General features: G+C 61.2%; 94 protein-coding genes and 4 pseudogenes (1 of these 98 only partly in view). 32 read left to right on the top strand and 66 right to left on the bottom strand.

Annotated features, from left to right (window positions below):
* The 12 genes from GR328_RS11645 to GR328_RS11700 form a co-directional block, all read right to left on the bottom strand.
* Positions 1 to 304 carry the 5' end (the start) of a L,D-transpeptidase family protein gene (locus GR328_RS11645; RefSeq protein ID WP_160884703.1) on the bottom strand. It extends 1,220 nt beyond the left edge of the window, so only the first 304 of its 1,524 coding nucleotides appear in the window; the start codon lies at positions 302 to 304; the stop codon falls past the left edge of the window.
* Positions 305 to 360: 56 nt separating this feature from the next.
* Positions 361 to 1,374 (bottom strand): ABC transporter ATP-binding protein, encoded by a 1,014-nt coding sequence (locus GR328_RS11650; RefSeq protein ID WP_160884704.1) that lies wholly within the window; start codon positions 1,372 to 1,374, stop codon positions 361 to 363.
* Positions 1,367 to 2,347 (bottom strand): ABC transporter ATP-binding protein, encoded by a 981-nt coding sequence (locus tag GR328_RS11655; RefSeq protein ID WP_160884705.1) that lies wholly within the window; start codon positions 2,345 to 2,347, stop codon positions 1,367 to 1,369. The genes GR328_RS11650 and GR328_RS11655 overlap by 8 nt, the downstream gene beginning before the upstream one ends.
* Positions 2,344 to 3,165, bottom strand: a complete 822-nt coding sequence (locus GR328_RS11660; protein WP_160884706.1) for an ABC transporter permease — start codon at positions 3,163 to 3,165, stop codon at positions 2,344 to 2,346. The genes GR328_RS11655 and GR328_RS11660 overlap by 4 nt, the downstream gene beginning before the upstream one ends.
* 9 nt (positions 3,166 to 3,174) lie before the next feature.
* The gene (locus GR328_RS11665) at positions 3,175 to 4,110 is read right to left on the bottom strand and encodes an ABC transporter permease (protein ID WP_160884707.1); all 936 of its coding nucleotides are present in this window, start codon (positions 4,108 to 4,110) and stop codon (positions 3,175 to 3,177) included.
* Positions 4,111 to 4,194: 84 nt separating this feature from the next.
* On the bottom strand, positions 4,195 to 5,742 hold the full coding sequence (locus GR328_RS11670) for an ABC transporter substrate-binding protein (protein WP_160884865.1): 1,548 nt from the start codon (positions 5,740 to 5,742) through the stop codon (positions 4,195 to 4,197).
* 154 nt (positions 5,743 to 5,896) lie between these two features.
* Positions 5,897 to 7,579, bottom strand: a complete 1,683-nt coding sequence (locus tag GR328_RS11675; RefSeq protein WP_160884708.1) for an amidohydrolase — start codon at positions 7,577 to 7,579, stop codon at positions 5,897 to 5,899.
* A gap of 90 nt (positions 7,580 to 7,669) precedes the next feature.
* Positions 7,670 to 9,142, bottom strand: coding sequence for a M81 family metallopeptidase (locus GR328_RS11680; protein ID WP_160884709.1), 1,473 nt, complete (start codon positions 9,140 to 9,142; stop codon positions 7,670 to 7,672).
* 762 nt (positions 9,143 to 9,904) lie between these two features.
* The gene (locus GR328_RS11685) at positions 9,905 to 11,332 is read right to left on the bottom strand and encodes an amidase (RefSeq protein WP_160884710.1); all 1,428 of its coding nucleotides are present in this window, start codon (positions 11,330 to 11,332) and stop codon (positions 9,905 to 9,907) included.
* Positions 11,333 to 11,400: 68 nt separating this feature from the next.
* A complete protein-coding gene (locus GR328_RS11690; protein ID WP_160884711.1) occupies positions 11,401 to 12,732 on the bottom strand; it encodes a TRAP transporter large permease in 1,332 nt (443 codons plus the stop codon).
* Positions 12,725 to 13,243 (bottom strand): TRAP transporter small permease, encoded by a 519-nt coding sequence (locus GR328_RS11695; protein ID WP_160884712.1) that lies wholly within the window; start codon positions 13,241 to 13,243, stop codon positions 12,725 to 12,727. The genes GR328_RS11690 and GR328_RS11695 overlap by 8 nt, the downstream gene beginning before the upstream one ends.
* Before the next feature lie 126 nt (positions 13,244 to 13,369).
* Positions 13,370 to 14,374 (bottom strand): DctP family TRAP transporter solute-binding subunit, encoded by a 1,005-nt coding sequence (locus GR328_RS11700; protein WP_160884713.1) that lies wholly within the window; start codon positions 14,372 to 14,374, stop codon positions 13,370 to 13,372.
* A gap of 167 nt (positions 14,375 to 14,541) precedes the next feature.
* Here GR328_RS11700 and GR328_RS11705 point away from each other — a divergent pair, with 167 nt between their 5' ends.
* From GR328_RS11705 to GR328_RS11720, 4 genes are all read left to right on the top strand, one after another.
* Complete coding sequence (locus tag GR328_RS11705) at positions 14,542 to 15,411, top strand: IclR family transcriptional regulator (protein WP_246215824.1); 870 nt, start codon at positions 14,542 to 14,544, stop codon at positions 15,409 to 15,411.
* Between the two features lie 66 nt (positions 15,412 to 15,477).
* The gene (locus GR328_RS11710; RefSeq protein WP_160884714.1) at positions 15,478 to 16,647 is read left to right on the top strand and encodes an acetyl-CoA acetyltransferase; all 1,170 of its coding nucleotides are present in this window, start codon (positions 15,478 to 15,480) and stop codon (positions 16,645 to 16,647) included.
* Complete coding sequence (locus GR328_RS11715) at positions 16,644 to 18,290, top strand: acyl-CoA synthetase (protein WP_160884715.1); 1,647 nt, start codon at positions 16,644 to 16,646, stop codon at positions 18,288 to 18,290. Before GR328_RS11710 ends, GR328_RS11715 begins: the two co-directional genes overlap by 4 nt.
* Positions 18,291 to 18,357: 67 nt before the next feature.
* Positions 18,358 to 19,146, top strand: a complete 789-nt coding sequence (locus tag GR328_RS11720; RefSeq protein WP_160884716.1) for an SDR family NAD(P)-dependent oxidoreductase — start codon at positions 18,358 to 18,360, stop codon at positions 19,144 to 19,146.
* 26 nt (positions 19,147 to 19,172) lie between these two features.
* On the opposite strand, the gene GR328_RS11725 is transcribed toward GR328_RS11720, so the two are convergent.
* Complete coding sequence (locus tag GR328_RS11725; protein ID WP_160884717.1) at positions 19,173 to 19,916, bottom strand: PCC domain-containing protein; 744 nt, start codon at positions 19,914 to 19,916, stop codon at positions 19,173 to 19,175.
* Between the two features lie 1,084 nt (positions 19,917 to 21,000).
* Here GR328_RS11725 and GR328_RS11730 point away from each other — a divergent pair.
* The 8 genes from GR328_RS11730 (at position 21,001) to GR328_RS11765 (ending at position 31,804) form a co-directional block, all read left to right on the top strand.
* Positions 21,001 to 22,587 (top strand): gamma-glutamyltransferase, encoded by a 1,587-nt coding sequence (locus GR328_RS11730; RefSeq protein ID WP_160884718.1) that lies wholly within the window; start codon positions 21,001 to 21,003, stop codon positions 22,585 to 22,587.
* A 93-nt stretch (positions 22,588 to 22,680) separates the two neighbouring features.
* The gene (locus GR328_RS11735) at positions 22,681 to 24,294 is read left to right on the top strand and encodes an ABC transporter substrate-binding protein (RefSeq protein ID WP_160884719.1); all 1,614 of its coding nucleotides are present in this window, start codon (positions 22,681 to 22,683) and stop codon (positions 24,292 to 24,294) included.
* Positions 24,295 to 24,396: 102 nt separating this feature from the next.
* The gene (locus tag GR328_RS11740; RefSeq protein WP_160884867.1) at positions 24,397 to 25,338 is read left to right on the top strand and encodes an ABC transporter permease; all 942 of its coding nucleotides are present in this window, start codon (positions 24,397 to 24,399) and stop codon (positions 25,336 to 25,338) included.
* Complete coding sequence (locus tag GR328_RS11745) at positions 25,338 to 26,228, top strand: ABC transporter permease (protein ID WP_160884720.1); 891 nt, start codon at positions 25,338 to 25,340, stop codon at positions 26,226 to 26,228. Before GR328_RS11740 ends, GR328_RS11745 begins: the two co-directional genes overlap by 1 nt.
* A gap of 11 nt (positions 26,229 to 26,239) precedes the next feature.
* Positions 26,240 to 27,904, top strand: coding sequence for an ABC transporter ATP-binding protein (locus GR328_RS11750; protein ID WP_246215825.1), 1,665 nt, complete (start codon positions 26,240 to 26,242; stop codon positions 27,902 to 27,904).
* 8 nt (positions 27,905 to 27,912) lie between these two features.
* Positions 27,913 to 29,412 carry a M81 family metallopeptidase gene (locus tag GR328_RS11755; RefSeq protein ID WP_170304118.1) on the top strand — a complete coding sequence of 500 codons (1,500 nt, stop codon included), beginning with the start codon at positions 27,913 to 27,915 and terminating at the stop codon, positions 29,410 to 29,412.
* 37 nt (positions 29,413 to 29,449) lie between these two features.
* On the top strand, positions 29,450 to 30,613 hold the full coding sequence (locus tag GR328_RS11760) for a M20 aminoacylase family protein (RefSeq protein WP_160884723.1): 1,164 nt from the start codon (positions 29,450 to 29,452) through the stop codon (positions 30,611 to 30,613).
* A 54-nt stretch (positions 30,614 to 30,667) separates the two neighbouring features.
* Positions 30,668 to 31,804 carry a M20/M25/M40 family metallo-hydrolase gene (locus GR328_RS11765; protein ID WP_246215826.1) on the top strand — a complete coding sequence of 379 codons (1,137 nt, stop codon included), beginning with the start codon at positions 30,668 to 30,670 and terminating at the stop codon, positions 31,802 to 31,804.
* A gap of 670 nt (positions 31,805 to 32,474) precedes the next feature.
* On the opposite strand, the pseudogene GR328_RS11770 reads toward GR328_RS11765, so the two are convergent.
* A pseudogene (locus tag GR328_RS11770) lies at positions 32,475 to 32,819 on the bottom strand (5-(carboxyamino)imidazole ribonucleotide synthase); the annotation flags it as partial.
* A 297-nt stretch (positions 32,820 to 33,116) separates the two neighbouring features.
* Here GR328_RS11770 and GR328_RS11775 point away from each other — a divergent pair.
* Positions 33,117 to 33,344, top strand: coding sequence for a hypothetical protein (locus tag GR328_RS11775; RefSeq protein ID WP_160884725.1), 228 nt, complete (start codon positions 33,117 to 33,119; stop codon positions 33,342 to 33,344).
* A gap of 118 nt (positions 33,345 to 33,462) precedes the next feature.
* On the opposite strand, the gene glgB is transcribed toward GR328_RS11775, so the two are convergent.
* Genes glgB through GR328_RS11790 form a run of 3 tightly spaced genes read right to left on the bottom strand, consistent with a single transcriptional unit; the run spans position 33,463 to position 42,232 of the window.
* Positions 33,463 to 35,670 (bottom strand): 1,4-alpha-glucan branching protein GlgB, encoded by a 2,208-nt coding sequence (gene glgB, locus GR328_RS11780; RefSeq protein ID WP_160884726.1) that lies wholly within the window; start codon positions 35,668 to 35,670, stop codon positions 33,463 to 33,465.
* Positions 35,667 to 38,987, bottom strand: a complete 3,321-nt coding sequence (treS, locus tag GR328_RS11785) for a maltose alpha-D-glucosyltransferase (RefSeq protein WP_170304119.1) — start codon at positions 38,985 to 38,987, stop codon at positions 35,667 to 35,669. The genes glgB and treS overlap by 4 nt, the downstream gene beginning before the upstream one ends.
* Positions 38,984 to 42,232 carry a maltotransferase domain-containing protein gene (locus GR328_RS11790; RefSeq protein ID WP_425487036.1) on the bottom strand — a complete coding sequence of 1,083 codons (3,249 nt, stop codon included), beginning with the start codon at positions 42,230 to 42,232 and terminating at the stop codon, positions 38,984 to 38,986. The genes treS and GR328_RS11790 overlap by 4 nt, the downstream gene beginning before the upstream one ends.
* An 802-nt stretch (positions 42,233 to 43,034) precedes the next feature.
* Here GR328_RS11790 and GR328_RS11795 point away from each other — a divergent pair.
* Complete coding sequence (locus GR328_RS11795) at positions 43,035 to 45,608, top strand: glycogen/starch/alpha-glucan phosphorylase (RefSeq protein ID WP_160884728.1); 2,574 nt, start codon at positions 43,035 to 43,037, stop codon at positions 45,606 to 45,608.
* A gap of 36 nt (positions 45,609 to 45,644) precedes the next feature.
* Here the strand turns inward: GR328_RS11795 and GR328_RS11800 are convergent, their stop codons facing one another.
* From GR328_RS11800 to GR328_RS11830, 7 genes and pseudogenes are all read right to left on the bottom strand, one after another.
* A complete protein-coding gene (locus GR328_RS11800) occupies positions 45,645 to 45,884 on the bottom strand; it encodes a hypothetical protein (protein ID WP_160884729.1) in 240 nt (79 codons plus the stop codon).
* Positions 45,865 to 46,074: pseudogene (locus tag GR328_RS11805) on the bottom strand (alpha-amylase family glycosyl hydrolase); the annotation flags it as partial. The gene GR328_RS11800 and the pseudogene GR328_RS11805, both read right to left, overlap by 20 nt.
* 1,216 nt (positions 46,075 to 47,290) lie before the next feature.
* Complete coding sequence (locus GR328_RS11810) at positions 47,291 to 48,832, bottom strand: malonate--CoA ligase (RefSeq protein WP_160884730.1); 1,542 nt, start codon at positions 48,830 to 48,832, stop codon at positions 47,291 to 47,293.
* Positions 48,833 to 48,890: 58 nt separating this feature from the next.
* Positions 48,891 to 50,285 carry a malonyl-CoA decarboxylase gene (locus tag GR328_RS11815; protein WP_160884731.1) on the bottom strand — a complete coding sequence of 465 codons (1,395 nt, stop codon included), beginning with the start codon at positions 50,283 to 50,285 and terminating at the stop codon, positions 48,891 to 48,893.
* A 195-nt stretch (positions 50,286 to 50,480) separates the two neighbouring features.
* Positions 50,481 to 51,797 carry a TRAP transporter large permease gene (locus GR328_RS11820; RefSeq protein ID WP_160884732.1) on the bottom strand — a complete coding sequence of 439 codons (1,317 nt, stop codon included), beginning with the start codon at positions 51,795 to 51,797 and terminating at the stop codon, positions 50,481 to 50,483.
* Positions 51,794 to 52,369 carry a TRAP transporter small permease subunit gene (locus tag GR328_RS11825; protein ID WP_160884733.1) on the bottom strand — a complete coding sequence of 192 codons (576 nt, stop codon included), beginning with the start codon at positions 52,367 to 52,369 and terminating at the stop codon, positions 51,794 to 51,796. Before GR328_RS11825 ends, GR328_RS11820 begins: the two co-directional genes overlap by 4 nt.
* A gap of 70 nt (positions 52,370 to 52,439) precedes the next feature.
* Positions 52,440 to 53,444 carry a TRAP transporter substrate-binding protein gene (locus GR328_RS11830; RefSeq protein WP_160884734.1) on the bottom strand — a complete coding sequence of 335 codons (1,005 nt, stop codon included), beginning with the start codon at positions 53,442 to 53,444 and terminating at the stop codon, positions 52,440 to 52,442.
* 146 nt (positions 53,445 to 53,590) lie between these two features.
* On the opposite strand from GR328_RS11830, the gene GR328_RS11835 reads away from it, so the two are divergent.
* From GR328_RS11835 to GR328_RS11845, 3 genes are all read left to right on the top strand, one after another.
* Positions 53,591 to 54,265 (top strand): GntR family transcriptional regulator, encoded by a 675-nt coding sequence (locus GR328_RS11835; RefSeq protein WP_160884735.1) that lies wholly within the window; start codon positions 53,591 to 53,593, stop codon positions 54,263 to 54,265.
* 496 nt (positions 54,266 to 54,761) lie between these two features.
* Positions 54,762 to 54,947 (top strand): hypothetical protein, encoded by a 186-nt coding sequence (locus GR328_RS27295; protein WP_246215827.1) that lies wholly within the window; start codon positions 54,762 to 54,764, stop codon positions 54,945 to 54,947.
* A 462-nt stretch (positions 54,948 to 55,409) separates the two neighbouring features.
* Positions 55,410 to 55,559 (top strand): hypothetical protein, encoded by a 150-nt coding sequence (locus GR328_RS11845; protein ID WP_160884737.1) that lies wholly within the window; start codon positions 55,410 to 55,412, stop codon positions 55,557 to 55,559.
* A gap of 529 nt (positions 55,560 to 56,088) precedes the next feature.
* Here GR328_RS11845 and GR328_RS28000 read toward each other — a convergent pair.
* The 7 genes from GR328_RS28000 to GR328_RS11875 all read right to left on the bottom strand — a co-directional run bounded on the left by GR328_RS28000 (position 56,089) and on the right by GR328_RS11875 (position 62,452).
* Positions 56,089 to 56,220, bottom strand: a complete 132-nt coding sequence (locus GR328_RS28000) for a hypothetical protein (protein WP_281351946.1) — start codon at positions 56,218 to 56,220, stop codon at positions 56,089 to 56,091.
* Between the two features lie 648 nt (positions 56,221 to 56,868).
* Positions 56,869 to 57,645: a gamma-glutamyl-gamma-aminobutyrate hydrolase family protein gene (locus tag GR328_RS11850; RefSeq protein WP_160884738.1), complete on the bottom strand. Its 777-nt coding sequence runs from the start codon at positions 57,643 to 57,645 to the stop codon at positions 56,869 to 56,871.
* 76 nt (positions 57,646 to 57,721) lie between these two features.
* Positions 57,722 to 58,765 (bottom strand): DmpA family aminopeptidase, encoded by a 1,044-nt coding sequence (locus tag GR328_RS11855; protein WP_160884739.1) that lies wholly within the window; start codon positions 58,763 to 58,765, stop codon positions 57,722 to 57,724.
* 27 nt (positions 58,766 to 58,792) lie between these two features.
* The gene (locus tag GR328_RS11860) at positions 58,793 to 59,536 is read right to left on the bottom strand and encodes an amino acid ABC transporter ATP-binding protein (protein WP_160884740.1); all 744 of its coding nucleotides are present in this window, start codon (positions 59,534 to 59,536) and stop codon (positions 58,793 to 58,795) included.
* 43 nt (positions 59,537 to 59,579) lie between these two features.
* Positions 59,580 to 60,686 (bottom strand): amino acid ABC transporter permease, encoded by a 1,107-nt coding sequence (locus tag GR328_RS11865; RefSeq protein WP_160884741.1) that lies wholly within the window; start codon positions 60,684 to 60,686, stop codon positions 59,580 to 59,582.
* A gap of 17 nt (positions 60,687 to 60,703) precedes the next feature.
* Entirely contained in the window at positions 60,704 to 61,555 is an 852-nt protein-coding gene (locus GR328_RS11870) for an ABC transporter substrate-binding protein (RefSeq protein ID WP_160884742.1), read from the bottom strand.
* 36 nt (positions 61,556 to 61,591) lie between these two features.
* The gene (locus tag GR328_RS11875) at positions 61,592 to 62,452 is read right to left on the bottom strand and encodes a D-amino-acid transaminase (protein ID WP_160884743.1); all 861 of its coding nucleotides are present in this window, start codon (positions 62,450 to 62,452) and stop codon (positions 61,592 to 61,594) included.
* A 153-nt stretch (positions 62,453 to 62,605) separates the two neighbouring features.
* Here GR328_RS11875 and GR328_RS11880 point away from each other — a divergent pair, with 153 nt between their 5' ends.
* A complete protein-coding gene (locus GR328_RS11880; RefSeq protein ID WP_160884744.1) occupies positions 62,606 to 63,526 on the top strand; it encodes a LysR family transcriptional regulator in 921 nt (306 codons plus the stop codon).
* Here GR328_RS11880 and GR328_RS11885 read toward each other — a convergent pair.
* From GR328_RS11885 to GR328_RS11910, 6 genes are all read right to left on the bottom strand, one after another.
* Positions 63,516 to 64,316 carry a M55 family metallopeptidase gene (locus GR328_RS11885; protein ID WP_160884745.1) on the bottom strand — a complete coding sequence of 267 codons (801 nt, stop codon included), beginning with the start codon at positions 64,314 to 64,316 and terminating at the stop codon, positions 63,516 to 63,518. The two genes, GR328_RS11880 and GR328_RS11885, sit on opposite strands and share 11 nt — an antisense overlap.
* Before the next feature lie 424 nt (positions 64,317 to 64,740).
* The gene (locus tag GR328_RS11890) at positions 64,741 to 65,457 is read right to left on the bottom strand and encodes an ABC transporter ATP-binding protein (protein ID WP_160884746.1); all 717 of its coding nucleotides are present in this window, start codon (positions 65,455 to 65,457) and stop codon (positions 64,741 to 64,743) included.
* Entirely contained in the window at positions 65,457 to 66,173 is a 717-nt protein-coding gene (locus tag GR328_RS11895; RefSeq protein ID WP_160884747.1) for an ABC transporter ATP-binding protein, read from the bottom strand. Before GR328_RS11895 ends, GR328_RS11890 begins: the two co-directional genes overlap by 1 nt.
* Complete coding sequence (locus GR328_RS11900; RefSeq protein WP_160884748.1) at positions 66,151 to 67,104, bottom strand: branched-chain amino acid ABC transporter permease; 954 nt, start codon at positions 67,102 to 67,104, stop codon at positions 66,151 to 66,153. The genes GR328_RS11895 and GR328_RS11900 overlap by 23 nt, the downstream gene beginning before the upstream one ends.
* The gene (locus GR328_RS11905) at positions 67,101 to 67,985 is read right to left on the bottom strand and encodes a branched-chain amino acid ABC transporter permease (RefSeq protein ID WP_160884749.1); all 885 of its coding nucleotides are present in this window, start codon (positions 67,983 to 67,985) and stop codon (positions 67,101 to 67,103) included. The genes GR328_RS11900 and GR328_RS11905 overlap by 4 nt, the downstream gene beginning before the upstream one ends.
* 118 nt (positions 67,986 to 68,103) lie before the next feature.
* A complete protein-coding gene (locus GR328_RS11910; RefSeq protein ID WP_160884750.1) occupies positions 68,104 to 69,294 on the bottom strand; it encodes an ABC transporter substrate-binding protein in 1,191 nt (396 codons plus the stop codon).
* 221 nt (positions 69,295 to 69,515) lie between these two features.
* On the opposite strand from GR328_RS11910, the gene GR328_RS11915 reads away from it, so the two are divergent.
* A complete protein-coding gene (locus GR328_RS11915; RefSeq protein WP_160884751.1) occupies positions 69,516 to 70,907 on the top strand; it encodes an amidase in 1,392 nt (463 codons plus the stop codon).
* 361 nt (positions 70,908 to 71,268) lie between these two features.
* On the opposite strand, the pseudogene GR328_RS27300 reads toward GR328_RS11915, so the two are convergent.
* From GR328_RS27300 to GR328_RS11970, 12 genes and pseudogenes are all read right to left on the bottom strand, one after another.
* Positions 71,269 to 71,456, bottom strand: a pseudogene (locus GR328_RS27300) (hypothetical protein); the annotation flags it as partial.
* Between the two features lie 1,333 nt (positions 71,457 to 72,789).
* Positions 72,790 to 73,041, bottom strand: a complete 252-nt coding sequence (locus GR328_RS11920) for a hypothetical protein (RefSeq protein ID WP_160884752.1) — start codon at positions 73,039 to 73,041, stop codon at positions 72,790 to 72,792.
* Between the two features lie 647 nt (positions 73,042 to 73,688).
* Positions 73,689 to 74,438: a 3-oxoacyl-ACP reductase FabG gene (locus tag GR328_RS11925; protein ID WP_160884753.1), complete on the bottom strand. Its 750-nt coding sequence runs from the start codon at positions 74,436 to 74,438 to the stop codon at positions 73,689 to 73,691.
* Positions 74,425 to 75,216, bottom strand: a complete 792-nt coding sequence (locus tag GR328_RS11930; protein WP_160884754.1) for a DMT family transporter — start codon at positions 75,214 to 75,216, stop codon at positions 74,425 to 74,427. Before GR328_RS11930 ends, GR328_RS11925 begins: the two co-directional genes overlap by 14 nt.
* A 194-nt stretch (positions 75,217 to 75,410) precedes the next feature.
* Complete coding sequence (locus GR328_RS11935; protein WP_160884755.1) at positions 75,411 to 76,589, bottom strand: mandelate racemase/muconate lactonizing enzyme family protein; 1,179 nt, start codon at positions 76,587 to 76,589, stop codon at positions 75,411 to 75,413.
* Positions 76,590 to 76,749: 160 nt separating this feature from the next.
* Positions 76,750 to 78,237 carry a M81 family metallopeptidase gene (locus GR328_RS11940; protein ID WP_160884756.1) on the bottom strand — a complete coding sequence of 496 codons (1,488 nt, stop codon included), beginning with the start codon at positions 78,235 to 78,237 and terminating at the stop codon, positions 76,750 to 76,752.
* Positions 78,238 to 78,245: 8 nt separating this feature from the next.
* Positions 78,246 to 79,250, bottom strand: coding sequence for an ABC transporter ATP-binding protein (locus GR328_RS11945; RefSeq protein ID WP_160884757.1), 1,005 nt, complete (start codon positions 79,248 to 79,250; stop codon positions 78,246 to 78,248).
* The gene (locus GR328_RS11950; protein WP_160884758.1) at positions 79,247 to 80,236 is read right to left on the bottom strand and encodes an ABC transporter ATP-binding protein; all 990 of its coding nucleotides are present in this window, start codon (positions 80,234 to 80,236) and stop codon (positions 79,247 to 79,249) included. The genes GR328_RS11945 and GR328_RS11950 overlap by 4 nt, the downstream gene beginning before the upstream one ends.
* 10 nt (positions 80,237 to 80,246) lie before the next feature.
* On the bottom strand, positions 80,247 to 81,119 hold the full coding sequence (locus GR328_RS11955; protein ID WP_160884759.1) for an ABC transporter permease: 873 nt from the start codon (positions 81,117 to 81,119) through the stop codon (positions 80,247 to 80,249).
* Entirely contained in the window at positions 81,116 to 82,060 is a 945-nt protein-coding gene (locus tag GR328_RS11960; RefSeq protein WP_160884760.1) for an ABC transporter permease, read from the bottom strand. Before GR328_RS11960 ends, GR328_RS11955 begins: the two co-directional genes overlap by 4 nt.
* 53 nt (positions 82,061 to 82,113) lie before the next feature.
* Positions 82,114 to 83,658 (bottom strand): ABC transporter substrate-binding protein, encoded by a 1,545-nt coding sequence (locus GR328_RS11965; RefSeq protein ID WP_160884761.1) that lies wholly within the window; start codon positions 83,656 to 83,658, stop codon positions 82,114 to 82,116.
* A 151-nt stretch (positions 83,659 to 83,809) separates the two neighbouring features.
* The gene (locus GR328_RS11970; protein WP_343039366.1) at positions 83,810 to 84,733 is read right to left on the bottom strand and encodes a succinylglutamate desuccinylase/aspartoacylase family protein; all 924 of its coding nucleotides are present in this window, start codon (positions 84,731 to 84,733) and stop codon (positions 83,810 to 83,812) included.
* 384 nt (positions 84,734 to 85,117) lie between these two features.
* On the opposite strand from GR328_RS11970, the gene GR328_RS11975 reads away from it, so the two are divergent.
* Both GR328_RS11975 and GR328_RS11980 read left to right on the top strand, forming a co-directional pair.
* Positions 85,118 to 85,801 carry a GntR family transcriptional regulator gene (locus tag GR328_RS11975; protein ID WP_246215828.1) on the top strand — a complete coding sequence of 228 codons (684 nt, stop codon included), beginning with the start codon at positions 85,118 to 85,120 and terminating at the stop codon, positions 85,799 to 85,801.
* A gap of 45 nt (positions 85,802 to 85,846) precedes the next feature.
* Positions 85,847 to 87,037, top strand: coding sequence for a mandelate racemase/muconate lactonizing enzyme family protein (locus GR328_RS11980; RefSeq protein WP_160884764.1), 1,191 nt, complete (start codon positions 85,847 to 85,849; stop codon positions 87,035 to 87,037).
* A 595-nt stretch (positions 87,038 to 87,632) separates the two neighbouring features.
* Here the strand turns inward: GR328_RS11980 and GR328_RS11985 are convergent.
* The 8 genes from GR328_RS11985 to GR328_RS12020 all read right to left on the bottom strand — a co-directional run bounded on the left by GR328_RS11985 (position 87,633) and on the right by GR328_RS12020 (position 97,304).
* Complete coding sequence (locus GR328_RS11985; RefSeq protein ID WP_160884765.1) at positions 87,633 to 88,937, bottom strand: TRAP transporter large permease; 1,305 nt, start codon at positions 88,935 to 88,937, stop codon at positions 87,633 to 87,635.
* Between the two features lie 10 nt (positions 88,938 to 88,947).
* The gene (locus tag GR328_RS11990) at positions 88,948 to 89,472 is read right to left on the bottom strand and encodes a TRAP transporter small permease (RefSeq protein ID WP_160884766.1); all 525 of its coding nucleotides are present in this window, start codon (positions 89,470 to 89,472) and stop codon (positions 88,948 to 88,950) included.
* Between the two features lie 126 nt (positions 89,473 to 89,598).
* Complete coding sequence (locus GR328_RS11995) at positions 89,599 to 90,591, bottom strand: TRAP transporter substrate-binding protein (protein ID WP_160884767.1); 993 nt, start codon at positions 90,589 to 90,591, stop codon at positions 89,599 to 89,601.
* A gap of 307 nt (positions 90,592 to 90,898) precedes the next feature.
* The gene (locus GR328_RS12000) at positions 90,899 to 91,606 is read right to left on the bottom strand and encodes a FadR/GntR family transcriptional regulator (RefSeq protein ID WP_160884768.1); all 708 of its coding nucleotides are present in this window, start codon (positions 91,604 to 91,606) and stop codon (positions 90,899 to 90,901) included.
* Between the two features lie 154 nt (positions 91,607 to 91,760).
* Entirely contained in the window at positions 91,761 to 92,231 is a 471-nt protein-coding gene (locus GR328_RS12005) for a RidA family protein (RefSeq protein WP_160884769.1), read from the bottom strand.
* 48 nt (positions 92,232 to 92,279) lie between these two features.
* Positions 92,280 to 93,482 carry a pyridoxal phosphate-dependent aminotransferase gene (locus GR328_RS12010; RefSeq protein ID WP_160884770.1) on the bottom strand — a complete coding sequence of 401 codons (1,203 nt, stop codon included), beginning with the start codon at positions 93,480 to 93,482 and terminating at the stop codon, positions 92,280 to 92,282.
* A 78-nt stretch (positions 93,483 to 93,560) separates the two neighbouring features.
* Positions 93,561 to 95,198: a hydantoinase B/oxoprolinase family protein gene (locus GR328_RS12015; protein WP_160884771.1), complete on the bottom strand. Its 1,638-nt coding sequence runs from the start codon at positions 95,196 to 95,198 to the stop codon at positions 93,561 to 93,563.
* Positions 95,199 to 95,216: 18 nt separating this feature from the next.
* Entirely contained in the window at positions 95,217 to 97,304 is a 2,088-nt protein-coding gene (locus GR328_RS12020; RefSeq protein WP_160884772.1) for a hydantoinase/oxoprolinase family protein, read from the bottom strand.
* 313 nt (positions 97,305 to 97,617) lie between these two features.
* Here GR328_RS12020 and kdgD point away from each other — a divergent pair, with 313 nt between their 5' ends.
* A complete protein-coding gene (kdgD, locus tag GR328_RS12025; protein ID WP_160884773.1) occupies positions 97,618 to 98,523 on the top strand; it encodes a 5-dehydro-4-deoxyglucarate dehydratase in 906 nt (301 codons plus the stop codon).
* A gap of 187 nt (positions 98,524 to 98,710) precedes the next feature.
* Here the strand turns inward: kdgD and GR328_RS27305 are convergent.
* Both GR328_RS27305 and GR328_RS12030 read right to left on the bottom strand, forming a co-directional pair.
* Positions 98,711 to 98,905: pseudogene (locus GR328_RS27305) on the bottom strand (DDE-type integrase/transposase/recombinase); the annotation flags it as partial.
* Between the two features lie 229 nt (positions 98,906 to 99,134).
* Complete coding sequence (locus tag GR328_RS12030) at positions 99,135 to 99,713, bottom strand: hypothetical protein (RefSeq protein ID WP_425487031.1); 579 nt, start codon at positions 99,711 to 99,713, stop codon at positions 99,135 to 99,137.
* Positions 99,714 to 100,060: 347 nt separating this feature from the next.
* Between GR328_RS12030 and GR328_RS12035 the strand changes: the two genes are divergently transcribed.
* Both GR328_RS12035 and GR328_RS12040 read left to right on the top strand, forming a co-directional pair.
* Positions 100,061 to 101,950 carry a CocE/NonD family hydrolase gene (locus tag GR328_RS12035; RefSeq protein WP_205789933.1) on the top strand — a complete coding sequence of 630 codons (1,890 nt, stop codon included), beginning with the start codon at positions 100,061 to 100,063 and terminating at the stop codon, positions 101,948 to 101,950.
* Between the two features lie 524 nt (positions 101,951 to 102,474).
* On the top strand, positions 102,475 to 104,928 hold the full coding sequence (locus GR328_RS12040; RefSeq protein WP_160884776.1) for an AI-2E family transporter: 2,454 nt from the start codon (positions 102,475 to 102,477) through the stop codon (positions 104,926 to 104,928).
* Positions 104,929 to 105,324: 396 nt separating this feature from the next.
* Here the strand turns inward: GR328_RS12040 and GR328_RS12045 are convergent, their stop codons facing one another.
* Positions 105,325 to 106,593, bottom strand: coding sequence for an extracellular catalytic domain type 1 short-chain-length polyhydroxyalkanoate depolymerase (locus tag GR328_RS12045; protein WP_425487032.1), 1,269 nt, complete (start codon positions 106,591 to 106,593; stop codon positions 105,325 to 105,327).
* A gap of 97 nt (positions 106,594 to 106,690) precedes the next feature.
* Positions 106,691 to 107,110, bottom strand: coding sequence for a CopG family transcriptional regulator (locus GR328_RS12050; RefSeq protein WP_160884777.1), 420 nt, complete (start codon positions 107,108 to 107,110; stop codon positions 106,691 to 106,693).
* A 327-nt stretch (positions 107,111 to 107,437) separates the two neighbouring features.
* Here GR328_RS12050 and GR328_RS12055 point away from each other — a divergent pair, with 327 nt between their 5' ends.
* The 5 genes from GR328_RS12055 (at position 107,438) to GR328_RS12075 (ending at position 109,201) form a co-directional block, all read left to right on the top strand.
* On the top strand, positions 107,438 to 107,647 hold the full coding sequence (locus tag GR328_RS12055) for a cold-shock protein (RefSeq protein WP_160884778.1): 210 nt from the start codon (positions 107,438 to 107,440) through the stop codon (positions 107,645 to 107,647).
* Between the two features lie 369 nt (positions 107,648 to 108,016).
* Positions 108,017 to 108,226 carry a cold-shock protein gene (locus GR328_RS12060; RefSeq protein WP_160884779.1) on the top strand — a complete coding sequence of 70 codons (210 nt, stop codon included), beginning with the start codon at positions 108,017 to 108,019 and terminating at the stop codon, positions 108,224 to 108,226.
* A 107-nt stretch (positions 108,227 to 108,333) separates the two neighbouring features.
* Positions 108,334 to 108,534 (top strand): hypothetical protein, encoded by a 201-nt coding sequence (locus tag GR328_RS12065; protein ID WP_160884780.1) that lies wholly within the window; start codon positions 108,334 to 108,336, stop codon positions 108,532 to 108,534.
* Positions 108,535 to 108,585: 51 nt separating this feature from the next.
* Complete coding sequence (locus GR328_RS12070; RefSeq protein ID WP_205789934.1) at positions 108,586 to 108,933, top strand: DUF6481 family protein; 348 nt, start codon at positions 108,586 to 108,588, stop codon at positions 108,931 to 108,933.
* Between the two features lie 67 nt (positions 108,934 to 109,000).
* The gene (locus GR328_RS12075; RefSeq protein WP_160884781.1) at positions 109,001 to 109,201 is read left to right on the top strand and encodes a hypothetical protein; all 201 of its coding nucleotides are present in this window, start codon (positions 109,001 to 109,003) and stop codon (positions 109,199 to 109,201) included.
* A gap of 458 nt (positions 109,202 to 109,659) precedes the next feature.
* Here GR328_RS12075 and GR328_RS12080 read toward each other — a convergent pair whose 3' ends face one another.
* Genes GR328_RS12080 through GR328_RS27310 form a run of 3 tightly spaced genes read right to left on the bottom strand, consistent with a single transcriptional unit; the run spans position 109,660 to position 110,519 of the window.
* On the bottom strand, positions 109,660 to 109,941 hold the full coding sequence (locus tag GR328_RS12080) for a hypothetical protein (protein ID WP_343039367.1): 282 nt from the start codon (positions 109,939 to 109,941) through the stop codon (positions 109,660 to 109,662).
* Between the two features lies 1 nt (position 109,942).
* Positions 109,943 to 110,341 (bottom strand): response regulator, encoded by a 399-nt coding sequence (locus GR328_RS12085; RefSeq protein WP_246215830.1) that lies wholly within the window; start codon positions 110,339 to 110,341, stop codon positions 109,943 to 109,945.
* The gene (locus GR328_RS27310; RefSeq protein WP_246215831.1) at positions 110,322 to 110,519 is read right to left on the bottom strand and encodes a hypothetical protein; all 198 of its coding nucleotides are present in this window, start codon (positions 110,517 to 110,519) and stop codon (positions 110,322 to 110,324) included. Before GR328_RS27310 ends, GR328_RS12085 begins: the two co-directional genes overlap by 20 nt.
* 219 nt (positions 110,520 to 110,738) lie before the next feature.
* On the opposite strand from GR328_RS27310, the gene GR328_RS28230 reads away from it, so the two are divergent.
* The 3 genes from GR328_RS28230 (at position 110,739) to trhA (ending at position 112,921) form a co-directional block, all read left to right on the top strand.
* Positions 110,739 to 111,221, top strand: coding sequence for a GAF domain-containing protein (locus GR328_RS28230; protein WP_343039368.1), 483 nt, complete (start codon positions 110,739 to 110,741; stop codon positions 111,219 to 111,221).
* A gap of 110 nt (positions 111,222 to 111,331) precedes the next feature.
* Positions 111,332 to 111,916, top strand: a complete 585-nt coding sequence (locus GR328_RS28235; protein ID WP_160884782.1) for an ATP-binding protein — start codon at positions 111,332 to 111,334, stop codon at positions 111,914 to 111,916.
* Between the two features lie 378 nt (positions 111,917 to 112,294).
* A complete protein-coding gene (trhA, locus tag GR328_RS12100) occupies positions 112,295 to 112,921 on the top strand; it encodes a PAQR family membrane homeostasis protein TrhA (RefSeq protein ID WP_160884783.1) in 627 nt (208 codons plus the stop codon).
* A gap of 177 nt (positions 112,922 to 113,098) precedes the next feature.
* Here the strand turns inward: trhA and GR328_RS12105 are convergent, their stop codons facing one another.
* Together GR328_RS12105 and GR328_RS12110 are read right to left on the bottom strand one after the other, a co-directional pair.
* Positions 113,099 to 113,437: a hypothetical protein gene (locus tag GR328_RS12105; RefSeq protein WP_246215832.1), complete on the bottom strand. Its 339-nt coding sequence runs from the start codon at positions 113,435 to 113,437 to the stop codon at positions 113,099 to 113,101.
* A 214-nt stretch (positions 113,438 to 113,651) separates the two neighbouring features.
* Positions 113,652 to 114,764 carry an alpha/beta fold hydrolase gene (locus tag GR328_RS12110; protein ID WP_160884784.1) on the bottom strand — a complete coding sequence of 371 codons (1,113 nt, stop codon included), beginning with the start codon at positions 114,762 to 114,764 and terminating at the stop codon, positions 113,652 to 113,654.
* Between the last annotated feature and the right edge of the window lie 579 nt (positions 114,765 to 115,343).

The raw sequence follows: 115,343 nt of genomic DNA on the forward strand, positions 1-115,343 counted from the left end.
GAACCAATCGGTTGTAGTCGTTCCCCTCCTCCTCCCAGATCATGTGCTCCGCGAGAGGAACGAACGGAAAAGCCAGATCGCGCGGAAAATCCGGAAGGGCGACGGGATGGAAGAGGCCATAGCGCAGGGGAAAGACACCAATGGGCGTGCACCTGTCGCCCTCGCGCTTGAAGGACGCCTGGATCAAGCCTCCAGCCCCGACCGTGCACGGGACCGACCAGTCGTCGATGACGAGCTTGCCGAGATGGGGGGGGGCCTCCTCCGCGCGCGGAACGCGAACGAGGATCTTCGGAACGTGGGTCATTGCAGAGCACTTTTTGAGGGAACGTTCGGATCTTGCGGAATGCGCGCGACTCGATGTCAGCCCGTCGAGGCCGGAGCCGCGTCCCCTGCCGCGATCTCTCTAGCCCGCCGGCACCGCACGAAATGGACTTCTCCGATCTCTTCCAGGTCCGGAACCGGCGGGATGCGGCAGATGTCCCGCGCTTCGGGACAGCGCGGGTTGAACCCGCATCCTGACGGGACGTCGAGCGGATTCGGGATTTCACCCATGATCTTGTCGCCCCGGCTGCGCTCGAACGGATCCGGGATCGCCGAAATGAGCGCGCGGGTATAGGGATGGCGCGGCTTCGTGAAGATCGACTCCCAGCCGCCGGTCTCGACGATGCGGCCGAGATACATGACCGCGACGCGGTCGCTCATATGCTCAACGACACCGAGATCGTGGCTGATCATGATGTAGGAGAGCCCGAGCGTCTCCTTGAGTTCCAGCAGCAGGTTGATGATCTGCGCCCGAATGGAGACATCGAGGGCGGAGACCGGCTCGTCGAGGATGACGATCTTCGGTTCGAGAATGAGTGCCCGCGCGATGCCGATCCTCTGGCGCTGCCCGCCGGAGAACTCATGCGGATAGCGTTCGGCGTGGTCCGGCCGGAGACCGACGCGCCCGAGCATCTCGGCGATCCGTCCCTCGATCTCGCTCGGCGCCGTGATCCCATGGAGGCGAAGGGGCGCTTCCAAGGTTGTGCGAACGGTCTGCCGCGGATTGAGTGAGGAATACGGGTCCTGGAACACCATCTGGGCAATGCGCGCCCGCGCCTTGCGGTCCATCCCTTTGCCCGCCACCTCTTGTCCGTCGAGGATGATCCGCCCGCGGGTCGGCTCCTGCAGGCCAAGGATCGTGAGTGCCAGCGTCGACTTTCCGCATCCCGACTCGCCAACCAGACCAAGGCACTCGCCCTGCTTCAGCTCGAGATCGACACCGTCGACTGCGTGCAGATACCGGCGTCGCCCGCCGAAGAGGCCGCCACCAAGGGGAAAATGCACGGCGAGATCCTCGACTTTCAGGATCGTGTCGGCAGGAGGGCTATTCATGATAGTGGCACCGTACGAAGCCTCCATCGGGGAGCGCTGTCACGACCGGATCCTCGGCCCTGCAGCGATCTGTGGAGGCGTGACAGCGGGGATTGAAGCGGCATCCCTTCGGGAAAGCGGACACGGGCGGGACGACGCCGGAGATCTCTCTGAGCCGCTGGCGGCCATGGCGCGCGCGCGCTCCAAGCAGTGGCAATGAGGCCACGAGGCCGCCGGTATAGGGATGGCTCGGCGAGCGGAAGACGTCCTCTGCGGCACGCTCCTCCACGAGCTTCCCCGCATACATGACGCCGACCCTGCGGCACATGTTGGCGATGAGCCCGAGATCGTGGCTGATCATCAGAACGGCGGTTCCCTTGGCGGCTGAAAGTTCGCGGATGAGGTCGAGGATCTCGGCCTGCACGGTGACGTCGAGCGCAGTCGTCGGCTCGTCAGCGAGGAGGAGATCCGGCCCGCAGGCAAGCGCGATGGCGATCATGACACGCTGGCGCATTCCGCCGGAAAGCTGGTGCGGATAATCCTTGACCCTGCGCTCCGGCGCCGGAACGCGTACGCTTGCAAGCGCTTCGACTGCGAGATTCTCCGCCTCCCTCCAGCTTGCCCCCTTGTGCAACACGAACATCTCCGCGATCTGCCGGCCGACCGGCGAGAGCGGATTGAGGGCCGTCATCGGTTCCTGGAAGATCATGGCGATACGGTTGCCGCGCAGCCCGCGCATCTCGGACGCCGGGAGTTTCTGTATCTCACGGCCGTCGAAGCGGATCGTTCCGCCGCCTATCATGAGTGGATGCCGAAGCAATCCAATGAGCGCCAGGGCCGTGATGCTCTTACCGCAGCCGGATTCGCCGACGAGACCCATTGTCTCGCCCCGGTTGATGGTGAACGAGACGTCCTGCACGGCGGCAAAACGCGTGTCGCCGGCGGCAAGATCGATCCTGAGGTTCTCGACCTCGAGAAGGGGCTGCCCGTTCATGCCCGCCGTGTCCGCGCCTGAGGATCAAGGATGTCCCGCAATCCGTCGCCGAGCAGGTTAAGGCCCAGGACCGTCACGAAAATGGCCAGGCCCGGAAAGATGGAGATCCAGGGTGCCGTCGTGATCTGGTCGCGGGCATCCGATAACATGCTGCCCCAACTCGGGTAAGGCGGCCGGATACCGAGGCCGAGGAAGGACAGTGCCGCTTCGGCGAGCACCGCGCCGCCCATGCCAAGAGTGCCGATGACGATGATCGGCCCCAGCATGTTGGGCAGGAGCTGCGTCAGCATGATCCGGATATCGCCGTATCCAAGCACCTTGGCGGCCTGAACATAGCCCTGGCTCTTCAAGGAAAGCGCTGAAGCCCGGGCGAGACGGCAGGTGAAGGACCAGTTGGTGAGCCCGAGCGCGATCAGCAGGCTGGTCAGCCCCGGATTGAGGATCGCCATAATGGCGAGTGCGAAGATCAGAGACGGAATGGCCAGCATCATGTTGGTCAGGCCGTTGACGCAATCGTCCCACCAGCCGCCCCAGTAGCCCGCAGAGAGGCCGAGGCAGACGCCGATCACGGTGTTGATGAGCTGGGAGACGATGCCGACCGTGAGCGAAATCCGGGCGCCGTGAAGAACCCGGCTGTAGATATCACGCCCCTGAGCATCGGTTCCGAACCAGAACTCACCCCCAGGCGCCTCCTCCGCATACATCAGGTTGGCGTCCATGACCGGATCGGTATGGGCCAGCCAGGGGGCGAAGATGCCGGCAATGACCACGCTGGCGAACAGAACGCCACCGATAACGAGATTGGCTCTGAACTTCATGTCGTCGCCTCAGGTATACTTGATTCGCGGATCGATGATGGCGCACAACACATCGACAAGCATGTTGATGAGGAGGAACAGGAGCACGATCACCAGGATCGAGCCTTGAACCACGGGAATGTCGCGCAACGTCACGCTATCGACCAGGAGCGATCCGAGGCCCGGCCAGGAGAACAGCTTCTCGATCACCACGGCCTGGCCGATAACCGTCCCGAACTGGAGACCAATGGTCGTGAGGATAATGACGAGGGCATTACGCGTGAGGTGCCAGCGCACGACCTTGCCTTCGCTCATGCCCTTCGACCGTGCCGTGCGCACGAAATCCGCGTTCATGATCTCGAGCACGGCAGCCCTAGTGGTTCGTGCGAGCAGCGCCAAAGGAGCAACGCCGAGAGCGATGGATGGCAGGATGAGATAACGCGGGTCGCCACCGCCATAACCGAAGCTCGGAAGCCAGCCGAGCACCAGCGCGAACAGGTACATCAGCATCAGTCCGAGCCAGAACTTCGGCAGCGACAGACCCGATACTGCACCGATCATGGAAATGGTGTCGACCCAGCTTCCCGGCCTGAGTGCAGCAATGAAACCAAGCGGTACTCCAACGACGATCGCGAACAGCATCGAGGCGAAAGCGAGTTGCGCGGTTGGCCAGAGCCGGTCCGCAATGACCTGAGCGACCGGTTGGCGCGTCCGAAACGAGGTTCCGAGATCAAAGGTCGCGAGATCCGCGACATATTTTCCAAAGCGAACATAAACCGGGTCGTCCAGTCCGAACTCCTTGTTCATGCGCGCCATGACTTCGGCATCAAGTACGCTGCGTCCGTCATCGCTCATGCTCGACGCGAAGGTTCCCGGAATGACGCTGAACATCACGAAGATGAGAGCTGCAACGGCCAGAACGATCGGCAATGTCTGCAGCAGACGCCGCACGATGAAGGAAAGCATTCAAAACTCCACCTGACGCCCTGAACGAGTCTCAGGAGCGTCAGGATCTGCAGTTCGAGTGGTGAGCGCTTGCTCGATCGGGGCTTACTTGGCGGCGGGCGACGACGCGTCGACCCATATATCCTCGTAGTTCTGGATCGCCAGCTCGGTCGCGTTCGGCTGCAAGCCCTTGAGCCAGGGCTGGTAAGCCATCACGGCCTTGTTGTAGTTGAACCACCACATGGGAGCCTCCTCGCGGAGGATTGCATTCGCCTTCTTGAGATTTTCGAGTCTCTTGGCCTGATCGTCGCTCGCGGCAGCCTCATCGAGCAGCTTATCGAATTCTGCGTTCTTGAACTGAGTGTAGTTGCAGGCCGATTGTGGCGTCGATGAGTGGAAGCACTTGAGGGCGGTTAGCGGGTCCGGTCCCGAAGTATTCGACCAGATATATGCCTGATAGTCGCCCTTGCTGGTAACTTCGGACAGGACAGTGCCTTCCACCGGCTTGATCTTGACCTTGATTCCCACCTTCTCGAGCATCGGGATGACCGCCTCGACGATGGGAATGCCCCAGCTCTCGTTAGAGGTTGCCGTCCATTCGAATTCAAAGCCCTCAGGATAGCCGGCCTCGGCGAGGAGCTGCTTCGCCTTCTCGGGATCATACGGGTAAGGCTTCATATCCTTGTCGTAGGCGGGCGACGAAATCGGAAGCCAGCTTGTCGCCCGGTAGGCCTTTTCCTTTACGAGGCGTTTGATGATGAGGTCGGCGTTGATGGCGTAGTTGATGGCTTGACGCACACGTTTGTCCGAGAAGGGCTTGAAGTTCGGATTCATGCCCATGTTGCGCGTATAGACCTCGGCGACTTCGAGCAATCCCTTCGACAGTTCAGGATCGGCCTTGTAGGCGACGTACTGGGTCGGGCCGAGAATGGACGCGTCGATCTCCTTGTTGCGGAAGGCGACGTCGCGCGCCGACGCTTCCCCCATGATCGAGATGGAAACCCGATCGGCATAAGGCTTGCCAGGCTGGTAGAATTTCTCCCAACGTTCTGCCACGAGGCGCGAGCCCGGGACGTACTCGACGAACTTGAATGGTCCGAGACCGACGGGCTTCGACAGGAACGAATCCTTCGAAGCCTCGTCCGCCGGGTAGATCGACGTCATCGAATGATAGAAGTTGAATCCGGGATCGACCTTCTCGGTCAGGGTCATCTCGATGGTGAAATCATCGATCTTCTTCAGACCGGAGATTTCCTTCGCTTGCCCTTTTTCGACCTCGACGGCACCTTTGATGATCCTGACGTAGCGCGCGCCGGGATAGGCCTTCGCGCCATTCATGAGACGCGTGAAGGACCAGATGACATCATCGGCCGTCATCTTGCGGCCATGGTGGAAATAGGCATCATCGCGGAGCTTGAATGTGTACACGAGACCGTCGCTCGAGGTCGTCACCTCTTTCGCGAGTTCAAGAACCGGCTTATTGGCGTTCGAATCCCAATTGTAGAGTGCCCTATGGATGGCCTTGGCCCAGATCTCGTCCTGAGCTCGGTTCGACGTATGGATGTCGAGATTCGCGAAGCTCGATCCGTATGGCGCGGTGAAGCGGATTGTGCCGCCCTTTCTCGGCGTCTCCGCATAGGCGCCAGCGCTCATGGTGAGAACGAGCGCAGTAGTGATGACGAAGTTTTTGAGCACGGCTGATCCTCCAAGCTATGACAGTCGCGGACGCGCCGGCAGGATGCCGGCCCGCGAAACACGAACTCTCGTCGATGCCGTTCTATGTCGAGGCGCGTTCCCCTGTATGATTTTAAGTAACGCCAAGACGATCGTGAACGATCGAACCTCCCCGGATCGTAAGATCACATTGAGTGTTGTCAAGAATATCCTCTGGTGTAGCGCTCAGGAGATTGTGCGAGAAAACTGCAATGTCCGCGAGCTGCCCAGGGATGATGCGCCCTTTCACCTCTTCCATCTTCTGCGAGAAGGCACCGAACTCCGTATAAGCCTGCAGAGCGTCCTCGATGGACACCCTCTCGTCCGCATCCATTACGGTACCCTTCCATGTCTTGCGCGTGAGCATGGCGTAGAGATTCGGGAACGGATTCGGCTCGCAGACCGGCGCATCGCTGCCAGTAGCAGGCTTGAGGCCGAGATCGATCCAGGTCTTGAACGGGTAGCTCTTGAGCCCCCTCTCCTCCCCGAGCACGGACACGTAGGCATCGCCGAAATCGTAGATGAACACCTGCTGCGGGCAGGGATAGATGCCGGCCCTGATCATGCGCTCGTGCTGCGCGGGCGTCGAGAAGCCGCAATGCTCGACCCTGTGTCGCCGGTTTGGATCCGGTTTGGCTGCGAGCGCGCGCTCATAAGCCGTGATCAGTTGCTCGATGGCCGCATCGCCGATGGCATGGCAGATCAGTTGATAGCCCTTGACGTGAGCATCCATGACGAGCTCGTTCAACTCTTCATCAGGCATCATCTGCACGCCGGTCGTGTTGTCGTCCCCGAGATAGGGCTTCGACATCCAGGCGGTGCGACCACCCGCTGAACCATCGAGGAAGTACTTGACTCCCCCGATCATCAGCATGTCATCGCCCGTGCCGGAAATCAGGCCGGCCTCGTAGCATTGCGGGACAATGGATTTGTCCGGGTCGCCCAGCAGGGCGAGCCAGGTCCGAACGGGCAGCCGGCCTTCCCGCTTGGCCCTATGGTAGGCGGCAATCTCGCCGAACCCGCCGCGCTGGCCGACCGCCGCATCCATGCAGCTGGTGATGCCATAAGAGAGGAGATGACGGCCTCCGCGTTCGATGGCGTTGACGAGATCGTCCTCGGTCGGCGGCGGGATGACCGCCCAGACAGGAGCGCGGGCATTCTCCGCCAGAAGACCCGTCAGTCGCCCGTCCCGCTGCTCGATCAGGCCGCCGGGCGGTGTTGGCGAGGTCTCGCCGATGCCGGCCAGTTCGAGGGCGCGGGAGTTGCAGATGGAGATGTGCCCGCAGGTTCGCACAAGCATCACGGGGTTGTCCGGAGCGACCCGATCCAATTCGTCCCGATGCGGATGCCGCTTCACGTCGAGCTTCGTCTGATCGTAGCCGCGCGCCAGGATCCATTCGCCGGGTTTCGTAATTGCGGCTCGTGCCCCGATCGCGGCGAGCAGAGCCTCGAGAGTCGGCGCTGACGACGGCTTGGCATCCACCCAATCCATCATGAGACCGAGGGAGATCAGATGCAGGTGGGAGTCGTTGAGCCCCGGCGTCGCCAGTCGGCCTTCGAGATCAATGACACGGGTCGTCGGACCGATGAGGGATGCGATATCGGCCTCCCGTCCGGTCGCCAGGATCCGGCCCTGCCAGATCGCCACCGCCTCGACGACACCCTCCTCCCGGCCGCACCAGATCGGACCGTTCCTCAGAACGATATCGGCGACGGGCCGGGCTGTGCTCCGCTCCACCGCACCAGATGCGAGCGATCGGTTAGCAGAAATGTTCATTCATCGTCCCCAGATCTTTCCTGTGATCGAACGACAGGCTGACATGGCCTGCCATGCGGATTAGAGCCCCACGCGATCGAGCCATGAGGATCAGATGTCATCCAGAGGCCATATGGGCCGCCGAATCTTCCTATAGGGACGTTCCTTGAAGTTGCGGGTCGACAGAGCCCCCGTATCAACCTCGAGCACCTCGCGAGAAATCGGCTCGAAAGCCGCACGGAAATGCTGCATTGATTTCACAATCAGGGTCGATTTCCGCGTCGGGTCGACGCCCAGCGATGTGAATTGCCCGAGATCGGTCGCCTGCCCGTTATGGCTGATCACGATGATCTCCACGCCGCCGACGCGCAACAGCAGGCTCAGGCCGTAGCTGCGGCGCGCCCCGCCTCCCATGGGACCGTAGGCGATGAATGAGCCGTCGGTGATCGCGGCGACATGGCCGGTGACTTCGAGCGGTCCGCCGCCCATCGTCGGATCCGTCTTCCCGCCGAGCTGGAGCGTGACGCGGTTGCCCACGCCGGCCGCCTGCGCCTGCAGTACCGCCTCGGGGTCGCAGATTGCATGGAAGCCGACGTTCTGAAGACCCGCATCGAGCACAGCCCTGAGAAGATTGGTGGCGTCTCCATAGGCGCCGGAGCCGGGATTGTCGGAATAGTCGGCGATGATCAACGGCTTGGTCGCGCAGGCCTCGCCCGCCTTCGCCTTGGCGATGGCTTCATCGAGCGGGGTGAAGTGGATGGAGGAGAACGACCGTTGCTCCCAGACGTAGTCCATGAGCTCCTCGGCAATGGCCCGGGCTGAGGCGCGGTCGTTTCCCGTCACCGCGATGGAAGGCCCGATGTCGTGAACATCGGCTGAGGAGAAGCCGGCCTGTACGCTCACGACGAGCGCCTTTCCGGCCGCTTCGATTTGCTCGCCTCGCCGCAGGAGTTCCACCATCGGAAGTGACGTGGTGCGCCCACCATCCAGGGCATACAGGATCGGACGGCGCGCGAGCGCTACCTTCGGAGATATGACGCCGGCCATGGCCTTTTCGAGCAGTTCGGCCGCTTGCCATGTGCGTTCGTACTGATCGACATGCGGGTAAGTCCGATAGGAGATCAGCGCATTGGCGTTGTCTGCCATTCGTTGCGTCACGGTGGCATGCAGATCGAGAACGGCGATGACTGGCACGTCGTCACCCACACGCGTGCGGATGCGGGCGAGCAGCTCGCCTTCACCGTCATCATAGCTCTGTGTCGACATAGAACCGTGAAGGTGCAGCAGAACGCCATCGACGCCGCTGCACGCATCGAGAATGCGCGCCGCTATTGCCTCGAAACATTCATCCGTCACTCGGCCCGACGGATTTGCCCCTGCCGCAACCGGATGAACGACGTCCCAACCGTACTTGGTAGAGGCTTCGAAGGCTGCCCCAACGGACGTGCGCGTCCCCTTGAAAGCCAGGGGGATCTCGTCTCCCAAATAATAGCTGGAATTCCTGAAAGCCTGTTCGTTCGTCAACTGGACGCTGAACGTGTTGGTCTCGTGCATGAACTCCGCGACAAGGACACGCGATGCCATTCCCACCCTTTTCCTTTTCTTGTTCCTCACGATCGAGGAAGCAGCTTTTCAAGGCTCGACGACTACTTCGTTGTGTCATCTCTGTCCGTTTTGGAGCTCGCCTCTCCAGATAGTGACAAAGTTGAAACTTTTCTCCAAATGTTATTTTTTGCTCAAATGATCGCTTCCGGCATGGCTTGAATGACACGCTATACCGCTGCCGGATTTTCATCGAAATTGCTCACGCGGTGAAGGCGGATGGGGTAGGCAGGGCAGCGATGATGGGTGGAGCGAGCAGGATTCTGCCGTCTGAAAAGACCGAGTGAACGGCCGCAGGCCTCCCACAGACCGAAAGCCCTGCATCGTTCATCCCGCTTTCTCGGCGGGAGAGGCGAATTTTCAGCTCTGTCGTTTGAGAAATGACGAGGTCGCCCTCAAGCATCATCTCCTCGACCAACCGAGGGCCGAGTAGGAACTGGAAGCAGAGCCAGATAGCGTGGCGGATCGCTCCAGCCGGAAAGCGGTGGCGGGCATAGCGGGAATGGCGAGGCATTTTCATCCCTCACCTATGGCCGGATCCACTCACCTCCTGCTGAATCTGACGATGTCTTCGATCTGACCGGGGCTGACGCAGTTGAGCACCGAACAAGGTCAATAGAGAGAATTGCCGCAAATCGTTCAGCAATTTAGTTCAATCAATGCGTGACAAGCTCCGGTGTTGCCTGTTGTTCATATGCCGTCGTTTCAAACGCTCCGTGAGCGAGGATCTCAGCAATTCTCCTGTTAAGCCACAGCGCAATGCCGCGGGTTGATTGGATGGACCGTGCCCAAACTGAGCAACCGTTCGAGTAGCGCGGCTCCGCTCAAGAGACGCGCCTCCCCCCGAGGCCGGGCGACGATCTGCAGGCCAACAGGCAACCCATTTTGCGTATAGCCGCAGGGGAGGGACAGGGCCGGTGCCGTCGTAAGAGAAATGGAATAGGCGATCGCCAGCCAGTCAATATAGTTGTCGAACTTGACTCCGGAGCACTCATCCACGTAGCGCGCCTCAACCGGGTATGGCGGCACGATGGTCGCGGGAGTCATCAGAAGATCGTAATGAGAAAAGAAGGCGTGCGCCCGTCTGACGATCTCGGCACGCTGCTCTTCGGCCGCGACGATATCCGACGCACTGAGCCTTAATCCTTTCTCGATGTTCCAGATCGTCTCGGGTTTCAGCAGATCGGGATAGTCCTTGAGCTTCTGGCCGTGGGCCGCGGCAAAGCCCACAGCGCGCAGGGTGTGGAAAGCGTTCTTGGCATCTGACAGGTCCGGATGGGCCTCCTCGACGGTGACACCCAGTTCGGTGAACCTCCAAGCCGCCCGGCGACAGATCTCCGCCACCTCCGGGTCGACAGGCGTCACGCCGAGATCGGCGCTGAACGCGACCCTTGCGAGAGGTTGCGGTGCGCGCGCCGCGGCGAGATAGCTCTCGCCGGTCCGCGGCAGGGAAATGGGATCGGACGGATCCTCATTGGCCATGGCATCCAGCAGGAGAGCCACATCCTCCACGGTCCGGGCCATCGGCCCCTGGACGCTGAGAACATCATCAATGATGGTGCCGGGATCGCGCGCGACGCGCCCAGGGCTCGGCCGCAGGCCGACAATGCCGCAGAAGCTCGCGGGATTGCGCAACGATCCCCCCAGATCGGATCCATGAGCCACCCAGGCCATGCCGGTTGCCAACGCCACAGCCGCCCCGCCCGATGAGCCCGCCGCCGAGCGCGACGTGTCCCAAGGATTCAGCGTGGCTCCGAAGACCTCGTTGAACGTGTTGGCGCCTGCTCCAAACTCGGGGGTCGCCGATTTCGCGAAAACGATTCCCCCTTCCCTCTCCAGGTTCAAGACAAGGATGTCGGAACGCTCGGGAACGAAATCCGCGAAGATCGGCGAGCCATAGGTCGTGCGGACCCCCGCGACGTTGGTCAGATCCTTGATCGGCAGCGGCAAACCCGCCAGACGGCCTCGCCTCGCGACGGGCCGCTGCATCAGGTCGCGGGCATGGTCGCGCGCACGATCAAAACACAATGTCGGGAGGGCATTGACCGTCGGGTTGACCTCGCCGACCCGCTCCTCGAGCGCATCGAGGAGCTCAAGCGGAGTCGTCTTCTCCTGTTTGAGAAGATCCACCACGGTGGAGGCCGATTGTTCGATGAGCTTAAGGGACGTCATGGCTTTCTCTTGATGATTGTTGCTAATTGTCCAGGATCGGCGAACCCCGGCTCGTAGGAGTAATCAACTCAGCGCATCAGCTCGACGAGGAATCTTGAAAGTTCCGGAAATGCCGCAACGACGGCAAGGCCCAGGATACTGGTGATGAGAAACGGGATGGCTCCGACCGCGATGCGCTCCAGGGGAAGGCGCGTGATGTTGGCGGCAACGAAGAGATTGATGCCGACCGGCGGCGTGACCAGACCGATGGCGAGGCTGATCATGACCGTCACCCCGAACCAGACCGGATCCCAGTTCAACTCGCGCATGACGGGAATGAAGATCGGCAAGGTGATGAACATGATCGTCACCGGGTCCATGAACATGCCGGCGACCAGAAGCATGACCATGATGACGAGCAGGATCACCCACTGGTTCTCGCTGAGAGCCAGGAGGACTGTCGAATAATGGCCGACGAGATCGTCCACCGTTATGACCCAGCCGAACAGGCTGGCATAGGCGACGACCAGCATGACCACGGCCGACGAGGCGCTTGCCTCCGTCAGGGCAGCGTACAGGGACCGGAGCGACAGCGTGCGATAGACGAAGGCGCCGACAAACAACGCGTAGACCGTCGCCACGATGGCCGCTTCGGTGGCCGTGAACGCTCCGCTGTAGATCCCGCCCAGAATGACGACCGGTGTCATGAGGCCCCAGAAGGCATCGATGAAGGAGCGGCCGAGCCGCTTGAAATAGGGAAGGCCTGCATAGGGCTCGGGAGACAGCGCCGCGAGACTTCCGCTACTTTCGGAAAATCGGTCTGGGCGGCTGAAGCGCGCGAGCGGCAGCGTCAGCAACATCAGCACGCCGCAGATCAGGCCCGGGATGATCGCCGCGATGAACAGTTCGGAGATGGATGTCTCGGCGATGACGCCGTAGATCACAAGACCAATCGAAGGTGGGATGACGATCGACAGCGCGGCGCCGGTGCAGACGAGCGCCGCGGCAAAGGCCCTGGAGTAGCCGTCCTCGTGCATCCCCTTGATGATCAACGGTCCGATCGCCGCGACCGAAGCAGGCCCGGATCCGCTGACAGCTCCCCAGAATAGGCACACGGTTGTTCCGACGATGCCCATGCCGCCAGGAAGCGAGCCGATCAGAACGCGAAAGAAGCGTATCATCCGCTCGGCGATTCCGACCGAGCCCATCAGGGTTCCCGCAAGAATGAAGAAGGGAATGGCCAGGAGCGAAAACTTGGTGATGCCGGCGGCCAGGAGATCGCCGACCATTTCGAGCCCGAAACCGAGCTGCCACATGGCGTAGAGAGCCGACAGCCCGAGGGAGAACGCCACCGGCAGACGAAGAGCCAGGAGAATGAAGAACAGCACCACCATCTGGGTGCCGACACCCATCTCAAACATGGGGCGCCTCCAGGGCCTCGCTCTCGTGACGGAACTCCGTTACGGGATCGTTCAATCCGCGGTAGGTCTCGGCGGCATGCTGAAGATATCGGACGACGACAATCGCGAAGCCGAACGGTAGCCCGACGCTGTAGTACCAGGCCGGCAGCTGAAGTCCGTAGGACACTGTCCCGCTCTTGATCTGATTGAATACGAGTTCCAGCGAGTACCAAGCCGAAAGTGTCAGCAACAGGACGGAGAGAGCTCCTGCGATCCACATCAGGGCAAGCTTTCCCCGCTTCGGAAGGCAATCGAAGATCACGGTCACGGCAAGGTGCTCGCCCCGGCGCGCCGCAATGGCTGCACCGAAGATCGTCAGAAGCAGAAATCCATTGACGAGGAGCTCTTCGGTCACCGCCAGGGAATGATTTGAAAGATAACGGACCACGATGTTGGCGAAGCCGAGAAACGTCATAGTCAGGAAGATCAAGGAGCAGAGAATCTTCTCCGCGTTGTCCAGCAGGGTTCGCATGGCAGGACCACAGGTCTGAGATGCCGAGGGGCGGAGTGAGGCCGGAGATCGCCCAGCCTCCTATGTTGGACAGGTCTGCAGGGCGATGGCATCAGCCTTGAGGCTGATGCCGCGGCTCAGGCCCGCTCAGTTGGTTTTGCTGGCAATCGCCTTCTGGAATGTTGCGACGAGATCCGGGCCGACCTTGGCGGCCCAGGTGTCGAACGCCGACTTGGTCGCGGCGCGGAATGCCGCCAGTTCCTCGGCCGTCGGCTCATAAACCTCCATGCCCTTCTCACGCAGGAAGGCGACGCCTTTTGCGGTGCTCTCGCGGGTCAATTCTTTCTGGTAGGCCATGGCCTCCTCGGCCGCCTTGCGCACCAGTTCCTTCTTCTTGTCGTCCCAGGAGCTCCAGAGCTTCTTGCTCACTCCGAGGAAAACCGGATCGTAGGAATAGTGCCAGGTCGTGAGGTACTTCTGAACCTCATAGACACGCTGGGGGATGATGACCGCACCGATCGGATTCTCCTGGCCGTCGACCACCTTCTGCTGCAGAGCCGAGAAGGTTTCGGTCCACTGCATCTGCTGAGGGTTGGCGCCGAGCGCATTCATGACGTCGATGTACATGGGCCCTGCGACGCGCATCTTCAGACCCTTGAGGTCATCCGGCGTCTTGATGGGCCGCACGCTGTTCGTCACCTCGCGGAAGCCGTTCTCACCCCATGCGAGAACCACGATGTCATGCTTCTCCATGATCTCCTTCATGCGCTCGCCCGGTGCGCCGTTGGTCGTCGCATCGACGTCCTCGTAGGAGGAATAGAGGTAAGGCAAGGAGAAGACGGCCATCTCGGGAACGAGCGGCGTGACGTTGATGGCCGAGGTGACTACGAAGTCCAGCGAGCCACGGCTGACCATTTCGGCCTGCTTCATCTGATCGCCGCCGGTCAGCTGGGCGTTTGCGAACACCCTGACGTTCATGCCGCCGGAGCGTTCCTTCAGGAGCGCGGCGAAACGCTCGGCGCCCTTGTGCCACGTGGTGGCATCACCGGTATTGTGGGACAGGCGCAGATTTTGCGCCGAGGCAGCTCCCGCCATCGCGACACCTGCCAAGCTCAAAGCCAGCGCCAGAAATCCGGTTCTTGTGACCTTCATGTCGTTTCCTCTTCAGCAAAGGCGGAGGCTTCGTGCCGCGCGCCATCCTGGTCCATATTATGAAGTATTGTTTTGACTGACGTGGGAGAGGATACATGCTTTTTGCTGCCTTGCAATGTTGAGTTCCTCTCCTTAAGCTCATCCAAATGACTCAAGGGGTCCATGACATGGACCAATACTCTGCGAGTAATGCGATGGAAGATGGCCTGCCGTCGACCGGTGATCTCTCCGGCTCCCAGAGCGTGGATCGGGCCCTGCGCCTGCTCGCACTCGTCGGTCGGGGAGCCGAGCGAGGGATCGGCCTGAGCGTGATCGTAGAGGAAAGCCACCTCAACAAGCCGACGGCGCGACGCCTTCTCCTGGCGCTGATGCGGGCCGGTCTCGTCGAGCAGGACCAAGTCACGCGCCGCTACTATCTCGGCGAGGAGGCTTATGTTCTGGGTACGCTTTCGTCGCGACGGCACAGTCTGCTCGAACTGTCGATGGAAAGTCTCAGGCGCCTGTCCGAAGCCACTATGGACACGAGCTTCGTTTCCATGAGGCGCGACAACTACTCCGTGTGCCTGCACCGCGAGGAAGGCACATTTCCAGTCCGCACTCACGCATTGCAGGCAGGCTATCAGCATCCCCTCGGCATCGGAGCCGGTTCCCTTGCAATCCTCGCGGCAATGTCCGACGACGACATCGAGGGCGTCCTTGAAGCCGTCCGACCGGTTCTCCTGGAGAAATACCCCAGCTATTCCATCGAGCTGATCCTGGAGGACGTGCAGGAGACACGCCGACGCGGCTATTCGCTCAATCCCGGCCGGATCGTCGCCAGTTCCTGGGGTGTGGGAGCCGCGATCATGTTTCCTGACGGGCGCGTCGCCGGCGCCCTCAGCATCGCTGCTATCGACAGCCGCATGACCCCGAGCCGTCAGCCGGAACTCGGAGCTCTCCTCAAGGCGGAGATCGCGCAGATAGAGACAAAGCTCAGGAAGATGTTTGCGTCCCGGGCGTCGGGCGCGGCCGAACCGCCTCCGCGCATGAGGGCTTAATCGGATCGTACGGAGCACGACCATAACACCCGTCCTCGGGCGGACCTTGATCAGGGAGGAAGCAAGATGGCACGCGCCTGCATCGTTGGCTGGGCTCACACGCCCTTCGGCAGACTTGAGGACCCCGACGTCGAAAGCCTCATGGCCCGTGTCTCAGGCGCTGCTCTCGACCATGCCGGCGTGGAGACGAGCGACGTCGACGGAATTTATGTCGGGGTCCTGAACAACGGCTTTTCGAAACAGGGCTTCGAGGCCGCGCAGGTTGCGCTCGGACGTCCGGAGCTGGCCCATGTCCCCGCCACGCGCCTGGAGAACGCATGCGCGACCGGATCGGCGGCAATTTATGCCGCGCTTGATTTCGTCGAGAGCGGAAGAGGACGGATCGCGCTGGTGATCGGCGCCGAGAAGATGACGGCGAAATCCGTTCCCGAGACGGGCGACATTCTCCTGAGCGCCTCCTACCGGAAGGAGGAAGCGGACGTCGAAGGTGGTTTCGCCGGCATCTTCGGACGGATCGCCCAGCAGTACTTCCAGCGCTATGGCGACCGAAGCGAGGAGCTCGCCCACATTGCCGCCAAGAACCACCGGAGCGGCGTCGCAAATCCTTACGCGCAGATGCGCCGGGATTTTGGGTTCGAGTTCTGCCACGCGGTCTCGGATAAAAATCCCTATGTAGCCCCTCCCCTGCGACGTACCGACTGCTCATTGATCTCCGATGGCGCCGCCGCGCTCGTCGTGGCGGACGAGGAAACGGCCGCAACCTTGGAGCGTGCCATTGCCTTCCGCGCGCGCCAGCACGTAAACGATCATCTGCCCCTGTCGCGCCGCGACCCGACCGCCTTCGCGGGCGCGCGCATGGCCTGGGAAAAGGCACGCGCCGAGGCGGGCGTCGCTCTCGACGACCTCTCGTTCGTGGAGACACATGACTGCTTCACCATCGCCGAACTGATCGAATACGAGGCCATGGGGCTTGCCGCGCCCGGGGAAGGCTACCGTATCGTTCGCGAGGGCATCGCCGAAAAGGGCGGGCGGCTTCCAGTCAATCCTTCGGGGGGGCTCAAGTCCAAGGGGCATCCGGTCGGCGCGACCGGCGTCTCCATGCACGTCATGACCTGCCTGCAACTGATGAACGAAGCCGGAGACATGCAGATCGCCGATCCCGCGCTCGGCGGCATCTTCAACATGGGAGGCGCCGCCGTCGCCAATTACGTTTCGATCCTGGAGCGCCGGAAATGAGAATCGGTGGGGAGAACCCGAAGGGAGGCGTCCCTCCGATTTCCAAGCGGGTCATGAACCTGGCCCACTTCCTGCGCCAGGCGGCACGCCGCCACCGGGACGAGGTTGGCTTCGTTTGCGGCGATGCCGCCTGGACCTGGGCGGATCTCGACCGACGCGTGGATGCGATGGCGGCGGCGCTCGCGGCGCGGGGCGTGGCGAAGGGCGACCGGGTGCTGGTGCAGTCGAAGAACTGCAATCAGATGTTCGAATCGATGTTCGCATGCTTCCGAATTGGTGCGGTCTGGGTTCCGACTAATTTCCGGCAAACGCCGGATGAGGTCGCCTATCTCGGCCAAGCCAGCGGCGCCTCCGCCATGATCTGTCACGGGGACTTCCCCGAACATGCCGCAGCGGCGTGCCGGGCCTGCCCTGATATCCGCTTCGTTCTGTCGATCGGCCCCTCGGATTTCGGCGAGGATTATGACGGTCTTGTCGAAGCGTATTTGGGCCGGTCGGTGCCCGAAGCACCGGTCGAACAGGACGATCCCTGCTGGTTCTTCTTCACCTCGGGAACGACGGGACGCCCGAAGGCCGCCGTCCTGACGCACGGCCAGATGGCTTTCGTGATCACGAACCATCTCTGCGACCTGATGCCCGGCACCACGCACGCGGATGCCTCCGTCGTCGTCGCGCCGCTCTCGCACGGTGCGGGCGTCCACCAGCTCGTGCAGGTGGCACGTGCGGTGAAGACCGTGCTGCCGCAAAGTGACCGCTTCGACCCCGATGAGATCTGGGCGCTCGTCGCCCAATGGCGCGTGACGAACATGTTCACCGTTCCGACCATCGTGAAGATGCTCGTCGAGCATCCTTCGGTGGACGTGCACGACCATTCCTCCCTTCGATACGTGATCTATGCCGGAGCGCCCATGTACAGGGAGGACCAGAAGCGGGCCCTGGCGAAACTCGGAAAGGTCCTGGTGCAGTATTTCGGCCTCGGCGAGGTGACCGGAAACATTACGGTCCTCCCCCCCGCGCTCCACGAGCCCGAGGACGCTCCCGGTCTGAAGATCGGAACCTGCGGCTATGAGCGGACGGGCATTCAGGTGTCGATCCAGAGCGAGGACGGGCGGGAGCTCGCGCCCGGCGAGACCGGAGAGATCTGCGTCTGCGGTCCGGCCGTCTTCGCCGGCTACTACGACAACCCTGAGGCCAATGCGAAAGCCTTCCGCGACGGCTGGTTTCGCACCGGAGATCTCGGGCACATGGACGAAGAGGGATTCCTCTACATCACCGGCCGTGCTTCCGACATGTACATATCCGGCGGCTCGAACGTGTATCCGCGCGAGATCGAGGAGAAAGTCCTCACCCATCCGGCCGTCGCCGAGGTGGCCATCGTCGGAGTTCCGGACAAGACCTGGGGCGAGGTGGGTGTCGCCGTCTGCGTCCTCCGACCGGAAGCGCATTTGAGCGAGCGGGAGCTCCTGGCCTGGATGGACGGCAAGGTCGCCCGCTACAAACATCCGAAACGCGTGTTCTTCTGGGAAGCCCTCCCGAAATCCGCCTATGGCAAAATCACCAAGAAGGATATCCGCGCGGAGCTGGAGGCGCGGGGCTGCTTGCCGCTGGAACGGCGGCTCGAAGCGTCTGCCCAGCCGGCTTGAAAGGCCCCATGGGGGCTGCCGACGGGGGGCACGCACGGCCACGCGATAGGATGGAGGAAGGAATTTCATGGCGAAGCAGGAAACGGTCCTTGTCACCGGCGGCGCCTCAGGCATCGGACTTGCGGTCGCTGCCGCCTCTCTGCGGGAGGGCTGGCGTGTCATCGTCTGCGATCTCGAGCCCGCCAATCTGGAACGGTGCAGAACGGCACTCCCAGCCCATGGTGAAGGGGCCGTGCGGCTCGAGCAGGTCAACATCACCGACGAGCCGGCCGTCATCGGCTGCATCGAGCGGTGCGAGGCGGAGTTCGGTCCGATCACCGGGCTCGTCAACTCGGCGGGGATTGCAAGCGATATTCATTCGCTGGACACGAGCGCCGATCTCTTCCGCAGGATCCTCGAGGTCAATCTGATCGGCAGCTTCGTCGCTTCCCGCGAAGTCGCCCGGCGCATGGCCGAGCGGGGCGAAGGGGCCATCGTCAACATCGCATCCGTCTCGGGAATGCGCGGTAATATGGGGCGCGTCGCCTACGGAGCCTCCAAGGGCGGCGTCCTCACGATGACGAAAGTCATGGCTGTCGAACTCGCACCCCTGGGGATCCGGGTCAATGCGGTCGCGCCCGGACCGATCGAAACGCCTCTCGTGCGTGAGGTGCACACCGAGGAGGTGCGCTCGGAATGGATGAGGGTCGTGCCGCAAAGCCGCTACGGCACGCCGGACGAGGTCGCCGAGGCGGCAATCTTCCTCCTCGACGGCGGGCGGGCCAGCTATGTGACCGGACAGACCCTCTGCGTCGATGGAGGCTTCACGGCAGCGGGCCTGATGGGCGGATCGAAAGCCAGGGGAGCGATGGCCTGACGGGCGCGGCTCGCGCTCCCGGGCGCTCACCCCTCGCGCCTCGCTCCCCCGGGCGCGCTCGCCCTGATGACGAGTTCGAAGGTCACGAGGACCGGGTTGTCGTCCCGCGCGAGAATCCCCTCATGGATGTTTCCCTCGGTATCGACCACGGCGATATGGAGGTGGGTCCTCAGCTGCCCGGAAATCTGCTCCACCCTTCCCTCATGAATCATCACTTCCGTCGCAAGCGAGCCGACGCGGCGCCCGTCGGCGAACCGCACCTCGTTCAGGCTGCCGATCCCATGGACGTCCGCGGCTTCGATCCCGTGCGCGGCGCAGATCTGTTCGATGGCGCGGCCGATGTCTTCGTTCGGGCGGACGCGTGCAAGCAGAACGGAATGTTCCGGGACGGACGGATCCTCGTTACCCACCCGAACGGGCTCGAACAGCCTGAAATTCGTCTCGGGATCCTCCAGGGAGTCGAAGGTCACGCCTTTCAGCCCGATCCCAGTGACCTCGACCGGCTCTGCCACCCGCGTGTCGGATGCGAGCATGTGACCCATGCGCCTCCCCTCGGACGTGTCCCAGATGCCGTGGCAGTGAATGAACGGCAGACCGTCGCGCTGTCCGACGATGGCGCAGCCCCTGTGCATCCGTACGGAACCCTCGGGCGCGAATGTCGGGCTGTACCATGCCGCATGGGACGCATCGGACGACAGGCTCGGCATCACGTAGCGAAACGGTTCGAAGCGGCCGTGATCGAACGTGACGAACCCGCCTTGGCATCCCATGGCGGAAAATCCCTTGGCGAGAGCTACATCAACGGTATCGCCTGGCTCCAGTGAAAACCTCAGTGCGACAGGGAAACCTGCTATTGCGGTCAAGCGCTGTGTCGCAACAGGGCCAGGATGGGTGACTGTTCTCAATGTTGACCTTTCAAATACCCTCACTTGGCATGGTGCTTGCATCAGTGACGTGGTTCAAGACCGAAAATTTCTCAGAGTGAATGTTTGTTCTGAAAAGACCGGACGCATGCAATAGCCTTTCCGTAGCCGCAGCGTCCGGCTCACTCTCGCAGGCCTTCTCCCGTTGCCGCGCAGGCCACCTTGTTGCACGGGCGGGCGGTTTGGCGACCGAAGCGGTAAGGCCTAGATGAGCTGGGCCCTTCCTGATCTCGGCTTCCACCATTCCGTTCAAGTCCGATACCGCTCGCCGAAACCGCCGGCAGCGGCACCGGGTGACGAATGAGGCGGAGTACGACCCCGCCTTACGCCAGCGCGGAAGCCTTACAGTTTGGTTCACATAGAGAGCAGTCGCTGCCTGACCGGCGGAGCCCCGCACAACGCGCGCTGACCAAGCCCGTTGCTCCGCGCTCGCCATCGGAACGGCTCTGATGCTGCGGGCGGTGTTCCGATTGGTGCTGCACCAGACGGGAGGGCTGATCGGCTCGATCCTGAGCCGCCGCACCGAAACCCTGGCGGCGCCAAACCCATGCCAGAAGTCTGGAGCACCCACTCACCGGCGGAGAGACAGCGCGGGCCTGCATCGGTGCTGACCCGGCGAGTGGCTGGTGGAGAAGCATCGGCGACGGCTGTCCCGAACCAGCGGGCAACGTCGCCGAAATGTGGCAACTTTCAGAAATACTGCACCTTTACCTTTCATGCATGTACGATGCGCGTCGATAGCAAGCTCCGTCCTTGCGGCGTCGCGTGAATTATTGCCAATAGGGGGACATAAGCAGTTGACTACTTTCTAACAGCAAGCCTAACATTGCGTCATGGTAATCAAACTACCGTATATTCCGGTCGGCATGCATAGCTTATCATGCGCGGCAGGTCAGCCGTTGAACCTTGCCTTGATTGAGGCGCGGCAGGGATGAATGCGCTCTCGCGAACGCAGGTGGTCCTAAAGCCGGCGGTCGCGTCAAAGGGCGGAGTTGTCGCGGCGCAGAACAGGCTTGCAGCCGCAGTTGGAGCCGAGATTCTAGAGAATGGCGGAGATGCAGTAGATGCCGCGGTCGCGACATCCTTTGCACTTGGAGTTCTTGAGCCGTGGATGAGCGGCCCTGCAGGTGGCGGGGCAATGGTAATCTGGAGAGCAGAGGAGGCAAAGGCTTACTCCGTTTTTTACGGCATGCGCTCCCCAGCCGGCATCGATCCCGCCGACTACCCGCTCTCCGCGTCCGGCACGGCATCCGATCTGTTTCCCTGGAAGTCCGTCGTCGGCGACCGCAATGTGGAAGGGGCGACATCAATCGCCGTTCCCGGAACCATAAATGGCATAGGAACAGCCCATAAGCACTTTGGCCGAATGTCCTGGCGCGAGCTTCTGCAGCCGGCTGCCATTCACGCCCGTCGTGGCTTCCAGATTGACTGGTATGCTGCCCTGATAATCGCGTCGGCAACACGCTCTCTCGCCAAGGATCCTGATGCTGCCGCACTTTTCCTTGAGGATGGGCAGTGGCCGCCCGTCCCTCCCTGGACGGCGCTCGATGATCGCCGGGTTCAGAATGCGAGGATGGCGGATACGATCTGCTACTTGGCTGAAGAAGGCTTTCGGGAGTTCTACGAAGGTGAGATTGCAAAGCACCTCGCGGCGGATGTCCAGGCCAAGGGAGGCTCGTTGTCCTTTGATGATCTCCGCACCTACCACGCGGAGATGCGGCAGGCTGCCCTCGTTCCTTACCGCGACGGCGGCTTCTATGTCGCCCCGGACCTGACAGCGGGCCCAACCTTCGCCGACGTTTTTCATCATCTGACCCGGAGCATAGCTTCGCCGTGCGCCGAGCCCGAGAGCCAGGCATACTGTGCCTATGCGGATGCCATCGATTCCGCCTACCGGGCCCGTCTGGCGGAAGCCGGTGACCGAGAGGCACCGCATCGACCTGCCTGCACGACGCATTTCTCGGTAGTGGACCGTCATGGCAATATGGTCGCCAAGACGCAGACGCTCCTCTCCGTCTTCGGTTCGAGGGTCGTCTCCCCCTCGACGGGCCTCCTCCTCAACAACGGCATCATGTGGTTCGATCCCGAGCCAGGCCATCCGAATTCGCTCGCGCCGGCTAAACGGTGCCTGATGAACGTCTGCCCGGTGATCGGCGAGACGGGCGAAGCGCGCTTTGCCATTGGCGCTTCCGGTGGGCGCAAGATTCTGCCTGCGGTGGCGCAGCTTTCCTCCTTTCTTATCGATTACCGGATGAGTCTTGAGGAGGCCTTTCACCAGCCGCGGATCGATGTCAGCGGTGGTCCGGCGGTCATTGGGGATGAGATGCTCGCTCCGAAGATCATTGAGGCGCTGTCGGAAAGGCGACGAGTCGTGACAACCAAGCGGACGGTCTATCCGAATGCATTCGCCTGCCCGACCGGAGTGATGCGCAAGGGCGGGATCAACTATGGTGCAAGCGAGATAATGTCGCCCTGGGCCGATGCGGTGGCGGAGTCTTTTCCGAGAGGCGTGGCATGATAAATTGCATCCAGCCACACCTTCGGATTGGTATTCGCGCTTAGATCTCTTCTTCAATCAATGATGATGTCTCAACCAAAGAGGGAAAAGAGAATGAAGCATCTTCAATCCATTGGGAACCTGGTGCTGAAAGGAAGCCTGCGGAGACATCTGTTGGCGTCGGCGGCTGTGCTGACGGCGTTTACGGCAGTTCCCGCGGCCGCCCAGGAAATCCGCGCCGTCATGCATTCCGGCCTGCGGGTCCTCGATCCGATCATTACGACCGCGCATATTACGCGGAACCATGGCTACATGATCTATGACACGCTCCTCGGCGTCGACGAGAACATGAAGCCGCAGCCACAGATGGCTGACTGGAAAGCCTCCGACGATGGCCTGACTTACACCTTTACCCTGCGGGACGGCTTGAAATTTCATGACGGAAAACCTGTCACTGCGACGGATGTGGTCGCGTCGCTAAAAAGGTGGGGGCAGCGCGATACTGCCGGCCAGATGCTGATGAACTACGCCGAGAGCCTTTCGGCGACGGGCGACAAGACGATCGTGCTGAAGCTCAAGGAGCCATTCGCCTATGCGATCGAGCTGATCGCCAAACCGTCCGCCGTGCCGGCTTTCATCATGCCGGAGCGAATTGCCCAGACGCCGGGTACGGAAGCGATCAAGGAGCATATCGGCTCCGGCCCGTTCCGCTTCGTGGAGAGCGAGTACCAGCCCGGCGTGCAGGTCGTCTATGAGAAGTTCGAGGATTACGTGCCGCGCAAGGAGCCGGCGAGCTGGACGGCGGGCGGCAAGATCGTGAACGTCGATCGGGTCGTCTGGGTGAACACGCCCGACGCCCAGACCGCTATCAACGCTCTGACATCCGGAGAGATCGATTACATCGAGCAGCCGCCTATCGATCTGCTCCCGCTTCTGACGTCGAATGACGACGTGACGGTCGATGCTCTCAACCCGCTTGGCTATCAGACGATGGCAAGGTTGAACTTTCTGCACCCGCCCTTCGACAATCCGAAGATTCGGCGCGCTGCCCTCTATGCTCTCGAGCAGAAGCCCGTGCTGGAGGCCCTCATCGGCAACCCCGAATATTACTCCGTCTGTGGCACGATGTATGGCTGCGGCACTCCGCTCGCGACCGATGCCGGCGCCGAACCGATCCTGACGGAGAACAACACGGAGGATGCGAAAAGGCTTCTCAAGGAAGCCGGCTACGACGGCACTCCTGTCGTCCTCATGCAGCCGACGGACGTCTCCTCGGTCAGCCCACAGCCGGTGATCGGAGCACAGCTGCTCCGCGATGCCGGCTTCAAGGTCGACCTCCAGCCGATGGATTGGCAGACGCTGGTAACACGCCGCGCAAGCCAGTCGGCTCCCGCCCAAGGCGGTTGGAATATTTTCTTCACAAACTGGGTTATTCCCGAAATCTGGAACCCCATCGTCAATCCGATGCTGAACAGCGGAGGTCCGCAACAGGCATGGTTCGGTTGGCCGGACGATCCCAAGATCGAGCAGATGCGGATCGACTTCGCGAAGGCAAAAACCGACGAGGAGCGCAAGAAAATCGCCGCCGATATTCAAGAACGCGCCTACGAGATCGTCAGCTACATCCCGCTCGGTGAATATGTCCCGCCGTCGGCGTGGCGCAACGAACTCTCCGGCGTGCTGAAGTCGCCGATCCCGACCTTCTGGAACATCAAGAAGGAGGAGTAACTTGAGTAGCGGATGCCGCCGCGCATCCGCTACTCGACCGGCCTTCCGGTGCCGACAACGGACGGCATAGGACACTCCAATTTCGAGAAGCAGGAGCCTGCGATGTTTGGGTATTTCCTTCGCCGTGTGCTCGCAGCGGTTCCGGTCATGGCCGTTGTGGCCCTGTTCGTGTTCCTGCTCCTCCGACTGACTCCCGGCGATCCGGCGGCGATCATCGCCGGCGATATGGCGACGCCCCAGCAACTGGAGAAGATCCGCACCGCTTTGGGCCTGCACGAGCCGATCCACATCCAGTTCTTGACATGGGTGCAGCGGCTGATGAATGGGGACTTCGGCGTATCCCTCCTGTCGAACAAGCCGGTTACGACGCTGATCGCTCAGCGGCTCGAGCCTACTATCAGTCTTGCGATCCTGACGATAATCCTGACAATCCTGATTTCGGTTCCGATGGGCGTCCTCGCCGCATGGCGGCATGGAAGCTGGATCGACAACATCGTCATGAGCGCTTCCGTGCTGGGATTCTCGATCCCGGTCTTCGTCACCGGATATATTCTGATCCAGATCTTCGCCCTCAATCTCGGATTCGTCCCTGTTCAGGGTTTTACGAGCATATCGAAGGGAATCGGCCCCTTCCTCGAACGGGCTATTCTGCCGGCACTGACACTCTCCTCGATCTATATCGCACTGATCGCCCGCATGACGCGCGCCGCCATGCTCGACGTGCTCGGCGAGGATTATGTCCGCACGGCAAGGGCAAAGGGCCTGGACGAGAAGGCCGTCCTCTTCCGCCATGCGCTGCGGAATGCGGCCGTGCCCATCCTTACGGTGATCGGCACCGGCTTCGCCCTGATGATCTCGGGGGTGGTCGTCACCGAAAGTGTGTTCAACATACCGGGCCTGGGGCGACTGACGGTCGATGCCATTCTGGCCCGCGACTACCCTGTCATTCAGGGACTGATTCTGTTCACGAGCGGCATCTATGTCCTCATCAATCTCCTGATTGACCTTTCCTATGCATTTCTAGACCCGAGGATCCGATACTGATGGCGACCAGTGTTGAGAGACGAGTAGAGCCGGTCATACGCCGGCGGATTCTTCCAGTGGTCGAGGTGAGAGGGCTTGGCTTCGCATCCATTCTCGCCGGCATCTGCCTCCTGGTGATCGTGCTGACGGGGATCTTCGCCCCGCTGATCGCGCCCTATGACCCGATTCAGATGAACCCAGCCGTGCGCCTAAAGCCTGCGAGTGACACCTTCCTCCTCGGCACCGACGCGTACGGCCGAGATCTCTTCTCGCGCATCGTATATGGCGCGCGCATCTCTCTGACCGTCGGCATCGGCGCGGCTATCATCAGCGTTGCAATTGGCCTTCCGCTCGGGCTCCTTGCAGGTTTCTTCCGGATCCTCGACGCGATCCTGATGCGCATCATGGACGGCCTGATGGCGATTCCGAGCATCCTGCTTGCGATCGCTGTCGTTTCGCTTGCCGGCGCTGGTCTCTGGACAGTGTTGGTCGCCATTACGATCCCTGAGATCCCGCGGGTGGTGCGGCTTGTGCGATCTGTGGTTCTGACGGCGCGCGAAGAGCCCTATGTCGAGGCAGCCATCGCGGTCGGAAGCAGCCTCCCAAAAATCATGTGGCGCCATTTGATGCCGAATACGCTCGCCCCTCTGATTGTGCAGGCAACCTATATCTGCGCCTCCGCCATTCTGATTGAGGCGATTCTCTCCTTCCTGGGTGCCGGCATCGGAACGGAAACGCCGTCATGGGGCAACATCATGTCCGAAGGACGCGTCTACTTTCAGCTGAAGCCGTCCCTCATCTTCTGGCCCGGCCTCGTCCTCTCGATCTGCATTCTGTCCATAAACTTGCTCGGCGACGCGGCTCGCGACCTGCTCGATCCCCGTCTCAAGCAGCGTGGGGGTCTCAAATGAGCGCGAGGGCCATGGAACGCTCGGATCCGATCCTGAAGATCGAGCATCTGGTCGTAGAAACCACCGGACGTCGCCCGGCGACGATCCTCAACGGCATCTCGCTTGAGATCGGGAACGGCGAGACCGTCTGTCTGGTAGGCGAAAGCGGCTCCGGAAAATCCGTCACTTCTCTCGCGACCATAGGGCTCCTTCCCAAATCCGCGCTCGCCGCGCGTCAGGGGCGGATCCTCCTTGAAGGCGAAGATCTTCTGACGGCAGGCTCCTCACGACTGAAGGAATTGCGCGCAACGCGCATGTCGATGATCTTTCAGGAGCCGATGACGGCTCTCAATCCGGTCCTGACCGTCGGCCGCCAGATCGAGGAAGTTCTACAGGCCCATTCCAGCCTGGGTGCGCAGGAGCAGCGCCGGCGGGTGCTGGACATGATGGAGCATGTTCATTTGCCCGATGTGGAGCGGATCTACCGCTCTTACCCCCATCAGCTGTCGGGCGGTCAGCGCCAGCGCATCATGATCGCCATGGCGCTGATTTTGAGGCCGAAGCTCCTGATCGCGGATGAGCCGACAACCGCGCTGGATGTCACGACGCAGAAGCAGATCCTGAAGCTCATTCGCGAATTGCAGGACGCGCTCGGCACCTCCGTTCTCTTCATTACTCATGATATGGGCGTCGTCGCCGATATCGCCGACCGCGTCTGCGTCATGCATCACGGCAGCATCGTCGAGGAAGGTTCGACGGATGAGATCCTGCGCACCCCCCGCCAGGATTACACACGCGATCTGCTGACGTCCGTCCCTGCGCTGATGCCGCGCGAACCACGCGCCGAGAAGAGCGGCGAGGCAATCCTGGAGATTATCGGCCTGGGAAAGATCTACAGTGCGAGATCCCTCTTCAGACCCCGCCAGGATACCGTCGCCGCCGATCAGGTTAATCTTGTGCTCAGGCGCGGCCGAACCCTGGGTATCGTGGGCGAGAGCGGCTCCGGCAAATCGACCGTGGCTCGTTGCGCTATGCGGCTGATCGAGCCGACCTCGGGGAGCATCCGCATCGGCGGGGAGGAGATATCCCATCTCCCGCGCCGTGCGCTCCACCCCTACCGCAAGCGGATTCAGATGATCTTTCAAGACCCGAACCGGTCGCTCAATCCGCGACTGAAGGTCGGCGAGAGCATCACGGAGGGGCCAATCAACTACGGCGTGCCCAGACCGAACGCCGTGGCGAGGGCCAAGGAGCTTCTCGAACTCGTGGGTCTTCCGGTCGATGCGATCGACCGTCACCCACATCAGTTCTCCGGCGGCCAACGCCAGAGAATCGCCATTGCGAGGGCGCTCGCTATGGAGCCGGACGTCCTCGTGGCAGATGAGGCGGTATCAGCCCTTGATGTCTCGGTTCAGGCGCAAGTGCTGGATCTTCTAGATGACATTCAGGAGCGCCTGGGCGTCGCGATCCTCTTCATCACCCATGACCTCCGCGTCGCGGCCCAGATCTGCGACGACGTCGCCGTCATGCAGAAGGGCCGGGTCGTAGAATACGGCCCCGCCGAACATGTCCTGCGGCATCCGCAGCAGGACTATACTCGCGAGCTCCTGGACGCTGCTCCCGGCAAGGACTGGGACTTCCCCAACTTCCGTCCGCTTTCCTCCGCGGATTTACCGGCCGAATCCTTCAAGAGATGAGACGCATCATGTCCGGACCGCGCATCGCCATTGGCGGCTTTATGCATGAAACCAACACGTTCGCGCCGAGCATGGCCGGGTTTGAGGCCTTCATTGAGGGCGGTGGCTGGCCGACCCTGAGCGAAGGTCCCGCCCTGATCAGCGCCACCCGCAATGTCAATATGGGCATCTGCGGCTTTGTGGAGACGGCGGAGGCGCAGGGCTGGGATCTCGTCCCCATTCTCTGGTGCGCGGCAAGTCCCTCGGCCCATGTCACCGAAGACGCGTTCGAGCGGATCGCTCGCCGAATCGTGGAAGGCGTGCGGGCAGCAGGCCGACTCGACGGTGTCTATCTCGACCTTCACGGCGCGATGGTTGCCGAACATGTGGATGACGGGGAGGGAGAACTCCTGGAGCGGGTCCGCGAGGTGATCGGCCCGGACCTGCCACTGGTCGCGAGCCTCGATCTTCATGCTAATGTAACCCGGCGAATGGTCGATATGGCTGACGCGCTGATCGCCTATCGCACCTATCCTCACGTCGACATGGCCGAGACGGGACGGCGCTCCGCGCTCTACATGGAGAGGCTCCTGAGCGGCCGCCGTGACGCCAAGGCATTCCGCCAGGTTCCATTCCTCATTCCGATCGCGTGGCAATGCACCGGGATGGAGCCAGGCCGGAGCCTCTACGCGAGGCTTCCCGCACTTGAGGAGCGCGGCATCGCGTCGGCCTCCCTGCTCATGGGTTTTCCAGCCGCCGATTTTGCCGATTGCGGCCCATCGGTCTTGGCCTATGCCACGTCTCGGGAGGGTGCGGACCAGGCGGCCGACGAACTGCTCGAGGCCGTCATCGAGCAGGAGACCGCTTTCTCCGGCGATGTCTTCTCGCCGATGGAGGGTGTTCTCCGCGCAATGGAGCTTGCTGAACGCGCCAGCCGGCCGATCGTCATCGCCGATACGCAGGACAATCCCGGCGCCGGTGGGAATTCCGACACGACCGGCATGCTGCGCGCCCTCGTTGAGGCCGGCGCCAAGCGAGCCGCGATCGGGGTGATCGTCGATCCTGAGGCTGCGGCCAGGGCCCATGAGGCTGGCGTCGGCGCGCGCCTCAGGCTGCCTCTCGGTGGTAAGTCCGCCATTGCGGGCGATGCGCCATTTGAGGCCGAATACGTCGTGGAGTCCCTCTCGGATGGACGACTGACAGCCTCCGGCCCCTACTATGGCGGCGCCCGGATGCAGCTCGGACCCTCCACCTGCCTGCGCGTCGGCGATGTTCGCATTGTCGTCGCCTCGCGCAAGGCCCAGATGGCGGACCAGGCGATGTACCGTTTCGTCGGGATCGAGCCGCGGGAGCAAGCAATTCTCATCAACAAGAGCTCGGTCCACTTCCGCGCCGACTTCGAGCCGATCGCCGAGGCCATCATCGTATGCGCGGCTCCCGGCCCCATGCCGGCCGACCCAGCGGCCCTCCCCTTCACCAAGCTGCGGCAAGGGGTGCGCCTCTCCCCGAACGGCCCGGTCTTCGGCTGATGCCCTCCCTCACTCCTCACGCAAAAGGATGTCCACAATGTCGGTAATCCCCCGAATCGAAGAATTTTCTGCTGACCTCACCGCGATCAGGCACGATCTGCACGCCCATCCGGAGATCGGGTTCGAGGAAAAGCGGACCTCTGGAATCGTCGCGGCGAGACTGGAGGAGTGGGGCATCGAGGTCCATCGCGGGATTGGTCGCACAGGCGTTGTCGGCGTCCTGAAGGGCAAGCGCGAGGGTGCGCGCCGCATCGGACTTCGTGCCGACATGGACGCGCTCCCGATGGATGAATTTTCCAATCTCCCCTACCGCTCGACCATTCCAGGTCGCTTTCATGGCTGCGGTCATGACGGCCATACGACCATGCTGCTTGGCGCAGCACGCTACCTTGCTGAAACGCGCGATTTCGCAGGCACGGCGGTTTTCATCTTCCAGCCGGCCGAGGAGGGGCTCGGCGGAGCGCGCGCCATGCTCGCGGACAAGCTGTTCGAGCGCTTCCCCTGCGATGAGATCTACGGGCTTCACAACACGCCGGAGCTGGGGCCGGGCCAGGTCGCGGTCTTTCCTGGCAAGGCGATGGCTGGCGCGAGCTTCTTTGACATCACTATCACCGGCAGCGGCAGCCATGGCGCGATGCCTCATATGTCCCGAGACCCAATCATCGTTGCAACCGCCCTTTCACAGGCCTTGCAGAGCATCGTCAGCCGCAATGTGAATCCTCTCCGATCCGCGGTCCTGTCGATTACGCAGATCCATGCAGGATCCGCCTACAACGTGGTCCCCGAGAAGGCCGCTCTGGCGGGCACGATCCGTTTCTTCGACGATGATGTCGCCGAGCTCGTGCGCACTCGCCTACGTAAGGTCGCCGCCGGCATCGCGGAAGCCTTCGAGGTCCGGATCGATGTCGATATCCGCGACATCTTCTCGGTTCTGGAGAATCACGAAACCGAGACCGCCGCCTTCGCCGAAGCTGCGCGAGAGATCGTCGGTGCCGAGAACGTCCTGACTGAGCCGCATCCGGTGATGGGTAGCGAGGATTTCGCGGATATGCTGCACGCCGTGCCGGGATCCTATTGCTGGGTTGGTCATGCAGGCACGGTTCCTCTGCATAACCCGGGCTTTGTTCTCGACGACGGCATCCTGCCGGTCGGCGCGAGTCTTTTGGCGCGCATCGTGGAAAAGCGACTGCAGGCTTCGTGAGCAACTCGACACCGGAAGCAGAAAGCAAGCACAATGGATGCGAAGAATCCTGTTATGAACCTTAAGCTCGATCTCGACCGGATGCTCGACGGTCTCCAGCGGTGGGTTGAATGCGAAAGCCCGACCTTCGATGTCGAGGCTGTGAACCGCATGATGACGTTGGCAGCAGACGATCTGACCGCGATGGGCGCGAGCGTGGAGCGGATCGACGGTCCTCCGGGCCTGGGCGACTGTCTGAGAGCTTCGTTCCCACATCCGCGCCAGGGTGAGCCAGGCATCCTCATCATGGCACATCTCGACACGGTTCATCCGGTCGGCACACTGGAGAAGCTACCGTTCCGCCGCGACGGCGGCCGCTGCTACGGCCCCGGCATTCTCGACATGAAAGGCGGTACATTCGCTGCACTGCAGGCTGTCAGCGCACTAGCCGATGCAGGCCTTGAGACACCGTTGCCCGTCTATGTACTCCTGACCTGCGACGAGGAAATCGGCAGTCCCGGCACTCGGCAGCTCATCGAAGCAGAGGCGCGCCGCCACAGGTACATCCTCGTTCCCGAACCTGCGATCAACGGCAACGGCGTGGTATCGGGGCGCTATGCCATCGCCCGATTCAACCTGACCGCGCATGGCCGTCCGAGCCACGCGGGAGCGGCACTGAAAAAGGGCCGCTCGGCAATCCGCGAAATGGCGCGCCAGATCCTCGCGATCGAGGACATGACCGACGATGACTGCACCTTCAGCGTTGGTGTAGTCCATGGCGGACAGTGGGTTAATTGCGTCTCGACGGAATGCCGTGCGGAGGCGTTGAGCATGGCGAAGCGCCAGGAGGATCTCGATCATGGCGTTGCGCGTATGCTCGCCCGGAGCGAGATCCGGGAGGACGGAACCGGTTTTCGCGTCGAACTCGGCGTGGTGCGCCCGGTATGGGAGCCGGACCAAGGGACAATGGCGCTCTATGCCAAGGCGGAAGCCGCCGCCGCGGACATTGGCCTGAGCCTCTCTCACGGCAGTTCTGGCGGTGGCTCCGACGGTAATTTCACGGGCGCCTTGGGAATCCCTACGCTCGATGGCCTCGGCCTGAGCGGCGACGGCTATCATACACTGGAGGAGCATATAAACATCGACAGCCTTCTTCAGCGCACACGTCTGATGGCCGGCCTTCTCAGGAAACTTGGCGAGGTCGAAGGCTGAACTCCAGTAGGATGCCGTGCATCGAACCGCCCGACTTGCAGGTGCGGACTTTGAGGGTGGCTCCATCGAGAAGCGCCTGCATTCCGCTCGTGCCGGTTGTCATCATGATCAGGCATCCGTATGGATCCGGGTTGCTCCAGCGGATTGGAACTGCGCTGCGGCAGGGTCCAGCGCCTTAGTACTTCCCGCTTGACCGCACTTCTGTCTTGGACGCGAGCTCGGCTAGTTCAGCGAGATTGTGCTCTTTCAGCTGTGCAAGCCCTGCCTCGAGGAGCCTGATGGCTCCTACATGGGCGGCGTCCTGTGTCTCCTGGATCGTGACATCGGGTCCGTAGGGGACCCTTACCCGTGCCTGGAGGACAAACTGGCCGCCAGGTGCCTCATCACTCTCAAAGCTGATCTGAATGACAACCTGGGCCCGTCTTTGCTTCGGGTTGAATCGGCTGATCTGCGACACTTCGAAACCGCTAAACCGCAAGGCTTCCTCCCTTTCCGAAACCGGTTCTCTTGCCAACAGGCCGGGACCTCACCGCGAGGCCGCCCGGTCCCGTTCAGGCAGATGCTGCGCTGCTGATGAAGCTCTAACCGACCGACAGACTACATCGTCAGCACCAGCGGCGACGCAGATAAAAAGGATTACCCTTCAAACGCAGTTCAAAGCCATCTTCTGGCCGAGGCCCGCGATGAAGGTCTTCTCCAGGAACCGGTCCTGCGAGACGGCGAGCGCCTGGGCATTGGGCGCGAGCAGCGTATGGGCGCTCAGGATCGAGGCGGTCTCGCTCGGCACGTTCTCGAACTCATACGTGACCACGTCCACGGCCCGGGCGAAGCGCACGAGGGCCGCCTCGTCCTCGTAAGGGGCGATGGTGACCTCGGCCGCCACGTCGAAGGCGGGGCTGTTCTCGTCCGGGGCGTAGACATGCACCTTCAGGCCGAGCTGCGCCGCAGCCATGGCCATCATGCGACCAAGCTGCCCCCCGCCGAGAATGCCGATCGTGCAGCCAGGACGGATCATCATCCAAGCTCGGATCAGTCAAAGATCTGCCATTCCTTCGCTTGACGCGCTATGTTTCGTCTTGCTGGAAGCACAGCACAGGGTGTCAGGCATAGTGCATCAGACAGAACCGACAATGTGGCGACGTGCATTTCCCATCACTCACGCATCGTGTGAAAGAGTGGACCCGGTTTGTCGCACCAAACGACGCGCTGTTCAGAGAGTGGAGCAGCTCAAGAGCTGCTCATTGGAGAGCGATATCATGGAAGCGCGCGGCCGCATGGGGAGTATCCCTAGCATCGGAGAATGGAGGTCGGTATGACGAGGGATGAGCTGGCAGAAAAACTTGACCGTCTGGATCCTGGAGCAAGTCTCAAGGTTCCGGAGGAGGTGCTGGTGCAGATATTCGATGTGGCTACGCTTTCGTATAACTCGCCGCAGATTCTTAGAAGCATTTCGGATTTCGCGCTCGAGCACCGCTGCACGTTCTCGTTTCACCAACATGAAGGTGCAATCCCCTGCTTCGAGAAAGAGGATACTTTCTGAAGATAGGCGGCGCGGCCCTGAGCGGAAGACCGCTCGCCCGACACTTGAGCCTTGCCTGTTCCCCTTGGGAGGTTCACTGGCAAATTGGTGGTCGTGGAGATCAGATGCGGAGTATCGTCTACGTCCATCGAAAGTAAACTGTGCTTAATGGCGGTAGAACGAGTGCCAAAGAGGCGGAGCGCCCGTGTGACGAAACATCTTCTGTGTGCAGAGCCCCTCCGTTGCCCATGTTTCCACCGCCATAAATTGCGGCGTCAGTATTAAGGATCTCATGCCACAGACCCGCCCTCGGCACACCAATCCGGTAGTTCATCCGGGCAATGGGAGTCATGTTGCTGACTGCAAGTATGATGGATCTCCCGTCCTGTGCTGTCCGCAGCATGGCAAAGACTGAATTCTCCTGGTCATCCACTACGGCCCACTCAAATCTACCGGGATCATTGTCCGTGGCATGGAGCGCAGGCTCGGCCGCGTAGATGCGATTGAGATCGCGTATGAGCCTTTGAATTCCTGCGTGGCGCGCGTCATCCAGCAATTCCCAGGAAATGGAGGAGTCGTGGTCCCACTCCCGGTCCTGGGCGATCTCGCCACCCATGAACAGGAGCTTCTTGCCAGGGTGCGCCCACATGTACCCGAAATATGCCCGAAGGTTCGCGAACCGCTGCCACTCGTCACCGGGCATCTTTCGGATCAGTGATCCTTTTCCATGCACGACTTCGTCATGAGATAAAGGCAGAATGAAGCGCTCAGAGAACGCATATACCATGGCAAATGTAAGGGCACCGTGGTTGTAGCTTCGATAGATTGGATCTTGCGCCACGTAATGGAGCGTGTCGTGCATCCAACCCATGTTCCACTTGAACGTGAAACCCAACCCGCCCTGCTCGGCCGGCTTCGTCACGTCCGGCCACGCCGTGGACTCTTCCGCGATCGTAATGGCTCCATGGCAGCGATGAGTGATGATGCTGTTGAGATGCTTGAAGAACTCGATCGCCTCCAGATTTTCCCGGCCTCCGAACCGGTTGGGAACCCATTCGCCTTCCCGGCGGCTGTAATCCCGGTAGAGCATTGATGCGACGGCGTCCACTCGCAGCCCGTCGATGTGATAGCGCTCAATCCAGTCCAGGGCGCTGGCAATGAGAAATCCTTTCACCTCGTTGCGTCCGAGATTGTAGATCAGCGTATTCCAGTCCTGGTGGAAACCCTCCCGAGGATCCTGATGCTCGTAGAGGGCCGTTCCATCGAATTGCGCGAGTCCCCAAATGTCGGTCGGAAAATGGGCAGGAACCCAATCGAGGATGACGCCCAGCCCGGCCTCGTGGCAGCGATTGACGAATGCTGCGAAATCTTCAGGCGTTCCATAGCGCCCGGTCGGCGCGAAAAGTCCCAGCGGCTGGTAACCCCATGAGCCCCCGAACGGATGCTCCATGATGGGCATGAGCTCGATATGGGTAAAGCCGAGACCAGCCACATAAGGGATCAGCCGATCCGCCAGCTCTGTCCAATCGGGCATGCGATTGCCCTCGTTCGCCATCCGCAACCAGGAGCCCGCATGAATCTCATAGATGGAGATCGGCGCCACCTCCGTCTGACGCGCCGCCCGCGAGTTCATCCATTCGGCGTCTGTCCACGGGAAGGGCTCCGACCGCGCGACGACCGAGGCCGTTCCAGGCGCGGCCTCGCCGGCCCGCGCCACAGGATCGGCCTTCTGCGGCAGCAATTGACCGTAAGACCCGACAAGTTCGTACTTATAGCGCTCCCCCGGACCCAGGCGCGGAATGAACAACTCCCAAACTCCTGCGCCTTGGCGCAGGCGCATAGGGTTTCGCCGTCCATCCCACCCATTGAAATCCCCAGCAACCGAGACTCGCCGGGCATTCGGCGCCCACACCGCAAAGCGCACGCCGGGCACCCCATCAATGGTCATGGGTTGCGCGCCAAGTACATGGCTGAGTTCATAGTGGGTCCCCTGCCCGATCAAATGCAGGTCGAGATCTCCGAGAAGAAGGCCGAAGCTGTAGGGATCCTCCGTCTCCTGGACGGCGTCCGGCCACCAGATCCTCAGCTTGTAGGCGACCTGGTGATCGAGATATCCGGCGAACAATCCATCCGAATGCACGCGCTCGAGCCGGGTCAGGAGACTCCCCGTATCCCGGGTCAGGAGTTCGACGGATACCGCACCCGGCATGAAGACCCTGGTGATGGTCCCCCGGTTTGCGGGATGCTGCCCCAGGATCGAGAACGGATCTCCATGTCGGCCTTCAACCAATGCCTCGATGCCGGTCCTGTCGACGGCGCCGAGGAGGACGTCGTGCCCGGGCCTCATTCACGTCCTCCCTTGTCCATTTTCACGAGGTGTTGTGTGATCTTGGAGAGGCCTCGAAGCGGAATGGTCAACCACTTCGGACGGTTGGCCGCCTCGTACTGAACTTCATAGGCCGCCTTTTCCAGCAGGAACAGGTCGAGCAAGGGGCCACGCTTGTCGACCGAAAACCCGAGGTGAGAAGCCCCAGCGGTGACCTCCCAGTAGGAGGTCAGAAAGGCGTTCTGGGCCCTCTTGTAAAACTCGCCGAGCAGCGACTTCCGAACCTCGCGGAACTGTTGAGATCCCACATCCTCATCGGGCATCGACGCCGAGACAGCCAGGTAGTCGAGCGAACGCAGCAACCCGGCGACATCGCGAAGCGGACTCGTCTTGGCGCGCCTCTCCTCCAACTCGCGGACCGGCTCACCCTCGAAATCGATGATGTAGGCATCCCCCTGCGCCACGAGAACCTGCCCAAAGTGGAAGTCGCCGTGGATCCGTGTCGTGAGCGTCCCGAGACCGGCCTTCGCGAGCCGTCCGACTGATGATATCAGTTCGCCACGGTGGTCCAGGACGCTCTGAGCAAGTTCGCCGAGGTCTGGATCGAGATCACCACGTACCCGCCCGAGAATATCAAGCGCCGATCCGAGCTGATCACGGGCCCTTGCTCCCCACGCTTCGACCTCTCCGGGTCCAGCCTCGAAGGGCGCGAATGCCGGATCGTCGGTGGAATCGGCCAGCGCCACGTGAAGCTCGCCGAGCCGCTGGCCGACGACGCCTGCGAAGTTCTCGAGCGTCGTGAAGATCCCCTCTTCCGGAACTCCCTCTTTTCCGATCAACTCATACTCGTCCAAGGTCCGCTTCAGGTTCTCAAGCATCCAATTCCAGGCATCGCCCTGATTCCGGATCGCCCCCTGAACGATCACGAGAGTATGCGGCGTTCCTTCTTCCGATAGCCGCACGACCTCTCCCAGAAGCGGCGCCGAATTCTGGTACCCGACCTTGGTCAGATACTGAGTCATCTCGGCTTCAGGATGGATGCCCGCAAAGACCCGGCGCACGAGCTTGATCATGGCAAGATCGCCGACGACCAGAGAACTATTCGACTGCTCGGCCGAGAGCCAGCGGATCGGAACATCCTTCAGCACTTGCATGCAGTCCAGGTGAGGCGTGCCCACAAACCGGATCTCGCCGTCCGGGGTCTCTGCCGTTGCCCTCTCGCACAGCGCCTGAAGCACTCCGTGGGCCCAGCGATCCACCGCGAACCCGTCCGTCAGAAAGCCGACGCGAGGACCTCTGCGCACCCGAGCCAAGGCGAGCTGTTGAGGAAGCGGCTGCATGCTGGCGTTTTCCCATGCAATACCGAGAGGCATGAAGTAACGCTCCGTGCGTGGGCCGATCACCGCCTCGATTTCTGCCATCAGCACGTCATCGGTGAACGGCATCGGCACCGCCCATGCAACGCGGGCGCTTTCCAGCGTCTCATTCTTCGAGGCAAACCAACGCCGAATCGGCAGATATGACGGCAGAATGTCATGTGAGAGCACCTGTGCGTGCTTGTCATCCAGAACTTCCCTAACGTTTCTGCGCAGAACAAGCGTTTCGAATTCACGCAGCTGCTCAGGAGGCGCCGTCCGCCACAGGGGACTTTCTGACTCTGTCGTCAACAGGAACCAGTAGAAGCCGTAAGGCGGCAACGTCAGCAGGTAGGTGAGCTGGCCGATGGGCGGGAACGGCGACGGACCCGTCATCTCGACCGGAACGCAACCCGCGAAGGACGAGAGGTCGAGTTCGACTGCCTGCGGCGTCCGGGAAAGATTCGCAACGCAGAGGATCGTCTCGTCCTCATGCTCGCGCAGGTAAGCCAGAACCTTACGGTTTGCGGGATAGAGAAACCGAAACGTGCCGCGGCCGAAGGCGCAGTGATTCCGCCGGAGCATCAGCATGCGCCGCATCCAGTTCAGCAGAGAATGCTGATCACGGCTCTGAGCCTCGACATTGACGGACTCGAAGCCGTAGACCGGGTCCATGATGGCTGGCAGAACGAGGCTTGCCGGATCGGCCCGCGAGAAGCCGCCATTGCGGTCGGGAGACCATTGCATGGGCGTCCTGACGCCGTCCCGATCCCCGAGATAGATGTTGTCCCCCATGCCGATCTCGTCTCCGTAATAGACTACGGGAGTCCCGGGCATGGACAGAAGCAGCGCATTCATCAGCTCGATGCGCCGCCGGTCCCGCTGCATGAGGGGTGCCAGCCTGCGCCGAATGCCGAGATTGATACGGGCCCGTCTGTCGGCCGCATAAGTGTCCCAAAGGTAATCGCGCTCCTCGTCGGTCACCATTTCGAGCGTCAACTCGTCATGATTCCGAAGGAAGATGGCCCATTGGCAGTTACTCGGGATCGCAGGGGTTTGGCGAAGAATGTCCGTAATGGGGAAGCGATCCTCCTTGGCGATCGCCATGTACATGCGCGGCATCAATGGGAAGTGGAAGGCCATGTGGCATTCATCGCCATTTCCGAAATATTCCTGTGTGTCCTCCGGCCATTGATTGGCTTCGGCAAGTAGCATGCGATCCGGGTATTCGGCGTCCAGAGCCGCACGGATTTTCTTGAGGACCTCGTGGGTCTCAGGAAGATTCTCGTTGTTCGTTCCCTCCCGCTCCACAAGGTAGGGAATCGCATCGAGACGCAGACCGTCGATGCCCATGTCAAGCCAGAACCGCATGACGCTCAGGACTTCCTTGAGCACTCGCGGGTTGTCGAAGTTGAGATCCGGCTGGTGCGAATAGAAGCGGTGCCAGAAATACGCTCCGGCCATCGGGTCCCAAGTCCAGTTCGACTTCTCTGTGTCAAGGAAGATGATGCGGGTCTCGGGGTATTTCTGGTCCGTGTCGGACCAGACATAGAAATCTCGGTCGCGCGATCCAGGCTTGGCGCGCCGGGCGCGCTGGAACCAGCGATGCTGATCCGAGGTGTGATTGATGACGAGCTCTGTGATGACACGCAGGCCCCGCGCGTGGGCTTCGCGAACGAAAGTCTTGAACTCCTTCAGCGTTCCGTAGTCAGGACTCACATCACGGTAGTCGGCGATGTCATAGCCGTCGTCGAGGCGCGGAGACGGATAGAAGGGCAGAAGCCAAATCGTATTGATTCCGAGAGAGGCGATGTAGTCCAGTTTGCTGAGCAGGCCGGCGAAGTCGCCGATCCCGTCGTTGTTCGCATCGAAGAACGACTTCACGTGTAATTGGTAGATAATTGCATCCTTGTACCACAAGGGGTCATTCCCGAGGGACGTTTCGCTCTTGGGTGACGTGTCGTTCTTCTTGAGCATTCTCATGTGTCCTTTGAGGAAATGCGCCAGATCGAGAAGGGCAACTCGCCGGGGTCACAGCGGATACGCTGATACTTCCCTGTCCAGGTGAAGCGGTGGTGGCGCACAAGGTCCTCGACAGCGAGCGAACCATGGTCGGGGAGACCGAACCTCCAGAGTGGAAGTTCCACATCGGCCTCCTGAACATTGTGGGTATCGAGGCTGACTGCGACGAGGACGACGTTCTCACGCCCTGGCGTGGCCTTCTCGTAGAAGATGATCTTATCATTCCAGGCGTTGAGGAATGTAATGCCCAGATGGGAGTGGAGGGCCGGGTTCTCGCGCCGAATCCGGTTCAGGATCGAGATCTCGTTGATGATGTTGCCAGGCCGAGCCCAATCCCAGACCCTGATCTCGTATTTCTCGCTGTCGGCATATTCCTTCCTCTTGGCATCCGGCCGCCCTTCGCAGAGCTCAAAGCCGTTATACATGCCCCAGAGCCCGGAGAGCGTTGTTGCCAGCGCTGCTCGGATCAGATAGGCGGACCGCGGGGCGTTCTGCAGAAAGTCCGGATTGATGTCGGGTGTGTTCACGAAGAAATGCGGCCGGAAGAAATCCTTCGGCGCCGTCCGAGTGAGCTCCTCCATGTACTCCTCCAGCTCCCACTTCTCGTTGCGCCATGTGAAGTAGGTGTAGGATTGCGAGAAGCCGATCTTCGCGAGCCGGTACATGATTTTCGGACGTGTGAAGGCTTCCGACAGGAAGGCGACCTCCGGATGGTTCCGCCGAACGTCCGCAATCAGCCACTCCCAGAAGGGAAATGGCTTCGTGTGCGGGTTATCGATCCGGAAGAGCTTCACGCCCTGCTCGACCCAGAGCAGAATGGTGTCGCGCAGCTCTAGCCACAGGGATGGAACAGCCCCCTTGGCGTAGAAGTCGACATTGACGATGTCCTCGTACTTCTTCGGCGGGTTCTCGGCATACTTGATGGTGCCATCGGGCCGCCAGTCGAACCAGTCCGGATGCTCTTTCAACCAGGGGTGATCAGGCGAGGCCTGGACCGCAATGTCCAGGGCCAGTTCAAGTCCGTGATCGGCTGCGGCAGAAACGAGCCGGCGAAAGTCCTCGAAGGTACCGAGCTCGGGGTGAATCGCATCGTGCCCGCCTGCCTCGGAGCCGATGGCATAAGGACTCCCGGGATCGTCCGGCCCAGCTGTGAGGCTGTTGTTCCTTCCCTTGCGATGCGTATGCCCGATCGGATGGATCGGCGTCAGATAAAGTACGTCGAAACCCATGCTCCGGATGGCCGGGAGCCGACGAATCACATCATCGAACGTGCCGTGCCGTTTGGGGTCACCGCTCTGGGAGCGCGGGAACAATTCGTACCAGCTTGCAAATCCCGCAGCCGTTCTCTCAGCGTCGAGAGGCATGGGTTTGGAGCGAACCAGGAAGGGCCGCCGGTCCGCTGCCGTCATGATGTCCGATGCTTCAGGCGACAGAAGGATCTCGAGACGGCTGTCGTAATCCGCCCCGGCGAGCCTCTCGGCCATCGACCGGACACGATCGGCTACGTCGCCCTGTGTCTCAGAGAGTGCAGCCTCAACCAGCAGGCGCCCTTCCTCCAGTTCCAGGGTGACATCAAGGCCGGCAGCGTACTTCTTCTCCAGTTCCGAGCGGAAGATTGCGAAAGGATCCCGCCACGCCTGGACGGCGAACTCATACCGGCCGAGGCGCTCCAGAGGAAATTCGGCACACCAGCGGTCGTTAACCAGGAGCCGCATGCGTGTCTCGCGCCACTCCGTCTCATCGGCGGCTCGCCAGACGAGGGAGGCGGCGAGAGGATCATGCCCGTCGCCGAAAATATCGGCCTCCACGCGGACCAGATCCCCGACGATCCGCTTGACGGGGAACTCGCCCTCATCCACAGCAGGCGTAATGTTCTCGATGACAAGCCGTGGGGCGGAGGTTGCCTGCTCTACCGCCGGAACCGGTATTGCTCCTTTGATCGCTCTCAGAGGGTGGCCTTCCAGAACCCGGACCTCGCCGGGCCGGAGATTTACGCTCGTGGCCGGGTTGATTTCGAACCCACCGTCGCCTGCTTCGCGGAACGGCACGAACCGTGCTCCGGCCTCTGAGATCACGAACGATCCTGCCGCATGCGCTGGCCGCCGCAGATCGGCATTCGCAATGACCAGGCGCGCGGCATTGCCCTGGCGCACATCCTCTGCATCGATTCTGAGCACCGTCGTGACGGGAGAGGCATGCCCCACGACAAGATGAAGAGGCTTGCGCGCGAAGCGTCCATTCTCGCGGGCAAGCAGTGCATTGGCCGCCCTCACCTCTCCGGAAATGTCGAAGCTGCCCCTCTCCTTCAGCCTTGCCAGTCCAGCGCCATCACCGCGTGTCGGATCGAGCCGGTCCCGGCAGCCAAACTCGAAACCCATGGGAACAAGGATGCCATCCCCCAAGGCCGCGGAGAGCCATAGGGCGCGCGTCGCGCTACTCTCCAAGACCTCCAGAGGTTCGACCTCATGGGTTATGCGCTTGTCGAAGGGGGCCTCGGGAAAGGCGATCTCATACCCGATCGTGCGATGGAGTTCGTGTTCATCGACGATCCAGCCCTCCCGCAGATTCCACCAGCGGAGCGAGGAGAACGTTCCATTGAATCCGATTCCGCAAAGTGCACGCTGGACCTCGAATGTGACACCCGGAGTCCAGGCCAGAAAGCGGATCTCGGGTGCATTCCCCCTTACCGTCGCGATCAGGCGCTTCAAGGCCGCTGGCGGAACCCTGTCCCAGTGCAGGCAACGGAAGCCCGACACTCCCGCTGCGGTGAAAGCCCGCAACCGGTCCGAGAGCATCGATAGGTACGGGTGGTCGGCCGGAGCAGTCGCCTCGAAAGGAATAATGACCGCCTCGCGGTCGGCGGGGTCCTGCCGTGGATCAAGGATGTCGGCGCTGGCAACCTCAAGTCCGAGTTCCCGGGCGAAGTTGCTGTCAGCAGCAACCCGATCGACCACGAGATCGAGGGCAAGGGCAAGGTTGCGCGCCCGTGCGCTATCGGCGAGGCGAGCGAGGTCGTCGACAGCGCCCCCGTGGCCGAGGGCAGGGTGAAACCGTTCCATGTCACGCGGAAGGAAGATGCTTCCGCCATGGCCGGGCTCGAATGGTGGGGCCATGAGAATTGTATCGAAGCCCAGAGCTGCGGCGTGATCAAAGATCTTGTCCCAATCGTCAAGGGAGCCGACCAGTAGCGGGTGCACGTAGTAGATTCGCGGTGCTGCGTGATCCGTGTCCTCGACCCGGATTGTCTGGGAATTTGCAAGGGACCTGTCTGCTGGTGGCACGGCTTCGTCCGTCGCTGTTCGATCCAATCAATCGGAAGCAACGTCCCAGCAGGCATTGAAGGAGCGACAGCCTGCCAGCGGAGCCTCCTTGCCGAAAACAGTACCTCTTCGTCTTTGGTTCCTGCCCAGCCCGGAATCTCTCGTCGTCCCCGGGCTGGAACAGCTTCGCTCTTGGTTCTGAAGCCGGATCGACCTGGAAGAGATCGAGCCCTTACTGCCGGATAGGCCATAGAGCTCGATTAGCGGAGCCGGCATGTTTCTCGCCATGGTCCTGCTGAAGGATCGACGACCGTGAAGGTGATGTTGCCCGCCTGGACGATACCCGGCTGCTCGGATGCATTGTCGACTGTTTTGCCGGACCATCCGAATCAGAGCTCCCGCTCTGGTTCAAGCCCCCAAGGCAACGGCCCGTCCACAAGCTCTGGCCGCCCCCCTTGGGCACGGGAAGCTCGCGCAGGCGACCGAGCGAGAACCCCGGCTCGAGGCTGAGGCGTGATTTACCGCTGAAGACTCCGGCCGCGATACATTCAGTAGTAACTCTAACCGATCGGCATCAAGGACCCCGGCAACAATCGCGAAGCCTCAACAATCCGGGAGAGCCGCGGCTTCGACAGGAGGGATTCTTGCCACTGCCAAGCTCACTAGATCGGCGTCGACGAACTTGGCAGCAGGCCGTCAGACTTATCGAAGTGCGGCTGGGCGTCACGCCTTGGTGCTGTTCTGGGAAATGGATTTTTGCTCTATCGTCGGAGATTCCTCAGCCCTTCGACATAGGCCGGGGGCGAGGCGTACACATAATTATAATATTACTTTCAAGACTGGCTTTTCTGGGGGGCCTCCTGTGCAAGATTCTGAACAGATTTCACTGTCCTCGTCTGCATTAGACAGCAAGGACTCTCTTGTCTTCCGTAAGGCAATTCTTGCAAAGCTGACTTATGGCGTCGGCACCAACCCCGCTCATGCGACAGATCATGACTGGTTCGTCGCCACTTCTCTGGCAGTTCGTGACCGCGTCATGGACCGCTGGATGGCTTCCAGGGCCATGGATCAAGCAGTCCGCAAGCAGGTCTGCTATCTCTCTCTCGAGTTCCTGATCGGGCGGCTGCTCCCCGATACCTTGAATAATCTCCGCCTCACCGAAGTTGCCCGAGAGGCCCTTGCTGGGCTTGATGTGGACCTCGACCGCCTCCGCGCCATTGAGCCTGATGCGGCCCTCGGAAACGGCGGTCTCGGTCGACTCGCCGCCTGCTTCATGGAGAGCATGGCCAGCCTCGAGGTCCCTGCCTATGGCTATGGGATCCGTTACGAGCACGGCCTATTCCGTCAGGTCATCACGGATGGGCGGCAGCACGAAGTACCCGAAGACTGGCTTGCGCGCTCCAATCCTTGGGAATTCGAGCGGCCGGATCTGATCTATCCGGTTGGCTTCGGAGGGCACATCGAGGAGGTTCGGGCATCTGGTGGCGCGACAATCTCCGTTTGGAAGGCCGCAGAGACCATTCAGGCCGTTGCTTACGACACGCACATCGTCGGCTGGCGCGGACGCCACGTCAATGCGTTGAGGCTCTGGTCGGCGCGGGCAACCGAGCCCCTTCGGCTCGATGTGTTCAATTCCGGCGATCATATCGGCGCGCTTGCAGAGCGGGCACGTGTCGAGGCCATATCCCGCGTTCTGTACCCGGGCGATGCGTCCGAGGCCGGACAGGAACTGCGCCTGCGCCAGGAGTTCTTCTTCACCTCCGCGTCCCTGCAGGATCTGTTGGCTCGCCACATGCGCCTGCATGGCGACATCCGCACTCTCCCGGACCTGGCGGCGATCCAGCTCAACGACACCCACCCGGCCATTGCCGTGGCGGAGCTGATGCGCCTCCTCGTCGATGAGCACCATCTCGCCTGGGAAGATGCTTGGGCGATCACGACGGGAACGTTGAACTACACGAACCATACGCTCATGCCGGAGGCTCTCGAGCGCTGGCCCGTGGCACTGATCGAACGGCTCCTCCCTCGCCACCTCCAGATCATCTATCGAATCAACTGGCACCATCTCGAGCCCCTGGCCCGCAGGTCGGCTGACGTCGAATTCGTCAAGGCCGTGTCCATGATCGACGAGGATCACGGCCGACATGTCCGCATGGGGCATTTGGCCTTCGTCGGAGCCCACAAAGTCAACGGCGTATCGGGGCTCCATACCGACCTTATGCGTCAGACCGTGTTTCGGGACCTGCACGCTCTCTATCCCAATCGGATCGTCAACAAGACGAACGGCATCACCTTCCGGCGGTGGCTCCATCAAGCCAATCCCGGGCTGGCGCGCCTCCTGGTCGGAGAGCTTGGCGACGGCGTTCTTGACGATGCGGGAGCGCTCATCGGGCTCGAAAGATTTTCGGATGATCCCGCGTTCCAGGAGCATTTCAGAAACCAGCGCGCCGCAGCCAAAGCCAACCTGGTGCAGACCGTCGCCGAGCACACCGGAGTGCCGATCGATCCGGGCGCCTTATTCGACGTCCAAATCAAGCGGATCCACGAATACAAGCGCCAGCTCCTGAACATCCTCGAGGCGGTTGCGCTCTATGATGCCATCCGGGCCGAACCTGAGAGAGACTGGGTGCCGCGGGTCAAGATCTTCGCCGGCAAGGCCGCAGCCGGTTACGATCGGGCGAAGCTGATCATCAAGCTCATCAATGATGTTGCGCAGGTGGTCAATTCCGACCCCGTCATGGCAGATCGTCTGAAGATCGTTTTCCTGCCCAATTACAATGTCAGCTTGGCCGAGGCCATTATCCCGTCAGCCGACCTGTCGGAACAGATCTCAACGGCCGGCATGGAGGCCTCGGGCACCGGGAATATGAAGCTCGCCTTGAACGGCGCTCTCACGATCGGCACACTCGACGGAGCCAATGTCGAGATCCGGGAATGCGTTGGGGCCGAGAACATCTTCATCTTCGGCCTGACCGCCGAAGAGATCGCGGCCCATCGCAGGCACGGAGGGCATCGGGATCAGCCCCATATGTCGCCCAGGCTTGAGAGGGCACTTAACCTGATCAGAACAGGAACCTTCTCACCGGAGGAGCCGAACCGCTTCGACTCCCTGATTCATGCGGTCTCTTCCGACGATCCGTTCATGGTGGCGGCGGACTTTGAGTCCTATTGGGCGGCCCAGCGCCAGGTCGACGAATTGTGGCGGTCTCCCTTCGCCTGGTGGCGAGCAAGTGTCTTGAACACGGCCAGGGTAGGCTGGTTCTCGGCAGACCGAACGATCCGCGAATACGCCAGTGATATATGGAAGGTTCGCGTACAATAGACGCGCCGGCAAGCCATAAGTGATGGGTGCAGCGCCTCACCCGAGATCGACGATGCACCCCTCGTGGGGCCTGAGATCGAGGCCGCCGGCGACCTCCTCACCCGTCCGGTCGAGGAACGTAGAGACCACGACGCGGCCCGGATCGATCCTCGACCGGGCTCGAGCCCCACCACTCATATTGAGAGCCACGGGCAGGCGCCTGCCTTCATGGGGCTTCCCATAGGAGATGACGGAGATGACACTCCCATCAGCCGGAGCAGTAGTCTGATACGTCATAGCCGAAATCCGCCATTGGAGAAGGATAGATCGGCGAGATCCAGATGGAATCGCCCCCCAGGTTCACGAGGTAGTCGAAACGCGTGATGCTCCCGCGCAGACCCCCAACCCCGTCGCCGTCAGCACCCTGAAAAGAGCATGGATAGATCTGATATGTGATCTCGCTCCGCCACCAGGAATAGCCCTCCATCCCGCTCTGGGCCACTGGCGCCTCCTCATTCAAGCGGCAAACTCGCAGGATGAGAGGAACGACCGCTCAGGAGCCCGGGTGCCAACAGGACCAGAGAGCGAATAGATTCCTGGATCGGATGGGCTTCCACGCATCCCATGAGCAATATGCCATGGTCAGCTTGCACCATCGGACAGTCTGAGACCGGTGAAGGTTGCTGAAGCCCCCGGGTCCCATTGCGCCATCGCTTTTGCCGGACGAGCTTGGTTCCAACGCGAAAGCGTGCTGGTTTGTGGAACTTTGATCCAGATTCCAGCTTACAGAGCTAGAATCGGGCTTAGATTTTCTGGCGGGGCGATCATTGCATCATTGGGAGTGTGCTATGATCCACAAATTCAAGGTAGGTCAGCTCGTTGTACCAGCGGCCCCCCCGCGACGAGGATATAATACCTATCGCGTCTTGAAGCAGCTCCCTGGCACCTCTTATGAGCCCCAATATTGGATCCAGGGAGAGAGAAGTGGCATCGATTGTATCGTTCGCGAGTCACAGATAAAAGCTGCTGACGGCACTCCGCCCCATTTGGGATCTTCAAGCCTGAGTGATTTGACTATCGGAGGTTGCCTCAAAACTCTTCGTTAGACGATACGCGCGGCTAGAGTATCGGAGAGATCGGGCATCGTTTGAAGCTGAAAGCCGGATCCACTTTTCACTAGCGTGGCCCATCGGGTCCGCATGATGCGTTAGGTGTCAAGTCATGGCATCGGCACTGGTTATGTCTCGGAAGCGGAGCTCATACCCGATCCCAACCTGCGTACCGTGAGGATCGAGGACGCAGAGATCCATCCCTTCCCCCCATGCCGCCTATTTGGCTGACCGCGAGGACAGCCGAATCCTTCGTGCGTTCTTCGCTGTGCAGTTCCGATGGCGGCCCCCCTCCCGTTGCAGAATTATGCTGCAAGACCATCATTGTTGCGAATCTGCGTGCTGGCATCCGGCTCGAACATGCCAATAGGCAAGTCATGACCGCTGGGATCCTCACTCATGTCGATCACTGCGCAGTCTTCGCATCCGGCAGCAAGCATCCAAATTCGCGAAGGTCTACTGAGGGTCGAGGCGTAACGGACACCGAATGGAGTAAAGGTCCGCTTACCGTCCCCTGAGATGACCAAAGCGATTCTTCCTCCCCGTACCAGAGGGCGAGCTTCGGCAACTCACATAAACTCCTTGGAATATCCTCTACCTGGCGGACTGGGAAGCCTGTGTCGGTGAAACGTAAAGGTCAACGAATTGCTGGCGCAGCACGTTCTTCTGTACCTTACCCATGGTGTTGCGCGGCAATTCATCGACGAAGATGACCCGCTTCGGCAGTTTGAACCTCGCAAGGCGCCCGTCGAGCGCGGTCAGGATCGCCGCTTCGTCCACCCTTGCCTCCTTCGAGCGGACGACGACTGCGGTTATCCCCTCGCCCAAGTCCTTGTGCGGAACGCCGATCACTGCGCTCTCGAACACCCCTGGAATGGCGTCGATCTCATCCTCGATCTCCTTTGGGTAGACATTGAACCCGCCTGTGATGATGAGATCCTTGCCGCGTCCGACGATGTGGACGTAGCCACGCTCGTCGATCTTGCCGAGATCGCCCGTGATGAAGAAGCCGTCCGGGCGGAACTCGGAGGCCGTCTTCTCCGGCATGCGCCAGTAGCCCTTGAACACGTTCGGACCCTTGACCTCGATCACCCCAATCTCGCCTGTGCCCCGCACCCGCCCGGTTTCGGGATCAGCAACGCGCAATGACACACCCGGCAGAGGCAGACCAACCGCACCCGGCACCCGGTCGCCATCGTAGGGATTGGATGTATTCATGTTGGTCTCTGTCATGCCATAGCGCTCGAGGATCGCGTGGCCTGTGCGAGCGCTCCACTCACGATGGGTCTCGGCCAGCAGGGGAGCTGAACCCGATACGAACAGGCGCATGCCGGACGTTGCATCCTTGGTGAGGCCGGGATGCTGCAACAGACGAACGTAGAAGGTCGGAACTCCCATCAGGGCGGTCGCGCGGGGCATCAGCCTTAGAATCTCATCAGCATCGAACTTCGGCAGGAAGATCATCGACGCGCCAGAGAATAGGATGACGTTGCTGGCCACGAAGAGTCCGTGGGTGTGGTAGATCGGCAGGGCATGGATCAGCACGTCATCCGCAGTGAAGCGCCAGAACTTAATCAATGTCTGGGCGTTGGAAACGAGATTGTCGTGCGTCAGCATCGCTCCCTTCGAGCGGCCGGTCGTACCTGATGTATAGAGGATGGCCGCCAAATCGTCACCTGCCCTCTGCACCGTTGTGAAGGCCTCCGCCGCATCGTCTGCAGCCTTTATGAGAGAGCCCAGCCCTTGTGCATCGAGCGTTTCGACCGCTGCTCCCACCTTCGCGGCGAGTTGCTGGACCCCTTCCCACTTGCCCGGATCACAGACTACTAGGGAGGGCTCGGCATCGCTGATGAAATACTCGAGCTCGGCCAGGGTGTAGGCCGTATTGAGAGGGAGATAGACGGCGCCAGCTCGGACGGTCGCAAGATACAGAACCAGTGCTGGAACCGACTTCTCGACCTGAACGGCGACCCGGTCGCCAGGCTTGACACCACGGGCGACGAGAACGTTTGCCAGACGGCCTGACAGCGCGATCAGGTCGGCATAGCTGATCGTCTCACCGGCAGACGTGGCGATGGCGGTCTTCGGGGGGGCGGCGATTGATCGTTCAAGCCGGTCGAACAGGTTCGCGTTCATGGCATGAGCTCCGAAATGGGACGAGGAAAGACGACAAGCGGATCGTGAAGCGTTGCAGTCATGGGGTGGGTACCAGGTCGCGGGAGGGAAGATCCGTCGGCAACGCTTTTCGAACGACAGGCGAAGCAACGACTGTTCCCTTCTCGGCGAAGGCCTCATGGTTCTTCTCGATCTCGTCGAGAGCATAGAGGTAGTTCACCATCAATCCATGTGATTGCTGCAAGCCCTTAGAGGAGACATCACCGAGGAAGTTGAGACGCTCCAGCCGGGCGCCGTTGCCGAGATGAAATCGCGCCACCGGGTCGACGGGACGGCCTTTTGGGTCCTTCGCTCTCAGGAAGTAATAGGCTGCGGTAGGAATGAGGACAGCACGAACCCTCTCAGCTATCGCCGGATCCCCATACCAGGCTGTGTCGTCGAGAGCCGTCAATGCCTCTTTGGCTTCAGGTACAAGGCAAGCCGATTCCTCAGTCTTGCGCTCACGAGCGAGCCATGCCGCAAAGCCAGGTACGGGAGAGAGCGTGACGAATGTTTTCAAATTCGGCAGTTCGCGCTTGAGATTCTCCACCACCTGCTTGATTAGGAAATTTCCGAAAGTTACGCCACCCAGCCCCTTCTGTGTGTTCGATATGGAATAGAACACTGCTGTTGTTGCCTCGCTCGCAGCAATCGGCTTGCGAGCGAGGTCGAGGAGTGGACCGATGGCATCGGGAATGCCCTTCGTCAGCGCCACTTCGACGAAAATCAGCGGTTCGTCGACGAGTTGGGGATGGAAGAAGCCGTAGCAGCGACGATCTTCGGGTTCGAGACGGTTGCGTAGATCGTCCCAATTCTGGATCGCATGCACCGCTTCGTACCGGATGATCTTCTCTAGAATATTAGCCGGCGTGGTCCAGTCGATCGGCCGCAACACCAAAAACCCCCGATTAAACCAGGACGAGAAGAGATGCGCGAAATCAGCATCGACGCACTTCAGTCCAGGATTCCCCTTGATGTAGTCACTGAGATCCTCACGCATTCGGATCAGGGCTGCGGTACCGCCCGGGGCGAGATTGAGTCTCCGGAACAACTCCTGACGCCGGGGCTCGGCTGCAGCATGCAGCGCTTCCAGCGCTTCCGTTCCTTGATCCTTGCCAAGCGCTTCGATCGCGTCTTCGACCCGGCCGCGATCAGGGCCGAAGCGATCGGCGAGAGCTTGGAGGAACGCAGCGCGGTCCGGACGCGGTGCGGCGCTATAACTCGCCAGCAGCGTCTGCGCCAAGGCTACTCCGGATGCCTCACCTCTCCGCGACAGGAGCAACTCGCTCATGGCGATCAAGTCGAGTTGCAGAATAGCGTCCCGATCACTCTTGCGACCGAGCAGGGCCCGCCCCCTTTCAGTCAGCGTGTCGATGAGATCCCCGAGGAACGTAGAGGTGTCGGCCGTTCCGGTCCTCGAGCTGTAGAACTTCATACTTGGCCTCCGTTAAGCCTCGTGCAATCCGCGGTGCCGTGCCGCAACGATAAGTACGGGCCGGAAGACGTTGCAGCAGGCGACAACAACAGCTTTACTGCTCACGGCAAAGGCAACAATGGTCATTCTAGTAGTACCACCGGATACCGTGCACCGCTCTCGTCATAAGCACGCCGTCCATCAATCGTGACGGCCTCATTCGACGACCCCCAGCATCTGATTGGGGAGCCAAGTCGCAATGTCAGGGAACATGCAGAGGATGATGATGGCCATGACCATGACCAGCACATATGGCAATGCTCCCCAAAGGATGTCTTTCGTCCGAATATCCGGCGCAATGGCGTTGATGACGAACAAATTGAGTCCGATCGGAGGTGTGATAAGACCTACCTCCATGTTGATGGTCAGCACGATCGCGAACCAGTACGGATCAAAGCCGGCTTGGGTGATGATTGGAAAGAGCATCGGTGCGGTCATGACGATGACGGCAACCGGTGGCAGAAACATGCCACAGACCAACAGGAAGATATTGATGATAGCCATCAGAACCCAACGGTTCACTTCCATGTCGGCGATTGCCGACGCCACCGTCTGGGTAATGAAAAGCGACGAGAGCGCGAATGCGAAGAGTTCCGCCGATGCCATGATCATCATGATCATGACGCTTTCGCGCATGGCGGAACCGAATATCCCGGTGAAGGCCTTGAACCGGAACAGCCTGTAAGTGACGATGACCACCAGCAGGGTAAGGAGAGCGCCGGCGCCCGCCGCCTCAGAGGGTGTCGCCAGGCCGCCATAGAGCACGTAGAGCGTTCCGGCGATGATAAGCAGGAACGGCAGGATGCGAGGAAGCCCTGCAAGCCGATCCCTTAACGTGTAGTGCACGGCGCGGGCGTCAAACTCGTATCCCTTGCGCTTGCAGTCGATGATCGCCCAGATCATGAACATGATGGTCAGCATGATGCCGGGCACCACCCCGGCCATGAACAGGCGGCCGATCGACGTTTCGGTGGCGATGCCATAAACGATGAGGGTAACGGAGGGTGGAATGAGGATGCCGAGGGTCCCGCCCGCTGCGATGGAGCCTGTTGCAACGGAGGTGGGATAGCCGCGCCGGAGCATCTCCGGGATTCCCATCTTGCCGATCGCCGCGCACGTGGCGGGCGATGAGCCGGTCATGCCGGAGAAGATCGCGCAGGCGCCGATATTGGAGAGTACGAGCCCGCCGGGAATCCGGTTCAGCCAACGGTCGAGTGTCGAGTAGAGATCCGATCCTGCAGGCGAGGAAGCCACGGCAGCTCCCATTAGCACGAACATTGGGATGGAGACGTAAGCAAGGTTCGCGATGCCCGAGAACATCGTGTCCCCAAGCACGTAGAAGATCTCCAGGCCGTCCTGCAGGAAGAGCGCTGCGAAAGCCGCAAGGCCGAGGGCGAAGGCAATCGGCATGCCTGTTCCCAACAGCACGAAGAGGGCCAGTATGATCAGCAATCCGGCGCCAGTCGGGCTCATCGCGGAAGCTCCTTCGTGTGAGGCAGTTCGACAAGGTCGTCGAGGATCAGCCCATTCGCGGACGCGGCATGGTCGCCCGTCGGCTTCCCGCCGGGCGCAACGAGCGCAAGGATTTGGGCCACGTATTGGAAGCAGAGCAGCCCGAAGCTAAGCGGAAGGGCCGCGAGTGGTATCCACAAGGGCGGCGCCCACAAGCTGGAGTGCTTCCAGTTTCCGCTCCAGGCGTCATGAAACTGCACCCAGCTCGCAATCAACATGATGATGCAGAAGATCAACCCGAGGAAGCTGCTCACGATCCGCATCCTGGCTCGGGTCCGCTCCTTCACCATAAGCTCAATCACGTCGACTCCAACATGGCCTCCTGTCATCAGGACATAGGGTGCACCAAGAAACATCGCTGCCGTGGCGGAGAAAACGACGAAGTCAGTCTGCCAGATCGTCGGCAGGCGAAAGACATAGCGCATGAGGATCATCTGGCAGACGACAAGCATCGCCGCGATGATCAGGAAGGTCGCCATGATCGCGAACAGACGCGACAGGTTCCCGACCCATCGGATGAAGGCATTGACCATATTGGGCTTCCTTTTGGGAAGAGATTGTAAGGTGCCGCGGGCTTTACCGCGGCACCGTCGGCTCTAGGCCTTACTCCACGGCCAGGGCCTTCTCGATCAGCTTGTCGCCGCCCGGTACTTTTGCGGCGAAGCTCTTGTAGGCGGACTCCTTGGCCAGTTCGAGCCAGGCATTATAATCCGCTTTCGACATCTCGACGACTTCGACACCCGCCTTCTTGTAGGTATCGACCATGATCTGATCGCCCTTGCGAACCTCCTCGTTGAAATAGGCCTCGGCCTTCTCGCCCGCCGCAAGAATTGCTTTCTGCTGCTCGGGCTTCAGTCTCTCGAAAACCCTCTTCGACATGAGCACCGGCTCATACATGAACCAGAGCGCATTCTCACCGGGCGCGGTCAGGCACTTGGCTTGCTCGAAGAGGCGGTAGGAAACGAAACTCGCCGAGGATGTGTTGGCGGCGTCGAGCACACCGGTCTGCATGCCGGTATAAATCTCCGAAGACGGCATGGAGGAAATCGACGCCCCAGCGGCGGACAGCATCTCCTCGAAAGCCGGACCGGCAGCACGGATAACCTGTCCCTTGATCGTGTCAGGGGAGGTAATGCAGTTCTTCTTGGAGGCGAAAGCGCCCGACAGCCATGCATCGGCAATCACCATAGCCCCGGCATTGTCGACGATTTTCTTGATGTCGGCCATGAACTCCGAATCGTTGAGCCGCATTGCCCGGTCGAAATTACCAACCAGTCCCGGCATCAAGGTCGCGGAGAACTCAGGATGGCGTCCCGAAGCGTAATCGAGCGGGAACGAGGTCAGGTCGAGCAGGCCGCGCGTCACGGCATTCCACTGATCATTCGGCTTATAGAGTGAGGAGCCCGGGAAAACCTGAATTTTAAGGCCGACATTGGCAGCCTCGACCTCGCGGGCGATGATCTGCACCATCTCGTCGCGAATGTCGCCCTTGCCGCCAGGGAACTGGTGAGATGCCTTCAGAACAGTCTGGGCCATCGCACCCGAGGCGAGCATGCCACCCAAGCTTAGAACAGCAGAGAACTTCAGCAGCTTCGCAGACTTCCACATTCTTTCCTCCCATATGTTCCGGCGATCCTGCCAGATTACCGATAATGTGCTTCCTCATTGCACACATTGTCAACCATTGTGTATACAAGGCCGGCTAGTCTCGCATTGGATATAGCTGAGCAGACTCCCTGTTGGACGAGGAGCAAATGGCCGGGAACACGTTTCACAGGCTGAGGGATGAGATCGAGAACGGTATCCTGAAGGGCGAGTTCGAGCCCGGTGAGCGCCTCGACGAAGTCCAGCTCGCCACTCACTTCGGCGTGTCACGTACTCCGATCCGCGAGGCCCTCATGCAGTTGAGCGCGATCGGCCTTGTCGAGATTCGGCCGCGACGCGGCGCCGTCGTCGTTGATCCGGGTCCGGAACGGGTATTCGAGATGTTTGAGGTCATGGCGGAACTGGAGGGAATGGCGGGAGCCCTCGCCGCCCGCCGCCATACGAACGAGGACCGCGAGGCACTGCTTGCCGCCCACGCGAAATGCGAGACCGCTGCGATCAGCGAGGATCCTGACAGCTACTATTACGAGAACGAGGCGTTCCACCTTGCCATCTATGCGGCAAGTCACAGCAGCTTTCTGGAGGAACAATGCGTGTCGCTGCACCGGCGACTGCGCCCGTACCGCCGCCTGCAGTTGCACGTGCGCAACCGCATGAAGACTTCCTTGAAGGAGCACGGAGAGATCGTGGAGACCATTCTCGCCGGTGACGCGAAAGCCGCCCGAACCTTGCTGCGCAACCACATCGCCGTTCAGGGCGACCGCTTCAGCGATCTCGTCTCCAACCTCACCAAGCGCGCCCACCTGAAATCCTCGACGGTCTGAACAGATGCCGATCCCTGTGGCTATGCCCTTACCAGAGGCGGCCCGCCCGCGACTGCCCGTTGAGGGGTCGAGACAACAGGTTCGGATCGGCTCCACTCCGGCAGCCATGCCGGCCGCCTGATCGTCGCGCCGATTCCGGTCCTCGGCCTCTACGAAAAGAGCGGGCCCCGGAAGGCTGCTCCAGGGGAAGCGGGTCAGGCGGGCGTGATGAACCTTTCGGGGCCGCTGACGGTCCGGGTCACCGTGCGGACGGAGAAAGCGTCTCGGGCGGAGATGGTCCGCCCGATGGGAGCGGCCAAGGGCGGGCGGGCCCGCTACCGGCGGCTGGCGGACCGCGCCGCGGCGCTCTATTCGCCCATTGTCCACACGGCGGCTCCGCTCACCTTCCTGGGCAGGCTGACCGCCACCGGGGACTGGCGCCGATGCGTCACCATCGCCATCGCCGTCCTGATCGTCACCTGCGCGTACGCACTGGGCCCGGCGGCTCCCATCGTAGATGGACGTTGCCGCGCGCCGGCTGTTCGAAAGCAAAATCATGGTCAAGGGCGGCTCCCCCCTGGAACGTCTGGCCGAGATCGACGGCGTGGCCTTCGGCAAGACCTGCACCCTGGCGCTGGGCGTGCCCACCCTGGTCAATGCGGACGAGGTGACTCCGGCGGCGATGCGGGTCGCCATGGGATGACCATGGGCTCACGCCATCCGGCAGCACGGGCGACTGCCGAGGCTACGGCGCGGCGTGTGTCTCAGGCCCCGGCATTCGACCGGCTCGAGGAGGTTCCCGCGCTCGGGCTCGAAGCCCGGCTCGGTGGCCATATGCACCGGCTCGGCAGGCCGGGCCGGGCGACAGGGCAACGGGCATCGGACGATGCTCCGCACCCGCCTCGATCTCGGTCCTGGCGCGAGCTGGCGAATTGCTTGCGACCTTCGTGCTGGAGGACCGCATCCGCCGCGATGCACGGGAGACAGCGGGCGGTTTGAACCATCAGGGATTGGCCGTGAAAATCCTCTCCGGCGATCGCGAGACGAAGTCCCGTTCCCGATGGGAAGGTAACCCGTCTCGTGACGCGCCGCGAAGCAGGCCGAAGAATCCTAATGGTGGGGGAAGGCTCGAACGAAGCGCCCCCTGTCGGTCGCTCATGTGTCCATGGCTCCCGCCACGCCTACCGATACCAGCCGCAAGGCCGCGGATTTCGTGTTCCTGAACGAAGGGCTTCCGGCCGTCACTGACGCGCTCCGGATCGCATGCCGGCCCGAGGGGCTGATCGTCCAGAACTTCGCCCTCGCGGTCGGCTAGAATGCACTGGCGGTGCCGGTGGCCGTGATGGGTCATGTCACGCCTCTGGTTGCCGCGGCCGCCATATCGCTGTCCTCGGTCATTGTCGTCACCAGCGTCATGAAGCTGTCCACGGCCCCCAAGGCCACGTGAGGCCAAGGGACCGGAGGAGGACCGGATGGGTTCCGATGGGTTCCATGTGATGGCTGATCCTTATCGCCCTGGGTATGGGCCCGGCCGCTTTCCTGTGATCCCGCCGCAATGGGCAATCCGACAATCTGGATGGAGCGGCGGAACGGGTCCTTCTCAAAGAGGATCCGGATGGCAAAGATCGGGCCCGTCAGGAAAGGTGATGTTCCATGCCTGGGCCTGGAGCATTGCAGCGATATTGCTCCTGGGAACCGACCTCGAGGGCACAGCGCGCAGCTTCCTTCGGTTTCCGCTCAGGCACTGCCCCGAAGTCCCGCCCGGATCTGCCCGAGCTCCATCCAGGTCATTAGCCAGAAGCGAACTCCCTGGCATGAGGGACCAAGCTGCAAAGATCTCTCTATCAGACGAACGCCATGATCACAGCCGCCACAGCCATGCCGAGCACCGCGAGACTCGGCACCATCACGACGACAGCCGAAGCGAAAGCGAGTATCGCCACCCAGTCGAAAGGCCTGTCGACGGAACGCGTCACGATCCGCTCCTTCCTTCCCAGTTCCACCCAAACGAATCCGAAACCGCCTCCGCTCCAGCGGCTCGCCCAGGCTGCTCGATGCCTCCGGCCAAAGCGGGCAGAAGCCACGAGCGCGGTCAGGGTCGCTGGCCGGCAGGCCGAGCCCCGGACATCGGCGGATCTGAAGGGAGGCTTAATCCAGGATAGCCTACCGCGCTCCCAGCATCCCGGAAGGCTTACGGGAAGCTCCTGAGCCACCACACCCAGCATCATGTCCTTGTTGATCCGCCAGTCGTGTCCGGCCTCAGTTCCAACGGTGTTCCTGTCGGTTGGGATGCCAGGGACCTCAAAGGCTGACGCCCGGTCCACCATGCCTCGCAGGATGAGCGGGAGATCTGTGCCGATTTGCGTCTCCGCATGGTGCCCCCGTTGAGGGTCGCGCTGCCCGGCATACCGGAAACGTCAGCTCCTCCGCGCCGAAGCGCCCCCCTCTTTGGCTCGAGGAGCGCCGATATGTGACATTTGAGACTCTTACTTCGAACACCGCAGGGCAACGGGCACCTTCTAGAGCATTCTCCTTCTAGAGCATTCTTCGGTGAAGAAGCTCCGGTTCTCCGCCAAGGAATGCGACAACAAAGATGAGATGATTCCGCGCACGCGAAAACAGCTCTAGCGTGCTTCTCGCTTCCGGCGAAACGCCCTCACCGCAGCTCCGAACGCGTTGAAGAGACTGCGTGAGAGTTCGTTTTCGGACGCCTGAAACTCTGGGTGCCACTGGACGCCGATGCTGAAAGTACAGCCTTGAACGCTGACGGCCTCGACCGTTCCGTCCGGCGCGCGCGCTTCCACCAAGAGCCCCGCCCCAAGTCTGTCGATCGCTTGAACATGCAGCGAGTTCACCGTGAACGGCCTACTCCGAGTCAACGCCTCCATATGCCCGCCCGAAGTAACGAGCAACTCATGAGCAGGCCCGTATAGCCGCTCGAGCGGGGCACCGGAGACCCATGTGGTATGGCAGTGATGCTCCTCGTCCGTCGCGATGTTCGCGTAGAGGCTGCCTCCGAAAGCGACGTTCAGTTCCTGAATGCCACGGCAGATGGCGAGCATCGGGAGGTCCCGGTCGCAGACCAGCCGAATGAGCTTGAACGCAGCGTCGTCCCGGCCCGCATCGAATGGCTTGTACTTTTCCAGATCTGCTCCCGGGTCGAAATAGCTTGGATGGACGTTGGTCGCGGCTCCAGTGAGGAGAACGCCATCCACGCGATCAAGAATGTTTTCCAGGCCAGTCGTGTTTTCAAGAGCCGGGATGATGATGACGTCAACATCCGCCAGCTCGATCAGAGCATGAAGGTATTTCTCGTCGACCGATTGCGCCGGCAGCAATCCGTCGTAGATCCGGTTGCCGAGAATTCCTACGATGGGGCGGGAGGCCTTGGATGAGGTCATATCGTGATTGCCTTCTTGAGCGGCGGAGCCTGCCCTGGCGACCTCCGGCCCTTCATGAATATCGTATTGAGGGCGTTCACTCGCTACGGCACAAGATACTTGCCAGCGAAACCCGAGTCGCACCGTCCCGGCCGACGAAGTCTTCAGCCGAGAGCATCGAATTCAGCACTGCCTCCTGGGTTGCCTCAGCAGCGGCGCGAAACAGAAGATCGATCCGGTTCTCGTTCAAAATACGCATATTTGCCACAGCGTTCGTGCTGTCGTGCTCGACCGTGTTTCCCGTCGTGAATGCGATGGCAATGTCGCCGCTGCCATGTCCCCAGAAAGAACCGAGCCGCGCAAGTCCCGCTCCCGCGCGCTTGGCGACGCGGTTGAGCTGACGGTGGTCGAGAGGAACATCCGTAGCAAGAACAATGATGATCGAGCCATTCTCCCGCGCCCTGCTTAGGGAATCGGCCATCTCTGGAGATGGCCTGCGCCCGTCGGGGAGAACGAGATCGCCGGCATTGCCGAAATTGGTGAGGACGAGTGCTCCCAGGTGGTGCTCAGACCCGTCGAGTTCGATCCGGCGCGACGAGGATCCGATGCCGCCCTTGAAGCCGAAGCAGGTCATGCCGGTTCCTGCCCCCACACTGCCCTGGTCGACGGGCCCGTCATGCGCAGACCGCAGAGCCATCTCGGCATGCTCCTCCGTGACCGCAAGCGCCTGAATGTCGTTCAACGGGCCGTCATTGCACTCTCCCACCACGGGGTTCACCGTCGACGTCGTGCGACCAATGTCAGGGTTCTGTGAAATGGCCTCGCGGATCAGAGCCGTCGCGCAGGTGCCGACGGACAGGGTATTCGTCAGCAGGATCGGCGTCTCGATAGTCCCGAGTTCGTCGATCTGCACGAGACCCGTGGACTTCCCGAAACCGTTGATCACGTGGGATGCTGCAACGACCTTGCGGCGGAAAATGTTGCCGGAATGAGGCAAAACCGCCGTAACGCCGGTGTTGATGTCGCCCTCCCGCAAGGTGCAAGATCCAACGCGTACGCCCGGCACGTCTGTGACAGCATTCTTCGTACCCTGCGGAAGGACTCCGCAGACGATACCGAAATCCTTGACTGTGCGACTCATCACCCTCTCCGGCTGCGACGAGGAAGCTCAAAGGCGCCCGGCATCGATGATCCTTTTGAGGAAGGCCTTGGTTCTCTCGCCCTGCGGGTCTCCGAAGATCCGGGAGGGAGGCCCCTCCTCGTAGACAACCCCTTCCTGCAGAAAGCACACCTTGTCGGCCACCTCGCGGGCAAAACCCATTTCATGGGTGGCAAGTACCATCGTCATGCCCTTCGCGGCAAGATCGCGCACGATATCCAGCACCTCCGAGACCAGTTCCGGATCCAGCGCCGAGGTGATCTCATCGAGGAGGAGCAGCGCAGGATCCATCATCAAGGCACGCACGATGGCGACGCGCTGCTGCTGCCCGCCGGAGAGACGGTCCGGGAACTCTTCCGCCTTGTGAGACAAGCCGATACGGGAAAGGAGTGCCATGCCCTTGTCCCGCGCCTCGGCCTTGCCCATCCCGAGGACCTTGAGAGGCCCAAGCGTGATGTTCTCGATCACACTCATGTGCGGGAACAGGTTGTAACCCTGGAAGACGATGCCGATTTCGCGGCGAAGCACGTCGAGGTCCACGCCAGGACCCGTGATGCGGTCGCCGTGCAGGCGGATTTCACCTTTCTGGATGGTCTCAAGCCGGTTGATGCAGCGAAGCAAGGTTGACTTGCCGCAGCCTGAAGGGCCGATCAAGCAGACGACCTGGTGCTCCTTGATTTCCAAGGAGAGGCCGTTCAATACGACAAGGCTGCCGTAGTGCTTATAGGCCTTATCGATCTCAACGAGTGCCATGGCGTGCCCCTTCCGCGTTTCGACTGTCGCATTCATCTGATCGTCACCCGGACCGCCGCTTGCTGCGGTCGCGCTCGATGAGCTTGTCCACGAAGCGGGCCTGCGGGATCGTGATCAGGATGAAGATGATGGCGACCGTCATCACCGCCGAGAGATTGAAATTGTTGCTGGCTATGATCTTCGACTGATTGAAAGCGTCGATCGTCCCGATGATGGCCACAAGCGCCGTATCCTTCTGGAGGCTGATACAATTGTTCATCAATGGCGGAATGATGCCGCGAACAGCCTGGGGAACGATCACATAGCGCATGGTCCTGAAGTAAGAGAGACCCAACGAACGCGCAGCCGCGATCTGGCTCGGGTGGACGCTCTCGATACCTGCGCGGTAAACTTCCGAGGTATAGGCGCCATAAGTGAGCGTCAGCGCGATGATCGCATAGGCATTTGAAGAGAGATCCTTCAGAACCGGCAGATTCGTGAGCGGCAATCCGAAGCCGATCAGATAAATGGTGATGATGGCGGGCAGGCCACGGAAAAGATCGCTGTAGATGATCGCAATCGTCCGGATCGGGCGCCCTGCTTCACCCGGCAGCGTGCGGGCGATGGCGATCACGAGAGCCCAGACGAGAATCAGAACCGCCGAAACCGCAAAAATGAGCACATTGGTTCCGAAAGCCTTGAGAACCGTCGTCGCGGAACGGGTGATCAGGTCCATGTCGAAGAACGTACGACTCACGGCGGCATCGTTCACGACCATGAACCAAGCGAGCGCACACAGGATCAGAAAGGCAATGGAGTGGGATATGGTTTTCCAGGATACTTCCGACGCCTTGGCGCCCAGGGCCCGGGCTTCATAAACGTCATCTGAGGACCTGGCCCCCATCGACAGGCGAACGGCCTGTACTGCCCGGCCTGCCACGAGGAGGCACAGCAAGGCCGGAATGGCACCTGCAATCCAGACGGGTACTGCGTCCCATCCCTCCTGTACCATGAACTGGGCGATCGCGATCGCCGTGGCAGCCACGGACATGAATGTGACCGCGGCAATCGAGAATGCGGCCCGGGTCAGAGCGCCGTAAGCGCGAACCCTGCTACGAGCGCGCCATTGATTGGCGCGCTCGACGCTGGCCATAGCAGCCGTCGTGTTCATCACAAACGATACCTGTCCTAGTGCTTCCAGGTCGGGATGCTGTCCGGGGATACGCCACCCCAGGATGGGAGAAGATAGGCAGCTTCCAACCTCTTCAGGGTACCGTCATCCTTCAGTTCCTGGATGACCTTGTCGATCACTGGCTTGTTGGCCGAGCCCTTGGGATAGATGCCGGCCGTCTGGCCGCCGCTCGAATACTGGCCGACAACCTTCAGCCTGCCCTTGGAGTTTGCCACCTGTCCCAGCACGACGCTGAGATCCGTCATCACGGCATCGACCTTGCCCGCCGCCGCGGCCGTGAACATGGAGGCCGTGTCATCATACACATCGACTTTTGACGCCTTCAGCGTTTCCTGGGCGAAAGGCACCAGCGTGGTACCGGCCTGCACGCCGACACGACCGGTCTTCAATGTGGCTTCAGTGACACTCGCATCAGCCTTCGTCGCAACGCCGTAGCTCGATTCCATGTAAACCGTCGAGAAATCGACCACCTTCTTCCGCGGCTCAGTGACAGAGATCAGCGCAAGAGCGATATCGAAATCCCTGTTCTGACCCGCCACGATGGAGTCGAACGAGGCGTTGACCAGCTTGACCTTGTCGAGACCCAGACGGTGGGCAATGTTGACGGCCATGCAGAATTCGTATCCGTCGCGGATGGTTTCCGGCGTATCGCCGTTGAACTGTCCGACTGCCGGCAGGTTGATGATCACGGTGAACTGGCCCGGCACAGCAGGATTGATCGAATGCGAGCCCTTCTTTCCGGTCAGCTCGCACTTGCCGTACCCGACCGTCTCGGCCGAGGCGACCCCTGCCCCAAAGCATGTGAGCGTTGAGACAAGCAGGGCAGTCTTGAGAATGTTGAAGCTCATTGAGTTAGTCCCCTTTGGTGTTTCTGGTGGTGTTACCTACTGGGCCGCGCTTTGGCTGAGAGCGAGCTCCAGGTAGATCCGTTGAATACGGCGCGTGATCGGACCTGGCCTCCCCTCTCCTATGCGATGACCGGCGATCTCGACGACCGGCGTCACGAAGCTCGAGGCACTTGTGAGGAACGCTTCGCAGGCAAGATAAGCCTCGTCTGGGGTAAACAGGCGCTCCTCAACCTGCAGATTCTGAGAGGCCGCGGACTGCAGCACGGCAAGCCGCGTACATCCCGGCAGAGTAACCCTCGAATTCGGCCTGGTGACGATTTTGCCGGCCTGCGTGATGATGAAGGCCGTCGAGGACGCGCCTTCCGTAATGAAGCCATCCTGCACCATCCATGCCTCGCCGCAGCCACTCGCCTTGACCTGGCGCTTCGCCTGCACCTGAGACAGCAGCATCGTGGTTTTGATGTCGCGCCGGACCCAGCGAGTATCATCGACTAAGCCAACCTTGATGCCGTCCCTGTGTGCGGCAGTATCCTGAAGTGTCTTCTTCTGCGTGAAGGCAACGAAACTCGGCTTGAGCGTGTCGCTATAATCGAAATTCCTGTCCTCGCTGCCCCGCGTGACCTGTAGATAGACGACCCCCTCGTCGAGCTCATTGCGCGCAATGAGAGTCCTCTGCATGACAACGATCTCGTTTCGCGGCAGGGGCATGGGGATATCGAGCTCCCGCAGTGAGCGCTCGAGCCTGTCCAAGTGGAGGTCATTGTCGATGAGATGGCCGCCGATGACGGCGCTCACTTCATAGATGCTGTCGCCGAACAAGAAGCCTCGATCGAAAACCGAGATCCGTGCTTCCGACTCCAGCACATAGCTTCCATTGACATAGGCGATTCTCGGCAACGCATTTCCCCTTGGAGGATAAGTCTTGCCGCGGACGCTAGTGAGTTCATCGGTTTATGGCTAATGCCGTGTTTCTCTGACCTTGATACGGAAACTGCATAGCGATAGGAGGTTTCATCCGCGAGACGACTCTACAGGAAGGTCAAAGGGGTTATGGAGCTGAAGTGGCTGGAGGATTTCTGCTGCCTCGCTGAGCATTTGAGCTTTTCCAAAGCAGCGTCCCTGCGCGGTGTTTCTCAGCCTGCCTTCAGCCGGCGAATTCGGCAGCTGGAGGAATGGCTGGGAGTGACGCTCATCAACCGTGCAATTTTCCCGTCGGAACTTACATACGAAGGCAAGCGCTTTCTGCCGTTCGCCGAGCAAACGGTGCGTGAGTGGTACGAGCACCGCATCGCTTTGCGTCCTGACCCTGCCACAGAGCAGCATCGCCTGACGTTCTCTGCACTTCACACGCTGACGGTCACGTTCTTTCCCGATTGGCTGCAGGCGCTCCAGAAGACACTGCCGCCTTTCAGCTCCCATCTCAGCCCAGACAAGGGTGGGATTGAGGACAACATCGCCTCCCTCATAGACGGTGACTGCGATTTCCTGCTGACCTACGCCCATGCGTCTGTGCCGTTCCAGCTCGACCAGACACGGTTTCCCCATCTCGTGCTCGGCACGGAGGAAGTGCTGCCGGTTTCACGCCCTCATCCGGATGGGCCTGAACTCGACAGAGCCATCGAAAGCCGAACTGCCATGCGGTTCCTCAGCTACGGCGATTTTTCGTTCTTCGGCGTTGCTCTGAACAAGCTCTTCGTCAACCGCCCATCGCTGGAAAGGAGGGTCGTCCATGAGAACACCATTTCCATTGGTCATAAAGCCATGGCGGCGGCGGGCTGGGGGGTTGCGTGGCTTCCCTTGAGCCTTGTCCGCACGGAATTGGCTGACGGCACTCTCGTGCCCGCCAGCAAGGACCCGGCATGGTCGCTGACGATCGAGATCCGCCTTTACCGACACTCCCAGAGAAGTCGCCCCATCGCAGACGAGTTCTGGAAGGCCGCGGACGCGCAAAGCCTTCGTCTCAAAGCGTAATGAACCGAATTGTCCGCAGGACTTCGAAATAATCATTCGAGACGAAGCGCAGCGTGCGGGCTTCGGGATGTTCTACGCCTGGATAGAAGCTGGAACGATAGGCATCGCTGGCATTGTTGAACTCGAGAACGACCTCAAAACGGTCGGGGAGCCCGAGAGAGCACCGTGAGAGATCCCCGGCCAGCGCCTCTTCAACGCCCTCACGGATCAGCCGGAGGGCCTTTGCGGGCGCGAGCGACATGGTGGACCGTCCGAACCCTTCGCTGACAGCGATCGTCTTCATCCCGGGCACGAGCTGTTCCGCCGCTCCACAGATCCCTCGATCCCCCGACAGAAAGACGGGTGGTACACCATTCAGGGAGGCCGTATAGGCGTTCACCGTGAATTCTGATGCGAGTTCACCGTTAATCGATAGCCGCGCGATCCTGTCGTTCATCGTATGGGCGAGGGGATTGGTGTCGGAACCCGCCGCATCGTGGTAGCCAATGAAAAGGGCTGCGTCGAAGCTGGCGTCGAGACCGAACATCATCACATAGGGATGCCCGCTCCACGCTCGAATGATACGAGCGTATTCCGGCAGACGAGAGACGATCAGGTTACAGCCGCTCTCATGAGCGTCCTTGATCAGAATATCGGTAGCACCTGCAGCACGAGCGCCTTCGCAGGCCGCAACGACTTCCGCCGTCATCTGCTCACGGAATTCCTGATGCCCGGCGCGCCCCTTGTGGACCTCATCCCAAGTCGTGATCGCTGCGCACCCTTCGATATCCGCGCTGATGAAAACTTTCATGCCTTTTCCCCACGCCTGCTACGCGCTCGAGCCTATCATTCTCAGAATGTGAAGAAACCCGTCGGCCGGAGTGCCAGCGGACCTTCCACTGCCGAGGTCTCCGTCCTATTCCGGCTCCCCCGAGAGCGGCAAGACAAATCCTCCTGGGGATAGCGGGCCCGGTTACCCCATTTCGTGCGCCTATTTCCCGCACTCAGCCGTCGCGGCGCTCGCCGATGTCTTGGAGAGCGGCACCATCATCTCCTCAAGATGCGGCAGCATGTGATTGCAGGCCATGCGTCACTGCGCACAGAGCAGAATGCCGGAGCGATCGAACTGCCCATCTTCGAACATCCTGCCTCACCCTCCTTCATTAGCGCAGTCCATAATCCTGCGCTAGGAAGGAGGAGTTGCGACAGCTCTCCATGCACTTGCCATCCCTGGACTAGAGGCCGAGATACGCCTTGCGGATCATCGGGTGCCCCTGTAGCTCATGTGATGGGCCGTCGAGCACCTGCCTGCCGTTTTCGAGCACGTAAACCCGGTGGCTGGCGGCGAGGACCTGCTTCACATTCTGCTCCACCAACAGGATCGGAAGACCGGTTTCGGCGACCCGCCTGATAGCCGCCATTACTTGTTTGACGAAGAGCGGCGACAGGCCGAGGCTCGGCTCGTCCATGATGAGCATCTTGGGCCCTAGCATGAGCGCACGCGCAATAGCCACCATCTGCTGCTGTCCGCCGGACAACTGACCGGCCATCGCGTCGGCGTAGCGAATGAGGTCGGGGAAGAGAGCTTCCACCCTGGCCATGTTCTCGTCCCGGGCAGCCTTTGCTTCAGGCAGGTAGGCCCCCAGCATCAGGTTTTCCCGCACGGTCATGTTGGGGAACAGCTGACGGCCCATAGGCACATGGGCCAATCCCTTACGTGCCATCTGGTGAGGACGCGCTCCCTTGATCTCCTCGCCATCGAACAGGATGCGTCCGCTCCACGGAGCAATCATGCCCGAAATCGCCCTGAGGATCGTCGACTTGCCGCTGCCGTTTCCCCCGACGAGACCGACCAATTCGCCGCGCTTCACGTGGAGAGACGCACCGTACACGACCTTCAGCGCGCCATAGCCAAGGTCGACATTGTCGACCTGCAGAATTGCGTCGCTCATCAGTCGGTCCCCAAATACGCTTCTATGACGCGCTCGTCGCTCGTGACCTGATGCGGAGTGCCTTCCGCGATCTTTTCGCCGCTGGCGAGCACGATGACGTGATCGGACAGCTCGATGATCGCCTCCATGATGTGCTCGACCATCAGAACCGCGAGACCCTGCGCGGTCAGCGATCTCACGAAAGCGATCATTTCGCGCAACGCCGGGGGATTCAGACCCGCCATGATCTCGTCGAGAAAGATCACCTTCGGCTTTACGGCGAGCGCCTTCGCCAGCTCCAGCCGCCGCCGGCGCGCGAGATTGAGATCCAGCGCGGGCTGATGAGCGCGGTCCGCCAGCCCCACCTGCTCAAGAACGCTCCGGGCGATGCGCTCGGCCTCGCTTCGCCTGCCGACCGTCAGGAATGCGGCAACGAGCACATTCTCCAGAACCGTCAGCTCCTCGAAGGGTCGTTCCGTCTGGAAAGTCCGGCCGAAACCCAAACGGGTCCGCTTGAATGCGGGCAGCCCCGTGATGTCCTGGTCGAGAAAGGTAATCCTGCCGGAATGCATCGGAGCAAAGCCCGTCACGGCATTGAACAGGGTGGTCTTGCCGGCACCGTTAGGGCCGATCAGCCCGAGGATCTCGCCGGATCCGAGGGAGAGGGAAACGTCGTTGACGGCCGTTAGCCCGCCGAATTTGACGGTGATGCCGTCAGCTCTGAGCACGTTTGGCATAGAGCCTCCGAATGTGTCTGCGGGCCAGCTCCCCGACGATCCCGCGGGGGACGAAAAGCACGACCACGAGGATCAGGATCCCGTAGATCAGCATGTTCGCCTCGGCGAACGTGGTACGGAACATTTCGCCCGCTCCGACCAGCACCAGGGCGCCGGCCGCGGGTCCCCAGATCGTCCCTCGCCCGCCGATTATGGCCGTGAGGGCGATCTGCACGGACAAAAGAAGGGCGAACATGACATGCGGCTCGATGAAAGCCAGTACGATCCCGTAAATTCCGCCGCCGATCGACGTGAGCGCCGCCGAAAGCATGAACGCCTTCAGCTTCGTTGCGGTCGGATCGATGCCCGCAGCCATCGCCGAGTCCTCGTCTTCGCGGACGGCCCGCAGCTGAAAGCCGAACCGGGCCCGAGAGATCACGATGACGGTGGCAATCACCACGGCCGCGAAGGCAAGCGCCATATAAAATTGGGCCGTTCTGGAGAAGAGGTCGATACCGAACGGCTCGGGGAGGGTTGCAATGAAAACGCCCGTAGCGCCGCCGGTCAGCCAATCCTCGTTGATGGCAACCAGCCGGAGGATTTCCGCAACCGCGATGGTGGAGAGCGAAAAGTACGGCCCGCGCAGGCTGAAGGTCAGCCATCCCCAGAAATAGCCGAGGATGGCCGCAAAGGCGGCTGCCATGGCCATTGTCCACCATGGCGCAAGTCCGAACTGACTCTGACCAATGGCCACGAAATACGCTCCGAGGCCCACGAAGGATGCGTGACCGAGGCTCACCTGGCCGTTCCAGCCGCCGAGCAGGTCCCAGGACGTGGCCCAGCCCGCAAACAGCAGGACAGAGATCGCAATCGTGAGATTGTTAGGGAAGATTGCCGGATAGGCGATGCCGGCAGCGAGCAGCAAGCCCAGTCCAATGAGATGCTTCGTCATACGCGTTTCACCGTCCGCCCGAACAGGCCCTCGGGGCGGAAAAGCAGGATCAGCAGGAACGCAATCAATCCATAAGCCTCGCGGTATTCGGACATGAAGTAAGATGCGCCCAGAACCTCGACCACACCCAGCAGAATGCCCCCGGCGATCGCCGCTCCGACGTTCCCCAGCCCTCCGAGGACCGTTACGACGAATGCCTTCAGGGTGAATACGGCTCCCGTGTTGGTCGGGGTCGCGAACAGGAGCGGGATGAGCGTGACGCCCGCCATCACCGCCAGCATCACGCCGAGGCCGAAGACGATGCTGTGGATCCGTCGCGTGTCGATGCCGACGAGCTCGGCGCCGAGCCGGTTTTCCGCGGTACCGCGAATAGCACGGCCAATCTCGGTCCGGTTCAAGAGAGCGTAGAGCGCCGCGATCATGATGACAGTGGCGATGCCGGCGAGGAGCAGGACCATAGAGACGTTGACCCCCGCGATCGAGAAGGTCGACGAGGCATACGACACCTGCACGGAGCGCGGCTCGCCGCCAAAGGTAAGTAGGATCGCGTTGCCGATGATCAGGGAAATTCCGAGTGTCGCCAGAAGCGCCGATTCCGGCGGTGCATCGATAACGCGTGAGAGGATGAAGCGCTCGACGATGACGCCGGTAAGAAAGCCGATCGGCATTGCAAGAAGCAGCGACAGATACGGGTCCCATCCGAGAAGAGCGTTGAAGAGAACGGCGCTGTACATGCCTAGAACGACGAAATCGCCGTGGGCGAAGTTGATCGTGCGCATGACCCCGAACACAAGGGTCAGGCCAATTCCGATGAGAGCGTAAACGCCTCCCATCAGAACGCCGTTGGCGACGTTCTGTAGAAATATATCTATACCGGCCATTCTCGTTCCTGATTGGTGTCACGCATTCGTCCGTTGCACCAGATGCACGGCTGCGAGCCAGTCTCTTATGTGAGCCCTCTGTGGCTGGGCCGACGGCTGTGCCGCCGGTCCGTTTGCGTCAGCGGCTCGACCACTCCGGTGTGGGGTGCTGCGGCGGCTTCGCGGCAAGATCCTCTGGGAACACCGTGACGTGTTTGCCGTCCTGGATCTGCAGGATGAGGCTCCGGATCGGGTTCTGGCCCTGGAAGCCGTCGGCGCTCTTGAAGCTTACGGTTGTCACGGGAGTCGTGATGTTGGTCGCAGCCAATGCCTCGCGTACGGATTCACGCGACTTCGGATCGGCTCGACGCAGCGCATCGGCAGCGACCATCAGCGCGAGATAACCCTCCGCCTCATAGAACGAGGGTTCACCGCCGGCCTTGGCCTTCAGGCGTTCATAGAGTTCCTGAGCGCCGGGATACTTCACGTCCTGGCTCCAGCTTACGGCCGTTGCAACGTAGTCTGCCGATTCTCCGACTTGCTGGACGAAGCTCGGAAGAGCCGCGGACGTATCGATCGCGATGACCTTGGCGTTAAGGCCGACCTCACGCATCTGACGGGTGATTGCGACGCCATCCTCCGCATAGGACACGATATAGAGGACATCAGCGTTGGCGCCGCGGAAGCGGTTGAGAATCGGACGAAAATCGGTGACGCCTTGATCATAGGCCTGATCCCCGACGACCTTGTATCCCCGCTCCGAAGCGAGACGCTTGCCCTCCTTCGCAAGCGAGGTTGGCCACGCGCCGTTCCCGTAAAGCATGGCGACCGTCTCGAGAGGCACATCCTTCTTCGTGTTCTTGAGATGATCGAAATAATCGAAATATGCTTTCGCGACGATCGTCGAATTGTGCTTGGCGCGGAACACCCAGGGCGAACCCGGTTTCGTGATGCTGTCATCCGCGCTGCCCAGAACGATCAGTGGGACCTTCTGGCGGGTCAGGAACTGGGCAAGTGGCCCTGTGATCGAGGAGGCATAGGAGCCGATGACAAGCGGAACGCCTTTGCTGGCGAAGCTCTCAGCCGCGGCGAGCGCGCTCTTCGCTTCAGACCGGTCGTCCTGGATGGACAGGGTAAGCTGTTGACCCTTGATACCTCCGTTCGCATTGATCTCGTCGAGCGCAACCTGAAGGCCGGTGCGGTAACGTTCGCCGAACGCAGCGAAATTTCCTGAAAGGCTGTTGATGACGCCGATCTCAACCTGCGCCTGAGCAGGAGCGCCGACCACGGACAGAGTGGCTGCCAATGCAGCGGCAATAGCAATTCTCATTTGTTCCCTCATCGTGTGCCTGCTTCACGGGGAAGCCGTTAGCTGCGGGTGAGCCCATTATGCAGCGCGTGCAGCCTAGTGTGCGGGTAAGAGCCTTGCCAAACGTTTTTTGTCGAAAGAGCCTAGCCGGACTTTATCTTCCATTGCAAATTGACCTTCCCAATGTTCGCATGCCTGAGCTGCGAGACGCGGCGCTGTTTTATTGTAACGAGGAACGCTGCATGGTTGTGCTGGAAAGTGATCCCTTCAGTCAGGGAGGGCTATTGGAATTCGCCCGAAGGTTTCGGAATGGCGAGATTTCGTCCGAGCATGCGACGCGGGCCTACCTCTCCCGCATCGAAGTGCTCGACCCGCTGCTCGGCGCGTTCCAGCATGTTGCCGCCGAGCAGGCGCTCGAGACCGCCCGCGCAATCGATGCGCTCTACGGGGCCGGTACGGATCTGGGCCCGTTGATGGGTGTGCCGGTCGCTGTCAAGGACCTGTTCGTCGTCGACGGCATGCCGACGACAGCAGGCTCCAAGATGAACATCGACGATATCGCTGGCGCAGAAGGCCCCCTGGTCAAGAGCTTGCGTCAGGCAGGTTGCGTTATTCTCGGCAAGACAAAGACCGTTGAGTTTGCCCTCGGCATCACCGGCCTCTCGAGCGCGCAGGGTACGCCTGTCAACCCATGGGACGCACGAACGCCGCGCCTGCCCGGAGGCTCGAGTTCCGGTTCGGGTGTCGCCGTCGCCGCCGGCTTATGTGCTTTCGCAATCGGTTCGGATACGGGCGGTTCGGTCCGCGTTCCCGCCGCATTCAACGGAATTTTCGGGCTTAAGACGACACCGGGTTTCTTCTCGACCGAAGGAGCGTTCCCCCTGGCGCCTCATCTGGATACGCCAGGCCTGCTGACGCGCAGTGTACGGGACGCGGCTATTGCTGTGGCCGCGCTCGCCGGCATGCGTGAAGCCCGCCCCGTTCCTGTCGAGCGGCTGCGGCTCGGCATTCCTCAGGAGTACTTCTTCGACAATCTCGATCCGGCTGTGGAAGCGCAGATCAAGGACGCGCTGGAGGTTCTGTCGGACGCAGGGGCCCGGTTAAGCCCTGTTTCCGTACCGGAGGCGAACGAACGCGAGCGCTATTTCCCCGCGGTTCTTCCGGCCTGCCTTATCGCAACTCTCGGCCGCGAACGCTTCCTTGCCGGTCGCGACCAGATGGATCCGATTGTCGCCAAACGCGCGACGTCCGGACTTGATGTGACGGCAGCCGATTATCTGGCGCTTGAGGCACAACGAAACCGAACCCGTCAGCGCGTGTCCGAGAAGTTCTCCGGATTCGACGGCTGGGCCACTCCGACGACCGCAACTCCTCCGCCTCCCGTCGCCGACTTGGATGACGAACGGAAGGCTCTCGACCTTGCCTTGGGCATGACCCGCAACACGCAGCCTGCAAATTACTTCGCATGTCCCGCCGTGAGCATTCCCCTGCCGCAGAAGCCCGGAAGACTTCCGGTAGGGCTGCAGATCATTTGTCCTGAGGGGGCTGACATGCATGCACTCTCGGTCGCACTTGCGATTGAGGAGGTGCTCGGCACGTCTCGGGCTCCAGACCTGGCGGAATTCGTGGGTTAACGGAACGCAGAACTGCTGAAGGGCTCCGTTCCTTGGCTGGGCAACCTCTCCTTTAGGGGAAATGGTATCCAGGCCGGTTTCTCTTCCAGTAATGAATACTTGCACTGCCCCATCACATGCTGGTGGGGCATGAGCCCCACTCAGGCGGCAAAGTCCCGTCCCCGCTCAACCCTCTCGGCGGATGCTGAGGAGGGTGAAGATAACGCTGCGCCTCGTCATTGTCCTCCCGCATCGGCGGCAGCGGCCAGGACCACCCTAACTGCGCAATTCTTGAATCGGCGTTTTGAGATCGGGTCGGTCGCGTCGAGGGTGACCTTGTTGATGAGCGGCTGGCATCGAAGATAGGTGTTGAGCTTGCCGGACGGTTCTGCCGCACGGCGCGATAACCGACCTTCACCGGCAGCAGCCCTTGGGGACGTTTCCAGATCTCCTCGGGGTGTTTGCGGTGCTCTGGGTTGTTGACCTGCATGTCAGCTAGAAGGGCGTGGGCGCAGGTGCCGACCTACGGGCCGTGCCGCAGGCCGAGGGCTGATCCGTAAGCGAGAGCGGCTAAAGCCGAGGCACCGTCCCTCAACGACCGAGGTTTCCCGGCCCTTTGCGCATCGGCTTGGCACAGGGAGGTTGGCAAAAAAGCTACCTGGAATTCCTGGTCAGGTCGTCAACGGGTCTCTCGGACCCGAACGGGAACGCGCCTAGCATCGGATCGCCGCCGCTCCGCGGCTGAGCGCCAATCACGTTGCCGCTCTTCCAGTGGGTCCTCTGCAAGGCACTGTCATATGGGGACACTCCCTAACGGCAAAGGTTCTATTCACCATGTGAATCAGCATTGAAAGCTGACCCTTGAGGTGACGGAAAACTCAGGTAACAGGCAGCTAGGGATGTTTTCGCAGGCCCATTCATAGCGTCGAGGGCGTCATCGGCGATGATCGATGCTCCCCGTTCGCAGGTCAAGTGCTACGGAAAGTGTCAGATAGAGCAGCGGGGTTTCGTTAGGAAGCGGCAACGTCACTGAGAAACGACACCAACAAAAGAGGCCCCATTTGGGACCTCAGTTTCTCAGAGGGAGGACAATGCTGTCAGCACAAATTAAGTGTCGTTCTCCTGAACAAAATGGTCAATTCACATATCATTACGAATCGTGAGCGGCTTCTACGGAGCAACCATCGCCGCTGCCAATATAGAGGCTGCATAAGCCGACAGGGCCACGAACGGGCCGAGCACTGTGGCCGCGACAACAAGGCTAAGGGCGGTCTTGAAGGTACGCATGACAAGGTTCCTCTGTTGAGCCTCAAGAGTGGTCCCAGAGTGTTAACTTGCGGTTAACCTTGGCTGTAAGGGCAATTGACCGATCGGGTGAGCTTACGCATGGACGCCGTTTCAGCAGTCAGAGGATGTCGAGCCTCTCCCTGCTCTAAGCCCCCGCCTTCGTTTCGCTCCCTGGTGCAACCTGTTTATCCTATCAGTCGGTTGGGAACTCTATGTCGGAACATGCCGTCGTCTTCACGCACGGCGCTTGTCTCGGGAACGCTTGACCGGGAGGCCATGGCGCCGTGGTCACCATTGCGGGAAAGACCAGGTCATCACCGGATGACCCGCTCCACAACAGACAGCAACAAGACGGCAGTGACAGCAGCCATCAAGGTGCTTGAGGCTGTGCCTCCCGGTCATCCATCGTCCTTCGCAGCGACAGCTAACACCGGATCAAAGGGACCACACAAAGGCTTGGTGGATGGAAGGCCGAAGGGCGCCTCAAGGCTGACGGGAAGCCCGTGTGGAACCAGGATCTCCCGATGCAAATGGACGCCTTAACGGTCAACCGGGGCATCAACGGTCTGCCTGGCTAAACGTTGTCCGTTATGGCTCAACTGAACTCTCAGCGCGCCTATGCCCTGGCTCGCGCAGCCAGTGCCTTACGCCACTTCAACGCTGCATTGTTACGCCGTTCGACCACAAGGCGGAAGACACAGGCCGCCATCGCCAATCCCACCCCTGCTCGCCACCAAGTCATGTCCACAGACCGACTGAGATCACTCCAGCCCGCAAGCCTGAGAACCGGCTCCTCGATGGAAACCAGGAGGAGATACGCTATGAGGAACGCGACCACGGCGGTTAGTCCTGCTGCAACGTATTTCATTTCATCCTCACACATTCGCACGCATCAGCGGCGTATCCAGCGTTGATTCACCAAGGTGATGATCAACCCGGGATGGTTAACGAATGTCTGTGTGAAGTCCCATTGTCGTCAGGAAGGGGAGCATGCCTTCGAGATCACGATAGCTGATTGGGAACTGCAGGTATCAGCGCACAGTCCCAGGATGATCTCCGCCGTGAATGCCGACCCTTGAGCGGGTTCTTATTTTTCTTCTTCACCGCCAGCCCCTCTCATCAACCTCGTGTCGTAGCTCAGGCCGAGCGACCTTCAGAGCTACAACAGATCCGCAGGCCCTGCGAGTGGAACAGCTCTCACCCTGTCTTGATCGACATTCGCGACAGAACCCTTCTAGGTGGTGCCGGTTCCGGGAAGAGAGGGCGACCAGTCGGCGCGACGCCGGTGATCGGCTTCCTGCCCTGCCGCTGTTCTCTGGTCAGGCCGTTATTCAGATAGCGCTTCAGGTAGAGCGCCGTCATACCTCGATGTCGGCACTGTCGAAGCAGATTCCTGAGCGAAGATGATCCCCTGTGCGCTCTTAGGTTTTGTAAGCCACCTCCTATTCCTTTCTGAGAAGGACGCCGATATCGCAGTCGCGGCAAGCCCCGCAAACGCAACACAATTCAGTCACCTCAATACGTTGCTCGCCCGCCTGAGACATCGAAGACACCTCCGGTCGTGAACGAGCATTCTTCGCTGGCGAGCCAGCAGATCAAGGCTGCCACCTCCTCGATGGTCCCGAAGCGTCCCATGGGGATCTTCGAAAGCATGTAGTCGATATGAGGCTGGCTCATCTGGTCGAAGATCGGCGTGCGCACAGCCGCCGGGGTGACGCAGTTCACCGTAATGTTGTTCTTGGCGAGTTCCTTGCCGAGCGACTTCGTGAGGCCGATCACGGCAGCCTTCGAGGCGCTGTAGGCGGAGGCATTCGGATTGCCCTCCTTGCCGGCGATGGAGGCCACATTGACGATGCGCCCGTAGGCGCCCGACAACATCGAGGGGACGACGGCGCGATTACAATAGAACAGTCCGTTCAGATTGACGTCGACGACCTTCCGCCAAGCATCGATGGGGTATTCCCAGGTTGTCGTATTAGGCCCCGTGATGCCGGCGCTTGCAACGAGAATATCAATGCCGCCCAAGGCGGAGAGAGTCTCCTCCTGTGCCGCCTGCACAGCATCAGGATCCGTGATGTCGACCCGGACGCCTGTCACTCCACCGCCGATCATGTCGCGGGCTTTCGCAAGCGCACCCGGGCTCATGTCCCAGATCGCCACCTGCGCTCCCTCGGATACGAGCCTCGTGGCTACGCCAAGGCCAATGCCCGATGCTCCTCCAGTTACGATGGCTTTGCGTCCTTGAAATCGCCTATCGCTGCTCACTGCTTGTCCCTCTCTGCCATTGCGATGCCAGTCGCGCCCGATCCCTTCCGGGATCATGGGCCTTCTTCTTGGATTCGGAGATGATGACGATCGCGCTTGCCGCGATCAAGTCGGCGCCAGCAAAGCTTTCCGGCAACATCGTCTCGACGAAGAATATGATCTCTGCCCACGCGAGAAAAGTCGAGGCGCAGAAAGGGGAAGAAGCCAGGGCAGAGGCTCCCGCGTACCGATACGCCTCGCCCACGAGCCACACCGCGCCAGTCCCGGGAAGCCTCATAGCCGCGATTGTCACCACACCGCGCCCCGCAAGGGCGTCCAACCCGATGCTCCGAGGGGGTAATGCTGTCAGAAACACGGTTACCCCGATACCGAACAGGATCGTCTGCGTCCGCTTGATCCGTGACAGCGAGCGCATGATGACGAGCACCACCGCACCGAGCAAGGCGCTGATGAGACCATACAGGGCCAGGCGGTCGATCGACTGAACGCCCCAGAGACGCACGGCAGTGGCGATCCCGCCAAGTCCGAGAATCGTTACGCCGAGCCTGCGGGCAGTCAGCCGCACGCTCAGGCAAAGCGGCGCCAGGATGACGAGGAATACCTGGCTGGAGAAGCTGAGCGTCGTCGCGTGTGCGAGATCAAGAGCCTGGAAGCTCGCGGAATACATCCACCACGAGCCGGCCGAGAGGCCCGCACGGAGCAGGCGGACGCGAAGCCGCTTCGTGCGGAGGATGGGTGGGCCGTCGGCGATCGCGACGGCCGCACTCGCAAGGGCCATTCGGTCGCCGGCGCGGAATGGAGGGATCCGGCCGTTGCCGGCATGGCCTCGAAAAGGCGAGCGCAGATCACCTCTAGATTCGAGAGCAGGCTTGATCCTGTGAGCAATGCCGCGCCGACGGCGAGACCTGACATAGCCACTTCCCGGTCCGGAGGAACTCTCGATACCACGAAGATCGGTGCCGAGGGTTTGGTCTAAATCAGCTCAGGCGTCACATAGAGCGTCCGGCCCGATACCTTGATCTCGACGTCGAGAAGATATTTGCGGACGCCCTCCGGATCGATCTCAACCCCCAGTCCTGGTGCATCGGGAGCCGCGATTTCCCCGTTCCCGTCTCTCTGCAGAGCCTTTGCCGTGAACTCCTGGGCGACGGGCTTGGGCGCGAACGGAAATTCGCAGATCGTGTGGTCCGCGAGACCGGCATAAGGCTGCAGTGACGCACTCAGGGCGAGGTGCGATGTGAAAGTATGGTTCACGAATGTCACATTGCGGGCAGCCGCATAGTCCGCAACCTTCTTAGCCGGCCCGATGCCGCCGATGCGGCCGCAATCGATCTGAATGAACCCGACACCGCCATATTCGATCAGATGCCGCGCCATGGAGACGTTGTGTGCCCCCTCCCCGCCAGCGATCTTCACCTTACCGCTGCGCCGGGCGAGCGCACCATAGGCCTCGAGCGCACTGGCATGGAAAGGCTCCTCCAGCCAGACGGCACCCGTTGCCTCCAGTGCCGCTAGTCTTGCAGCCGCCGCCCCCACGTCCTCGCCCCAGACCTGTCCCACATCGACAAGGAGAATGCCATCCGGTCCGAGCCCTTCGCGCGCTGCACGAAAGTGCTCTTCATCACTCTCGACACGCCCTCGCCCGATCGGCCCCCAGCCGAACTTGACGGCCCTGAAGCCATCCTTACGAGCTTTCACGGCACCCTGGTACGTCTCGTGCGGCTCATCGCCGAAAAGCTGGGACGCATAGGGTGTCTTCTTGTGTGAGGCACTATACCCAAGAAGCTTCCACACAGGTTCGCCTCTCACCTTTCCGAGGAGATCCCAGAGCGCCATCTCGACACCGGAGAAGGTGTGCGCAGCCTGCAGCAGATCCATGCTGTTGTATTCGACCTCCGCAGCGATGCGCGCGATATCCGCCGGAGACTCGATGGTCCGCCCCAGGACCGAGGCGCCGACGGGACGGCATACTCCGTGAGACATGGGGCAGACGAAACCCGCGATTGACACGAGGGGCGAGGCTTCGCACTCGCCCCAACCGCTATGTCCGCCTGCAGTGACGCGCACCAGGAGTGCGTCCTGGCTGCCATCCGCTTCTGTCGTGATCTCAGGCATCGCCAAGTAAAAGAAATCAACTGATTCGATCTTCATAGGTACTACCTGATGGAAATGTTGTTCTTCTGCCACTCAATGCGTGAGGGGTTCAGCCCAACGATGAACGCCACTTTTGTCATGATCCGAACCCTCCCTCTTGAACCTCAGCGCATCACAAGGTGCGGAAAGCCGGAACCATTCTTCTAAGCGCGATGCACTAGCGGCAATAAACGGTAGAGCTCGGAGTGAACTCGATGCTCTCGTCCAGTGGATACATAGGCCGGGCGCAGATCGTGTGTCCGAGGCTCTTCAGGTTGGCCGACGTTGCGCCCGGCGCATCGATATTGAAGTTCTTCTCCACCCAGCCATCATACATGTGGTGCTCCGTGTGGGGTGATTTGACGACGATCAGGTCGAAATCCTGCGGGTCGAGCCCGTTGGAATAGTACATGGCGCGATCGAACAGGCTGACTGCGCGGCTGAGGACCACCACCGTGAAGTTGTCGAAGGTCAGGACCGCGGTCGGGCCCGCGTCGAGGTCGATCTTCATGGTCTCAAGCCGGGAGCGACCATTCGAAAGGAGCTGAACCTCGGCTTGTACCGGCATCGGCTCGAAACGCTCCGCGTCGTAGAAACCGCCGAGCGTGGTCTCGATCCTGGCGCCGACGCCTGCCTTGTGGGCCGCAGCCGCTGCCCGGGGATCGACAATCTGCGCGAGAACGCGATTTCCGTATCGCGCATGGCGCAGCGCCTTGAGAATGGCGTTGGAGTCGCCCGAGGCACCCGACGATGTGGCGTCCGCTGCATCCGTGAAGACTACAGGTCCATCGATGGTGCTCGCCTGGGCGATGGCGCGGTCGAGCGGAATCAGTTTGCCCTGCATCCGGAACCGCTGCGGCCAGAACTCCCCGGCCAGCCGCTCGGCCTCGTTCCGGGCAACGGATTCATCGCCGTCCGTCATCACCAGAACCTGAGAGCAGAGCTCCGGTACGTCGGTAAAAGGATTGCCGATCATGATCCCTGCCGCAATCACGGTTCCGTCCCGTTCTATGCGTTGGCACTCCCGGATTAGGTCACCATAGCATCCGGTTCGCGTGATGAGCTCGTCCCCACGCACCAGCGCTGGAATGATTGCTCGCGCGATCACGGGCTTTATGCCGCCGCGGAGCATTTCTAGCAGAAGTTTGCCGGCACGCCGCCCCGTGTCGGCGAAATCGACATGTGGATAGGTGTGATAGATCGCTAGCCCATCGATCTGGCGCAGCATTCTATCGGTCAAGATTCCATGCAGGTCCAGGGATATCACAATTGGTATGTCAGGTCCCGCCATGCGGCGGATCGCGGTCAGAAGATATCCTTCCGGATCGAGCTCGCCGTCTGCGCCCATAGCTCCGTGCAGCGATACGTAGATGCCGTCCACGCCTGCGATCCGTGTCTCGACGGCGTCAAGGATCTCCGATGATAGCCGTTGCCAGCCGTCGGTCGACAGCAACCCGGCACTGCCTGCCCGCGCTCCAATGGCCGGAACGAGCGTCACGTCGGGCGCGGCCTCAAACACCGACAAGGCTCCGCCGATCGCCGTATTGAGTCCGCGTTGTGCATAAAGCTCGTCACCACGTTCGATATGGAAGTTATCGTATTGAGACGGCAGCGGGTTGAAGGAGGAGATCTCCTGCATGCACTCGACGATCAGAAGCCTTGGCATCATGTTCCTCATGAATTCAGCGAGTAAGCCGGAAGTGTGCCGTCGGCGGCGCGATGGCACGCGACAAGACTATGGTCGGGCGTGGGATCGAGCGGGGGATCGAAGGTCCGGCAGCGGTTCTGCACGAAGGGACAGCGGGACGCAAAACGGCAGCCCTTCGGGATCGCGAGCGCACTTGGCAGATCTCCGGTCAGAGGGTGCCGGTGCCGCGGCTCATCCGGATGGGAGCGTGGGATGGCCGAGAGAAGCGCCTGCGTATAGGGATGCGCCGGGCGTGTGAACAGCGCATCGACATCGGCGATCTCGACGATCCGCCCGAGATACATCACCGCCACGCGGTCCGAGATGTGGCGCACGACTGACAGATTGTGCGAGATGAACAGGTAAGTCAGCTTCAGCTCATTCTGCAGATCCTGCAGGAGGTTGATGATCTGCGCCTGGACTGAAACATCAAGGGCCGATACCGCCTCGTCGCAAACGACGAAGTTCGGCTTCAGCGCGAGGGCGCGGGCGATGCCAACGCGCTGGCGCTGCCCACCGGAGAACTCATGCGGATAACGGGTTACCGCCGAGCGCGGAAGGCGTACGAGATCCAGCATCTCGAGGACCCAGCGCTGCCGAGAGGCGCGGTCGCCAATGCCATGAATGATGTAAGCCTCGGCAATTGCGTCGCCAATCGTCATACGTGGATTGAGCGATCCGTAGGGATCCTGGAAGATGATCTGCATCTGCCTCCGGCTGCTGCGAAGTTCTCCCGTCGACAGCTCCGTCAGATCGCGCCCATTGAAGAGCACGGATCCGGCGGTCGGCTCGATCAGGCGCAGCAGAAGGCGGCCGGTGGTCGATTTGCCGCAGCCGGATTCGCCGACGAGGCCGAGGGTTTCGCCCGAGCGGACCGTGAGGTTAAGGCCGTCGACGGCGCGTGCGCCTACGGATCGTCGTCGGAAAAGCCCCCTCTGGGTGCTGAAGACCTTCGTCACGCCCCGCGCTTCGATCACTGTTTCGAACGTCATGCCAGAGCCTCCTCCTGCGGCTTCTCGAAGCCGAACGGTTGCACGCAAGCGGCAGCCTGATCGGACGATACGAGGCCGAGCCGTGGCGACTCCTGTTCGCAGATATCGCGCCGGAAAGGGCAGCGCGACGCATAGCGGCACCCCTTCGGCATGGCGCCGATGGAAGGCACCGCACCTTCGATGGTCACGAGCCGTCCGCGCGGCCTGTCGATCTCTGGGATTGAGGCCAGGAGGGCGCGCGTATAGGGATGTTGCGGATTGTCGAAAATCTTCCGGACTGGCGCGATCTCGGCCACGCGCCCAGCATACAGGACCAAGACCCGGTCGGCGATTTCCGCGATCACCCCGAGGTCGTGCGTGATGAAGACCAGGGACAATCCCCTCTCCTTCTGCAACTTTCTCAGCAGGTCGAGGATCTGCGCCTGGACGGTCACGTCGAGCGCGGTCGTTGGTTCGTCGGCAATGAGAACCTTTGGGTTCGCCGCCAGCGCAATCGCAATCATGACCCTCTGCCGCATGCCGCCCGACAGCTCGTGCGGATAGCCCCTGACGCGCTGCTCGGGCGAGGGAATCTCGACCTTCCTGAAGAGATTGATCGTCTCTTGCCGGGCCTTCTTGGCGGGTATTCCCTGGCGCCGCAGGACCTCGGCCACCTGATCTCCGACACGCATGACGGGATTGAGCGCCGTCATGGGCTCCTGAAAGATCATGGCGAGATCGCTCCCACGCCTTTCCCGCCAGCGGTCGGGCGATAGCGCCGCCAGATCCTCGCCGTCGAGAACGATACGCCCTGCGGTGCGGCGAACCGCTTTCGGGAGGAGACCCATCACGGACAAGGCGAGCATGCTCTTTCCGCTACCGGATTCGCCGACCACCCCGAGAACCTCGCCTGGCTGGAGGCCGAAGGATACGTCTTCGAGGATCGTGATCGTGCCGCCGGCAAGTGTCGTCGTCAGACCTTTGACCTCGAGAATGGGGCGCGCCATCTTCGTCACCTCAGGTCCTCATCCGTGGGTCGAGGACATCGCGTAGGCCGTCGCCCAAGAGGTTCAGTCCCAGAACCGACACCATGATGGCGAAGCCGGGAAAGATCGTGATCCAGGGCGCCTCCGCAATGAAGTCCCGCCCCTGCGCGATGATGCTGCCGAAGGATGGCGCAGGCGGCGGCGGTCCGACCCCGATGAACGACAGGGCAGCCTCCGCCAGGATAGCCGTGGCGAACACATAGGTGAGACGCACGATCAGCGGACCGAGAGCATTGGGGAGCACATGTCGGAAAAGGACCCGCAGCTCCGTGGCACCGAGAGCCCGCGCCGCCTCGACGAATTCCTGCTCGCGCACAATGAGAACGGAGGCCCGCACGATACGGGCCGTGTGCGGCGTAGTGGCAACCGCCAGGGCGATGATGACGTTCGGAACCGACGCGCCGAGGACGGCCGCAACCGCGATGGCGAGAAGGATGGCCGGGAACGCCATCAGGGCATCCATGAGACGCATCACGGGATTGTCCAGCGGCCGGAAGAACCCGGCTGTCGCCCCGATGAGCGTTCCGGCAACACCGGTCGCGAGTGCCGTCAAAAGGCCGATTGTGAGGGAGATCCGTGCGCCGAAGAGCAACCGCGACAGGATGTCCCGGCCGAAATGATCCGTGCCGAGCCAATAGGTTGCATCCGGAGGGCGAAGCCGCGTCCGGAAACTGCTGCGCAGCGGATCGAAGGGAGCCAGCCAACCGGCGAAGAGGGTTAGAAGAGCGATTGCCAGCACCAGCCCGGCCCCAATCATGAAAGAGCGGTTGTGCACGAGCCGCGATGCCACGTGCCAGGTTGGACTTTGGCTGGCGGTTGCCGGGTCTGATATGACGGCACTCATTCGAGACGCACTCTCGGATCAACAGCGGCATAGAGGATGTCGACGGCAAGATTCACACCGAGATAGATCACGGCCAGGAACAGCAGGCCGCCCTGAATAACTGGATAGTCGCGCGACAGAATCCCGCCGATGATGAGGCGCCCGACCCCGGGAATGGAGAAGACCTGCTCAATGATCACAGCGCCGCCGAGAAGGGCTCCCGCGACGATCCCCGCGACCGTCAGAACAGGAACGAGCGCATTCGGAAGGCCGTGATGGAGCATGATCTCGGTCCGCGTCAGCCCCTTGGCGTCAGCCGTGCGGATGAAATCCTGATTCAGGACTTCCAGCATCGAGGCTCTGGTCATGCGCGCAATGAAGCCGACCTGGATGACGGCGAGCGTCATGGCAGGCATGACGATGCTGTCCAGCCAGCCGAGAGGATCTTCGCTGATGGGGACGTAGCCGCCAGTCGGGAAGAAGTCGAACTTTACGGCCAGCAGCAGGATCAGCATGATCCCGAGCCAGAAATCCGGAACCGACAATCCGAACAGAGCCGCCGTCATGACCACCTGATCGGGCCAGCGGTTGTGATTGACTGCTGCCACAATGCCGGCTGAGACCCCCGCTATGAGAGCTAGCGTGAGGGCTACGCCGGCAAGCGAGAGCGTCACAGGCAGGCGCTCGAGAATGGCGGCGGTCACGCTCCGGTTCAGAAGAATTGAATGACCGAGATCGCCATGCAGAATGCGCCCATACCAGTCAAGCATCTGGATGATCATGGGCTGGTCGAGGCCGAGTTCATGGCGCAGCCGCGCCACCTGCTCCGGGGTCGCGCTGGTGTCGAGGAAGGCTGCGGTCGGATCACCCGGCACGAGCCAGATGATCGCGAACGACATCAGGGACACGAGCGCAAGGACGACGAATGCGCCAGCAATCCGTTTGGCCAGAAACCTCGCCATGACCCCTCCTTTCGGAGGTGGGTAGGGGCAGTGCCCCTACCCACCCAGCATCCTCAGTTCTGCTCCAGCCACACGCCCCACATCCTCGGGATGCGGGATGGTTCGAAGTTCTTCAGCTTCGCGTTCGAGACCTGAAACAGACCGTAGTTGCCGGCCTTCATGGCGACCGCATTGTCGTACATGTGCTTCTGGAAGTCGGAAAAGATCTGCCTGCGCTTGCCTTCGTCCATGGTCGTGGTCAGGGCGGCGTAGAGCTGGTCGATCGTCTCGTCCTTCTTCTGCTGCGAGGTGCCACCAACCCAGGGCGCCATGACCGAGGCCGGCCCCTCGTACGGCTCGATTCCATAGCCGTGAGCCCAGAAGCTCCAGCCCGTTGGCGTGAAACCAATCTTTGAAACAGTCGGCCAATCAGCAACCGAAAGCTCCACGTCGATACCGATATCCTTCAGCCGCTGCTGCACCACGGTTGCCGTATCAGTGTTGGCACGCAGATTATCGACGATAAAGGTGAGCTTCTCGCCCTTGTAGCCGGACTTCGCGAGCAGGGCCTTTGCGGCCTCAAGATCAGCCTGGTTGTACCTTTCCGTGTTGGCGGTCGTGTAGAACGAAGCTCCTGGGTAGAGCCAGGCCCCGTCCATCTGGTAGATATCGGGATACGAGATCGCCATCACCTCTTCCATGTCGAGGGCAGCCTGAACGGCCAGACGGAAGTTCACGTCGCTTGTGGGTGGCTGGGCGTGGTTGAACTTGATCACCTGGAAAGCGAAAGGCAGGACCTTGTAAACGACATATTTCTTGTCGCTCTGGAGACGCTTTGCCGTCGGCCCGTCGACGGTTTCAAGAAGCTGCACTTCGCCTGCCTCCAGCGCGGCGTTGCGGGCGCCTGCTTCCGGCATGAACCGGAAAGTCACAGAGTCGAGGTAGACCTCCTTCCGGCCAGCGAGGCCATCGCGGCCTTTGGCGTTGGGATTGAGTACATACCCGTCGAAACGCTCAATTTTCACGTGGCTGTCGGGCTTGTACTCGACGAAGCGGAACGGCCCAGTGCCGATGTAGTTGATCTGGTTCGCCGGCTTGGCAGCCTCCTCGGCAGGATAGATCGCAATCGGTGCGCGCGGCGAGGAAATATTGTCAAGAAAGGTGGACTGCACTTCCTTCAGGGTGATCGTCACCTCCCGTGGGCCTGTCGCCCGGACGGTATCAATGCCGTTCAGCAAAGCTGCGGAGGCACCGGTCTTCCGATACCGCTCGAGAGAGGCGACGACATCGTTCGCATCGAGCTCCTTGCCGTTGTGGAACTTGACCCCCGAGCGAATCGGGAAAACGTAGGTCTTCCCGTCCTCAGAGATCTTCACACCTTCCGCGAGTTCCGGAACAGGTTTTGCATTATTGTCACGCGCGAACAATGTTTCGTAGATGTGAAGCGTGATGTTGCGCGCCGCCTGCGCCGTAGTCACATGGGCGTCGAGTGACGGGGGAGCCTGGACGATGCCGATAACGACATCCCCCCCCTTGCTCTGAGCGTAGGCCGCCCCGGGGACCGTCAACAGCAGGGCCGCACCCAGTGCAGCCACGCCAGAGCCTTTCCAGTGTTTCATCTCATCCTCCATTGTCCTGGCCTGAGGCCGTACACCCTCCTGCAAGACTCCGGGCATCGATCCCTCGCCTTGTTCTGTTCTATGATTCGCCGCCGGCGGTGCGCTCTTCGGATCTGATGCAGTTCATGTCTTGCCGCCGCGCGGCTGTCGTTCATACGGCTGCGACCGCATCGTCGTAGTCATTCATCACTACGGCGACGACATCGCCTCGTTGCACGCGACCTGGTCCCGATGCCATCCAGAGCACGCCTGACCGGCGGTAGCGAATCTCGATCGGTGCGCGGTCGATGTCCTCGACGAAATGGAGGTAGCCCGCGATATCCTCCCCTTCGACGGTCGCTCCCGCGAGATGCCGCGGTTCGAAGACGCCGCCGGTTGGAGCGAAAAGATAGCAATCCTGATCCCGCACCATCATGTGGCGCGTTCCGGGCGCCCCGTCGCGTTGAGATGTGTCCGGCCTACCTTCCATGACACCGAAGTGCCTGAGGATGTTGGCCAATCCCCGCTTGCCGATGCTGACGCCTTCGACATTGACGCGGCCCCATCCGCCGAGCTCCGTTCCGAGAGACAGGATGCCGCGGCGCTCGACTGAGGAGGTCAAGGTCGCTCCTTCGTCAACTCCCCAGAATACCACATTGAACGGTGCTCCGAAGGCCGCGGCCGCATCCATCGTGCGTTTGCGCATCTGTGCATCAGGCAGATAATGCATGTTGGTCGAAAGAGCCGACTCCATGGAATGCCCGGCGGTGTGAACGTCTACCGAGATGTCCACCAGCGGCAGCACGACTGTGTCGATGAAGTGCGCCAGCATCTCCGAGAATGTGCCGAAGGGATTTCCTGGGAAGCAGCGGTTCAGGTCGCGGTGATCGACAGGCGAAAGGCGCGTATCGTTCAGGACTGCCGGCACGTTGACCGCGGGAAGCATGATGACACGTCCTTGAATGGCCACAGGGTCCAGCGTACGGGCGAGGTCGGAGACCGCGATCTGCCCTTCGTATTCATCCCCATGAACGCCACCGGTGAACAATACTGTCGGCCCGGAGCCGTTTTTCACGCAAACAATGGGGATATCCACCGTGCCCCACCCCGACGTGTTGCGAGATAGAGGCGCCCGCAGATAGCGGGCCTGACGTCCGTCTCTGTCGAAATCTATTCCACATTGAATTCGGCTTTTGGACTCGTCCGTGGCCATTGCCTCATCCCGCAAGCGATCTTGTTTTGCAGATCGTATGTTGGTATACGATCTTACGACGTGTCAATGGTCATCCTGATCCGAGCATGACTCTTCGAAGCAGAAGCACACGGGGCTGGCGGCCCGATGGTCCGGTGCGTTCGGTAGGGAATCCCGGATCAACCAGAAATCTTGAGCGACTGATTCATGAGCAGGACGAAGCCCAAATTAAGAGAAGCGCCAAGTCAGAAGGGCGCCGAAGCCGCTCCGCAAATCGGATGGCAACCATTGAAGCCCCGAACGCTCGTCGACATGGTTATTGATGAGATCGTTGCCGCCGCTGCATCGAGCCGCATTCTTCCCGGGGACAGGATCGTCGAAGCCGAGCTCGCGCAGGGTCTCGGCATCAGCCGAGTCCCCGTGCGGGAGGCGCTGCGGATCCTCGAAAGCCAGGGTCTCGTCGTCAACGAGCCCTATAAGGGGATCCGCCTGCGCACAGTTACGCAGGAGCGGATCGACCATCTGATCGAAGCGCGGGTCGCCTTGGAAACGGCTGCAGCGACGCGGGCCATCATGGCGGGGCGCAACGGCAAGCAGGAAGTGCGACTCCTGCATCACCATATCAGCGAGCTCGAGCTGATGGGAGCGCGTGGAGATGCATATGGGCTTGCAAACGCCGACACCGCCTTCCATCGAGCCTTGTGCCAGTTCAGCGGGAACGAAGTGATCTGCGATCTCTGGGAGATGCTGTCCCGGCAGCTCACCATCATTGTTGGCCTGTCGACCCTCGGGAAGAACATGGCCGATATCGTCCAAGAGCACCGGACCCTTGTGCGCGTTTTCGAGGCCGGTGACCTGAAGGCGATGACCAAGGCTCTCGACGATCACATTAACATCCAGACCCACGCTGTCGATTTCATCGGCCTCATTGCCCGACGGCGAGCGGAGCGGGCATCGGCCCACAAGAGTTGACCCCTCTTCTGGTTTCCCCTCTCCCTTCAAAACAAGGTACTCCACATGCCAGAGACAGCGCCCGGTCACACTCGATACGCGACGGCGATTCCGCCCATCAGGATACGGTCGATCGAGGCAGCTCCCCTTTTTGGCGAGAGTCCGAAAGGGGGATGGTCGGCAGAGATCAAGCCGGAGGACTCGATTCATGCGATCATCGCCGTGCATACGGATGCCGGCATCACGGGATTCGGCAGCGCATTCACCGACGGTCGGCTCGTCCAGGCCGGGCTGAAGGTTCTCGAGCCGCTCTATGCAGGGGAAAATGCGCTTGAACCCGAGCGCGTCACCGAGAAACTTCATCAGAACACCTTCTGGATGGGGAGGGGTGGAACGCTCACCCACGCCATCAGCGGCATCGACATCGCTCTATGGGACATCTTGGGCAAGGCTACCGGAATGCCGGTCGGTCGCTTGCTTGGCGGTACCTATCGGCGCCGGGTTCAGCCCTATTGCTCTCTTCTCATGGAGGAGCCAGCCCGGATGGGCGATGTCATCGCCGAGTACCGCGACAAAGGCTTCCGCGCGTTCAAGATCGGCTGGGGACCATTCGGGCGGGCGTTGGATGCAAGGCTTGATGAAGCGATCGTTCAGTCCGCACGCGAAGCGGCCGGACACGACAACAAGCTGCTCGTGGATGCGGGCGCGAGTGACGCATACTGGCCGCATGGGCTCAAGTGGGCCATGCGGACCGCCGAGATGCTGAAAGACTACAACGTCGGCTGGTTCGAGGAGGCGCTCAAGCCTGATGCACTCGATGACTTCTGCCACCTCCGGCGAGTCAGCCCGGTTCCCATCGCTGGAGGCGAAGTTCTCACCCGGCGCCAAGCCTTCATTCCATGGCTGTCCCGTGGCGCCTTCGATATCGTTCAGCCGGATGTCACCAAAGTCGGAGGCATCAGCGAGCAGCGGCGGATCGCCTGGATGGCAGCCGAATTCGGCGTCAAGTATATCGGCCACGGCTGGAATACCGCGCTTGGGGTCGCTGCCGATCTGCAGATGGCATCGGCCTTCCCGGATGTGGACCTCGTGGAATTCATCGGCGGAAGCCCTTATGTCGACGGCATTCTCGTGAGGCCCTTCGAGCTTGATGACGAAGGCTATCTGTCAATTCCTGAACGGCCTGGCCTGGGCGTGGAGATCGATCGCGACAAAATCCGGAAATTCGTTCCGGATCCGTCACCGTTGTTTCTCTGAATATACGAAGAGCGATCCTGAGACAAAGGAAGCGATCTCGAAAGGCTTAGGCCGGATGCTCTGAATGCGGAGGAATCTCGGCGTCTCACCATCAGGCGCCGATTCGATCTCAGTGTCCCGCCAAAGGGAGCACCGGCTCATGCCGGAATGCCGTCAAGGACGGACAGCTTCTTGTGTAACAGGCTCGCTCTGGATGCATCGGCGGGGTGAAGCTGGAGCACGCGCCTCACCAAATTCGAGCCAATTGTGCTAACCTCTCCCATGGGCGCCCCCCGCAAGCGGTGCCGTTCAACACCTCCCCTGTGGCACGAAGGGGCTGAGAGGCGTCGACCTTATCTGCACCCCCACAGAGTTGTCTGTCTCCTCAACAGGCCACGAGGTAGAGCGGTGCCCGTGGTATGAGCGGACCCTCCTCTCGATCTCGGGTACGTAGGAGCGCTGCACTCAACGGGAGATCGTAGACAGGTCGACCTCGATACTACGCTCCCGCACATCATCTCAGCCAACTCAAGCTAGTTGATTACGTGGTTGAAGTAGCAGCGCACGCACAGCAGGGTGATATCGACCGGAAAACGGCGACGCTTGAACGGTAATGTCATCCATTCATGAAACTCGGAAGGACGAGAACGATCGATGGGAAAACCGCAATGAGCACGAGCAGCACCATCAGAACGAGGAAATACGGTATCGCCGCTCTGGTGACCGCGATGATGTTCTTTCCTGTGATGCTTTGCAGGACGAACAGGTTGAACCCGACGGGCGGAGTAATCTGAGCGGCTTCGATCAGGATGACGATAAAGATCCCGAACCAGATCAGATCAATGCCTGCGCTCTGCACCATGGGCAGCATGACCGAGGACGTCAGCACGATGATGGATATGCCCTCGAGGAAGCACCCCAGAACCAATACGAATGCGGCCAGGACCGTCAACAGCACGTAGGGCGACAGCTGCATCGAGTCCACCCAGGTCGCCAGCGTCCTGGGGATGTCGACGAATGCGACGGCAATCGACAGACAGGCCGCGCAGCCGATGATGAACGAGATCATGCACGACGTCCGCACCGCCGTCAGCAGGCTGTCCATGAAGCTCGCCCAGGTCAGCGTCCGGCTGAACACAGCGAGGATCAGGGCGCCCACCACACCGAAGGTCGCGGCCTCCGTCGGCGTCGCAATGCCCCCATAGATCGACCCGACGACCGCTCCGATCAGCAGCGCCACAGGGATGAGGCTTCGGGACTTGTTGATCCGCTCGAGCAGGCCGACCCGCGGCTCCGGCGGAGGCAGCTTCCCCTTGTTCAGGAGGCTCCAGGCGGCGGTGTAGCCCATGAACAGCATGATCAGCACAATCCCGGGCAGAACGCCCGCGATGAAGAGCCGCCCGATCGACTGTTCCGCGGTCACCCCGTAAACGATCATGACGATTGAGGGCGGAATGAGCAGCCCCAGGGTTCCGGATCCTGCAAGCGTGCCGATCGTCATATGCGGCGGGTATCCGCGCCGGGTCAGTTCAGGCACGCTCATGCGGCCGATCGTGGCGCAGGTTACCGCCGACGAGCCTGCGACGGCCGCCATGATGCCGCAGCCGATGATGTTCACGTGGAGCAATCCGCCCGGGAGGCGGGACAGCCAAGGCGACAATCCGCGAAACATATCCGACGACAGGTTCGTCCGGAACAGGATCTCCCCCATCCAGACGAAAAGAGGAAGCGACGTCAATGCCCATCCCCAGCTGGAATCCCACAGCGTCGACGCGATGAGAGACCCCATCGGGGCGGCCGTGAAGAACTCCATCAAGGCCATGCCGACGATCAGGAGAGCGACCGAGACCCAGACGCCGGAGGCCAGCAGCCCGATTGTCAGTGCGATGAGGACGATAGAGGCTAGGAGTGTCTGATCCATTGATTGTTCCTCAGGCGACGGGTCGGTCGTCTTGATCCAGATCGTGGTCATGGTCATAGCGGGGCTTGCGTCCGCCGATGATCCAGAACAGTTCGTCGAGCAAGGCGACTGCGAAAAGGGTCACGCCGAACGCCACACCGGCCTGAGGGATCCAGAAGGGCATCGCCAGCAAGCCGGGGCTGACGTCATTGAACTCGTGCGACTGAATGGCCAGCAGGATCACGTTCCATGCCAAGTAGCACACGGCCAAAGCCGCGATCAGACAGTTAAAGATCTCCAGAAACCGCCTGGTGCCCCCGGACAGCCGCTCGATCACGACGGTGATCCGCACGTGCCCGCCATGCCCGAACGTGTGGGCCAAGCCGAAGAAGGTCGCGGCGGCGAGACAGAGTCCCGCGGCTTCCGTCGCATCGATGGTGACGCCCCTCATGCGCCCGATGATCTGAGCGAGGATGGAAATCGCGATTCCTATCAGAAAAATCGCGGCGGCATAGCCGCTGTACAGATACAGCCTGTTCAGGATGGGCCTGATCATAAGGGGCATCCTCCTTCAGAGCATGTTTGGCGAAGTGGATCCGGCTCGCCGCGTAAGAAATGCGGCGAACCGAGGAGGAGCGATGTGTCCAAGAGAAATCAGCTCTCGCGATTCACGGCTGAAAGCCTATTGCTTCAGAGCAGCCTGGTACTGCTCATAGACGGCTCTCTCTTCGGGCGTGGCATCCTTGAGCCACTCCTGAACCATCTCCTTGCCGATCTCGTCGATCCGGTCGAGAACATCCTTGGGTGCCTGGGCGATCGTCATGCCATGATCCCTCAGAACCTGCTCACGCTCGGAGCTGGCCTCCTTGGCCATCCTCCAGCCGCGTTCGGTGGCCGCGGCACCCGCATCCATTACGATCTTCCGCACCTCGGCATCGAGCGCACGCATCGCCCGCTCGTTGACGATGATGGCGTTCTTGTTGTGCATCGTGCCCGTATAGGTGAAGTGCTTGACATAGTCCCAAACCTGCACGTCGGTTCCGCTCTGCGCGCTGGTCCAGAGCGCTTGGATCATCCCCGTCGCGAATGCCTGCGGCACTTCGGCGAAGGGCAGGATCAGCGCCTCCATCCCGAGCTTCTCTCCCATGATCTGGGTCTGCTTGGAGTAGATGCGCAGCTTCTGGCCCTTCAGATCCGCCAGCGAGGTCACAGGCTCCTTCGTGAAGAAGCCCTGCCCAGGCCAAGCCACATAGGTGATGACCCGCATTCCGTTCTTGCCAAAAAGCTTGTCGTAGAAGGGTTTCTGAAACTCCATCAGCTTGTACGACTTGTCGAAGTCGGGGACGACGCCAGGGATGTTGTCGAGATTGTACATCGCGGCTTCGTTGCCATAGACGCCCATGCGGATCTCGCCGATCTGCACCTGGCCCGACTGCACGGCCCTCTTGATCGCGTCGAGCTTGATCAGGCTGTCGTGCGGGCGCAGATCGATCTTCAGCTTCCCGTTGCTCTTCGTTTCGACTTCCTTGATGAACTCCCGGATGTTCTTGGTGAAGAAGCTGCTCTCCGGGTAGCCCGACGCCATCGTCCAGACCGTCTGGGCATAGGATGCCGTCGCGGTGACGACACCGGCCACGGAAAGAGCAGCTGCGGCAAGATAGATCTTGAGTGACATGATGTTTCCCTCTGTTCTCCGGATTCTCGGACGAGTTCCGGCAGCGCCGCCACCCTGTCCCGTCTCATTCTATTCAGGATGCTCGCTGCAATGCAGCTGATATGGAAAGCTGTCATCAGTTGTCATATATGTCAACCTCTGACGCCTCGGCAAAGCCCGCCCGCGAAGCGATCAGATTATCGTGAGCGTACAGGCCGCCAAGACGCCCGGGCGCGCAGGAGCATGACGGGCTTAGGCCATGTTCGGCAGCATCCGCCGCGCGATCGCGACGGATCCCACGCTCATCCCTGGTGATGGACAATGCTCGTCAGGTGCGCGGATTTTGAGCACGGTAGCGTTCCAGGCTTCCGGACAGATGGGCGCGCATCGCGTCTCTGGCAGCGTTTGCATCGCGAGCCGTGATCGCTTCCACAATTGCCGCATGCTCCTTCTGGATTGTCGCGTGGTATTCCTGGTCGGACAGACGCCCCGTCTGAAGGCTGCTCATCCGGATCCTGGGTATGATCTGCGGGCCGATGAAGCTCAGGAACTTCTCGAAATAGGGATTGTTGGTCGCCCGGGCGATAGCCATGTGGAACTCGAAATCGCTGCGGCCGCGATCCTGCGCATCGCGGATTTCCTTGGCGACGTCCTTGAAGCGGGCCCTGATTACCTGAAGCTGCCGCGCGGTACGACGTTCGGCTGCGAGGGCCGCGGCCTCAAGCTCAACACTCAGCCGGAGTTCAAGGATGTAGAGAATATCCGTGAGTGCTCCTTCTGATTTCGCATCGAACTCGAAGGGCAGAAGCCTTGTTCTCTCGCTGACGAACACGCCAATGCCCTGCCGCGGGATCACGAGACCGTCGGCCCGCAAGGAGGCGATTGCCTCCCTCACAACGGTACGGCTGACACCATATTCCTGGCAGAGCTCCGCCTCCGTCGGGATGCGAGTGCCCGGAGCGTAGACCTTCGCATCGATCTTCTGCGCCAGTTGCTTCGTCAGTTGCGAAGAAAGGCTCTCTTTTCTGCCCAGCATGAGGCCATCCTTATACGAACACGGCCGAATACACGATGATATGCTAATATGTATGACATATTAGTTTTGTTCGCTAGCGCCGGAAGAGAAACGTCCCGACCTCTCCTGGCGGAAGGGCCACCGGTGCGGGGCCCGGCCGATCATCCGCGACGCCTCAGCCTCGCGGATGATCGGCCCACACGACCGCCTCGACCTCGACGGTCATCGCGTGAGGAAGACTTGCGACGCCGAAGGATGTGCGTGCGTGGCGCCCCGCACCTCCCAGGACGTCGACGAGCAGTTGAGAGCAGCCGTCGATGACCGCGGGGTGCTCGGTGAAACTTTCCACGGCGTTCACCATTCCGGTGAGTTTGACCACAGCACCTATTCGCCCCAGGTCGCCGAGGGCGGCCTTGGCGGCCGCCAGCAACTGCAGACCGGCATCCCGGGCATGCAGTCGCGCCTCCGCAACCGAGACGTCAAGGCCGACCTTGCCGGTGACGAAGCTGCCGTCGACCCGGGCCGGACCACGGCCCGAGAGGAACAGGAGGCTTCCGGCCCATCGGAACGGCACATAGGCACCGGCGGAGCGCCGCACAGCCGGCAGCGTGAGGCCCAACTCCCCCAGACGCTCTTCGGGACCCATGACGCTATGCCCTCCGGGATGTGTTTCGCCCGCGGGATCCGGAGACGATCAAGTCAGACGAGTAAGCGCGCGGCCGATTCGATCGACCGCCTTCTCAAGGTTGGTCCGCGACGTCGCGAAGGAAATCCGGAAGCAGGGTTCCGATCCGAAGGCTGCGCCCGGCACGACTGCCACACGGGCCTCCTGGAGAAGATAGGCCGCGAGCTGAGTGTCGTTCTCAATGGCTGTCCCGTCCGCGGACCGCCCATTGATGAATGCGCTGCACTCCGGAAAGACATAGAAGGCGCCCTCGGGCGCACGCAATCTCAGGCCGGAGACGGACCGAAGTCCATCGAGAACTAGATCGCGGCGGGCCTTGTACTCCGCGAGCGCCTCCCGCACGAAATCCTGAGGCCCAGTCAGAGCGGCTGCGGCTGCGGCTTGCGAGATCGAGCAGGGGTTGGAAGTGCTCTGCGACTGGATCTTCGCCATCACGGAGATCAGCTCTGCCGGACCCGCGGCAAAGCCGATCCGCCACCCGGTCATGGCATAAGCCTTCGAAACTCCGTTGACCAGCACGACACGGTCCCGGAGTTCCGGGCACGCGCCGAGGAACGAGCAGAAGGCCGCAGGACCATAGGTGATCTGCTCGTAGATCTCGTCCGACAGCACCAGGACATTGGGGTAGCGCGCCACCACGTCGCCCAGAGCCCGCATCTCGTCGCGGGTGTAGCCGGCGCCTGAAGGATTGTTCGGCGCGTTCAGCAGCAGCCAGCGGGTCCTGTCGCTGAGGGCGGCATCGAGCTTCTCCGGTGTCAGCTTGTAATCCTCGTCGTAGCCGCAAGGGAGGAGCTTGAACGTGCCCCCCAGCAGTGTGACCATGTCCGTGTAGGAAACCCAGTAGGGCGTGGGGACGACGACTTCGTCTCCAGGCTCGAGCGTTGCCATCAGCGCGTTGAAGATGATCTGCTTGGCTCCGTTGGCCGCCGAGATCTGGTCACGTGAGAAATCGAGATCGTTCTCGCGCCGGAACTTCTCGACGATGGCATCCTTGAGTTCGGCGGTGCCGTCGGCTGCCGTGTAGTGTGTATCCCCCCGGCGCATCGCGGCGATTGCCGCGTCGACGATGTGGGCGGGCGTGGCGAAGTCGGGCTCCCCCACGCTCAGATCGACGACATCGACGCCAGATGCCGACAATTGTCTCGCCTTCATCGAAATCGCCATTGCGGGCGACGCTTTGATCTTCTTTATGAGGTCGGCTTCGTACTTCATCCTGCGTGATCCATGGTCGGGCGGATCCGGGGCCGCGGCGGCGATGCACGCGATCCCGGATTTCCTGCGCCTGCGCGTTCAGTCCTTGAGAACGTAATCGAAATCGAAATCCTGCCTGGCGGCTTCCGGGCTGCGCTTCTCGGCCGGACCATAGCCGCCGCCGCCTGGGAGTTGCAGGACGAGCCGCCGACCGGCGGGCACGTGCTGGCGCCCTTTGGAGGCAAGCCGGGTTCCGTCGTCGAGAAGAACCGCACCGGGAGCCCCGTCTCCGCCGCCAGCCCGCCCCCGGGCGGGATGGTCGATGCGATCAAACATGGCGTTGAAGTAGAATTCGTGCCCTTCGGTCGCCGAAATTTCGACGATCTGGCCGAGCCCGCCGCGGTACTGCCCTGCCCCGCCAGAACCGTTGCGGAGCTCCTTGCGCCAGAAGACGACGGGGCCGACATGCTCGGTGGCCTCGATCGACATTGTGTGAACGCCGCTCGGGAAGGCCGTCGCGCTGAGCCCGTCGAGGGTCGGACGGGCGCCTGCGCCGCCGCTGTTGAACAGCAGGACTTCTGCCCGCTGGCCTCCGTCCTTCGGAGCCTTGTCGCCCTGAAGCGGGCGTGCACTGATGTGCAGGTTCCAGAGGGCGCCCGAACCTTCAGCCGGGATCCTTCCGGGCAGCATCTTGTGAACGGCCCCGAGAACGGCATCGGGAATGAAGTGGCCGAGGACGTGACGAACCGCGACTGGCGCGGGGTGCTGCGCGTTGAGGATGCAGCCTTTGGGCGCAGTGACCTGGAACGGCAGGAGGGAGCCGTAGTTGTTCGGAATCTCCGGCGCCAGCGAGCACTTGAGGCCGTAGCAGGCATACGCCTTCGTATAGATCATCGGCACGTTGATGCCGAGGGGACTCTGCCCCGAGGTGCCGTCGAAGTCGACCAGGATATGGTCCGCGTCGACGTCGATGCGCACGGCGATGTCGATCGGGCTGCCGTAGCCGTCCACCCGCATGACGTTGTCGTACGAGCCCCGAGGCAGCGCCCCGATCCTCTCGATCGTCGCGGCATAGCTCCGGTCGAAGACGAAATCGGCCAGGGCCTCGAGGTCGTCCAGACGGAACTCGTCCATCATGTCCATCAGGCGGCGGTGCCCGATCTCGTTGCAAGCCGCAAGGGAGTACACGTCCCCGACGACCTGATGCGCCTCGCGAACGTTGTGTCGCAGGATGTTGACGAGGTCGCGGTTGACGACACCCCGGTCCACGAACTTCATGATCGGGATGAAGATGCCTTCTTCGTAGACCTCGTTGGCGTCAGGGCCGAAGCCGCGGCCGCCCACGTCGACCACGTGCGCAGTGCAGGCGAAGAAGCCGATCAGCCGCCCGTTCCGGAACGAAGGCGTGACCATCGTGATGTCGAGGAGGTGGCCGGTGCCCTTCCAAGGGTCGTTGGTGATATAGACGTCCCCTTCGAAGATGTTGTCCGGTCCGATATCGTTGATGAAGTGTCCCACGGCCTCGGCCATCGCATTCACGTGGCCCGGAGTTCCGGTGACCGCCTGAGCAATCATCTTGCCGCCGCGATTGAACACGCCGGCCGAAAGATCGCCCGATTCGCGAACGCTGGTGCTGAAGGCCGTGCGGATCAGCGTGACGGCCTGCTCCTCGACGACCGAGATCAGGCGATTCCACATGATCTGCATGTGGACGTCTGACAGTGCAGAATTGGTCATGATGTAATTTCCTCGATCTCAGACGGATGATGCGCGGATGAGCAGGCAGCCGTCGGCCTGCATGATCGCCTCCCGCCCGACGGTGACGATGGTCGATGTTTCCCGTTCGGTGACGACGGCCGGCCCCTTGATGAAGTCGCCGATTTTCATGTCGCAGCGGGCGACCACTCCCGCCTCGACGAACCCGCCGCTCTGCACATCGAAGATCTGTCGGAAGCCCGACGGAGCGACGGCCCGCGTGCCGTCCGTCCGGACGACGGTGCGCGGCGCGGGAATCTCGGAGCTCGCCCGGAGGGACCAGCTCACGATCTCGACATCCAGCCCGTCGATGAGGCGACCGAAGAAGCGGGTATACTGGTCGTCGAAGTTCTTGCGGAAGGTCGCCGCATCAGCATCCGCATACTCGCGAACCTCAACCGGAACCGGCACCTCCCAGCCCTGCCCGAGGTAGCGCATGTAGGCGACGCATTCCAGAATGGGGGTGATCCCGGGCGCTCCCGAATGCACGAAGGAGGTCGCCTCGTCGGTCAGCTCCTTCAGCACGGCGTTGATCTTGTCCGCGTCGAATCGACTCAACCGCAGATAGGCGCTGCGCACGGATTCGTAGCCGAACGGAGCGCGGAGGAAACCGATGGCGGATCCGACGCCCGCGCCCGGGGGGATGAGCAGCTCGCCCACGCCCAGCTTCTCGCAGAGACGGGACGCGTGGATCGGCGCGGCGCCGCCGAACGCGATCAGCGTGAACTCAGAAAGTTCCTTGCCGTTCTCCACCGCGTGCATTCTCGCTGCGTTGCTCATGTTCTCGTCGACGACTTCACTCAGGCCGAAAGCCGCGGTGGTGTTGTCGACCCCGAGCTTCGACGCGAGATCGCGTTTTATGGCGTCGCTCGACGCGACGGGGGACAACATGAACGATCCGCCGGCGAACTCGTTCGGATCAAGCCGTCCCAGGAGTAGGTCGGCATCGGTCACAGTGGGGCGGCTCCCTCCCCGGCCATAGCAGGCGGGTCCGGGTTCGGAGCCTGCGCTGTGCGGGCCGACGCGGATCTGGCGCATGGAGTCAACGGTTGCGATCGATCCGCCGCCCGCCCCGATCTCGACCATCTCGATCACCGGGATCGAGATCGGCATGCCGCTGCCCTTCTTGAATCGGTACGTGCGGGCGACCTCGAAGGTCTTCGCCGTCTTGGGAACCTGTCCCTCGATGAGGCATATCTTGGCAGTGGTGCCGCCCATGTCGTAGGACAGAACCTGATCGAGCCCATAGCGGGCCGCGATGTCTGCGGCGAAGATCGCGCCTCCGGCCGGCCCCGATTCCAGCAGTCGGACCGGGAATTCGATGGCGCTCTCTACACTGATGATGCCGCCCCCGGAATGCATCATGAAGACCGGGCAGACGACCCCCTCCTCCGCCAGGCGCCCGACCAAACGGTTAAGGTATGAGGCCATCAGCGGCTTCACATAGGCATTGGCGCAGACGGTGTTGAAGCGCTGGAACTCACGCATCTGGGGCGAGACTTCCGACGATATCGAGACCGAGAGATTTGGATTTCTCTCAAGGAGCGCATCGCGCACTTGGCGCTCATGGGCACCGTTCAGATAGGAGTGGATGAAGCCTATCGCGATGCTTTCGAACTGCCCGGCCGCAAGGCGATCCGCGAGCGCCGCGACCTCGGCGGGATCCAGCCCTTTGAGAACGGACCCGTCGGCCCCGATCCGTTCGTCCAGAACATAGCGGTGTCTACGCTCGACCAGCGGGGTGGGCAGCACGATATCGAGATCGTATTGCTCGAACCGGTTTTCCGTTCGCATCTCGATGACATCGCGGAAGCCCTTGGTCGTCACGAAAGCCATCGTCGCACCACGACGCTCGATCAGAGCGTTGGTTGCGAGCGTCGTGCCATGAATGACCATGTCGATCTGCGCGAGCGTCATTCCGGCTGACGCCGTGACCTGACGGATCCCGTCGATGATGGCCTGCTCGGGGAAGGAATAATTGGTCAGAACCTTCGTGGAGTAGAGCTTGTCGCCAGCTTCCATTGCGATGTCGGTGAATGTTCCGCCGATATCGACGCCGACTCTGACCTGATCACCATCATCCGTCATTTCCGCTGATTCTCCCATATGTTGAATAGTTGCCTCTGTGGCGGCGATTGTTCTTGAGCCGTCATGCGCCGGCGCGCCCGCGCAGCGCCGCATGAGTGGGTTTCGACACACCGATGAGAGCACTTGCTCCTTAAGGTAAGACGGTCGGCTCGGAGGCGTCAAGGACATAATATGTATGATGACATGAGCTTGCCTCGACTTCCCCGGCAATGCCGCATCTTCGAATGATGTAATTCATCATACAACTGTTGACTGTGCCCTGTCGCGCAGGTATTTTTCTCTAGGCCAAAGGGACAGGAAACAGGAGCCTCTGATGGATCACCAGGATATGAAGGCGGCAATCGGCGCCGGCCTATTGTCTTTCCCCGTCACGCATTTCGATGCGGAGGGGCAGTTCAATGCTGAAAGCTACCGGAGACATGTCGCCTGGCTCTCCGAATACGGAGCGGCAGCTCTGTTCGCCGCCGGAGGCACCGGCGAGTTCTTCTCCCTGCAGCCTCATGAGGTTCCGCAAGTCGTTCGGGCTGCGAAAGAGGCGGCCGGCGCCACACCGATCATCGCCGGATGCGGCTATGGCACGGAAATTGCAGTCTCGATCGCCCGATCAGTCGAAGAAGCAGGTGCCGACGGGATCCTTCTGCTCCCCCACTACCTGATCGATGCCCCGCAGGAGGGTCTGTATCGGCACATCAAACAAGTATGCGCCTCCATTGGCATCGGCGTGATGGTATACAATCGCGACAATTCAGTGATCCAGCCGGACACCCTCGCACGGCTATGCGACGAATGCCCCAACCTCGTCGGCTTCAAGGACGGCACCGGCGATATCGGCATGATCCGCCAAGTCACGGCTACGCTCGGGGACCGGCTCACCTATCTCGGCGGAATGCCGACGGCGGAGCTTTTCGCCGAGGCCTATCTGAGCGCCGGTTTCACGACCTACTCTTCGGCGGTGTTCAATTTCGTCCCAGGACTCGCGATGGAGTTCTACAAAGCCGTGCGCGGCAACGATCGCGCACGTTGCGAAGCGATCCTGCACGAGTTCTTCTATCCCTTCATGCGGCTGCGCAGCCGGGTCAAAGGCTATGCCGTCTCCGCCGTGAAGGCGGGCGTTCGCCTCCAGGGATTCGATGCCGGTCCCGTCCGACCGCCTCTGACAGACCTGACGGCAGAGGAAGACCAGATGCTGCAGGCCCTGATCGATTGCGTCAAACGCTAGAGCGTTTCCGCAATGTGATCTGGACGTTGCATAGGCATGGCGAGGAAGACCATCGTACAATTGTTCGCAGTATCCTCCCCGTCCCAAGTGGCAACACAGCGGAGCCATGAGGAATGTTTTGATCGGGCGCTCGATATTGTCGAGCGCCCGGGCGCCGTTACACTAGCCGGATGTGACCAGGAGGTCGTCGTTCGCTCAGCCAGAACTCGATATTGCTCATAACGTTGTCAATGGCGCGGGCGAGATACGTCCAGCGGACACGGACCTTTGTAGATTTCATCGCTATGCCACCTCTTCGTGATGGGACGTTTGCGGCGGTTGAACCGCTCAAGCAGTCTAAAGGCGTAGTGCGGACCCAGCTGTGGACCGGGGCGTGCATTTCTGGGATCCGATCGGATGCTCTATCCTTTGAAGAGCGCGTCGTTTGGTGCGACCCGAAGGGCCATGTTCGTGAAAACCGGGTCCGCTTTTTCGCACGATGCGCTAGGCCAGGCACCACCGCATGCAGAGCAGGATCACCGAGAAATGGCCAACCACAGCCCCTATGGTGAAACCCGGCATGTCTTGCCTGGGTTGCGACGTCGTTTTTGGTGGACAGCGGACGTGACGGTTCAACCTACGGCGCTGCGCCAGCGGGCATCCCGCGCCGCTTTCCGAAACAGCCAGGCAGATATGAGCCACAGCGAGGCGAAGAGCCCGGTCAGGAACACGACAGCCTCTGGAAAGCTCGGCGCTGCGGCGCCCAAGCCCGCAGCCAGCGCAATCGCGCCGACCAATGCCTGAGCGAGTGCCGTCGCGGCCAATGCGCGTGCCATGCCATGGGGCCGGAAGCGCGCGATGACGGCTCCGATCATCGCGACGGCAAGCACTCCGCCATACATCAAGTTGGCGGGATCATCCTCGCTCCCGATTATGCCAACAGCAAGGTTGATCCAGACGAGGGTGAAGGCCGCCACGACTGCCATACCGACGGCGGCCCGATACTGGGCGTCACCCGTCATCCTGGCTGCCAGCTCGAAGGTGCCGCAAGCCGCAGCCAGCATCGCGCCGAAGATGGCGAAATCAGCCGCATCCCATTTCACTTCATCGGTGACCTGCATGGCAAACAGGGGCAGTAGCAGCATGAGCGCTGCGAAGGTCCAAGCCGCTATTCTCCCACGACTTCGACGCCGTCTGCCGGCGAGCTCCATGTTTCCTTCCATTGCCTTGCCTCTCGGCATAGACCGCAAGCCTACCCTGTCCCGGTTCTCAAGTATCAGATTCCAACGACCAGCAGACCGGCCCAAGTACTTCAACAAAGCGATTCTGAAGATTGGCGCATAGTAAGGCCAGGCATTGCTCAGGCAAAGAGCTCCATCGAGATAGCTCCATCGCCCGAAATGCAATTGCCACTCCTCTCATGAAGAGCGAGGATTCTGCCTCTCGGCTCACGTTTCCCGCCGAGTAGCCAACGGGAAGCGAGCCAGACTGATTTCCTAGCCGATTGCAAGACGGGAGGAAAATCTCAATGAAGAGGCTATCCAGGATACGAGCGCCCATGTCCTTGATTGATGGACGGAAGGCACGGACGCCCAACAGAGCCAAGGCTCGTCGTTACGCAACCTACACCTCTGTTTTTGCCGCAGCTGCGGTCATTGCGTCGTTGTCCCCGGCGTGGGCAGCTCTTGACAGGGGGCCATGCTCGGTCAGGAAGGAAACCGACGTCGCTGCCAAGATGCGGGACGGCACCGTGCTGATGGCGGATGTGTACCGCCCCCAGGAATCCGGGAGCTATCCGGTTCTCCTGATGCGCCTCCCCTACAACAAAGATGCGGCGCAGACCTACGTCTATGCCAAACCGGAGGAGTACGCCTCCCACTGCTATATCGTGGTGATCCAGGACGTGCGCGGACAGTACAAGTCGCAAGGCGAGTTCTACCCGTTCCGGGATGAGGGCAAGGACGGGTACGATACGGTGGAGTGGGCCGCCCGGTTACCCGGATCGAATGGCAAGGTCGGCATGTACGGCTTCTCCTATGTCGGAGCGACGCAGTGGCTCGCGGCGGCAGAGAAGCCGCCGCATCTGGTGGCGATCGCGCCAGCCCACACCTCGTCGGACTATTATGACGGCTGGTCATACGAGGGCGGTGCCTTCTCGCTTGCGTTCAAGCAGTCGTGGCCGCTGACCTCAATAGCCATGTCCGGGGTCCGTCGGCAGGGCGATCAGCAGCTTCTCGACGATATCCAAAAGGCAGCCTCCGACCTGCCTGCCCTGTATAAGCACGTGCCGATCAGCGACTATCTGCCGAACTCCCAGAACGATCAGCGGATCGCGCCTTATTACGCAGACTGGGTCACGCATGACACATGGGACGATTACTGGAAGCAGTGGAGCATTCGAACCAAGTATCAGGACATCCAGGTACCGGCTCTGAACTTCGCGGGCTGGTACGACGTGTTCATGAAGGGTGGCACAGAAAACTTCATGGGCATGCGCGAGAAAGGCGGCTCGGAGGCAGCCCGCAAGGGCCAACATCTGGTCATCGGCCCGTGGATCCACCTGCCCTGGGCGCAGAAGGTAGGTGAGATCGACTTCGGCCCCGAGGCGGCGAACCCCATCGACCAGCTGCATCTGCGTTGGTTCGACTATTGGCTCAAGGGGCAGGCCAACGGCGTCGATACCGAAAAGCCGGTCCGGGTGTTTGTCATGGGCGCCAACACTTGGCGCAAGGCCGACAATTGGCCGCTGCCAGAGACCACATTCACGCCGTACTACCTGCACAGTATGGGGCAGGCCAACACCCGCTACGGCAACGGGTCACTCACTCTTGAGAAGCAGGAGGCCAATCAGGCGCCCGACAAGTACCGCTACGACCCCGCCAATCCTGTCCCAAGCGCGGGTGGGCATTCGTGCTGCACCCCGGATGTGGCACCGGTCGGACCCTATGATCAGGCCAAGATCGAGGATCGGGCGGACGTCCTGGTCTACATGACCCCGCCCCTCGAGCAGAGCATGGAGGTGACCGGACCGGTCCAGGTGATCCTCTATGCACGGTCCTCGACTCCGGACACGGATTTCACCGCCAAACTCGTCGATGTCCACCCGGACGGCAAGGTCTACAATCTTGGCAACGGGATCATCCGCGCCAGTTCACGGGAAACGCTTGAGAAGCGGACCCCCATCGAGCCGGGAAAGGTCTATGAGTACAAGATCGACCTCTGGCCCACGTCGAACCTGTTCCTGCCGGGTCACCGCATCGGACTTGAGATCTCCAGCTCGAACTTCCCGCACTATGATCGCAATCCGAACACGGGTGCTGAGTTTGGCCAGGGGACAACCTTCAAGGTCGCGGATCAGACGATCCTGCACGACGCGGATCATCCTTCACGGATCATCCTGCCCGTCATTCCGAATCCGGTTCAACCGAGGGCCGCAGCCGCTCGTTGAATACCTCTGGCCCCGCCTTGGCGGGGCCTTGCCACAACCTGCCGCCGAGGGAAACTGTTGACGCAGGAAAGCCACCGCGAGCGAATTCGAACCACGGGTTATGCTCGTTCGCAAACGATGCGGACCGTCTCTGCCCTAACTTACTCGTTCTTCTCTTCAATGCTCCCGGATGGCACGCGCGTTTCCATGATGAACCCGTAGATTGCTGCGGAGACGTACAGCACGTCGTTCCCGGACGGTGAGAGCGTCACCGTTCCGCTGCTGTCGATGCTCAATGCTCCGTTGCATCAGCCTTGGCCGTACAACGAGGGGCGATTATCCCAGGAGCCATTCTGTTGTCGATATTCAAGCGCTGCCGCTTTGCCGTTGAGGTCATCCTGCAGTGCATGCGCTGATACGGAGATGTCACGTTGACTGAGGATAGTGACGCCAACGGGTCCGGTCTCAGCGCACGCTCTCCGGGGCACGGATCCAACAGCCCTGTGCCGGGTTGTCCTGCTAACCGTAGCTGAAGGCACCAACCCATGGCCGATCAGGCCCCGCCGTCCCCCCATCTTCCTCCCGCCGCGCCACCGGCCAGCTCCCCGATCCTGACCGCCGGCGGCATCGTGCTGGCGATCGGGGCGCTGTACTTCGGTCAGGATATCTTCATTCCCTTCGCCCTGGCCGTCCTTCTGAGCTTCGCATTGACGCCGCTGGTGAACTGGCTCCGGCGGTTCCGGCTGCCTCGCATCGCCGCCGTGATCGTCGCCGTGACCCTTGCCTTCATCCTGATCGCGGGCATCGCCTTCGTGGTCGGGCGTCAACTCATCCAGCTCGCGAACAATCTTCCAGCCTATCAGACCACCATCACTCAGAAGATCCGCTCGTTGCAGCAATCCGCACCCGGGGGCGGCGTCGTCGAGAAGGTCACAACCACCATCGAGGATCTCGGGAAGGAGATCTCGGGAGATAAGACCAAACCCGTGCAGCCGAAGCCTGGCCCTGGGACGGAATCAGCGCCGCAGGAGCCGGTCACGGTGCGTCTCGAGGCGCCGCAGGCCAGACCTCTCGAGATCATCCGGACCGTCATCGGCCCGCTGCTTGCGCCGCTCGCGACGGCGGGCCTCGTCGTGATCTTCGTCATCTTCGTGCTGCTCGAGCGCGAGGACCTGCGCGACCGCTTCATCAAGCTCGCCGGCGCGGGCGATCTCCAGAAGAGCACCCAGGCCATCAACGATGCCGCCGCCCGCGTCAGCCGCTATCTGCTGATGCAGCTCGTGGTGAATCTGACCTACGGCATTCCGATCGGCGTCGCCCTCTACTTCATCGGTGTGCCCAATGCGGTGCTATGGGGGCTGCTGGCGGCCGTGCTGCGGTTCATTCCCTATCTCGGCCCCTTCCTGGCCGCCCTCTTTCCCATCGCGCTCGCCATCGCGGTCGATCCCGGCTGGACGATGCTGTTCTGGGTGGTGGGACTGTTCCTTGTGGCCGAGCTCGTCAGCAACAACGTGATCGAACCATGGCTCTACGGCTCCAGCACCGGCCTGTCGTCGCTGGCCATCATCATGGCTGCCATCTTCTGGACCAGCCTATGGGGGCCGGTCGGGCTGTTCCTGGCGACGCCGCTGACCGTCTGCCTCGTGGTGATCGGCCGCTACGTGCCGCAGCTCGAGTTCCTGGGCGTCCTACTCGGCAGCGATCCGGTGCTCGCGCCGGAAGAGCGGTTCTACCAGCGTCTGCTCGCCGGCAACCTGGAAGAGGCGGTGGAGATCGCCGAGGAATACGTCGATGAGTGCTCCTCGCGCGAGTTCTACGACAACGTGGCTATCCCGGCACTCCGCTTGGCCGAGAACGACCGCCAGCGCAGCACCACCGATACCAACTACCGGCGGCAAGTGGCCGATATGGCGGTTTGCGTCGTGCGGGAGGTTGAGGACCATGTCGGGGAGAAGGCCGCTGACGGCGTCGAAGCAAGCAAGGATGCGGGAGAAGGCGATCGACCTTCGGCCGGAGAGGCGCGGCCGCCATCCGTCCTCTGTCTGGCGGGCCGCACTGAACTTGATCGCGCCGCGGCCGAGATGATGGCGCAGGTGCTCGAGGAGCGCGGCATCGGCGCCCGGGTACTGCCACCGATCGCCGTCAGCCAAGGGGCCCTCGGACAGCTCGACCTCAAGGGCATAGAAGTCGTCAGCCTGTCCTACCTTCACCCGCAGCCGCAGGTCTATGCCCGCTACATCTGCCGGCGTCTCCGCCGCCGGGCACCCCACATCAAGCTCGTCGTCTGCTGCTGGAATCCGGCACTCGCCACGGGCCAGACCGAGGATCCCGCGAAGCAGATGGCGGCCGATGCGGTATTCACGACCCTGGAAGCCTATGTCGATCAGGTGGATGCGTGGATGACCCGCCCGACATCGCCCGCTTGGACCTCTCCGGTCCTTCCCGATATGGAACAGGAGCAGCTTGCAGCGCTGCACGACCTCGGTTTGGCCTCAGCGAAGAGCCGCCAGTTTGAGGAGACGTCGAGGAAAGTCGCACAGGCGTTCGATGTCCCGATCGCCCTCGTGTCCTTTGTGGACGAAGCGCATCGGGCCCTGCCCGACATGACAGGCTCGGCACAGGAACCCCAAGTAGCCGGCCGAGCTCTCCATGAAGAAACGCTCGATGCATACGTCATCGCGGCGAATGCGGTACTGGTATCGGAGGACGTCTCCGAGGATCCGCGCTTCGCCGACGATCCTCTCGTTTTGGAAAACGGCATCCGCTTCTATGCCGGAGCACCGCTGCGGACCTCCTCCGGCCTGGTCGTCGGTTCCCTCTCTGTGATCGACACCAAGCCGCGCGAGTTCCAGGAGCCGAGCCGTCGGCGCCTCCAGGAGATGGCTGACGAGCTGATGGCTCAAATCGAAAGTCGGTCTATGGAAGGCAAAGCCGATTTCCCGAACATCCTTCGCGGGAGCCCCTCGTCCAAGGAGACCGGGATCAACAAATCCCGATGAGACATCGGCGACGTGGCCCCTGTGACGTACCCCGGATCATGCCGCGATCGAAGTCGACAGATCACGATCCGGAAGCTTGGCAGGGGAAGGTCTTTTCAGGGTCGAGCTGAGTCGTTGGGCGCAGCCTCATGAAGGTCAGCTTACCCTATGCCTCCCGAAGTGCGGCTTTCGTTTGCCACCTGCCACAAGCCGACATTCCACCCTGGAAAACTCTGGAATGCCGCGCACTCGAGAGAGGAGCACTACTCGATACACGGAATCTAGAGCATCGGACGTGAAAAGCGGACTTGCACTTTTGTGACACATCCGATGCTCTCCTCTTTGAAGAGCGCATCGTAGTGGCATCATCCAATTCTCGCCTGCCAGGCCACGATGAGGACCGGCGGGCTCGCGTATTTACACGCGGGGTTCGTTTGCCGGTTTTGCATGCTCGAGGAAGAAGCGCATCATCTCGCGGCTGGCATCGGGCCCTCGTGGCTCCGTATAGGAGCCATTTGGACTTCCCCCGGACCAGGCATGGCCCGCCCCGTGAAGAACCCAATGCTCGAACATCGGGTGTCCGCTGCCATCAAACGCGACCGTTTTGGTGTAATGAATCCCACCTGGAGCCTGTCCACGGCTGGCCTTTGTGCGCAAATCCGAGCCGGCCTTCGACTGTGCCATGACCTGTTCGCCGTTGATGGGATTGACCGTCGTATCGCGATCGCCATGGAATACGATGGTCGGTACGGGCTGACCGGCCCCGCTGTGATGGGACACGCTACCCTGGCGCATGGCGGCAAACGCCGAGGCCACGTCACGGGCAGCCCCGCACGCCAAGCCCGAATGGACTCCTACGGCTGCATAGAGATCGGGGTACGCAGCACCCATGATTGCCGCCGCCGCCCCGCCGGCCGACAGCCCGGCCACATAGATCCGTCCCGGCACGACCGAGAAGTCGTGCATGATCTGACGGGTGATGCCGGCGATCAGCGATGGCTCACCCCGACCTCGCTGCTGATCGGCTGCGTTGAACCAGTTCCAGCACTTGGACATGTTGGCAGACTGGGCCTGCGCCGGATAAGCGACGAGAAACGTCTGCTCCTCAGCCAGTTCGTTCATCCGCGTCCCCGCAGCAAAATCGTCGGGCGATTGCGTGCAGCCATGCAGCATCACCATGAGCGGCACAGGCTCACCCGTATAGCCGCTCGGGATGTAAACCTTGTAAGCGCGGCTTCCCGCCTCGTTGGCAAACGACCGCCCCTCGAATCGTGCGCCCTCCGGCAGCGGGGCCGGTGCACGGGCTGCAACAGGTCCGATGAGACCGTCGAGACCGAGCCTGGAGCCTGGTTCACCCATGCGGTCGAGGAGGCCGCGCAACGCTTCCGGCACCGGATGCTGGCCCGCGGTTCCGGCCGAACCCCCGGAGGGGTCTGGAGCACGGTTTCGGGCGTCGAATGTGTGCGAGGTCCAGGCTCCTCCCTTTGAGGATGGCGCCACCATCTCGATGATCCGTGGCGGCCGCCCTCGTGGAGGCTGGCCGGCATCTCCGCTGGGATGGGGTGAGGGAGCTGACGGATGGGCCCGCGAAAGCGCTCCCTGCAGGACTGACATGGCCTCAGTAAGCCGGCCCTCGCGGGTGAGGCGGGTTGCCTCGTCCATGGCTCTGTTCGATTCTGTGTTCACGATTTCGATCCTGTTGTGGGGCAGGTGGGGCCTGCCCCTCCTGTGAGGAAGGGTTGGGCGGGCTCTAAAGACGGTGGGGCGGGCGTGTGCCCAGAGGTCAGCGAATGCGCTCCTTCAGCACCTCTTTGACGGCCGGAGGGGCGTGCAAGGCGCCAAGGACGTGGAGCGAAGCGATCGTCTGCCGCGCCAGCTCGGGCGTGACATCGCTAGCGATGCTGGCGAGACCGAGCACCTGGATATGCAACACTTCGCCGGCTGCTTGTACGGCCTCAAGATCCTCTCGGGTGTAATGACGCAGGCCCAGTTCAAGCTGATGTCGGGCGACCGATTTCCTGACAGCCTCGTTGTGCCGGTCAAGCTGATTGCGAATGGCTGTTCGAATGAAGTCAGTCCGATTGGAATAGAAGCCCTCCTGCACGAGGAGATCAATGTGGCCCAGATCCACATAGCCAAGATTGATCGTGATCTTCTCGCTGTCGGCGGCTTTGGGCCTAAGCTCGTGTACATTGCTCGTCATGCTCACCTCCATGTACCATCCAGTTGGATGGTACATGGAGGGTCATTGCTCTCAGTTCAAGGTTTGACGCCAGACTTTCGCTCACTCAGCCGCCCTTCATGTTCCGCGACACTGGGGCAATCACTCGGGGATATCCGGGAGGTTCGGCCTGCCTTGCAATGGTCGCGTAGCATCTTTACGATGCCTCGATCGAGACTTGGCCGACGCCTGAGCTGCTGCGCTTCGCCGTGCACGCGCACGGACGACCTTCCGAAGATCGATACTCTCTGAGCCAGGCGCTGATGCGTCTTGGCTCACCTTTGTCACCAGCAGCGAAAGGAGTGCACCATGGCGACTGGCACGGTGAAGTGGTACAACGAAACAAAGGGTTATGGTTTCATTCAGCCCGACAACGGCGGCAAGGACGTGTTCGTCCATGCAACGGCGCTTGAGCGCGCAGGCCTGCGTGGCCTGGTCGAAGGTCAGAAGGTCTCCTATGACGTTGAGGCTGACCGCCGCACTGGCAAGGAATCGGCTGGAAACCTGAAGACGGTCTAAGCAACCTGTCTGATCATCAATAGAGGCCGCTCCGACGTGGGGCGGCCTCTATGCTTTGGCGCATGAGCCATCTCGGCGCATCAAGCCAAGCAAAAGAATACCGAAGGGGCATGCAAGAAGTCGAAAGCAGGCGAGAGCGGGTACGCTATCTGCTTCAAGAGAAATTACGAAGTTAACCACTTGTAAAAATCCAAACGCTTCCCATATCTTCATTATCGGATTTGGCCGGACAATCGGGCCGTTTCGCTTTTGGCTCAGCCAGGCGCACGTTCAGACACTCTTTCCCAAATATCGACGAACCGGGTTGAGGTCGCGCATTTGCGCGCCTTCCCTCACGTGCATCTGCAGCAATTGCGAAAGGTTACTCCAATGATCATGGGCACAGTAAAGTTCTACAACGACATGAAGGGCTTCGGCTTCATTCAGCCGGATGATGGCAGCAAGGACGTGTTTGTCCACGCCACCGCCCTCGAGCGCGCCGGCATGCGCGGCCTCTTCGAGGGCCAGAAGGTCTTCTTCGACACGGCCGAAGACCGCCGTTCTGGCAAGATCGCCGTCAACAACATCCAAAAGGCTTAAGGATGGCCCGGCCCATCCCATAAGCGCCCTTACGAAGCCGCTCCCAGGTGGGGCGGCTTTTTGATTGCGAGCGTCCGTCACGCGATAGTCGGACGAGTGAGGAATTGATGAACACGTTTCGAAAAGCCCCTGCTGCTAAATCAGTCATGTTCGTGGTGGATTATGACGATGCTCGTCGAGCCTATTTGTGGGTCGACGATCCTGCGAAGGCAGGTGACACTCGGACGATCGGCTTGATTGCACGAGCTCAGCAAGAGCAAGGAACCCTGCCTGAAGGCACGATTACCAGCATCCGGCGTATCCGGTAAGTCACCGGCGCAAGAAGGGGCACGATGGCTATGTTGAGGTCAGTGAGTGGGATGAAGCAGAAAGATTTTGGCGAACGGCTGAGTGCCGCCAGGAATGCGAAGCAAGCGATGGCAGACAAGTTCCGTCAGCGGCCACGCCCCGACGATCCCGCCGTTGCAGAGCGGCGGGCCGCTCGGGAAGCCGTGAGTGCTGCGCGGGATGCTCGCATTGCGAAACGGGAGGCTGATCGTCTCGCGGAGAACGCACGCATCGCAACGGAGCGTGAAGCGATTGCGGTGGAACACGCCGAGCAGGAAAAGCGCGCGGCTGCCGAGAAAAAAGCAAGCGATGCCAAGCTAGAGGCGGAGCGCAAGGCCGCCCGTGATGCCCGTTACGCGGCTCGCAAAGCGCGAAAGTAGGGCCCGGCCCCTGTCGCGTCTCGACAATCGGATTCGATCCATTCACTCAGCGCAAGGAGATTGGCTGATGTCCCACAAGTTCAAAGTTCGACAGATGGTGCGGCTCAAGCAGCCCGGCTTTCGTGACATGCAGACGAATTCCACGGGTGTTTACGAGATCGTTCGGCTCATGCCGGCCGATCAGACCGGCGAGGTTTCATACCGCATCAAATCGTCCGGCTTCGGGGAGCGTGCTGTGCGCGAGAGCGAGATCAAGGCGCAGACGTGAACCATTTGACCAGCGCATAAACCTTCTTTCGCGGATCGCAGGTCTACGATCCCGTCGCACTGCTTCGTCGGGGCGATGAGGCCCCTGCACCGCCCGCGTCGGCAGGAAGACGTTACGACGATTTATGATCATCACGCCGACAGGCCACCCTGCGTGGCCGCATGTGCCGCTCGACGGCCTCTCGGACTTCGACTGGGCCTTCGAGCGCGCGAGCGTCACCTCGTTGCGCCAGAGCCTGCGGGAGAAAGTATTCACAGCAAGCCAGAATATCGGCGCGACTGCTCGCGAAGCAGGCTCGCTCAGATGCCGGTCGTTGGGCAGGGTACGGAGTTCAACCCGGATCCGAGATCAAGGCTGCGTTCCAGGGGACGTTTGAGGCCTGAAAGGGCGCACCCCCGTTGAGGCATCACCTGCACGAGCGGACGAGGTCCCTAGCCCTCTCGCCGCCCCCTGCCCCATCAATTCATGGATCTGCCTGACGAGAGTCGCAGCGCGGTAGGGCTTCGGCATGAAGCGACCGTCATCCGGGATGTCATGAGGCCCAGGCCGCGCGTCGCCTGAGGCGACCAGCAGCCGCACATGCGGCCAGCGGACGTGGACAGTACATGGAGCTCGTCAGAGCGAGCCTCCAGCACCTGGAAGCCTGCTTCCTCCAGCTCATCGGCGGCCGTCATCTGCACCAGCAGCTTGCCTTCCACCAGAAGGACAACAGGTGGATCACTGGCGATGTCCTGTCCCATGTCACGTCACTGGGGGTTGCGGGTCATGGATGGCCTTCTCGGCATGAACCAGGATGTCGAGGCCACGCCAGGGCTTGGGCATGAAGGTGACGCACTCCGGCAGATCGTCCAGCCGGATGCCGGGATCTCCAGACGTGAGTACGATGCGGATCGTCGGCCAGAGCTTGCACGCGGCCTTGGCGAGCTGCACCCCGTCCATCTCTCCCGGAAGGCGCACATCGGCGAACATCATCGCCACCTCGCCTCCGCGCTCCTGAAGGCAGTCGAGGGCGGCTTCCGCACTGTCCACCTCCACCACGTCAAGGGGAGTTTCCTCCAGCAGGACGGCGGCAAGCGCCCGGACATCGGGATCGTCCTCGACGATCAGTGCCAGGTGCGGTTCAGGCTGTAGAGCGTTCATGATCAGCCTCCCTGAGTTCCATCCGCCGGAGAATGGCTACAAGCGGGTCCGGGATCGGCGCATCGAGCACGTCACAGTAGGTCTCGGCGAAGGCCCGTGCGATCATGAAGGTGGCGACATCCGGATGAAGGTCGTTGACATGCGGCAAGCGCACGTCGCCTGAGGCGTCGTGGGGCATTGATGCTCTCCTTGGGCACCGGTGCGGGCTCATTGCGGCAGCGCGGACCGTCTGCGATTATCACAGGCTAGTGAGGGGAACCGCCGATCCGGCGACAGGTTTCAGCGTAGCGGCAGAAAGGTTGCAGACTCAGCGCCAGCCCCGCGCTTGGTTTGCTCCTGAAGGACACGATGACCCATACCGGTTAAGGTGTTCCGAGACCAAGGGAACTCTTCAGACGTGCCCACCGACCTCAAGGCGGATCTTGCCGCCATCGACTGCATCCCAGCCGTGCCGACGATTCTGGAGATTGCCTGCCGCACCATCTGGATGGGCTTTGCGGCCGTGGCACGGGTGACCGAGGACCGCTGGATCGCCTGCGCGGTACGCGACGACATCCAGTTCGGCCTTCAGCCCGGCGGCGAACTCAAGGTCGAAGCCACAATCTGTCACGAGATCCGGCAGGCCGGGAAAGAGGTGGTGATCGACCATGTGGCCGAGGATGAAACCTATTGCCGCCATCACACTCCAGCGATGTACGGCTTCCAGAGCTACATCTTGATGCCGATGGTTCTCGCGGATGGGTCCTTCTGGGACACCCTCTGTGCCATCGATCCCCGCCCGGCGCAGCTGAACAATCCTGAGGACCATCGGCATGGTCAAGCGGTTCGCCGAACTGATCGGCTTTCACCTGAACGCCGTCGAACGTCTGACGGTCAGTGAAACGAGCCTTCTTGACGAGCGCAAGACCTCCGAGTTGCGGGAGCAGTTCATTGCGGTGCTAGGGCACGATCTGCGAAATCCCCTCACCTCGAATCGAGGCGGGAGCAAAGATGCTCCTGGAGGAACCGCTCAGCCCTAAGGGGATGACGGTTGTTGGACTCGTTCAGAGCAGCGTGGGACGTATGGCCGAGCTGATCGACAATGTGCTCGATTTCGCTCATGGCCGCCTCGGAGGTGGCCTGACCCTGGAGCGGAACGCACACGTATCACTGGGAAAGGTGCTTGAGCAGGTCGTCGACGAGTTGCGGGCGGCATGGCCCGAGCGGCGAATCGAAACGCAGTTGGCCGTCACCAAGACTGTAAACTGTGACCGGGCCCGCATGGCACAACTGCTCTCGAACCTGGTGGCCAATGCCCTCACCCATGGCGCGAGTGAAGAGCCTATCCTGGCAGGAGCCTCCACCCTGGACGGCAGCTTCGAGCTCTCGGTCCCCAACCAGGGTGAGCCGATCCCCCGATCCACCTTGGAGCGCCTGTTTCAGCCCTTCTTTCGTGTGGCGGCGCGCCCGAGCCAGCAAGGCCTCGGCTTGGGCCTCTACATTGCCCGTGGGATTGCCCGCGCTCACGGCGGTTCGCTCAATGTGTGCTCAGATCAGGAAGCGACCCATTTCACCTTCCTCATGCCGCTCGCCTGAGCCACCTGAGATTGTCGCGGCCTAGCCATGATCGGCGCAGTAGGAGAAGGTCGGCAATGCAATGCGTCAGGCCGCGAAATTCTCCGGTCTTGAAAAAGGTCTGAATACCGGGTGATCACTGCCCCCAAGCTTACGGCTCAGGAGTGCCAGACGCTGACGCAGCTCATATGGCTATAGCACTCACAGGTGACGCAGGTGGCTCGGGAGAAGGCCGAGCGGCAGGGCTGTCGCAGACCCTGGCACTCAAGCCCGCCGACACTACAATAATTCAGGTCCAATAACATCCAGACGAGACCGGTCGAATTCACACCGCATGATCTGCCGGCCTATTTGGCACAGATTATCCCGGAGGTAGCGACTTTGAAATGGGACTATGACATGAAGGAGATCATCGCCGATGGCATCGTGCATGTTGTCGGCGTGACAGCCGGGGTTGTCTCTGTCGCTGCACTGCTCGTTGTGGCGGCTCCCGCCGTCGGGGCGTGGGAGTTCACATCCCTTCTCATCTATGGCATCGGTCTTCTGGCGGTGCTGACCGTTTCGGCGCTCTATAACCTTTGGCCGGTCTCGCCCATCAAATGGATGCTGCGGCGGTTCGACCATTCGGCCATTTACCTCCTGATTGCTGGAACCTACACACCATTCATCACTCAGATGAAGGCAAGCGCCGAGTCCCTGGTGCTGCTAGTCGGTGTGTGGCTCACCTCCGTTGTCGGGATCGCACTCAAGCTCCGCTTCCCCGGCCGTTTCGACCGCCTTTCGATCCTGCTGTACCTGCTCCTGAGTTGGAGTGGCGTCATGGCTTACGAATCTGTATTCGGCACTCTTCCTACCTCCACGCTTTGGCTTCTTGCCGCCGGGGGCATTCTCTACACGACCGGCGTGGTATTTCATCTTTACGAGAGCCTGCGCTTTCAAAATGCAATCTGGCACAGCTTCGTCCTTGTCGCGGCCGGCTGCCACTATGGCGCCGTGCTTGACTGCCTGGTGCTTGCACGGGCCTGACGTGCCGCATCCCCGAGCGCGGGCCAATCTCCTCATGGGCTCCTACCAGGCACTGCGCAGCCCTGGGAAAGCGTACGTCTACTCTTATTGCTCGGTGAAGAAAGTGAGTACGACCTTGCCCTTCTCTCTGAGGAGGCACACGAGTCGGTTCGGCTTGTCGCCTTTCTCGTGTTGGAGTTAAGCTTCGCCCATGACCACCATCCGGATCGGCATATTCTCAGCCCGGGTGTCTGCCTTCGAAATCGCCAGCGACTCCGTATCGAAGGTCAGGGGCTCAAGAGACCGCGATCGCTCCTTGAGGGCCGCCAGGCCCGACGGGCGACACGCTTCGACCTCGGCAGGCACTTGAACATCAGAGGAAGTGCGCTCCGACTGGTATGCGATCACCGTGAGACCTTCGCGAGGGTCCCGAGGCATGAACAACCGGAAGGTCGGCAGGGCTTTGAGCGCTCCATGAGCAAGCTCGCAGCCATCCCGCCCACCCGGATCAATGTCCGTGAACAGGACATCGGTCACAGGGCAGCCCGCAGATCCGCCGATGCGCTGCGGCAAATCCGAAGGATCACGCCGCTTCTGCCCTGTCCGCAAACATTTCGATCAACGATCCCGCTCTCTACCTCAGCCTCGGAGGATCGTTTCCGGCGGCCGTGGAAGAGGGCACATCCCTTGAACCGACGAGACGGCGCAACCCGCCACACCAGGCTCCGCGGGCGGTAACGGTTCATTCTGATCAGAATGCCCACATCCGGCTGGATCGCTGCGCTGTGCCATCTATCGCGTCTGCGACGGCGTCCGGGGCCAAGTGATGAATCATGTGGCCGAGGCCCGGGAGAGCAATGAACGCGCTGTGCGGCAGCTCCCGATGCAGCCGTGCGGACTGGCGGTCCACGTCGGAGACCTTATCATCGGCGCCCGTGATAAGGGTGACGGGCACCGCCAAGTCTCGATAATGCTGCTCCAGATCCATCACAGAAGGCGTCATGAGTGCGGCATCCTCAGCCGACGCGCGAAGCTGCAAAGGCCGCAGCATCAGCGCCTTCGGGAACTCGCGCTCGAAGCGCTCCGGTACCGGGGCGGGTTGGAACATGTGTTTGATCATGCCAGGGAGAATTGCCCTCGCTACCAGCGGGGAGACAGTGTGGCGCATGATATCCCCGACCAGGGGAATGGCCGGCGGCGAGAGCAGGAACGTGTCCGCCCGCAGAGTCGGATAGTAGTATCCTGAACCAAGGACGAGGCCGCGCACAAGCGATGGAGCCTCGAGGGTGAGAGCCACGGCCACCAGAGTGCCCCAGGAGTGCCCATACACCAGGGCCCTCTCGACCCGCAGTTGCGTCAAGGCATTCCGGAACAGCCGGGCATGAGCCCGTGGGGTCCAAAGGTGACGCGGCCTCGCACTGTAGCCATAGCCAGGACGGTCGATGACGATCACGCGGTAGCGGTCCGCCAGCCGGTCCACGAGGCCGCTGACGGTGAAGTCCTGGATCATGGTGCCGTTGCCGTGGATCAGCACCAGGGACTCGCCTTGGCCTCGCTCCATGTAGTGCAGACGCACGCCATCCACGTCGAGGAAGCGGCCGACAGGCGGATACCGGCGCTCTGCCTCCTGGGCTTGCTTGCGGTTATATAGAGCCGCGGCAGCGAGGCCCGCGGCCGTGCCGGCAACAGCGGGCACGAGCCATTGACGCGCCCCGGAGCGGTCAGGTCTGTCAGTTTCCCAAGGCTGAATAGAATTTTGGTCGTGATCCACCCTGTCAGGATGACCCGGCTTGACGCTGCCGGTTCCCACGACTCCGCCTCCGGGGAGTGACTTCAAGGTGGCCTCGCTTGCCGGGTCGCGCATGCAGCTTCTCCGTTCAGATCCCAAAGCGGACAACGCCGGAGATCCCAGCGGGTTGCTGCATCGCACAAGGCCGATTGCCGCTGTCAGGCGGCGCTTGGTCATGCTGAGGAGCCCCATCCGCAGCGATTTTTCCCTGACGAGACCGGAGAGCTGAAGGCTTTACATGAAATTTCGACTTCAGGACCGGACCGAGAGCATCAGACCTGAGCCTGGACGCACTTTGGGGATCCAATCCGATGCGCCACTCTTTGAAGAGCGCATCGTGCGAAAAACCGGATCCGCTTTTCACTGACGCGGCCCTCTGGGCCCGCAGCATGCGGCTAGCAGGAATGGTCGTGCTCGAGTTCTTCAGCCGTGTGCCCTGTACGGGATCATCAGCTTGATCGGGGCTTTCTGTCCGCGAGAGATCGAACGCCGCAAGCCGGGGCGCACTGCGAACTCCGCCCTGGAACTCGAACTGTTTCTCCTTATGTCGGCCGGCAAATATTCAATCGAGCTAATTCTCCATGAACTCACAACTCTTCTGGGACAGACCAAGGATCCTTTGCCTCATCAGCTCGGCGCAGATACCGCCTCAGA

The sequence above is a fragment of the Microvirga makkahensis genome, assembly GCF_009830105.1.
Taxonomy (GTDB): domain Bacteria; phylum Pseudomonadota; class Alphaproteobacteria; order Rhizobiales; family Beijerinckiaceae; genus Microvirga; species Microvirga makkahensis.

What these genes read in the sequence shown, in the direction of transcription:
- GR328_RS12035 (WP_205789933.1), top strand. Translation starts at nt 100,061, where the DNA reads ATGTCCTTGATTGATGGACGGAAGGCACGGACGCCCAACAGAGCCAAG.
- GR328_RS12070 (WP_205789934.1), top strand. Translation starts at nt 108,586, where the DNA reads ATGAAGCAGAAAGATTTTGGCGAACGGCTGAGTGCCGCCAGGAATGCG.
- GR328_RS11995 (WP_160884767.1), bottom strand. Translation starts at nt 90,591, where the DNA reads ATGTCACTCAAGATCTATCTTGCCGCAGCTGCTCTTTCCGTGGCCGGT.
- GR328_RS11905 (WP_160884749.1), bottom strand. Translation starts at nt 67,985, where the DNA reads ATGGCCGGTATAGATATATTTCTACAGAACGTCGCCAACGGCGTTCTG.
- GR328_RS11660 (WP_160884706.1), bottom strand. Translation starts at nt 3,165, where the DNA reads ATGAAGTTCAGAGCCAATCTCGTTATCGGTGGCGTTCTGTTCGCCAGC.
- treS (WP_170304119.1), bottom strand. Translation starts at nt 38,987, where the DNA reads ATGAGAATGCTCAAGAAGAACGACACGTCACCCAAGAGCGAAACGTCC.
- GR328_RS12065 (WP_160884780.1), top strand. Translation starts at nt 108,334, where the DNA reads ATGAACACGTTTCGAAAAGCCCCTGCTGCTAAATCAGTCATGTTCGTG.
- trhA (WP_160884783.1), top strand. Translation starts at nt 112,295, where the DNA reads ATGAAGGAGATCATCGCCGATGGCATCGTGCATGTTGTCGGCGTGACA.
- GR328_RS11775 (WP_160884725.1), top strand. Translation starts at nt 33,117, where the DNA reads ATGACGAGGGATGAGCTGGCAGAAAAACTTGACCGTCTGGATCCTGGA.
- GR328_RS11845 (WP_160884737.1), top strand. Translation starts at nt 55,410, where the DNA reads ATGGCTCCCGCCACGCCTACCGATACCAGCCGCAAGGCCGCGGATTTC.
- GR328_RS12110 (WP_160884784.1), bottom strand. Translation starts at nt 114,764, where the DNA reads ATGCGCGACCCGGCAAGCGAGGCCACCTTGAAGTCACTCCCCGGAGGC.
- GR328_RS12030 (WP_425487031.1), bottom strand. Translation starts at nt 99,713, where the DNA reads ATGGAGCTCGCCGGCAGACGGCGTCGAAGTCGTGGGAGAATAGCGGCT.
- GR328_RS11680 (WP_160884709.1), bottom strand. Translation starts at nt 9,142, where the DNA reads ATGGCATCGCGTGTCCTTGTCGCGGAGTTCATGCACGAGACCAACACG.
- GR328_RS11825 (WP_160884733.1), bottom strand. Translation starts at nt 52,369, where the DNA reads ATGGTCAATGCCTTCATCCGATGGGTCGGGAACCTGTCGCGTCTGTTC.
- GR328_RS11990 (WP_160884766.1), bottom strand. Translation starts at nt 89,472, where the DNA reads ATGATCAGGCCCATCCTGAACAGGCTGTATCTGTACAGCGGCTATGCC.
- GR328_RS11945 (WP_160884757.1), bottom strand. Translation starts at nt 79,250, where the DNA reads ATGACGTTCGAAACAGTGATCGAAGCGCGGGGCGTGACGAAGGTCTTC.
- GR328_RS12005 (WP_160884769.1), bottom strand. Translation starts at nt 92,231, where the DNA reads ATGGGTCCCGAAGAGCGTCTGGGGGAGTTGGGCCTCACGCTGCCGGCT.
- GR328_RS11695 (WP_160884712.1), bottom strand. Translation starts at nt 13,243, where the DNA reads ATGCGAACCCTGCTGGACAACGCGGAGAAGATTCTCTGCTCCTTGATC.
- GR328_RS12020 (WP_160884772.1), bottom strand. Translation starts at nt 97,304, where the DNA reads ATGACGGATGATGGTGATCAGGTCAGAGTCGGCGTCGATATCGGCGGA.
- GR328_RS11750 (WP_246215825.1), top strand. Translation starts at nt 26,240, where the DNA reads ATGGAACGCTCGGATCCGATCCTGAAGATCGAGCATCTGGTCGTAGAA.
- GR328_RS11980 (WP_160884764.1), top strand. Translation starts at nt 85,847, where the DNA reads ATGCCAGAGACAGCGCCCGGTCACACTCGATACGCGACGGCGATTCCG.
- GR328_RS11740 (WP_160884867.1), top strand. Translation starts at nt 24,397, where the DNA reads ATGTTTGGGTATTTCCTTCGCCGTGTGCTCGCAGCGGTTCCGGTCATG.
- GR328_RS11665 (WP_160884707.1), bottom strand. Translation starts at nt 4,110, where the DNA reads ATGCTTTCCTTCATCGTGCGGCGTCTGCTGCAGACATTGCCGATCGTT.
- GR328_RS11960 (WP_160884760.1), bottom strand. Translation starts at nt 82,060, where the DNA reads ATGGCGAGGTTTCTGGCCAAACGGATTGCTGGCGCATTCGTCGTCCTT.
- GR328_RS11895 (WP_160884747.1), bottom strand. Translation starts at nt 66,173, where the DNA reads ATGCCAAACGTGCTCAGAGCTGACGGCATCACCGTCAAATTCGGCGGG.
- GR328_RS11755 (WP_170304118.1), top strand. Translation starts at nt 27,913, where the DNA reads ATGTCCGGACCGCGCATCGCCATTGGCGGCTTTATGCATGAAACCAAC.
- GR328_RS11795 (WP_160884728.1), top strand. Translation starts at nt 43,035, where the DNA reads ATGGATTTTTGCTCTATCGTCGGAGATTCCTCAGCCCTTCGACATAGG.
- GR328_RS12055 (WP_160884778.1), top strand. Translation starts at nt 107,438, where the DNA reads ATGGCGACTGGCACGGTGAAGTGGTACAACGAAACAAAGGGTTATGGT.
- GR328_RS12075 (WP_160884781.1), top strand. Translation starts at nt 109,001, where the DNA reads ATGTCCCACAAGTTCAAAGTTCGACAGATGGTGCGGCTCAAGCAGCCC.
- GR328_RS11690 (WP_160884711.1), bottom strand. Translation starts at nt 12,732, where the DNA reads ATGTTTGAGATGGGTGTCGGCACCCAGATGGTGGTGCTGTTCTTCATT.
- GR328_RS11720 (WP_160884716.1), top strand. Translation starts at nt 18,358, where the DNA reads ATGGCGAAGCAGGAAACGGTCCTTGTCACCGGCGGCGCCTCAGGCATC.
- GR328_RS11930 (WP_160884754.1), bottom strand. Translation starts at nt 75,216, where the DNA reads ATGGCCCTTGCGAGTGCGGCCGTCGCGATCGCCGACGGCCCACCCATC.
- GR328_RS11800 (WP_160884729.1), bottom strand. Translation starts at nt 45,884, where the DNA reads ATGACGTATCAGACTACTGCTCCGGCTGATGGGAGTGTCATCTCCGTC.
- GR328_RS28235 (WP_160884782.1), top strand. Translation starts at nt 111,332, where the DNA reads ATGCTCCTGGAGGAACCGCTCAGCCCTAAGGGGATGACGGTTGTTGGA.
- GR328_RS11855 (WP_160884739.1), bottom strand. Translation starts at nt 58,765, where the DNA reads ATGAGTCGCACAGTCAAGGATTTCGGTATCGTCTGCGGAGTCCTTCCG.
- GR328_RS12080 (WP_343039367.1), bottom strand. Translation starts at nt 109,941, where the DNA reads ATGGGACAGGACATCGCCAGTGATCCACCTGTTGTCCTTCTGGTGGAA.
- GR328_RS11675 (WP_160884708.1), bottom strand. Translation starts at nt 7,579, where the DNA reads ATGAACATTTCTGCTAACCGATCGCTCGCATCTGGTGCGGTGGAGCGG.
- GR328_RS11950 (WP_160884758.1), bottom strand. Translation starts at nt 80,236, where the DNA reads ATGGCGCGCCCCATTCTCGAGGTCAAAGGTCTGACGACGACACTTGCC.
- GR328_RS11820 (WP_160884732.1), bottom strand. Translation starts at nt 51,797, where the DNA reads ATGAGCCCGACTGGCGCCGGATTGCTGATCATACTGGCCCTCTTCGTG.
- GR328_RS12050 (WP_160884777.1), bottom strand. Translation starts at nt 107,110, where the DNA reads ATGACGAGCAATGTACACGAGCTTAGGCCCAAAGCCGCCGACAGCGAG.
- GR328_RS11810 (WP_160884730.1), bottom strand. Translation starts at nt 48,832, where the DNA reads ATGAACGCGAACCTGTTCGACCGGCTTGAACGATCAATCGCCGCCCCC.
- GR328_RS27310 (WP_246215831.1), bottom strand. Translation starts at nt 110,519, where the DNA reads ATGCCCCACGACGCCTCAGGCGACGTGCGCTTGCCGCATGTCAACGAC.
- GR328_RS11835 (WP_160884735.1), top strand. Translation starts at nt 53,591, where the DNA reads ATGGCCGGGAACACGTTTCACAGGCTGAGGGATGAGATCGAGAACGGT.
- GR328_RS11765 (WP_246215826.1), top strand. Translation starts at nt 30,668, where the DNA reads ATGAACCTTAAGCTCGATCTCGACCGGATGCTCGACGGTCTCCAGCGG.
- GR328_RS11655 (WP_160884705.1), bottom strand. Translation starts at nt 2,347, where the DNA reads ATGAACGGGCAGCCCCTTCTCGAGGTCGAGAACCTCAGGATCGATCTT.
- GR328_RS11865 (WP_160884741.1), bottom strand. Translation starts at nt 60,686, where the DNA reads ATGAACACGACGGCTGCTATGGCCAGCGTCGAGCGCGCCAATCAATGG.
- GR328_RS12085 (WP_246215830.1), bottom strand. Translation starts at nt 110,341, where the DNA reads ATGAACGCTCTACAGCCTGAACCGCACCTGGCACTGATCGTCGAGGAC.
- GR328_RS11725 (WP_160884717.1), bottom strand. Translation starts at nt 19,916, where the DNA reads ATGGGATGCCAAGGCGGGTTCGTCACGTTCGATCACGGCCGCTTCGAA.
- GR328_RS11700 (WP_160884713.1), bottom strand. Translation starts at nt 14,374, where the DNA reads ATGAAGGTCACAAGAACCGGATTTCTGGCGCTGGCTTTGAGCTTGGCA.
- GR328_RS11935 (WP_160884755.1), bottom strand. Translation starts at nt 76,589, where the DNA reads ATGAAGATCGAATCAGTTGATTTCTTTTACTTGGCGATGCCTGAGATC.
- GR328_RS11850 (WP_160884738.1), bottom strand. Translation starts at nt 57,645, where the DNA reads ATGACCTCATCCAAGGCCTCCCGCCCCATCGTAGGAATTCTCGGCAAC.
- GR328_RS11890 (WP_160884746.1), bottom strand. Translation starts at nt 65,457, where the DNA reads ATGAGCGACGCAATTCTGCAGGTCGACAATGTCGACCTTGGCTATGGC.
- GR328_RS12000 (WP_160884768.1), bottom strand. Translation starts at nt 91,606, where the DNA reads ATGCTGGGCAGAAAAGAGAGCCTTTCTTCGCAACTGACGAAGCAACTG.
- GR328_RS11880 (WP_160884744.1), top strand. Translation starts at nt 62,606, where the DNA reads ATGGAGCTGAAGTGGCTGGAGGATTTCTGCTGCCTCGCTGAGCATTTG.
- glgB (WP_160884726.1), bottom strand. Translation starts at nt 35,670, where the DNA reads ATGAGGCCCGGGCACGACGTCCTCCTCGGCGCCGTCGACAGGACCGGC.
- GR328_RS11885 (WP_160884745.1), bottom strand. Translation starts at nt 64,316, where the DNA reads ATGAAAGTTTTCATCAGCGCGGATATCGAAGGGTGCGCAGCGATCACG.
- GR328_RS11710 (WP_160884714.1), top strand. Translation starts at nt 15,478, where the DNA reads ATGGCACGCGCCTGCATCGTTGGCTGGGCTCACACGCCCTTCGGCAGA.
- GR328_RS11705 (WP_246215824.1), top strand. Translation starts at nt 14,542, where the DNA reads ATGGACCAATACTCTGCGAGTAATGCGATGGAAGATGGCCTGCCGTCG.
- GR328_RS12060 (WP_160884779.1), top strand. Translation starts at nt 108,017, where the DNA reads ATGATCATGGGCACAGTAAAGTTCTACAACGACATGAAGGGCTTCGGC.
- GR328_RS11870 (WP_160884742.1), bottom strand. Translation starts at nt 61,555, where the DNA reads ATGAGCTTCAACATTCTCAAGACTGCCCTGCTTGTCTCAACGCTCACA.
- GR328_RS11860 (WP_160884740.1), bottom strand. Translation starts at nt 59,536, where the DNA reads ATGGCACTCGTTGAGATCGATAAGGCCTATAAGCACTACGGCAGCCTT.
- GR328_RS11735 (WP_160884719.1), top strand. Translation starts at nt 22,681, where the DNA reads ATGAAGCATCTTCAATCCATTGGGAACCTGGTGCTGAAAGGAAGCCTG.
- GR328_RS11830 (WP_160884734.1), bottom strand. Translation starts at nt 53,444, where the DNA reads ATGTGGAAGTCTGCGAAGCTGCTGAAGTTCTCTGCTGTTCTAAGCTTG.
- GR328_RS11760 (WP_160884723.1), top strand. Translation starts at nt 29,450, where the DNA reads ATGTCGGTAATCCCCCGAATCGAAGAATTTTCTGCTGACCTCACCGCG.
- GR328_RS11650 (WP_160884704.1), bottom strand. Translation starts at nt 1,374, where the DNA reads ATGAATAGCCCTCCTGCCGACACGATCCTGAAAGTCGAGGATCTCGCC.
- GR328_RS11715 (WP_160884715.1), top strand. Translation starts at nt 16,644, where the DNA reads ATGAGAATCGGTGGGGAGAACCCGAAGGGAGGCGTCCCTCCGATTTCC.
- GR328_RS11900 (WP_160884748.1), bottom strand. Translation starts at nt 67,104, where the DNA reads ATGACGAAGCATCTCATTGGACTGGGCTTGCTGCTCGCTGCCGGCATC.
- GR328_RS11670 (WP_160884865.1), bottom strand. Translation starts at nt 5,742, where the DNA reads ATGAGCGCTGGCGCCTATGCGGAGACGCCGAGAAAGGGCGGCACAATC.
- GR328_RS12010 (WP_160884770.1), bottom strand. Translation starts at nt 93,482, where the DNA reads ATGAAGTACGAAGCCGACCTCATAAAGAAGATCAAAGCGTCGCCCGCA.
- GR328_RS11940 (WP_160884756.1), bottom strand. Translation starts at nt 78,237, where the DNA reads ATGCCAAGGCTTCTGATCGTCGAGTGCATGCAGGAGATCTCCTCCTTC.
- GR328_RS12040 (WP_160884776.1), top strand. Translation starts at nt 102,475, where the DNA reads ATGGCCGATCAGGCCCCGCCGTCCCCCCATCTTCCTCCCGCCGCGCCA.
- GR328_RS11815 (WP_160884731.1), bottom strand. Translation starts at nt 50,285, where the DNA reads ATGAAGTTCTACAGCTCGAGGACCGGAACGGCCGACACCTCTACGTTC.
- GR328_RS11730 (WP_160884718.1), top strand. Translation starts at nt 21,001, where the DNA reads ATGAATGCGCTCTCGCGAACGCAGGTGGTCCTAAAGCCGGCGGTCGCG.
- GR328_RS11955 (WP_160884759.1), bottom strand. Translation starts at nt 81,119, where the DNA reads ATGAGTGCCGTCATATCAGACCCGGCAACCGCCAGCCAAAGTCCAACC.
- kdgD (WP_160884773.1), top strand. Translation starts at nt 97,618, where the DNA reads ATGGATCACCAGGATATGAAGGCGGCAATCGGCGCCGGCCTATTGTCT.
- GR328_RS11965 (WP_160884761.1), bottom strand. Translation starts at nt 83,658, where the DNA reads ATGAAACACTGGAAAGGCTCTGGCGTGGCTGCACTGGGTGCGGCCCTG.
- GR328_RS11920 (WP_160884752.1), bottom strand. Translation starts at nt 73,041, where the DNA reads ATGAAATACGTTGCAGCAGGACTAACCGCCGTGGTCGCGTTCCTCATA.
- GR328_RS11685 (WP_160884710.1), bottom strand. Translation starts at nt 11,332, where the DNA reads ATGACGTCCCTTAAGCTCATCGAACAATCGGCCTCCACCGTGGTGGAT.
- GR328_RS11745 (WP_160884720.1), top strand. Translation starts at nt 25,338, where the DNA reads ATGGCGACCAGTGTTGAGAGACGAGTAGAGCCGGTCATACGCCGGCGG.
- GR328_RS11985 (WP_160884765.1), bottom strand. Translation starts at nt 88,937, where the DNA reads ATGGATCAGACACTCCTAGCCTCTATCGTCCTCATCGCACTGACAATC.
- GR328_RS27295 (WP_246215827.1), top strand. Translation starts at nt 54,762, where the DNA reads ATGGACGTTGCCGCGCGCCGGCTGTTCGAAAGCAAAATCATGGTCAAG.
- GR328_RS12015 (WP_160884771.1), bottom strand. Translation starts at nt 95,198, where the DNA reads ATGACCAATTCTGCACTGTCAGACGTCCACATGCAGATCATGTGGAAT.
- GR328_RS11915 (WP_160884751.1), top strand. Translation starts at nt 69,516, where the DNA reads ATGGTTGTGCTGGAAAGTGATCCCTTCAGTCAGGGAGGGCTATTGGAA.
- GR328_RS11910 (WP_160884750.1), bottom strand. Translation starts at nt 69,294, where the DNA reads ATGAGAATTGCTATTGCCGCTGCATTGGCAGCCACTCTGTCCGTGGTC.